At 42.8% G+C, this 115,343-nt stretch carries 112 protein-coding genes, 1 pseudogene and 1 riboswitch (2 of these 114 cut by a window edge); of the genes and pseudogenes, 42 read left to right on the top strand and 71 right to left on the bottom strand.

Annotated elements, in window-relative coordinates:
• Positions 1-506 carry the 3' portion of a porin Omp33-36 gene (gene omp33-36 / locus JO943_RS06935; RefSeq protein WP_265102658.1) on the top strand. 460 nt of this gene lie to the left of the window's left edge, so only the last 506 of its 966 coding nucleotides appear in the window; its start codon lies off the left edge, out of view; it ends in the stop codon at positions 504-506.
• A 121-nt stretch (positions 507-627) separates the two neighbouring features.
• On the opposite strand, the gene JO943_RS06930 is transcribed toward omp33-36, so the two are convergent.
• Positions 628-1,278, bottom strand: coding sequence for a response regulator (locus tag JO943_RS06930; protein ID WP_005227861.1), 651 nt, complete (start codon positions 1,276-1,278; stop codon positions 628-630).
• A 351-nt stretch (positions 1,279-1,629) separates the two neighbouring features.
• On the opposite strand from JO943_RS06930, the gene msuE reads away from it, so the two are divergent.
• Together msuE and sfnG are read left to right on the top strand one after the other, a co-directional pair.
• A complete protein-coding gene (gene msuE, locus JO943_RS06925; RefSeq protein WP_202740372.1) occupies positions 1,630-2,370 on the top strand; it encodes an FMN reductase in 741 nt (246 codons plus the stop codon).
• Between the two features lie 25 nt (positions 2,371-2,395).
• Complete coding sequence (gene sfnG / locus JO943_RS06920; RefSeq protein ID WP_202740371.1) at positions 2,396-3,502, top strand: dimethylsulfone monooxygenase SfnG; 1,107 nt, start codon at positions 2,396-2,398, stop codon at positions 3,500-3,502.
• Positions 3,503-3,580: 78 nt separating this feature from the next.
• Here the strand turns inward: sfnG and JO943_RS06915 are convergent, their stop codons facing one another.
• Positions 3,581-3,994, bottom strand: a complete 414-nt coding sequence (locus JO943_RS06915) for an Lrp/AsnC family transcriptional regulator (RefSeq protein WP_032883211.1) — start codon at positions 3,992-3,994, stop codon at positions 3,581-3,583.
• A 104-nt stretch (positions 3,995-4,098) separates the two neighbouring features.
• On the opposite strand from JO943_RS06915, the gene JO943_RS06910 reads away from it, so the two are divergent.
• Entirely contained in the window at positions 4,099-4,641 is a 543-nt protein-coding gene (locus JO943_RS06910) for a cysteine hydrolase family protein (RefSeq protein ID WP_202740370.1), read from the top strand.
• A 54-nt stretch (positions 4,642-4,695) separates the two neighbouring features.
• On the opposite strand, the gene acs is transcribed toward JO943_RS06910, so the two are convergent.
• Positions 4,696-6,639, bottom strand: a complete 1,944-nt coding sequence (acs, locus tag JO943_RS06905; RefSeq protein WP_202740369.1) for an acetate--CoA ligase — start codon at positions 6,637-6,639, stop codon at positions 4,696-4,698.
• A 352-nt stretch (positions 6,640-6,991) separates the two neighbouring features.
• Here acs and JO943_RS06900 point away from each other — a divergent pair, with 352 nt between their 5' ends.
• A complete protein-coding gene (locus JO943_RS06900) occupies positions 6,992-7,561 on the top strand; it encodes a DUF805 domain-containing protein (RefSeq protein WP_202740368.1) in 570 nt (189 codons plus the stop codon).
• A 126-nt stretch (positions 7,562-7,687) separates the two neighbouring features.
• Positions 7,688-8,668: a mechanosensitive ion channel family protein gene (locus JO943_RS06895; RefSeq protein ID WP_202740367.1), complete on the top strand. Its 981-nt coding sequence runs from the start codon at positions 7,688-7,690 to the stop codon at positions 8,666-8,668.
• Here the strand turns inward: JO943_RS06895 and JO943_RS06890 are convergent.
• From JO943_RS06890 to prfB, 5 genes are all read right to left on the bottom strand, one after another.
• Complete coding sequence (locus tag JO943_RS06890) at positions 8,648-9,358, bottom strand: 16S rRNA (uracil(1498)-N(3))-methyltransferase (RefSeq protein WP_202740366.1); 711 nt, start codon at positions 9,356-9,358, stop codon at positions 8,648-8,650. The genes JO943_RS06895 and JO943_RS06890 overlap by 21 nt on opposite strands.
• Positions 9,355-10,674, bottom strand: a complete 1,320-nt coding sequence (locus JO943_RS06885) for a 3-deoxy-D-manno-octulosonic acid transferase (protein ID WP_202740365.1) — start codon at positions 10,672-10,674, stop codon at positions 9,355-9,357. Before JO943_RS06885 ends, JO943_RS06890 begins: the two co-directional genes overlap by 4 nt.
• Positions 10,675-10,782: 108 nt before the next feature.
• The gene (locus JO943_RS06880) at positions 10,783-11,847 is read right to left on the bottom strand and encodes an alkene reductase (protein WP_202740364.1); all 1,065 of its coding nucleotides are present in this window, start codon (positions 11,845-11,847) and stop codon (positions 10,783-10,785) included.
• Positions 11,848-11,873: 26 nt separating this feature from the next.
• Positions 11,874-12,176 (bottom strand): ArsR/SmtB family transcription factor, encoded by a 303-nt coding sequence (locus tag JO943_RS06875; RefSeq protein ID WP_005403396.1) that lies wholly within the window; start codon positions 12,174-12,176, stop codon positions 11,874-11,876.
• 161 nt (positions 12,177-12,337) lie between these two features.
• Positions 12,338-13,433 (bottom strand): peptide chain release factor 2 gene (prfB, locus tag JO943_RS06870; protein WP_126687562.1). Its coding sequence is split into 2 segments (ribosomal slippage): positions 12,338-13,360 and positions 13,362-13,433, totalling 1,095 coding nucleotides; the frame shifts between segments, so codons are not numbered across the junction.
• 418 nt (positions 13,434-13,851) lie between these two features.
• Here prfB and JO943_RS06865 point away from each other — a divergent pair.
• On the top strand, positions 13,852-14,619 hold the full coding sequence (locus tag JO943_RS06865; RefSeq protein WP_005227880.1) for a putative porin: 768 nt from the start codon (positions 13,852-13,854) through the stop codon (positions 14,617-14,619).
• 43 nt (positions 14,620-14,662) lie between these two features.
• Here JO943_RS06865 and recJ read toward each other — a convergent pair whose 3' ends face one another.
• The 11 genes from recJ to JO943_RS06810 all read right to left on the bottom strand — a co-directional run bounded on the left by recJ (position 14,663) and on the right by JO943_RS06810 (position 28,413).
• The gene (gene recJ, locus JO943_RS06860) at positions 14,663-16,363 is read right to left on the bottom strand and encodes a single-stranded-DNA-specific exonuclease RecJ (RefSeq protein WP_202740363.1); all 1,701 of its coding nucleotides are present in this window, start codon (positions 16,361-16,363) and stop codon (positions 14,663-14,665) included.
• Positions 16,364-17,014, bottom strand: coding sequence for a pyridoxamine 5'-phosphate oxidase (gene pdxH, locus JO943_RS06855; RefSeq protein WP_202740362.1), 651 nt, complete (start codon positions 17,012-17,014; stop codon positions 16,364-16,366). It lies immediately after the preceding gene.
• Positions 17,015-17,026: 12 nt separating this feature from the next.
• The gene (glmM, locus tag JO943_RS06850) at positions 17,027-18,364 is read right to left on the bottom strand and encodes a phosphoglucosamine mutase (RefSeq protein WP_005282417.1); all 1,338 of its coding nucleotides are present in this window, start codon (positions 18,362-18,364) and stop codon (positions 17,027-17,029) included.
• 128 nt (positions 18,365-18,492) lie between these two features.
• Positions 18,493-19,959 carry an IMP dehydrogenase gene (gene guaB / locus JO943_RS06845; protein ID WP_005227887.1) on the bottom strand — a complete coding sequence of 489 codons (1,467 nt, stop codon included), beginning with the start codon at positions 19,957-19,959 and terminating at the stop codon, positions 18,493-18,495.
• A 141-nt stretch (positions 19,960-20,100) separates the two neighbouring features.
• Positions 20,101-20,466, bottom strand: coding sequence for a YkgJ family cysteine cluster protein (locus JO943_RS06840; RefSeq protein WP_202740361.1), 366 nt, complete (start codon positions 20,464-20,466; stop codon positions 20,101-20,103).
• A gap of 127 nt (positions 20,467-20,593) precedes the next feature.
• Positions 20,594-21,400 (bottom strand): MBL fold metallo-hydrolase, encoded by an 807-nt coding sequence (locus tag JO943_RS06835; protein ID WP_150954191.1) that lies wholly within the window; start codon positions 21,398-21,400, stop codon positions 20,594-20,596.
• Between the two features lie 156 nt (positions 21,401-21,556).
• Positions 21,557-22,132, bottom strand: a complete 576-nt coding sequence (locus JO943_RS06830) for a TMEM165/GDT1 family protein (protein WP_005227893.1) — start codon at positions 22,130-22,132, stop codon at positions 21,557-21,559.
• An 84-nt stretch (positions 22,133-22,216) separates the two neighbouring features.
• Positions 22,217-22,357, bottom strand: a riboswitch (yybP-ykoY riboswitch).
• Between the two features lie 34 nt (positions 22,358-22,391).
• Positions 22,392-22,679 (bottom strand): hypothetical protein, encoded by a 288-nt coding sequence (locus JO943_RS06825; RefSeq protein WP_202740360.1) that lies wholly within the window; start codon positions 22,677-22,679, stop codon positions 22,392-22,394.
• A 136-nt stretch (positions 22,680-22,815) separates the two neighbouring features.
• Positions 22,816-24,783, bottom strand: coding sequence for a 2-oxo acid dehydrogenase subunit E2 (locus tag JO943_RS06820; protein ID WP_202740359.1), 1,968 nt, complete (start codon positions 24,781-24,783; stop codon positions 22,816-22,818).
• A gap of 2 nt (positions 24,784-24,785) precedes the next feature.
• Complete coding sequence (aceE, locus tag JO943_RS06815; RefSeq protein WP_005227899.1) at positions 24,786-27,503, bottom strand: pyruvate dehydrogenase (acetyl-transferring), homodimeric type; 2,718 nt, start codon at positions 27,501-27,503, stop codon at positions 24,786-24,788.
• A 205-nt stretch (positions 27,504-27,708) separates the two neighbouring features.
• The gene (locus JO943_RS06810; RefSeq protein ID WP_005227901.1) at positions 27,709-28,413 is read right to left on the bottom strand and encodes a M23 family metallopeptidase; all 705 of its coding nucleotides are present in this window, start codon (positions 28,411-28,413) and stop codon (positions 27,709-27,711) included.
• 105 nt (positions 28,414-28,518) lie between these two features.
• On the opposite strand from JO943_RS06810, the gene JO943_RS06805 reads away from it, so the two are divergent.
• Positions 28,519-28,959: a DciA family protein gene (locus tag JO943_RS06805; RefSeq protein ID WP_005227903.1), complete on the top strand. Its 441-nt coding sequence runs from the start codon at positions 28,519-28,521 to the stop codon at positions 28,957-28,959.
• Between the two features lie 98 nt (positions 28,960-29,057).
• Here the strand turns inward: JO943_RS06805 and lpxC are convergent, their stop codons facing one another.
• The 9 genes from lpxC to JO943_RS06760 all read right to left on the bottom strand — a co-directional run bounded on the left by lpxC (position 29,058) and on the right by JO943_RS06760 (position 39,018).
• Positions 29,058-29,960 carry a UDP-3-O-acyl-N-acetylglucosamine deacetylase gene (gene lpxC, locus JO943_RS06800; RefSeq protein ID WP_005282399.1) on the bottom strand — a complete coding sequence of 301 codons (903 nt, stop codon included), beginning with the start codon at positions 29,958-29,960 and terminating at the stop codon, positions 29,058-29,060.
• Positions 29,961-30,071: 111 nt separating this feature from the next.
• Positions 30,072-31,253, bottom strand: coding sequence for a cell division protein FtsZ (gene ftsZ, locus JO943_RS06795; RefSeq protein ID WP_005227906.1), 1,182 nt, complete (start codon positions 31,251-31,253; stop codon positions 30,072-30,074).
• A gap of 164 nt (positions 31,254-31,417) precedes the next feature.
• On the bottom strand, positions 31,418-32,680 hold the full coding sequence (ftsA, locus tag JO943_RS06790) for a cell division protein FtsA (protein WP_005227908.1): 1,263 nt from the start codon (positions 32,678-32,680) through the stop codon (positions 31,418-31,420).
• 61 nt (positions 32,681-32,741) lie between these two features.
• A complete protein-coding gene (locus JO943_RS06785) occupies positions 32,742-33,599 on the bottom strand; it encodes a cell division protein FtsQ/DivIB (RefSeq protein WP_032868445.1) in 858 nt (285 codons plus the stop codon).
• Positions 33,600-33,605: 6 nt separating this feature from the next.
• Positions 33,606-34,532, bottom strand: coding sequence for a D-alanine--D-alanine ligase (locus tag JO943_RS06780; RefSeq protein WP_202740358.1), 927 nt, complete (start codon positions 34,530-34,532; stop codon positions 33,606-33,608).
• Between the two features lie 47 nt (positions 34,533-34,579).
• On the bottom strand, positions 34,580-36,025 hold the full coding sequence (murC, locus tag JO943_RS06775) for a UDP-N-acetylmuramate--L-alanine ligase (RefSeq protein WP_005227915.1): 1,446 nt from the start codon (positions 36,023-36,025) through the stop codon (positions 34,580-34,582).
• Positions 36,026-36,038: 13 nt separating this feature from the next.
• Positions 36,039-37,136, bottom strand: a complete 1,098-nt coding sequence (murG, locus tag JO943_RS06770; RefSeq protein ID WP_081401586.1) for an undecaprenyldiphospho-muramoylpentapeptide beta-N-acetylglucosaminyltransferase — start codon at positions 37,134-37,136, stop codon at positions 36,039-36,041.
• Positions 37,137-37,362: 226 nt separating this feature from the next.
• Positions 37,363-38,307, bottom strand: a complete 945-nt coding sequence (gene gshB / locus JO943_RS06765; RefSeq protein ID WP_032868442.1) for a glutathione synthase — start codon at positions 38,305-38,307, stop codon at positions 37,363-37,365.
• 228 nt (positions 38,308-38,535) lie between these two features.
• A complete protein-coding gene (locus JO943_RS06760) occupies positions 38,536-39,018 on the bottom strand; it encodes a glutathione peroxidase (protein ID WP_009510248.1) in 483 nt (160 codons plus the stop codon).
• Positions 39,019-39,195: 177 nt separating this feature from the next.
• Here JO943_RS06760 and JO943_RS06755 point away from each other — a divergent pair, with 177 nt between their 5' ends.
• Complete coding sequence (locus JO943_RS06755) at positions 39,196-39,648, top strand: MarR family winged helix-turn-helix transcriptional regulator (RefSeq protein WP_202740357.1); 453 nt, start codon at positions 39,196-39,198, stop codon at positions 39,646-39,648.
• A complete protein-coding gene (locus tag JO943_RS06750) occupies positions 39,649-39,855 on the top strand; it encodes a DUF3565 domain-containing protein (RefSeq protein WP_202740356.1) in 207 nt (68 codons plus the stop codon).
• Between the two features lie 59 nt (positions 39,856-39,914).
• Here JO943_RS06750 and JO943_RS06745 read toward each other — a convergent pair whose 3' ends face one another.
• From JO943_RS06745 to JO943_RS06735, 3 genes are read right to left on the bottom strand one after another with little or no spacing between them, the layout of a single operon-like run.
• Entirely contained in the window at positions 39,915-40,670 is a 756-nt protein-coding gene (locus JO943_RS06745; protein WP_005227934.1) for an SDR family NAD(P)-dependent oxidoreductase, read from the bottom strand.
• Positions 40,671-41,972, bottom strand: a complete 1,302-nt coding sequence (locus JO943_RS06740) for an FAD-binding oxidoreductase (protein WP_005227935.1) — start codon at positions 41,970-41,972, stop codon at positions 40,671-40,673.
• Positions 41,973-42,386, bottom strand: coding sequence for a GtrA family protein (locus JO943_RS06735; RefSeq protein ID WP_032873456.1), 414 nt, complete (start codon positions 42,384-42,386; stop codon positions 41,973-41,975). It lies immediately after the preceding gene.
• Between the two features lie 29 nt (positions 42,387-42,415).
• Here JO943_RS06735 and JO943_RS06730 point away from each other — a divergent pair, with 29 nt between their 5' ends.
• From JO943_RS06730 to JO943_RS06715, 4 genes and pseudogenes are all read left to right on the top strand, one after another.
• The gene (locus tag JO943_RS06730; RefSeq protein WP_005227937.1) at positions 42,416-43,294 is read left to right on the top strand and encodes a decaprenyl-phosphate phosphoribosyltransferase; all 879 of its coding nucleotides are present in this window, start codon (positions 42,416-42,418) and stop codon (positions 43,292-43,294) included.
• Positions 43,295-43,313: 19 nt separating this feature from the next.
• Entirely contained in the window at positions 43,314-43,730 is a 417-nt protein-coding gene (locus JO943_RS06725) for a divergent PAP2 family protein (RefSeq protein ID WP_005227938.1), read from the top strand.
• A gap of 20 nt (positions 43,731-43,750) precedes the next feature.
• On the top strand, positions 43,751-45,403 hold the full coding sequence (locus JO943_RS06720; RefSeq protein WP_227614428.1) for a tetratricopeptide repeat protein: 1,653 nt from the start codon (positions 43,751-43,753) through the stop codon (positions 45,401-45,403).
• A 169-nt stretch (positions 45,404-45,572) separates the two neighbouring features.
• Positions 45,573-45,779 (top strand): annotated as a pseudogene (locus JO943_RS06715) (short-chain dehydrogenase); the annotation flags it as partial.
• A gap of 52 nt (positions 45,780-45,831) precedes the next feature.
• On the opposite strand, the gene JO943_RS06710 reads toward JO943_RS06715, so the two are convergent.
• The 3 genes from JO943_RS06710 to JO943_RS06700 all read right to left on the bottom strand — a co-directional run bounded on the left by JO943_RS06710 (position 45,832) and on the right by JO943_RS06700 (position 49,071).
• Positions 45,832-47,139, bottom strand: coding sequence for a PQQ-dependent sugar dehydrogenase (locus tag JO943_RS06710; protein WP_202740355.1), 1,308 nt, complete (start codon positions 47,137-47,139; stop codon positions 45,832-45,834).
• A gap of 2 nt (positions 47,140-47,141) precedes the next feature.
• Positions 47,142-47,573 (bottom strand): hypothetical protein, encoded by a 432-nt coding sequence (locus JO943_RS06705; protein WP_202740354.1) that lies wholly within the window; start codon positions 47,571-47,573, stop codon positions 47,142-47,144.
• Positions 47,574-48,231: 658 nt separating this feature from the next.
• Complete coding sequence (locus JO943_RS06700) at positions 48,232-49,071, bottom strand: GNAT family N-acetyltransferase (protein ID WP_202740353.1); 840 nt, start codon at positions 49,069-49,071, stop codon at positions 48,232-48,234.
• A gap of 322 nt (positions 49,072-49,393) precedes the next feature.
• On the opposite strand from JO943_RS06700, the gene ddlA reads away from it, so the two are divergent.
• Complete coding sequence (gene ddlA, locus JO943_RS06695; RefSeq protein ID WP_202740352.1) at positions 49,394-50,503, top strand: D-alanine--D-alanine ligase; 1,110 nt, start codon at positions 49,394-49,396, stop codon at positions 50,501-50,503.
• Positions 50,504-50,575: 72 nt separating this feature from the next.
• Here ddlA and pyrE read toward each other — a convergent pair whose 3' ends face one another.
• Positions 50,576-51,226 carry an orotate phosphoribosyltransferase gene (gene pyrE / locus JO943_RS06690; RefSeq protein WP_005209496.1) on the bottom strand — a complete coding sequence of 217 codons (651 nt, stop codon included), beginning with the start codon at positions 51,224-51,226 and terminating at the stop codon, positions 50,576-50,578.
• Positions 51,227-51,267: 41 nt separating this feature from the next.
• Here pyrE and JO943_RS06685 point away from each other — a divergent pair, with 41 nt between their 5' ends.
• Positions 51,268-52,092, top strand: a complete 825-nt coding sequence (locus tag JO943_RS06685; RefSeq protein ID WP_202740351.1) for an exodeoxyribonuclease III — start codon at positions 51,268-51,270, stop codon at positions 52,090-52,092.
• Positions 52,093-52,529: 437 nt separating this feature from the next.
• Complete coding sequence (locus JO943_RS06680) at positions 52,530-52,880, top strand: arsenate reductase (RefSeq protein ID WP_005227950.1); 351 nt, start codon at positions 52,530-52,532, stop codon at positions 52,878-52,880.
• A 65-nt stretch (positions 52,881-52,945) separates the two neighbouring features.
• On the opposite strand, the gene JO943_RS06675 is transcribed toward JO943_RS06680, so the two are convergent.
• A complete protein-coding gene (locus JO943_RS06675) occupies positions 52,946-53,383 on the bottom strand; it encodes a DUF2147 domain-containing protein (RefSeq protein ID WP_005227959.1) in 438 nt (145 codons plus the stop codon).
• Between the two features lie 204 nt (positions 53,384-53,587).
• On the opposite strand from JO943_RS06675, the gene JO943_RS06670 reads away from it, so the two are divergent.
• Positions 53,588-54,499: an alpha/beta hydrolase gene (locus tag JO943_RS06670; RefSeq protein ID WP_005227960.1), complete on the top strand. Its 912-nt coding sequence runs from the start codon at positions 53,588-53,590 to the stop codon at positions 54,497-54,499.
• A 274-nt stretch (positions 54,500-54,773) separates the two neighbouring features.
• On the top strand, positions 54,774-55,961 hold the full coding sequence (locus JO943_RS06665) for a GGDEF domain-containing protein (protein ID WP_202740350.1): 1,188 nt from the start codon (positions 54,774-54,776) through the stop codon (positions 55,959-55,961).
• A gap of 29 nt (positions 55,962-55,990) precedes the next feature.
• On the opposite strand, the gene JO943_RS06660 is transcribed toward JO943_RS06665, so the two are convergent.
• The 4 genes from JO943_RS06660 to JO943_RS06645 form a co-directional block, all read right to left on the bottom strand.
• Entirely contained in the window at positions 55,991-56,686 is a 696-nt protein-coding gene (locus JO943_RS06660) for a glutathione S-transferase family protein (protein WP_202740349.1), read from the bottom strand.
• Between the two features lie 2 nt (positions 56,687-56,688).
• Positions 56,689-58,542, bottom strand: coding sequence for a protein-disulfide reductase DsbD (gene dsbD, locus JO943_RS06655; protein ID WP_202740348.1), 1,854 nt, complete (start codon positions 58,540-58,542; stop codon positions 56,689-56,691).
• Positions 58,543-58,621: 79 nt separating this feature from the next.
• Positions 58,622-59,389, bottom strand: a complete 768-nt coding sequence (locus JO943_RS06650) for a transporter (RefSeq protein WP_202740528.1) — start codon at positions 59,387-59,389, stop codon at positions 58,622-58,624.
• Between the two features lie 31 nt (positions 59,390-59,420).
• On the bottom strand, positions 59,421-59,966 hold the full coding sequence (locus tag JO943_RS06645; RefSeq protein ID WP_032868424.1) for an ankyrin repeat domain-containing protein: 546 nt from the start codon (positions 59,964-59,966) through the stop codon (positions 59,421-59,423).
• A gap of 166 nt (positions 59,967-60,132) precedes the next feature.
• Between JO943_RS06645 and JO943_RS06640 the strand changes: the two genes are divergently transcribed.
• Positions 60,133-60,396, top strand: coding sequence for a hypothetical protein (locus JO943_RS06640; protein WP_005227967.1), 264 nt, complete (start codon positions 60,133-60,135; stop codon positions 60,394-60,396).
• A gap of 182 nt (positions 60,397-60,578) precedes the next feature.
• On the opposite strand, the gene JO943_RS06635 is transcribed toward JO943_RS06640, so the two are convergent.
• Positions 60,579-60,953 (bottom strand): HPF/RaiA family ribosome-associated protein, encoded by a 375-nt coding sequence (locus tag JO943_RS06635; protein WP_005227968.1) that lies wholly within the window; start codon positions 60,951-60,953, stop codon positions 60,579-60,581.
• A gap of 369 nt (positions 60,954-61,322) precedes the next feature.
• Here JO943_RS06635 and JO943_RS06630 point away from each other — a divergent pair, with 369 nt between their 5' ends.
• The 3 genes from JO943_RS06630 to JO943_RS06620 all read left to right on the top strand — a co-directional run bounded on the left by JO943_RS06630 (position 61,323) and on the right by JO943_RS06620 (position 63,556).
• The gene (locus tag JO943_RS06630) at positions 61,323-62,048 is read left to right on the top strand and encodes an outer membrane protein OmpK (RefSeq protein WP_032868423.1); all 726 of its coding nucleotides are present in this window, start codon (positions 61,323-61,325) and stop codon (positions 62,046-62,048) included.
• Between the two features lie 135 nt (positions 62,049-62,183).
• Positions 62,184-62,732: a GNAT family N-acetyltransferase gene (locus JO943_RS06625; RefSeq protein WP_202740347.1), complete on the top strand. Its 549-nt coding sequence runs from the start codon at positions 62,184-62,186 to the stop codon at positions 62,730-62,732.
• An 83-nt stretch (positions 62,733-62,815) separates the two neighbouring features.
• The gene (locus JO943_RS06620) at positions 62,816-63,556 is read left to right on the top strand and encodes a hypothetical protein (protein ID WP_202740346.1); all 741 of its coding nucleotides are present in this window, start codon (positions 62,816-62,818) and stop codon (positions 63,554-63,556) included.
• A 245-nt stretch (positions 63,557-63,801) separates the two neighbouring features.
• Here the strand turns inward: JO943_RS06620 and urtE are convergent, their stop codons facing one another.
• The 7 genes from urtE to JO943_RS06585 form a co-directional block, all read right to left on the bottom strand.
• The gene (urtE, locus tag JO943_RS06615) at positions 63,802-64,500 is read right to left on the bottom strand and encodes an urea ABC transporter ATP-binding subunit UrtE (protein WP_202740345.1); all 699 of its coding nucleotides are present in this window, start codon (positions 64,498-64,500) and stop codon (positions 63,802-63,804) included.
• Positions 64,501-64,509: 9 nt separating this feature from the next.
• A complete protein-coding gene (gene urtD / locus JO943_RS06610; RefSeq protein ID WP_032868419.1) occupies positions 64,510-65,337 on the bottom strand; it encodes an urea ABC transporter ATP-binding protein UrtD in 828 nt (275 codons plus the stop codon).
• Entirely contained in the window at positions 65,338-66,408 is a 1,071-nt protein-coding gene (gene urtC / locus JO943_RS06605; RefSeq protein ID WP_202740344.1) for an urea ABC transporter permease subunit UrtC, read from the bottom strand.
• Between the two features lie 4 nt (positions 66,409-66,412).
• Positions 66,413-68,035 (bottom strand): urea ABC transporter permease subunit UrtB, encoded by a 1,623-nt coding sequence (urtB, locus tag JO943_RS06600; protein ID WP_202740343.1) that lies wholly within the window; start codon positions 68,033-68,035, stop codon positions 66,413-66,415.
• A gap of 80 nt (positions 68,036-68,115) precedes the next feature.
• The gene (gene urtA, locus JO943_RS06595) at positions 68,116-69,396 is read right to left on the bottom strand and encodes an urea ABC transporter substrate-binding protein (protein ID WP_202740526.1); all 1,281 of its coding nucleotides are present in this window, start codon (positions 69,394-69,396) and stop codon (positions 68,116-68,118) included.
• A gap of 256 nt (positions 69,397-69,652) precedes the next feature.
• The gene (gene parE / locus JO943_RS06590) at positions 69,653-71,536 is read right to left on the bottom strand and encodes a DNA topoisomerase IV subunit B (protein WP_009510201.1); all 1,884 of its coding nucleotides are present in this window, start codon (positions 71,534-71,536) and stop codon (positions 69,653-69,655) included.
• Entirely contained in the window at positions 71,533-72,141 is a 609-nt protein-coding gene (locus JO943_RS06585; protein WP_202740342.1) for a YqiA/YcfP family alpha/beta fold hydrolase, read from the bottom strand. Before JO943_RS06585 ends, parE begins: the two co-directional genes overlap by 4 nt.
• A gap of 261 nt (positions 72,142-72,402) precedes the next feature.
• On the opposite strand from JO943_RS06585, the gene JO943_RS06580 reads away from it, so the two are divergent.
• A complete protein-coding gene (locus JO943_RS06580; RefSeq protein ID WP_004776311.1) occupies positions 72,403-73,749 on the top strand; it encodes a hypothetical protein in 1,347 nt (448 codons plus the stop codon).
• A gap of 47 nt (positions 73,750-73,796) precedes the next feature.
• Here the strand turns inward: JO943_RS06580 and JO943_RS06575 are convergent, their stop codons facing one another.
• From JO943_RS06575 to gshA, 10 genes are all read right to left on the bottom strand, one after another.
• The gene (locus JO943_RS06575; RefSeq protein WP_202740341.1) at positions 73,797-74,486 is read right to left on the bottom strand and encodes a hypothetical protein; all 690 of its coding nucleotides are present in this window, start codon (positions 74,484-74,486) and stop codon (positions 73,797-73,799) included.
• Positions 74,487-74,562: 76 nt separating this feature from the next.
• Positions 74,563-74,871: a hypothetical protein gene (locus JO943_RS06570; protein WP_202740340.1), complete on the bottom strand. Its 309-nt coding sequence runs from the start codon at positions 74,869-74,871 to the stop codon at positions 74,563-74,565.
• Positions 74,872-74,930: 59 nt separating this feature from the next.
• Positions 74,931-75,491, bottom strand: a complete 561-nt coding sequence (locus JO943_RS06565; protein WP_202740339.1) for a hypothetical protein — start codon at positions 75,489-75,491, stop codon at positions 74,931-74,933.
• An 89-nt stretch (positions 75,492-75,580) separates the two neighbouring features.
• Positions 75,581-76,456: a hypothetical protein gene (locus JO943_RS06560; protein ID WP_202740338.1), complete on the bottom strand. Its 876-nt coding sequence runs from the start codon at positions 76,454-76,456 to the stop codon at positions 75,581-75,583.
• A gap of 90 nt (positions 76,457-76,546) precedes the next feature.
• Complete coding sequence (locus JO943_RS06555) at positions 76,547-77,041, bottom strand: hypothetical protein (protein WP_202740525.1); 495 nt, start codon at positions 77,039-77,041, stop codon at positions 76,547-76,549.
• A 108-nt stretch (positions 77,042-77,149) separates the two neighbouring features.
• A complete protein-coding gene (locus JO943_RS06550) occupies positions 77,150-77,503 on the bottom strand; it encodes a hypothetical protein (protein ID WP_199973420.1) in 354 nt (117 codons plus the stop codon).
• 20 nt (positions 77,504-77,523) lie between these two features.
• A complete protein-coding gene (locus JO943_RS06545; RefSeq protein ID WP_227614424.1) occupies positions 77,524-79,659 on the bottom strand; it encodes a LysM peptidoglycan-binding domain-containing protein in 2,136 nt (711 codons plus the stop codon).
• Positions 79,656-82,982, bottom strand: a complete 3,327-nt coding sequence (locus JO943_RS06540) for a type VI secretion system Vgr family protein (RefSeq protein WP_202740337.1) — start codon at positions 82,980-82,982, stop codon at positions 79,656-79,658. The genes JO943_RS06545 and JO943_RS06540 overlap by 4 nt, the downstream gene beginning before the upstream one ends.
• 177 nt (positions 82,983-83,159) lie before the next feature.
• Positions 83,160-83,666: a disulfide bond formation protein B gene (locus tag JO943_RS06535; RefSeq protein WP_005227992.1), complete on the bottom strand. Its 507-nt coding sequence runs from the start codon at positions 83,664-83,666 to the stop codon at positions 83,160-83,162.
• 53 nt (positions 83,667-83,719) lie between these two features.
• The gene (gene gshA / locus JO943_RS06530) at positions 83,720-85,297 is read right to left on the bottom strand and encodes a glutamate--cysteine ligase (RefSeq protein WP_202740336.1); all 1,578 of its coding nucleotides are present in this window, start codon (positions 85,295-85,297) and stop codon (positions 83,720-83,722) included.
• A gap of 269 nt (positions 85,298-85,566) precedes the next feature.
• On the opposite strand from gshA, the gene JO943_RS06525 reads away from it, so the two are divergent.
• From JO943_RS06525 to JO943_RS06505, 5 genes are all read left to right on the top strand, one after another.
• Positions 85,567-86,106: a DUF924 family protein gene (locus JO943_RS06525; protein ID WP_005227995.1), complete on the top strand. Its 540-nt coding sequence runs from the start codon at positions 85,567-85,569 to the stop codon at positions 86,104-86,106.
• Positions 86,107-86,143: 37 nt separating this feature from the next.
• A complete protein-coding gene (locus tag JO943_RS06520) occupies positions 86,144-86,701 on the top strand; it encodes a CC0125/CC1285 family lipoprotein (RefSeq protein ID WP_032868408.1) in 558 nt (185 codons plus the stop codon).
• 16 nt (positions 86,702-86,717) lie between these two features.
• Entirely contained in the window at positions 86,718-88,025 is a 1,308-nt protein-coding gene (locus tag JO943_RS06515) for a DUF445 domain-containing protein (RefSeq protein ID WP_202740335.1), read from the top strand.
• Positions 88,026-88,293: 268 nt separating this feature from the next.
• Positions 88,294-89,448 carry a pyridoxal phosphate-dependent aminotransferase gene (locus JO943_RS06510; RefSeq protein WP_202740334.1) on the top strand — a complete coding sequence of 385 codons (1,155 nt, stop codon included), beginning with the start codon at positions 88,294-88,296 and terminating at the stop codon, positions 89,446-89,448.
• 100 nt (positions 89,449-89,548) lie between these two features.
• Positions 89,549-90,916: an MATE family efflux transporter gene (locus JO943_RS06505; protein ID WP_202740333.1), complete on the top strand. Its 1,368-nt coding sequence runs from the start codon at positions 89,549-89,551 to the stop codon at positions 90,914-90,916.
• 50 nt (positions 90,917-90,966) lie between these two features.
• On the opposite strand, the gene JO943_RS06500 is transcribed toward JO943_RS06505, so the two are convergent.
• Positions 90,967-91,794 (bottom strand): SDR family NAD(P)-dependent oxidoreductase, encoded by an 828-nt coding sequence (locus JO943_RS06500; protein ID WP_032873383.1) that lies wholly within the window; start codon positions 91,792-91,794, stop codon positions 90,967-90,969.
• Between the two features lie 312 nt (positions 91,795-92,106).
• Between JO943_RS06500 and JO943_RS06495 the strand changes: the two genes are divergently transcribed.
• From JO943_RS06495 to phoR, 3 genes are all read left to right on the top strand, one after another.
• On the top strand, positions 92,107-92,784 hold the full coding sequence (locus tag JO943_RS06495; protein ID WP_009510135.1) for a TetR/AcrR family transcriptional regulator: 678 nt from the start codon (positions 92,107-92,109) through the stop codon (positions 92,782-92,784).
• Between the two features lie 251 nt (positions 92,785-93,035).
• Positions 93,036-93,746 (top strand): phosphate regulon transcriptional regulator PhoB, encoded by a 711-nt coding sequence (gene phoB, locus JO943_RS06490; protein ID WP_004776327.1) that lies wholly within the window; start codon positions 93,036-93,038, stop codon positions 93,744-93,746.
• A gap of 9 nt (positions 93,747-93,755) precedes the next feature.
• A complete protein-coding gene (gene phoR / locus JO943_RS06485) occupies positions 93,756-95,114 on the top strand; it encodes a phosphate regulon sensor histidine kinase PhoR (RefSeq protein ID WP_202740332.1) in 1,359 nt (452 codons plus the stop codon).
• Positions 95,115-95,179: 65 nt separating this feature from the next.
• Here phoR and JO943_RS06480 read toward each other — a convergent pair whose 3' ends face one another.
• The gene (locus JO943_RS06480) at positions 95,180-95,632 is read right to left on the bottom strand and encodes a PACE efflux transporter (RefSeq protein WP_202740331.1); all 453 of its coding nucleotides are present in this window, start codon (positions 95,630-95,632) and stop codon (positions 95,180-95,182) included.
• A 94-nt stretch (positions 95,633-95,726) separates the two neighbouring features.
• On the opposite strand from JO943_RS06480, the gene JO943_RS06475 reads away from it, so the two are divergent.
• Positions 95,727-96,620: a LysR family transcriptional regulator gene (locus JO943_RS06475; RefSeq protein WP_202740330.1), complete on the top strand. Its 894-nt coding sequence runs from the start codon at positions 95,727-95,729 to the stop codon at positions 96,618-96,620.
• Positions 96,621-97,023: 403 nt separating this feature from the next.
• Positions 97,024-97,875: an ADP-ribosylglycohydrolase family protein gene (locus tag JO943_RS06470; protein WP_199949162.1), complete on the top strand. Its 852-nt coding sequence runs from the start codon at positions 97,024-97,026 to the stop codon at positions 97,873-97,875.
• 263 nt (positions 97,876-98,138) lie between these two features.
• Here JO943_RS06470 and JO943_RS18615 read toward each other — a convergent pair whose 3' ends face one another.
• Positions 98,139-98,264 carry a hypothetical protein gene (locus tag JO943_RS18615; protein WP_005228023.1) on the bottom strand — a complete coding sequence of 42 codons (126 nt, stop codon included), beginning with the start codon at positions 98,262-98,264 and terminating at the stop codon, positions 98,139-98,141.
• Between the two features lie 96 nt (positions 98,265-98,360).
• On the opposite strand from JO943_RS18615, the gene JO943_RS06465 reads away from it, so the two are divergent.
• Positions 98,361-99,266, top strand: a complete 906-nt coding sequence (locus JO943_RS06465) for a LysR family transcriptional regulator (protein ID WP_202740329.1) — start codon at positions 98,361-98,363, stop codon at positions 99,264-99,266.
• 261 nt (positions 99,267-99,527) lie between these two features.
• On the opposite strand, the gene JO943_RS06460 is transcribed toward JO943_RS06465, so the two are convergent.
• Entirely contained in the window at positions 99,528-99,947 is a 420-nt protein-coding gene (locus tag JO943_RS06460; RefSeq protein WP_202740328.1) for a hypothetical protein, read from the bottom strand.
• A 434-nt stretch (positions 99,948-100,381) separates the two neighbouring features.
• Here JO943_RS06460 and JO943_RS06455 point away from each other — a divergent pair, with 434 nt between their 5' ends.
• A complete protein-coding gene (locus JO943_RS06455) occupies positions 100,382-100,987 on the top strand; it encodes a LysE family translocator (protein WP_199949165.1) in 606 nt (201 codons plus the stop codon).
• Here JO943_RS06455 and JO943_RS06450 read toward each other — a convergent pair.
• From JO943_RS06450 to JO943_RS06425, 6 genes are all read right to left on the bottom strand, one after another.
• Complete coding sequence (locus JO943_RS06450; protein ID WP_199949166.1) at positions 100,959-101,864, bottom strand: LysR family transcriptional regulator; 906 nt, start codon at positions 101,862-101,864, stop codon at positions 100,959-100,961. The two genes, JO943_RS06455 and JO943_RS06450, sit on opposite strands and share 29 nt — an antisense overlap.
• A gap of 355 nt (positions 101,865-102,219) precedes the next feature.
• Positions 102,220-103,071: an archaetidylserine decarboxylase gene (gene asd / locus JO943_RS06445; RefSeq protein ID WP_202740327.1), complete on the bottom strand. Its 852-nt coding sequence runs from the start codon at positions 103,069-103,071 to the stop codon at positions 102,220-102,222.
• Positions 103,068-103,916 (bottom strand): sulfurtransferase, encoded by an 849-nt coding sequence (locus JO943_RS06440; protein ID WP_032873364.1) that lies wholly within the window; start codon positions 103,914-103,916, stop codon positions 103,068-103,070. The genes asd and JO943_RS06440 overlap by 4 nt, the downstream gene beginning before the upstream one ends.
• 320 nt (positions 103,917-104,236) lie before the next feature.
• The gene (pncB, locus tag JO943_RS06435; protein ID WP_009508829.1) at positions 104,237-105,460 is read right to left on the bottom strand and encodes a nicotinate phosphoribosyltransferase; all 1,224 of its coding nucleotides are present in this window, start codon (positions 105,458-105,460) and stop codon (positions 104,237-104,239) included.
• 146 nt (positions 105,461-105,606) lie between these two features.
• Positions 105,607-106,086 carry an ankyrin repeat domain-containing protein gene (locus tag JO943_RS06430; protein ID WP_202740326.1) on the bottom strand — a complete coding sequence of 160 codons (480 nt, stop codon included), beginning with the start codon at positions 106,084-106,086 and terminating at the stop codon, positions 105,607-105,609.
• Positions 106,087-106,214: 128 nt separating this feature from the next.
• Positions 106,215-107,738, bottom strand: a complete 1,524-nt coding sequence (locus JO943_RS06425; protein WP_202740325.1) for a catalase — start codon at positions 107,736-107,738, stop codon at positions 106,215-106,217.
• Between the two features lie 196 nt (positions 107,739-107,934).
• Here JO943_RS06425 and dtd point away from each other — a divergent pair, with 196 nt between their 5' ends.
• Positions 107,935-108,375 carry a D-aminoacyl-tRNA deacylase gene (gene dtd, locus JO943_RS06420; RefSeq protein ID WP_202740324.1) on the top strand — a complete coding sequence of 147 codons (441 nt, stop codon included), beginning with the start codon at positions 107,935-107,937 and terminating at the stop codon, positions 108,373-108,375.
• Between the two features lie 49 nt (positions 108,376-108,424).
• Here dtd and JO943_RS06415 read toward each other — a convergent pair whose 3' ends face one another.
• From JO943_RS06415 to serB, 3 genes are all read right to left on the bottom strand, one after another.
• Positions 108,425-108,904, bottom strand: coding sequence for a hypothetical protein (locus tag JO943_RS06415; protein ID WP_005228046.1), 480 nt, complete (start codon positions 108,902-108,904; stop codon positions 108,425-108,427).
• A 148-nt stretch (positions 108,905-109,052) separates the two neighbouring features.
• Positions 109,053-109,388 carry a ciprofloxacin tolerance protein AciT gene (gene aciT, locus JO943_RS06410; protein ID WP_005228048.1) on the bottom strand — a complete coding sequence of 112 codons (336 nt, stop codon included), beginning with the start codon at positions 109,386-109,388 and terminating at the stop codon, positions 109,053-109,055.
• Between the two features lie 407 nt (positions 109,389-109,795).
• A complete protein-coding gene (gene serB, locus JO943_RS06405) occupies positions 109,796-111,016 on the bottom strand; it encodes a phosphoserine phosphatase SerB (protein ID WP_005228049.1) in 1,221 nt (406 codons plus the stop codon).
• A gap of 68 nt (positions 111,017-111,084) precedes the next feature.
• Here serB and JO943_RS06400 point away from each other — a divergent pair, with 68 nt between their 5' ends.
• From JO943_RS06400 to thiL, 5 genes are all read left to right on the top strand, one after another.
• Entirely contained in the window at positions 111,085-112,377 is a 1,293-nt protein-coding gene (locus JO943_RS06400) for a hypothetical protein (protein WP_199973434.1), read from the top strand.
• Between the two features lie 254 nt (positions 112,378-112,631).
• A complete protein-coding gene (gene ribBA, locus JO943_RS06395; protein WP_202740323.1) occupies positions 112,632-113,753 on the top strand; it encodes a bifunctional 3,4-dihydroxy-2-butanone-4-phosphate synthase/GTP cyclohydrolase II in 1,122 nt (373 codons plus the stop codon).
• Between the two features lie 11 nt (positions 113,754-113,764).
• Positions 113,765-114,235, top strand: a complete 471-nt coding sequence (gene ribE, locus JO943_RS06390; protein WP_004659764.1) for a 6,7-dimethyl-8-ribityllumazine synthase — start codon at positions 113,765-113,767, stop codon at positions 114,233-114,235.
• A 3-nt stretch (positions 114,236-114,238) separates the two neighbouring features.
• Positions 114,239-114,688 carry a transcription antitermination factor NusB gene (gene nusB, locus JO943_RS06385; protein WP_005060316.1) on the top strand — a complete coding sequence of 150 codons (450 nt, stop codon included), beginning with the start codon at positions 114,239-114,241 and terminating at the stop codon, positions 114,686-114,688.
• A 13-nt stretch (positions 114,689-114,701) separates the two neighbouring features.
• Positions 114,702-115,343: the 5' portion of a thiamine-phosphate kinase gene (gene thiL / locus JO943_RS06380; RefSeq protein ID WP_202740322.1), read on the top strand. The gene runs 276 nt beyond the window's last position; 642 of the gene's 918 nt are visible here — the first part of the coding sequence; its start codon is at positions 114,702-114,704; its stop codon lies beyond the right edge, outside the window.

The following is a 115,343-nucleotide window of genomic DNA, read 5'->3' as shown; positions in this document are numbered from 1 at the left end:
CTATGCTTACTCCTAACTTCTTGGTTGCTGTTGGTTATACAAACATCGCTGACCAGTTTGCTTTAGACGCGAATAGCGTACTTTCAAGCGGTATTGCTAAATCAGTAGCTCAACCGTTAGTTATTGGCGAAGACCAAGATGCGATCACTGCACGTACGAAATACGTTGGTAACATCGACAATACAAACATGGCTGTAGGTTTTGAAGCTGGTCTTGTTTATGGCGATACAACTGCCTATGAATTAAAAACTGACTTCTATGTAACACCTAAGCTAAGCGTTGGTGCTTCTTATGCAGAAGTAAGTGCTAGCTCAAACCAAGCAAATGATAAATTCTCTCCAATCAAATCTGCTTGGGGCGCGAACGTAAATTACTTCATCACTCCAGCGATTGCTGTTGGTGCTAGCTACGTTAATGCGAACGCGAAAAGCTTCCTAACTGAAGAAGCTGAAACTGTAAACTTAGATACGCAAACTATCGGCTTAAACGCGAAGTTCCGTTTCTAATATTGGATTGTGGTTCTAGCAATAGAACACTAAATTCAAAACAAAAAACCAGTTCTTATGAACTGGTTTTTTGCTTTTTGTTATTTAATAAAATGAGAATCTGGTTTCTCATTTCAACAGCTTACATTTTTTTATCTTCAATATTTAAAGCACTGATTGCCAACACTGCCTGGGTACGGTTCTGTACACCCAATTTACGGAAGATGGCCGTGACATGTGCTTTAATGGTTGCTTCAGAGACTTCCAGTTCATAAGCAATCTGCTTATTCAATAAACCTTCTGCCACCATCATCAACACACGGAACTGCTGTGGTGTCAGTGATTGCAGGCGTTCTGCCAAAGCGGTTTCATCCGCGGCTCTTGGGTCAAAACCGGCATGCGTCGGTAAATTCGGCGGTAGCCAGATTTCACCTTCCAGAACGTGTTTAATTGCCTCACCAATATGGCTTGGATGTGAAGATTTCGGAATATAGCCCATGGCGCCATGTGCAATGGCACGCTGGATGATTGACACTTCTTCATGGGCTGAAACGATGATAATCGGAATGGCAGGGTATTGTGCACGCACATATACCAAAGCAGAGAAACCGGAAGCACCCGGTAGATTTAAATCCAGTAACACCAGATCAGGTTCCGCACCATGTTCTAAGCGTGCATAGAATTCATCAACATCAGCCGTCTCCTGAATTTGTGCCTGAGGCAAACTATAACGAACCGCTTGAATCAAGGCATGTCTAAAGAGAGGATGGTCGTCTACAATTAAAATATTCATAAGCGCTTAAGCTGTCTGCAAGTACGTCACTGTACGATGTTTATTTAAATTCAATCCGTCTAAGCCTATTTTCAATTAGCGCTGAGGTCAAGCACAAGCATTGATTTATTTCTTTTTCCCGCAAAATAAATCAAATATTGATATAACCCGTTTAAATCATATTCAATTAAAAAAGCATATATAAAATTCTGAATATAAACAGTTGATTAAATCTGGATCATTTTAAATGAAGGCGATTACATCGATATATCTATAAAAAAGATAAGCTTGCAGCATTTCCTTATTTTACAGCCCCTATGCCGATATAGATAAATAAATAGCAATTCGAAATGATCTTTTTAGGCAGTTATTATGTCCAATCGCAATACCGTATCGACTCCCCTGAATATTGTTGCTGTTTCTGGTGGTTTAAATAGTCCATCAAAAACTGAAAGTCTGGTTCAGGCCATTTTAGATGAGCTTTCAGAAGCCATTGATATCAAGGTACATTTTGTCAAACTCAGTGAAATCGGACCATTATTGGGCGGCGCCATTTACCGTAATCAATTGCCGCAACGGGTTCAGGATGATCTGGCAGCTGTCGAAGCAGCAGATGCCCTGATTGTCGGTACCCCGGTTTATCGCGCTTCTTTTACGGGCCTGTTCAAGCACTTCTTTGACTTTGTCGAACAGACTGCACTGGTGGATGTCCCTGTCCTACTGGCTGCGTCAGGAGGCAGTGACCGTCATGCGTTGGTGCTCGAACATCAATTACGTCCCCTCTTTAGTTTCTTTCAGGCACAGACTTTACCGATTGGCGTCTACGCGACAGATCGGGACTTTACCCCTGAATATACGGTCAAAAGTGAGCAACTGACGGATCGCGTTACTCTGGCTGTTGCCCGTGCTTTACCGATTTTGGAATGGGCACCCGCCAAAGGCCAGCGTGCCGCAGCCATCAAAACCAAAACCGAGCAGGCCAATCAAAACCTGGGTATTAATAAACAGATTGAACAAGCAGAGGTCTTGCCTTCCGCTGCTGTACCGAATCTGGATGTGGCTGAATCACGCCTGCATCCCAAGTCTGCAAAGAATTTAACGCACGTCGCATAAGCCATAGTTTATGGAGGGTACAACGATGACAATAACAACATCTGCAATCAAATTTGCCTATTGGGTTCCCAATGTAAGTGGTGGTCTGGTTGTGAGTAATATCGAGCAACGTACCGACTGGAGTTATGATTATAATGTGCGTCTGGCACAGGCTGCAGAACGAAACGGTTTTGAATATGCGCTGACCCAGATCCGTTTTACCGCGGGATACGGCGCTGAATATCAACATGAATCAGTCAGTTTTAGTCATGCCTTGTTGGCAAAAACTGAAAAGCTCAAAGTCATCGCAGCCATCCTGCCTGGTCCCTGGAAGCCCGTACTTGCAGCCAAACAGCTGGCCACCATTGACTATCTGACCCAAGGGCGGATTGCCATTAATGTGGTGAGTGGCTGGTTCCGTGGGGAATTCGATGCCATTGGTGAACCGTGGCCAGAACATGATCAACGCTATGTACGCTCGGAAGAGTTTATCCGTACCCTGAAAGGCATCTGGACCACAGACAACTATAGTTTTGACGGCAAATATTACCAGTTCCAGAATTACACCCTTAAACCAAAACCACTGCAACAGCCTCATATCGAAGTATTTCAAGGCGGTAGCTCGCGTGCTGCGCGTGATATGGCTGCGCGTGTGTCCGACTGGTACTTTACCAATGGCAACAGCATTGCAGAAATCAAAAAACAGATTGAGGATGTCCGAACAAAAGCCAAGTTAGAAAATCGTCAGGTCAAAATTGGCGTCAATGCATTTATTATCGCCCGTGATACTGAAGAAGAAGCCAAAGCAGTGCTGAATGAGATTATTGCTCAGGCCAATGTTGAAGCTGTCAATGCCTTTGGAGATGCCACACGTGAAGCAGGTGCAGCAGCGCCTGAATGTGAGGGCAACTGGGCCAAATCGACCTTCGATGATCTGGTGCAATATAACGATGGCTTTAAAACCAATCTGATTGGTACACCACAACAGATTGCAGAACGGATTGTGGCTTTAAAACAGGTCGGCGTTGATCTGGTGCTTTCTGGCTTTCTGCATTTCATTGAGGAAGTCGAATATTTCGGCGAGAAAGTCTTACCACTGGTTCGTCAACTGGAGCAACAACAGGAGACGCTATTGATCGAAAAATCAGCTTAATCTTAAGTAGGAAACAAGAAGAAAAAGAAAAGATAGGGCAAATACTCTCCCCCAAGACTCGGCTTGGGGTCTTTTATTTTAAGTGGTTGCAATTTCCCGCATCACCGTTTCAACCGAATAACGGCACCATTTGGACAACTGCTCAATGAAATCATTCAGCTGCGCAGGATTAAAGTGACTGACAATCATGTAACAGGCATTACCAAGAATTTTAAAACACTCATCGACCTGCTCATATTGTTTGACCAAGTGCTCAACCTCAATAAAAGCCTGCTGATCATTCATAAACAGTTGAATAAACTGCTTGTGTTCATATTGAAGGGCAATGGTGTAATTTTTAATGATGCCAGCATCCATCAGTTGGGCAATACGTGCCCCCACAGCTTGCCCTGTACGATGCACCCGCTGGCCAATTTGTTTATGGCTTAACCGTGAATCCTGTTTCAGCAATTCAATAATTTTTAAGTCGATGGGATCAAGTTCAATATTCATTTTTTCATGACGAAAGAAAACCGGCAACAATGCTTTCACCTGAATATAGCCGATTTTTCACGCTTGCCCTACTCTTGTTTTAACTTAACACTGGAAGTAAAACCATGAAACAGGCCCTGCTGATTATTGATGTGCAAAATGATTATTTTAAACATGGCAAAATGGAACTGGTCAATCCAGACCACGCGCTCACCCAAACCAACATCTTAGAAGATTATTTTATCCAGCATAATTTACCGATTATTTATATCCAGCATATTAGCCCGGCCACTGCCAGCTTCTTTCAGGAAAATAGCATCGGCGCTGAACTACATCCACAGTTAAAAGTAAACAAGCACTCGATTATCGTGGAAAAGCATGTTCCAAATAGTTTTGTAGACACCAATCTACAGGCCATTCTTGAACAGCATCAGGTTGAGCAACTGGTGATTACTGGCATGATGACCCATGTATGTATTGACTCGGGCACACGTGCTGCCAAAGAGCTGGGCTATCAACCGATTGTGATTGCAGATGCCACTGCAACCCGTGATCTCGAATATAACGGTAAAACAGTAAAAGCGGCAGATGTCCAAACTGCATTTTTATCGGCACTGGGTTTTTTTGCCACGGTACAAAGCACGGCTGATTTTTTAGCACAGCATTAAATAATGCACATAAAAAAGAGCGTTCGATAACGCTCTTCTTCAATTCAAACATGGTTATCGGTTCGGGTACACCGTCGCAATCAAATGATCCACCACAGCTGGTTCTGCCAGTGTTGAGGTATCACCAAGCGTATCCAGTTCATTGGCCGCAATCTTTCTCAAGATACGGCGCATAATTTTACCTGAACGCGTTTTTGGCAAGGCAGGTGCCCAATGTAAGGCATCCGGCGTTGCCACTGGCCCAAGGACTTTACGCACCCAGTTCACCAACTCCTTACGCAGCTCTTCCGATTCTTCAACATCGGCCTGCAAGGTGACGAAGGTACATATGCCCTGTCCCTTGATCTCATGCGGCATGCCGACCACAGCCGCCTCAGCAACTGCTTCATGGGCAACCAACGCACTCTCGATTTCAGCCGTACCGAGGCGGTGCCCAGAGACGTTAAGCACGTCATCAACACGTCCGGTAATCCAGTAATAGCCATCTTCATCCCGACGCGCGCCATCACCGGTGAAATAATTGCCTTTAAAGGTCGAAAAATAGGCCTCAATAAAGCGTTCCGGATCTCCCCAAATGGTACGCATCTGGCCTGGCCAAGAATCCTTAATCACCAGATTGCCTTCAGTCGCACCTTCAAGTTCATTGCCTTCACCATCCACCAAGGCAGGTTGCACCCCAAAGAATGGACGTGTGGCCGAACCGGGTTTAAGTGCAGTTGCTCCAGGTAATGGCGAAATCAGAATGCCACCTGTTTCAGTTTGCCACCAGGTATCGACAATTGGACAACGTCCCTCACCGACGACTTCGTGGTACCAGTTCCATGCCTCTGGGTTGATCGGCTCCCCGACAGAACCAAGTAAGCGCAAGCTACTACGATCACTTTCACGCACATAAGCATCACCTTCACGCATCATGGCGCGAATTGCAGTGGGTGCAGTATACAGAATGGTGATGTTGTGCTTATCAATCACATGCCCGATACGCGCCCAGGTCGGATATTGCGGAATGCCTTCAAACATCACGGTTGTGGTGGCATTACTGAGCGGTCCATAAAGTAGGTAACTGTGTCCGGTGATCCAGCCCACATCGGCGGTACACCAATACACGTCATCTTCTTTTAAATCAAAGATTTCTCTAAAGGTACTGTTGACATAAACCAGATAACCGCCGGTGGTATGCAACACACCTTTAGGTTTGCCGGTTGAACCCGAGGTATACAGAATGAATAACGGATCTTCCGCTTTCATGGGCTCAGGCGGACAATGCTCATCCACTTCCATAATGGCAAGGTGATACCAGATATCACGTGCTGCATTAAACTGAATCGGATTACCGGTACGGTGCACCACAATCACATTCTGCACGCTTTCAGTTCCCGCAATCTCTAATGCGGCATCGACATTTTCTTTCAATGGCAGCAACTTGCCGCCACGCATGCCAGCATCCGCAGTAATCACCAGTTTGGCCTGACTGTCTTCAATCCGACTAGCCAGTGAATCTGGCGAGAAGCCACCGAATACTACACAATGCACGGCACCAATCCGTGCACAGGCCAACATCGCAATCGCAGCTTCTGGTACCATCGGCATATACAGCACCACACGATCGCCTTTGCTGATCCCGTGTTTTTTCAAGACATTGGCAAAGCGGCACACTTCATCATGCAATTCGACAAAAGAAATGATCTTGTGACGTGATGGGTGATCACCTTCCCAGATAATCGCCGGCTTTAATGGATTATCCTTAAGATGGCGGTCCAAACAGTTTGCAGAGACATTCAGTTCACCATCTGCAAACCATTCGATTTTAAAATTATCTTGCTGAAAACTGGTATTTTTTACCTGGGTAAACGGTTGGATCCAGTCAATATTTTTTGCTTCTTCTGCCCAAAATGCTTCGGGCTGCTCAATCGATTCCTGATAACGTTTGAAATAGTCTGCTTCCGAGATTCTTGCCGTTTCTTTGAATTTATCAGGCACTGGGTAGATTTCTTTCATAGCTTACTTCCTTGGTCTTTTATTTCATATCCTAGATGCTCTCATCTATTCTTCTGGATATGTTTTGTTCTCTTTAGCAGTATGTGCATCATTTACAAGTGCAAACAATGCGGCTTTGGTCGTAGGAATGTTATTCTGTTACGACTAGGGGCTGTTAACATTTCACCTTGCAAGCTAAAGCTCTCAATGCATGGCTGAAGTGTCAACAGTCCCTAATTTATTTTCAAAAATTTACTCAAAATAATTTAAATCTGAACTGCTTGTCTATGCTTTTTCTTTTTAAAATAAGTGATTATTTTGATCATTGCAGCAAGCTTAAAAGATTTAATAAACAAAAAAACAGGACCCACTTATGTTCAACCCCGAAACACCGACCTCATCCCCACCACTAAACGACCATCCGCTGTCGCCAAACGGCCGTTTTAATCGCCTGAGCTATATTGGCTGGTACGGATTACTCAGTCTGCTGTGCATGGCTGCTTTTCTTAGCCTGTTTGCATTTACCGGGCTTTTTAGCATGAATCAGGTCAATATTGATGCTGCGATAATGTCGGCCTTTTCAGGCTTTTCGGTCTTTGCCCTGATCGCACTGTGGTTGGTGGCAATGTATTTCCAAATTGTATTCTTGATCCGTCGTTTACATGACCTGAATAAAACAGGCTGGCTCAGCCTGCTGATGCTGGTACCTCTGCTGCAGTTCTTTTTTACCTTATATGTGTTACTGGCACCGGGCACGCCACATCGCAATGACTATGGCGAGGTACGTCCTTCACGTGGCTGGGAAAAACTGCTGGCCTGGCTCATGATTCTGGTCACAGTATTGATGATGTTTGGTCTGTTCACTTTTGCTTATTATTTTGCCAGCCCTGACCTGTGGGAAGCTCCAACACAAATGATTCAAAATACAACCGATTATTTCTAGAACATAACAGAAGGTCGGGGATAATCAGAGGGAACAGGTCTATGAATTATGCATGCGTATTCGCAATAAATTCATTATGATTGCTTCCCTCATTGACTCCATCCTTTGCGAAATAGAGATTTTCCTGTGGCGAATGAACAAACAACATTGACTGAAGTGGCAAGAGATACGGGTGAGCTGATTCATCAGGCAGGGACCAAAACCACCCAGACCGTACTCGCTCATACTGAAAAATATCACGATGCCTATACCACGATTGATAAAATCATGGATAGCTTTTGGGAGCGTTTGCCCTATATCGGGATCGCGATTACGGTTTTCGTCATTTTCTGGCTTCTGACCAAATTATTTAAACTGTTTATTCGCAAGACTTTAGAAAATCGCAGCTATACCCGTCAGAATCTGGTGCTGGTCCTGAATCGTGTCGGCAGCACCTTTATTATCTTCTTCGGTTTCCTGATTGCACTGGTCATCGCCATTCCAGGCTTCACCCCCAGCCAGCTGATTGGCGCCTTGGGGATTGGTTCGGTTGCGATTGGTTTTGCCTTTAAGGATATTTTCCAGAACTTGCTGTCAGGTATCCTGATTCTGATCAGTGAACCATTCCGTATTGGCGATGATATTGTGGTCAATGGTCTGGAAGGTAATGTCGAAGATATCCAGATTCGCGCGACTTTTTTACGTTCGCCTGATGGCCGCCGTATCGTGATTCCGAATGCAACCGTCTATACCAGCGCGGTCACAGTCAATAATGCCTACCAGCGCCGTCGTTGTGAATTTGTGGTCGGCATTGGCTATGAAGACGATATGCAAAAGGCCAAACACATCATTCTGGATATTCTGGACCGCAACCTGAATGTACTCAGCCAGCCCGGTTTCTCTGTCAATGTCACGGCGCTTGCAGATTTTTCGATTAACCTGACCGTACGCTGGTGGGTCAATACCACTGAAACCTCGACCTCCACCTCAATCAGTGAAATTCAGGAACAGGTAGTCACTGCATTTGACGAGAAAGGGATCTCTATTCCCTACCCGGTACAGGAAGTCAAAGTCTATCGTGGCGATCAATCTGAACAGGCTGATTCCTCAGACAAACAATCGACCTAAAATATTCGATACGGCTGTTTCAGTCCGCAAAATCCGGTTGCCGATGCTCATAGCCTGGCAGCCGTTTTTTTTGAGTAGATCAACCTCATAGGGAATAAATCCACCCTCTGGTCCCACAATCAAGCTACAGCCCTGCTGAATCGCATAAGGCATGTGCTGGTCTGCATAGGGATGCGCCACATAAGCAGGTCGCTCGGTATTGATCAAGGTCGGCAAGACATCCTCAACGAAGGGCTTAAAACGTTTATAAAGCTGGATCTCGGGTGCAATGGTATCGCCTGCCTGTTCCAGACCAAGCGTCACATAATCATCAAGTTGTTGTAAAAATGGCGTTTGCCAGTAACTTTTATCCACCCGATAACTATGAATCAGGCTGATTCGTTCAACGCCAATCGTCACTGCATCCATGATGATACGACGCAACACTTTGGGCCGTGGCAAGGCGAGAATCAAATGCACAGGCAGTTTTTCCGGAACGGTTTCTAGCCGAACAGGTTTCACCAGAATGCACTGCTCTGAAATTTCCAACACTTCGCTAAGATAACGTGTACCTTGGCGGATGCCCACTTTCAAGGTGTCGCCAATTTTTAAATCAAGATGCTGCCGTAAATGCTGTAATTGACGGGGGGACTCAATTTTCCATGCATCACTACCAGCAATCTGCTCAGGTTCAAGTAAAACGATATTCATGGCAAAGTGGCTTGTGCTAAATAATGATCAAGTAACTGAATGTGTTTTTGTAAGGAACCCTGATTGCGTTGCAACACCTGTTGTGCACGTTCAAGCCGTTGCGAGACTTGGGCAGAATTCTCCAGGCAACTCAATAACTGCTGTACCACCTGCGCTGCATCCTCACCGATCAGAATCGCTTGTTCAGCCACGAACTCATCCACAATCGTTTGAAAATTAAAGTATCGTGGTCCAATCACGGTCGGCACATCCAGCACCATTGGCTCTAAGATATTATGTCCGCCACCTGGCTCATTCAATGAACCACCAACAAAACAGGCTTGACTCAAGCCATACCACAGCCACATTTCGCCCATGCTGTCAGCAAGAAAGACTTGGGTATCCGCCTGAACCGGCTGTTGCAGACTACGGCGTTGCGTTTTCAAATTTAGACGCTGGCAAACTTGAAATACCTCATCAAAACGTTCCGGATGTCGTGGCACCACGATACAGAGTAAATCCGGATTTGAATTTAAATGCGGTTGCAACTGTTGCAACAGGCTTTGTTCTTCAGGCGCATGAGTACTGGCCAGCGTGATGATCTGACGTCCCGACAATGGCCAATCCTGTTTCAGTTGCCGTGCTTGCGCCACAAAATGTTCCGGCGCAGTAATGTCAAATTTAATATTGCCGACTACCTGACTGTCAGCTTGATCAAATCCCAAGCTGACATAACGTTGTTGCGTAGCCTCATCTTGTGCCAGCATCCAGGTCAACTGTTGCAACATGGGCCGGGTTAAACGGCGAACTTTAGCGTAACCTTGGGCTGATTTTTCAGAAAGGCGGGCATTTAATAGAATACAGGGAATCTGCTGTCGTTTGGCTTCGGCAATCAGGTTCGGCCAGATTTCGGTTTCAACCAAAGCCAGTATTTTCGGTTGATAACGCTGAAAAAACTGTTTGAGTAAGGGCTTCTGATCCACAGGCAGATACACTGCCTGAAATAAATCTAGATAGGGTGCTTTTTGAAACAGTGATTTTGCCCGTGCCTGCCCGGTCTTGGTGGTATTGGTGACCAAAACGGGGTGGCCTAATTTTAAGTAATGCTCAATTAAAGGCTGGGCGGCATTGGTTTCCCCAACGGATACCGCATGAAACCAGATTGCATCCGTATTTTTGACGGACTGGAATGGACCAAAACGTTCAAGACACTCCTGCTGAAACAGTGCATCACTTTCCGCCCGCTGTTTGATTTTCCAACGATATAACGGTTTGAGACAGGTCAGTAGAAAGTTATACCAGAACGGGGTTTGCTGTACTGCGTTTTGCTGCGCCATCCGAGACCATCATTGACAATTTGATTCCCGCTCATTATGCGGAATTTAAATAAAAAACTCATGCAATTTTGGTAAATTACATGAGTCATTTGTAGCATTTAATACGGCTTAAGCTTCTAACTTTTCAAATACCGGATAATCGGTATAGCCTTCCGCACCGGCACCATACAGGGTTTGGGGCTGAAGTGGATTTAAAGGCAAATCATGTTGCAAACGATCTAGCAAATCTGGATTGGCAATATACTGTTTACCAAATGAAACCGCATCCGCCTGACCAGTTGCCAGAATACGTTTCGCAGATTCAGCAGTTAGGCCTTCATTGGCAATCCATACACCTTTAAATTTAGGACGTAATTTTGGCATTAGGCTATCTTCTGCTTCATATTCACGCGTGAAAATAAATCCAATGTTACGCTGATCCAGTTGCTCCACCACATAACCAAAGGTTGCCAACGGATTTTCATCCCCCATGTCATGCGAATCACCGCGTGGTGCCAAATGGACACCGACACGACCAGCGCCCCATACCTCAATAAAGGCATCGACCACTTGCAATAATAAACGCGCACGATTTTCAATTGGACCGCCGTATTCATCATCACGTTGGTTGGTGGTGCTTTGCAGAAACTGATCGATCAGATAACCATTGGCGGCATGCAATTCAACCCCATCAAAACCAGCGGCTTTTGCCAGTTCAGCCGCATGTTTATATTGCGCGACAATTTCCTGAATTTCTTCATGCGATAAAGCACGTGGAGTTACAAAAGGACGTTTTGGTCGAAGCAGGCTCACTTCACCTGCAGGCTGAATCGCACTCGGTGCGACAGGCGTATCGCCATCCAATAAGTCCGGATGTGAAATACGTCCAACATGCCAGAGCTGAACCACAATTTTTGAACCCTGTGCGTGCACAGCATCAACAATCTTATGCCATGCCTGAGCCTGTTCTTGTGACCACAGACCAGGCGTATTGGCATAACCCGCTGCTTTCGGACTGATGACGGTCGCTTCAGTAAGAATTAGGCCCGCATTGGCACGTTGTTGATAATATTCCACCATTAAATCATTCGGAATACGGTGTTCACCACTACGTGCTCTGGTCAGAGGTGCTAAAACCAGACGATTTTTAATGGTAAAATCACCTACTTGTAACGCAGAATTTAGTTCAGCCATGATCGCCTCAACTTACACTTGTTGATTTAAAGTGTTTGTTTTAAATGTTCGATATATTGCTGAATCAAAGCTTCATTACGGGTGAAATATGACCATTGCCCATATTTTTCGACCTTAATCAGACCTGCCTGTTGCAATACAGACAAATGATTCGACATGGTCGACTGTGCAACTTTTCCTAAACGTTCGATGTGCCCTGCACATACGCCCCGTTCGAAACTGCCACCACATTCCTGTACCGGTAAAAATTGCTCAGGCTCTTTCAACCATTGCAAAATCTGTCGACGTAATGGATTGGCTAAGGCCTTGCTTATTACATCAATATCCATAGACTCACCACGCTTCTCAACAGGCAAAGCTTTGTTCAGCATCTAAATCCAGTATATCGAAATTTTCAAATATTAATATCCATTTTTTTCGATATTAATATCATGTTTTTTCGATTGACCAGCCGATGCTGAACGAGATTGCCGTTTTAATTGATAAAAACTTATAGACCTTGCTTCAAACTTGCTTCGATAAATTTATCTAGGTCACCATCTAAAACTGCTTTGGTATTAGAGGTTTCCACACTGGTACGCAAGTCTTTAATACGTGAATCATCCAGGACATAAGAACGAATCTGGCTGCCCCAGCCAATATCAGATTTCGAATCTTCCAGCGCCTGTGCCGCTTCATTACGTTTGCTCATCTCTAATTCATAGAGTTTGGCACGTAACTGTTTCCAAGCATGGTCACGGTTGGCGTGTTGTGAACGCTGGTTCTGACATGCCACCACAATACCGGTTGGTGCGTGAGTTAAACGGACCGCAGAGTCAGTTTTGTTAATGTGCTGACCACCTGCACCCGATGCACGGTAAGTATCAGTACGGACATCAGAAGGATTAATATCGATTTCGATATTGTCATCAATCTCAGGTGAAATGAACACCGCCGAGAATGAAGTATGACGGTTATTGTTACTATCAAATGGTGATTTACGCACTAAACGGTGAACACCGCTTTCAGTTCGTAACCAGCCATAAGCGAACTCGCCATCGACACGAATGGTCGCAGATTTAATCCCTGCCACATCACCATCCGACACTTCCATCAATTCCGCTTTAAAACCGTGACGCTCGATCCAGCGCAAGTACATACGCAATAACATCGATGCCCAGTCTTGTGCCTCTGTCCCGCCAGAACCTGACTGGATTTCAAGGAAGCAAGGATTTGGATCCATCGGATTGCTAAACATACGGCGGAATTCAAGATTACCTAAAGCCTGTTCAGCACTGTCTAATTCAGTCTGTACATCGACCAGCAGGCTTTCATCATCTGCTTCAACAGCAAGATCCAGCATGGCTTTGGCATCATCGAGCTGTTCTGCAAGACGATCAAATACACCAATAGTATTTTCTAGGCTGCCCTTTTCTTTCGCGATCGCCTGAGCACGACTTTGATCATTCCAGATCGCAGGGTCTTCTAATTCTCTTAAAACTTCTTCTAAACGCTCAACCTTTAGATCGTAGTCAAAGATACCCCCGTAGTGTTTGGCTACGATCAGATAAATCTTTCAATTGGACTAAATACGGATTAATTTCCACGCGTGTTTTCTCACAATTTTCTCACTTAATCCGCTATTTTAACATAACTGTTTTGGTCGACACAGCACCCTTATTCTGGCTCAATATGTTGAAGAAAATAATCTCTCAAGTAAGCTGGACTGCTAAATCAACTATATTTTAGGCCTTAATTTTGATTAAAATTTCTTAACAATTCACTTAAATTAGTCTTTAAAATAGCCAAAAACACAATCTCTACTAAGTTTTAATAATTCAAAACAATTGAAATTTATTTTTAAATATCAAAATCTTGTCGTGTCAATTTTACAAGTCCATTACATTTGTACACTCTGCTTACGTTCCTGCGATTGACGCTCCTGTTATTTCAATTAGACTGGTAGTTGTAACAAAACATGTAATTAACATTCATCTGGTTCATTATCTCAAAAGGGGCATAACCATGAAAAAATTAGCAATTGCATCAGCACTATTATCTGCTTTGGCAGTAACAGGCACTGCTCATGCTTATCAAGCTGAAGTTGGTGGTTCTTATAATTATCTTGATCCGGATCACGGCAACAGCGTAAGCAAATTTGGTGTCGATGGAACTTATTATTTCAATCCAGTTCAGACCCGTAATGCACCGCTTGCAGAAGCAGCTTTCTTAAATCGTGCCAGTAATGTTGACGCCCATGTGAATTATGGCGATAACAGTGGGACTAAAGATACACAATATGGTGTAGGTATTGAATACTACGTTCCAAATTCTGATTTCTACCTCAGTGGTGATGTAGGAAGACAGGAACGTGAAATTGACAAAATCAATTACGACCAAAAATTAACGACCTATGCTGCTGAAGTAGGTTATTTACCAGCGCCTGGTTTATTACTTGCTTTAGGTGTGAAAGGTTACGATGAGAAGAATGGTAAAGACGGCGCAGATCCTACCGTTCGTGCGAAATACGTAACACAGGTCGGCGGCAACGATATCAACCTTGAAGCTTATGGCGCTTTTGGTGATCTTGACGAATACCGCGTTAAAGGCGACTATTACCTTGATAAAACTTTAAGCGTAGGTGCTGATTACTATAACAATGACCTAACTGATAAGGATGAATGGGGTATTAATGCCAAGAAATTCTTAAATCAGCAAGTGAGTGTTGAAGGCCGTATTGGTTTCGGCGATAACGATAAAAACTACGGTGTTCGTGCCGCTTATCGTTTCTAATCTCCGCCAGGAACAAAAAATCCGCTCAAATGAGCGGATTTTTTTATTGTTTTAAATAGGCAATTTGCAGCTGCAGACTGGTATTGCCATTAAAGACATTACGTTCCAGTGTATAGACCAGATCGACATGGCCCAGCATGGGATCAAATTCAAAACGATCTTTGGCATTAAAGGCAATGGCATCGACCGAATGTGGCCCGACCGCCAGTTTCAATTTCAGATGCTGTTCTTTCAACCAGCGATAATCAATGACTTTGAAGCGTCCCTCGAATTGAGGTAATGGAAACTTTTGTCCCCACGGGCCCAGTTGTTCGATCCAGTCCAGGGTTCCCAAATGCAGATCGGCATCGGTCAATTCACCATCCGTCCACAAAGTCGCTTGAAATAGATCCTCATCCATCTCGGCAATCGACTGGGTAAATACACTTTTAAATGCCTCAAAATGTTCTTTTTTCAGGGTTAAGCCGGCTGCCGCAGCATGACCACCAAAATGGCTGACCAGATGCGGATACTGCTCAGCCACCTGCTCAATGGTATCGCGAATATGAATACCTTCGATCGAACGTGCTGACCCCTTGATATGTACACCATCCTCATCAGGTGCAAACACCAGACTGGGGCGATGGAACTGTTCCTTTAAGCGCCCTGCCACAATGCCAATCACCCCTTGATGCCATTGTTCATCAAACATCACCAGTGCAGCCGGTAGATGGGTCGTTTCCAGTTGAATATGTTGCAGCGCTTGCATTGCCTGCTGCTTCATTTCATTTTCCACCTGACGGCGTTCGATATTCAATTGGTTCAACTGTTGCGCCAGCGGATAAGCCGTTGACATATCGGCGGCCAGCAGGCATTCAATACCGATCCGCATGCTTTCCATCCGTCCCGCTGCGTTAATGCGGGGACCAATAACAAAACCTAAATCTTGTGCGCGCAAGCTGGCAGGATCACGCCCGGCAATATCCAGTAAGGCCAAAATGCCAGCACGACACTGCTGTTGCTGAATCCGCTTTAATCCCGCATCAATCAGGATCCGGTTGTTATAATCCAGTGTCGCCACATCGGCATAGGTGCCCAAAGCCACCAGATCCAGATATTGCGTCACTTTAGCGCTACTTTTCCCTTGCTGAGTCCGTGAACTTGCCAATCTTGCCAGCACATAGAAAGCAACCCCGACACCAGCCAGAGCCTTACTGGGAAAGTCACAGCCCAGTTGGTTCGGGTTGACCACCGCTTCGGCAGTTGGGGTCGGTTTAGTGGTGAGGTGATGGTCGGTGATGATCACCTGCATGCCTAGCGCTTGGGCGGTTTCCACCCCTGCATGACTGGAAATACCATTATCCACGGTAATCAGAAGCTCGGGCTGATAACTGTGCTGGGCCAATTCGGCAATTGCCGGGGTCAGACCGTAGCCGTACTTAAACCGGTCAGGCACCAGATACTCGACCTTGGCGCCCATTTCTTGCAAGACCAGCACCATCAAAGCAGTGCTGGTTGCACCATCCGCATCATAATCCCCAACAATCACGATCTGTTTTTGTTGATCAATGGCTTGGTCCATCAACTCAACTGCCGTCTCCAGGCCTTTTAATGCTGGGGGCAGTAAATGTTTCAGTTTCAGTTCAAGCTCTTGTTCTGACTGCACACCCCGTCTGGCCAGAATTTCAGCAATAAAAGCAGGCACGCCCTGAAACTGTTCAGGGCGTGTAATTAAAGGTCTTTTTTGAATTTGCATCTGTGTCATTTATGGCATCAAACGTTGTAGGGCCCAGCGGTCGTCTTGTTTTTCATAACTTAAACGATCATGTAAGCGATTTGGTCGCCCCTGCCAGAACTCATAATAATCCGCTTCTAAGCGGTAACCGCCCCAGAACTCAGGTTTGTCCAGCTCAGCCTGAGCTTGGTCCTGTAATGCTTGAAAGCGTTGTTGCAGTACTTCACGACTCTCAATCACGCCACTCTGTGGTGTACTGATATGCGCTGCAATCTGACTATCACGTGGACGTTTATGGTAATAGTCGGTCGATTCCTGTTCAGAAATCTTGGCCACCTTGCCACCAATACGGACTTGACGCTCCAGACTCGGCCAATAGAATAACAATTCAGCATAAGGGTTTTCCGCAAGGTCCAATCCTTTCTGACTGTCATAATTGGTATAGAAGTCATAACCCGCTTCTGTGGCACCACGTAACAAAACCGTACGTACATGTGGACGGCCTTGTGCATTTGCGGTGGCTAAAGACATGGCATAAGGTTCATGCAAATTCGCGGCAAGGGCATGATTAAACCAGTTTAAAAACTGCAAGTGAGGCTGATCGCTCACTTGGGTTTCATGTAATTCACCTTGTTCATAGCTTAAACGCAATTCACTCAGGTCTTTAATCACATCATTCATGCGGGAACTCTCTTAAGCTGCCTGGGCGTGAGCACGGACCGCATCAGCCAAATGGTTCGCCAATGCTTCAACTTCTTGCTGTTGATCGCCTTCCACCATGACACGAATAACAGGTTCAGTACCTGACTTACGAATCAAGAGTCGACCACGGCCTTTGAGTTGCTGCTCTGCTTTTTCAAACTCTGCAACCAGTGCAGGAATCGAATAAGGGTCAATCATGTCCTGTAGACGCACATTGACCAAGACTTGCGGGAACAGTTCAAAGCCTGCAACCAGTTCATGTAAAGCCTTACCCTGCTCCACCATCACGGTTAACACCTGAAGTGCTGCAATGATCGCATCACCAGTGGTACTCTTATCCAGCGTCAGGATATGCCCTGAAGGTTCACCACCTGTGACCCAGTTATTTTCTTCCAAGGCCTGTAATACATAGCGGTCACCCACTTTGGCACGGACAAAGCCAACCTCGGCCTGTTGTAAGGCCAGTTCCAGTGCCATATTGCTCATCACAGTACCCACTACGCCTGCTGGCTTATGGTTTGCCTGTGTCGCAAGGATATACAGGATGTGGTCACCATCAACCAGTTGACCATTTTTATCCACCATGACCACACGGTCTGCATCACCATCAAACGCAATCCCCAGATCCGCCTGATGCGCTACTACTGCTTTTTGCAATTGCTCAGGATGAGTTGAACCGCAGTTTTCATTGATGTTTAAACCATCTGGCTCATTAAACAGTGGAATAACTTTCGCGCCTAATTCACGGAATACCGATGGCCCAACGCTATAAGCAGCGCCATTGGCACAATCCACCACGATTTTCAAATTACGCAGGTCGAAATGGTAGGGGAAGGTCGATTTACAAAATTCGATATAGCGACCATTGGCATCTTTGACACGTACGCTTTTACCGAGATTTGCCGTGTCCTCGATGACCAGCTCTTTTTCTAATTCCTGGTTAATCTGATCCTGAATGGCATCAGGTAATTTCTTGCCTTCACTGGAGAAAAATTTAATCCCGTTATCGAAATATGGATTATGCGATGCTGAAATGACGATACCCGCATGCGCATGTAGTGCACGGGTTAAATGCGCAATCGCTGGTGTTGGCAAAGGACCTAACAGATGCACATAAACACCTGCGGCATTCAAGCCAGCTTGTAGAGCCGCTTCCAGAATATAGCCAGATAAACGGGTATCTTTTCCTAATACCACAATCGGCTTACTTTTAGGATTATTTCTTTTTAATACTGTTCCTGCGGCAAAACCTAGTTTTAATGCGAACTCTGGGGTAATTGGCATTTGTCCAAACTTGCCTCGAATTCCATCAGTACCAAAATAGCTCATGTTTTACTCACTTTCTTATCTTTTATATGGCCTGTAACCATATCCTTCTTCATCCTGTTCACTTTACACCAAAACAAAAAAAACCGTCAGTACACTGACGGTTTTTCGATCGGCAAAATTACCAAAAATCAACCAACTCGGTAGTTTGGTGCTTCCTTGGTAATGGTTACATCATGCACATGTGATTCAGACATACCTGCTGAAGTAATTTTCACAAATTTCGCATTTTGACGAAGATCTTCAATCACAGATGAACCGGTATAGCCCATAGATGAACGTAAGCCACCCATCATTTGATGAACGATGTTGCCCATTGGGCCTTTATATGGCACGCGGCCTTCAATGCCTTCTGGCACTAACTTCTCAGCACCTGCTTTAGCGTCCTGGAAGTAACGGTCCGCAGAACCGGATACACCTGCCATCGCGCCTAATGAACCCATACCACGGTAAGCTTTGTAGTAACGACCCTGGAAGAACTCAACCTCACCAGGTGCTTCTTCAGTACCAGCAAGGAGTGAACCGACCATAATCGTACTTGCACCTGCGCCGATTGCTTTCGCCATATCGCCAGAGAAACGGATACCGCCATCTGCAATCAAAGGAATCTGATCTTTCAGTGCATTGGCAACGCTGTCAATCGCCGAAATCTGTGGCATACCAATACCAGCAACGATACGTGTAGTACAGATTGAACCTGGACCAATACCGACTTTGACCGCATCTGCACCAGCATCAAGCAAGGCCAACGCTGCATCACCCGTTGCAATGTTGCCACCAATCACTTGAACTTGTGGGTAGTTGGCTTTTACCCAACGTACGCGTTCAATCACACCAGCAGAATGACCATGCGCCGTATCAACCACAATTGCATCGACACCCGCCTCAACTAAAGCCTCTACACGGCTTGGAGTTTCAGCACCGGTACCGACTGCAGCGCCGACACGTAAACGGCCTAAATCATCTTTACAGCTGTTTGGATAGCTTTCGGCTTTACGGAAATCGGTCACCGTAATTAGACCTTTCAGCTCATGGTTCTCACCAATCACCAACACTTTTTCAATACGATGCTTTTGAAGCAAAGCTTGGATATTTTCTTTTGATTCACCTTCACGAACAGTCACCAAACGGTCTTGACCGGTCATGATGTTGCTTACAGGCTGTTCAAGATTGGTTTCAAAACGTGTATCACGTCCGGTGACAATACCCACCACTTTGCCGTCTTTCACAACAGGCACGCCGCTAATATTATTGGCCTGGGTAATCGCAATCAGTTCACGCACTGTTGTCTCAGGTGATACAGTGATTGGATCTTTCACCATACCTGCTTCAAATTTTTTCACACGACGGACTTCAGCAGCTTGTGCTGCGATATCCATGTTTTTGTGCAAAATACCTATACCACCGTTTTGCGCCATTGCAATCGCCATACGTGATTCAGTCACGGTATCCATTGCAGCAGAAACGAGAGGGATATTAAGTTGAATTCCGCGAGTTAAACGTGTCTTTAAGGAGACATCTTTTGGGAGAACAGTTGAGTAGGCAGGAAGTAATAAGACATCATCGAAGGTTAACGCTTCTTGAACGATGGTCAGCATAACAATCTCACTGGTAATTTCCGTGAGCTATTATAAACAAATTTCGATGTGATTTTCATTTTCTATGATGAAAATAATTTCAATCGTTGTTTAAAAAGCTTTCAGCTAGAGAGTTTTACCCTTCGAATCAAATACATTCCGTTAGCAAACCTGATCATAATTGTCATTATTTTCAGAGGGCTGCTGGTCAATCGCAACCAGCGGGATCAGGTTATGCGCCAGCCGTGCCTTGTTACAATGCGAATCGCTAATCTGTACTTCCTTGCAACTTGAGCTCCGAACTGGATAGATGGAACAGCTAACTTGCTGCCCCACTTCACCTTGCAAGGCCACACATTTGACTTGTGCCTGATTGGTCCCTTTCATGCATGAGTAGACCGCAGTCAACGGCTCAACCATGTGTTCAGGGATCAGTTCTGCCTCAGCCCAATAGAAAGAAACACGGTAATTTGCACAGCAGGCACCACAACTGACACAGGCATCGGGAGTCGCAATTTGAGACAACATTTTGTTAAAATTCTCGTTATCAGATTCAATCCTTGATCCGATAAATCCTAAGAAAATTTATGCCTGCCGACAAGAGTGTCTGATCAATGATTGATGTATTTTCCAGTCATTTTGCAACCTCGGACATTTAGCTCATTTCAGCCGGCAAACTGAACACATATTCATTCATCAGATCTACACCACATTCCAGCGTTTCGATCCAGTCCAGGAACTGATTGATCATCGCTTTACCAACAAAAGCGGTCCCATGCTGAGGCACAATCATTTCAAGATCCATCTGCCGAACCATATTGACCCAGAGACGGATGACTTTATTGGAACACATATAACGCTGGTGAAAACCTTTCATTTTTTTGATGTGGGCATCAAAGTCAGTAATCGGCAGACTGGCATCTTCGACAATGGAAGCCCCCATATCGCCTGAAAATAAAATTTTTGCAGTCGGATCATAGAACTGGAAATTTCCAACCGAGTGCAGGAAATGCGCAGGCACAGCCACAATCGAAGCTTCACCGAGAGGAATGACTTGCCCTGTATCTGATAGCTCGATCAGGCGCTCCTCCCAATTGCCTTTCATACGGTCACTCATAAAGGCCGAATTCAGATGCGGTAAAAAGCGTGCCCATAACTTGGAAGCCACTACTTTGGCATCGGTATACACCAGCCAGCGCGGCATCGAGGTAATAATGTCAGGATCTTGATGGGAGGCCATCACATAGTCCAGATTTTTTAGTTTGGTATAACGGTTCAGTTCCATGGTTAAAGGAACATAGGTCAGGTCACCACCCGGATCTAAAACCGCGGCCCGATCATGATCAATAATTAAAAACTGATTGGCCTGAATACCTTCCCCTTTGACCAGACTGGTAAAACTGATGCATTTATGTGTGCCATTATCAAATAATATTTGTGACGTTGTGCGCTCGAAACTCATAACTACCCCGGAAAAATTCTTTAAATATTAAATATTTTTTAATTCCATAATAAAATAATGGGATTTAATGCATGTTTCAATCAGAGTTTAGATTTTTATCATTATTTATAAAAAAACCCGTCACGACTAGACGGGTTTTTTCAGGTTCTAGCTCAATTAGAAGAAATAATGCTGCACTAAGGTTGAGACACCCACCACTAGGAAAATTGCAGCACCAATTTTATGGATCAAGGAAATCGGTAATTTATCTGCCAGCTTATCGCCAATAAACACGGCGGGTGCATTGGCAAGCATCATGCCGAATGTGGTTCCACACATAACCCAGAACACACTGTCAAAACGTGCCGCCAAAGCCACGGTTGCAATCTGGGTTTTATCGCCAATTTCAGCCAAGAAGAATAAGATGAAGGTGGCACCAAAAACCCCAAATTTCTGCCATTTATTGATACTTTCGCTTTCATCACCCAATTCATCCGGAATCAGCATCCAGATCGCCATGCCTATAAAGCCTAGGGCGAGAATCCACAACAGGATTTCAGGACTGAGTACGGTGGTAATCCATTGCCCTAAGACAGCAGAAATACCATGATTAATAGTGGTCGCAAGCAGGATGGCAATCAAGATCGGAACAGGTTTACGGAAACGGGCTGCCAGTAATAATGCCAGCAATTGGGTTTTATCGCCCATTTCAGCAAGGGCAACAATTGATGTGGAGATGAGGAATTCATACATGGTTGAATGCTCTGGCTAGCAAAATATACCGATGACCTACCCCTCCTGCTAGCCAAAATCAAATAGATTGATGCAGAGTGGTAAATCAAAGGTCTTGCCAACAAAAGCACAGCTGAAAAGCTGTTCTTGGTTCTTTGCTATGATGACCATGTTCGGTTGAACAATTATGTTGATCATCACCTCTTTACTTTGCGTAAAGAGCGGCTACTCCCCAATGAAGTAAGGCCATTCTAGCAAACAATAAAATGCTTTTGAATGCTTAAGCCCAAAATTTTTGGTAACTCCAGACCAAGAGACGGATCAACCCCAGCATAAACGCCAGATAGGCACTGAGACCGAGAAAACCAAAACTGCCCCCAGCACTTACCCCACCGACATGCTGCGCCTGATATTCCATGGCCATCACTACAGTCCCGACCAGTACCTCCAGCCCCATAACGGCGTACATGACCCAATCCCAAGGGAAATGCAAGAAACTTACCCATAAGCCCATTAATACAAAAACGATGAGTAATAAGGGTAGCATCACCCGATAAATCACTAACATCCTTGCTCCCTGATCCAAAAAATCGTTATCAATACGGATTTATTTTAGGCAAAAGTATTCTCAAATAAAGCCATATTTTTGTCACCCTAAAAATAGAAAACCCCGCTGATGCGAGGTCTTCTAGATTCAAAAACGATTACAGCAATAAGCTACGAATGTCTTTGAGTAACTTGGTCAGCTTATTGGTAAAGCGTGCTGCATCCGCACCGTTAATGACACGATGGTCATAAGACAATGACAATGGCAACATCAAACGCGGATCAAAGTCTTTGCCATTCCATACCGGTTGCATGGTTGCAGGTGAAATACCTAAAATCGCAACTTGTGGCCAGTTCACCAACGGCGTAAATGCGGTTCCACCAATACTGCCTAAGCTGGTAATGGTAAAGTTGGCACCTTGTAAATCTTTCGGCGACAATTTGCGGTCACGTGCTTTCTGGCTCAGTTCAGCCAGTTCAGTCGCGATTTGCTTAATTGATTTCTGGTCAGGATTACGCAGTACTGGAACAGTCAAGCCATCTGGGGTCGCAACCGCAATACCCATATGGATTTCGTTACGTAACAATACCGACTTCTGGTCATCCGCCAGATGGCCTGCGAAATAAGGTTCTTCTTTCAGCAAGTGTGCGACTGCTTTGGCAATAAAGGCCAAAATGGTTAAGCTCAGACCCTGCTTTTTAAAGCCGTCCTTCAGTTCGCCACGCCACGCTTCAAGCTCGGTGATATCGGCCAAATCAAACTGTGTGACTTGCGGGATAAAGTTATTCAATGACAATTGCGGTACAGACACTTGCTGTAAACGCGTCATGGCTTTCACTTCACCGCCACCAAAGGCACTAAAGTCTGGCAACTTCGGCAAGCCCGACGCTACTGGCGCTGCTTGCGCAGCAGGCGCTGCCTGAGCTGTAGTGAGACGCGCTTTTACATAAGCAAAAACATCGTCCTTCATCACACGGCCATGTTCACCTGAAGCCTTCACCTGACCCAGAATCACGCCTAATTCACGTGCCAGTTTACGCACCGCAGGACCTGCATAAACCTTCGCATTTTCAGCTTCTTGTTCTTTGGTCAGCTTTTCTGCTTGCGCTGGCGCACTCGGTGCTGCGGTCGCTGCTGCCTGTGGTTTTGCTGGTGCTGCTGGAGTCGCAGGTGCTGCGGCAGGTTGAGCTTTCGCTTCTGCTGGAGCAGCAGCCTGACCGCTCACCTCAATTGTTGCCAAAGCCACGCCTTGACGCACTTCTTGATTGGCAGAGACATGAATTGCTTTCACAATCCCTGCAACCGAGCTTGGCACTTCAACCGATGCCTTATCCGATTCAACCACACATAGGCTTTGTTGAGCTTCAACGCGATCGCCAACATTGACCAGAATTTCTGAAACCAGTGCTTTTTCTACACCCAGATCAGGCACTTCAATTTCAATATTACCTGTTGAGGTATTGCTTGCAGCGGGTGCTTCAGTCGTTGTGACTGGCGCTTCTGCTTGAGCTGGGGCAGCTTGCGGTTCCGGTTCCGATGCTGCATGAGCAGCTGTCTTCACCTGAATTAAGACTACACCTTCTTTGATGCTGTCGCCTTCTTTGATCTGGATCGCTTCTACAATCCCCGCAACCGAGCTTGGTACTTCTACCGTCGCCTTGTCCGATTCAACTACAACAATACTTTGTTCTGGTTCAATCTGGTCACCGACCTTGACCAGCACTTCTGCTACCAAGGCTTTTTCTACACCAATATCTGGAACTTTGACATCCACAACCTGGCTTGCTGTCGCTGTTGGAGCAGCGGCGGGTTGTGCTTTTGTTTCAGCTTCGACAGGTTTTGCTTCTGCTTTTGGCGCTTCCGCTTTCGGTGCTTCGTTCGCAGGTGCTTCCGCAGCAGACTCCGACTCTAGTTCGATCAATGCAACGCCTTCAGTGACTTCATCACCCTGTTGAACCAGAATACTTTTCACGATTCCTGCCGCAGTGCTTGGTACTTCTACCGTTGCCTTATCTGACTCTAACACCAGCAGGCTATCGTCAACTGCAACATGGTCGCCTACTTTGACCAAGATTTCTGCAACGAGCGCTTTATCTACGCCAATATCAGGTGCTTGGATTTGCATGATTATTTCCCCTCACCTGTTTGTGTTTCATTGTATTCAGCCACAGCCTGAACTTCCGGATGCGCTTGTGGCGCCCATGCAACTGGGCGGTCGGTATCTAACTCAAAGTTAGAAATGGCATCTTTCACCAAACGCGCATCAACTTCGCCTTCGTCAGCAAGTTTTTTCAATGTCGCAACAACGATATGCGCAGCGTCAACACCAAAGAAACTACGTAAGTTTGCACGTGTATCTGAACGACCGTAACCATCTGTACCTAATGCAACAAATGGGCGACCATCTGGAAGATAGGCACGGATTTGTTCGCTATACGCACGCATATGATCTGTTGCAGACACAACGATACCTTCGGTACCACGTAACTGTTTAGATACCCAAGACTCTTTCACTTCTTCAGTCAATGGGTGTAAACGGTTGTATTCTTCACATGCCATACCGTCACGTGACAACTCATTGAAGCTGGTGACACTCCAAACGTTTGAATGAATCTGGTATTCATCACGTAAGATTTTCGCAGCTTTAATCACTTCACGTAGAATGACACCTGAGCCCATTAATTGAACCGTAGCTTTGTCATCTTTTTCGAACAGGTACATACCACGTTTAATGCCTTCCTCAGCGCCTTCTGGCATTGCAGGATGCTCGTAGTTTTCATTCATTACGGTTAAGTAATAGAACACACGCTCTTGGTTGACATACATACGTTGTAAACCGTCATGTACGATCACAGCCAGTTCATAACCAAAACATGGATCATAAGATACGCAGTTTGGAATCGTGTTTGCCAAGATATGTGAATGACCATCTTGGTGCTGTAAACCTTCACCGTTTAATGTGGTACGACCAGCAGTCGCGCCCAACAAGAAACCTTGTGCCTGTGCATCGCCCGCAGCCCATGCAATGTCGCCAATACGCTGGAAACCAAACATTGAGTAGTACATGTACATTGGAATCATTGGCAAGTTATTGGTTGAATAACTGGTTGCCAACGCAGCCCAAGCGCTCATCGCACCCGCTTCGTTAATCCCTTCTTGCAGCATGTGACCGTCACTTGCTTCACGGTAATGCATTAACTGTTCTTGGTCTTCTGGGGTATATTTTTGACCGTGAGCGGCATAAATACCGAGCTGACGGAACATCCCTTCTAAACCAAATGTACGTGCTTCGTCTGGAACGATTGGCACGACGCGGTCTTTAATCGCTTTTTCTTTCAGTAAAGCGGCAATTAAACGTACCATCAGCATCGTGGTCGATTGCTCTTTACCACCAGAACCATTTAATACCGCATCAAATACTGATAATTCAGGAATCGCTAAAGTTTCACTCTCTTTACGACGTGCAGGTAGGTAACCGCCTAATGCCTCACGACGCGCCTTCATGTACTTCATTTCTGGAGAGTTTTCACTTGGGCGATAGAATGGCAGCTCTTCTAACTTATCATCTGTAAATGGCAGGTTGAAACGGTCACGTACATATTTCAAAGAGTCGATCTGCATTTTCTTGATTTGGTGAGTTTTGTTCACCGCTTCAATTTCTTCAGACAAACCATAGCCTTTAACCGTTTTCGCAAGAATAACGGTTGGTTGACCTTTGGCTTTCATTGCTTCGGCATAGGCAGCAAAAACTTTGTACGGGTCATGACCACCACGGTTAAGATTGTCGATGTCTTCATCGCTTAAATCTTTGACCAGTTCCGCAGCTTCTGGGTACTTGCCAAAGAATTTCTCACGTGTATATGCACCGCCTTTGACTTGATAGCGTTGGTATTCGCCATCAACGGTTTCATCCATCACTGCTTTTAAAGCACCAGACTTGTCTTTGGCAAGGAGCGGATCCCAATGACGGCCCCAAACCACTTTAATCACACGCCAGCCCGCACCACGGAATAACGATTCTAATTCTTGAATGATTTTACCGTTACCACGTACCGGACCATCCAGACGCTGTAAATTACAGTTCACCACCCAAATCAGGTTATCAAGCTTTTCACGACCTGCCAGTGAAATTGCACCCGTACTCTCTGGCTCATCCATCTCACCATCGCCCAGATAAGCCCAGACTTTACGGTCTTCTTCTTTGATCAGGCCACGATTCATCAGATATTTCTGAATATGTGCCTGATAGATCGACATGATCGGACCAAGACCCATTGATACGGTCGGGAACTGCCAGTAGTCCGGCATTAAATAGGGATGTGGATAACTAGGTAAACCGTTACCGCCCACTTCACGGCGGAAATTACTGAGCTGCTCTTCATTTAAACGCCCTTCAAGGAAAGAACGCGCATAGATACCCGGGGCACAGTGACCTTGGTAATAAATCATGTCGCCGCCAAAGTTGTTCGAGGCAGCACGGAAGAAATGGTTGAAACCAACATCATACAAGGTTGCAGACGATGCGAAACTGGCAAGGTGACCACCCAGATCATCCCCAGTCTTGTTCGCACGTAATACCATTGCCAAAGCATTCCAGCGGATCAAAGCGCGGATACGGCGTTCCATATCCTGATCACCTGGCATTGCAGGTTGTTCATCAACTGAAATGGTGTTGAGGTAAGGTGTATTTAAGCGCTGGATTGGCACATGTTTCGCAATTGCCCGTTGATAGAGTTTTTCTAGTAAGAAAGCAGCTCGTTCCGTGCCCATGTGTTGTAATACAGAATCAAATGCTTCTTGCCATTCTTGGGTTTCTTGCGCGTCAGAGTCGCCATAAAACGCCATACAATTCACCTTTTCCCTTAAGTTATTTGTCGACCCTATTTTTATCATGTTTTGCTTTATAAGGGGTATGGCCCTAGCTGAATGGGAAACGCTATATTATTTTCTGGCAAAATAGTCATTGACCGAACTGAAACAAAACACATAAAAAATCGCCAATAAAGGCGATTTTTTCTTAACATTTATATACAACTGTTAACAAATTACATTAAGGCAACATTGCGAGGTAAGTTGAAGGATTTTTACGCTGTCCATCTTTCACCACTTCAAAATGTAAATGCGGGCCAGTACAACGACCAGTACAGCCAACATTGGCAATATGCTCACCTGCGCTAACACGATCGCCTGCGTTTACGATTAAACGTGATGCATGGGCATAGCGAGTGATATAACCATTGCCATGATCAATTTCAACATATTGTCCATAACCCGTGCCCCAGCCTGATTTGGTCACAACACCAGGGCCTGTTGAATAAATCGGTGTGCCTGAAGGTGCAGCCAGATCAACCCCTGAATGATGGCGGGTTGAACCGAGTAAAGTACGTGTTCCCCAAGAAGAACTCACGCGACCTTCCTGTAATGGATGGCTGACCAACCAAGAATAACCGGTATTTGCAGAGAACGAAGAAGACGCATTGTCTTGAGATGAAACTGCGGAACGACCGTATTTCTTTTCGATCGTTGCATTGTTCAATTCAATGGTTTTTTCACGTAATTTAACTGACACATTCGAAATAGCAGGCAGATCCATATCTGCAGAATGAGTATAAGAACCTTGAGCGAGAGTCTTTGATAATTGCTCTAGACGGTCATCACCTGTTGACTGACCAATATTCTGGTAGTCTGCAAAAGCAACCGAAGCAGCTGAAGCAGCCAATGAAAATGCGAGTAAAATACGACGCGTATGATGCATAAAAAACCTCTTGAAACCGTCCTTCAAACGTTCCTTTATCATCTCTTCCTTGATAACAGCTGAACCAAACGCTTAAGATGGACACATTACCTCCGAGGAAGTTCTATGTCTGAGCCTAACAACGTTTTCCAACAGAAAGGACAACACATAAAAACTGGAAACTTAACGTTTCTGACAACGCAAGTTACGCAATGGAAACAACTTACGAAAATTATTCAACCGTTATTGCCCCAACCAGAGCAATGGCAAGTTGTTTGTTATCAACATGGTGTTTTGATCATTACTGGTGAAAATCAGGCCATGATTAGTCAACTCAGCTATTTACAAAGCAACTATGTTGCGCAGTTAGCTCAGCTCGAAGGACTCAAGGAATTACGAAAAATCCAAGTTCGTTTAAGAAACAAAACAGTTGTCTCTCGTGAACCCTCTCCCCCAACAAAAGCACTTACATCAGAGACCCAAGAGCAATTGCGTAGCGCCGCTGAATATGTGAGCGACCCTAAGCTTAGCCAAGCTCTACTACGTTTGGCAAGCAATAAAAAGTAAACTTCATACATTCAGTATCGAAATACGTCATTATATTTTGTGACAAAATCCTCAGATTCATTTGTTATAATATAACATAGCCAATAAAAGACAATGACTTATGTCACACTCACATAAGGAATTGGACAATCATTCTCGTTATTAAATGTTACAATTTCATAGCTGCTTGGATCATTTTGAACATTGCGTAATAACTGATTGTTCAGCGCATGACCCGACTTATAACCATCAAACTTGGCAATAATCTGGTGACCAAGCAAATATAAGTCACCGACTGCATCTAAAATCTTGTGTCGCACAAACTCATCGGCGAAACGCAAGCCTTCCTCATTGACCACACCAGTATCATCAACACCAATGGCATTTTCCAGGCTTGCACCCAAGGCCAGATTATTGGCTTTGAGATAATCCAGATCCTTCATAAAACCAAAAGTTCGGGCTTCACTCACTTCATAAACAAAGGTTTCTGTTGAAAAATCAATGGTCGCTGACTGGTATTCTTTGGCAAAGGCGGGATGATCAAAATCAATGGTAAAGTTAAGCTGAAAGCCCGAATGAGGCGTAAAAATCGCTTTTTTGTCATCAATTAAAGCTTCGACGGGCTTTAAAATGCGGATAAACTTCTTTGGTGCATCTTGCTCTGCCAGCTCACCTTGCATGAGCAGATAGATAAAAGGTCCTGCACTGCCATCCATGATCGGCACTTCAGAAGCAGACACTTCAACAATCAGGTTATCGATTCCCAATCCGGCAATCGCACTCATGACATGCTCAATGGTGCCCACTTTGATGTCCTCACGCACCAGATTCGAACACATAAATGCTTCTTGAATCAGCAAGGCATTGGCCGGAATATCCACAGGGGGATTTAAGTCGATACGGCGAAAGACAATACCTCCGTCAATATGGTGTGGAACAAAATTGATCAGCACCTTTTGACCACTGTGCAAACCAATCCCGCTCGCTTTCACCACACGCTTGAGAGTACGTTGTTTCAACATGCCATACCAACTTCATTTGCAAAAACCGATATAACTTAGCATATTTTGCCATTTTAAAAAAATAAAAAAGGAGGCAATTGATTGCCTCCTTTCTCTAAATAACTGATTTTATTATTTACGTTGCTGATTTTTCAGATAGTCTTGAATGCTCATTGGCGATGAACGTGGCGTAGAACTTGCGGTAGCACTTGCTGGAGCATCTACATTTGCTCGTTTACTAATCGCCGGAACGTCATCTTCATCAACCGGTTGTTGTGCCACTTGAGCAGAACTTACATGCGAAGCAGCAGTCCGTCGTTTCTGGTCCACTTCACTGGCATTACGCGTTAAACCAGTCGCGATAACGGTAACGCGAAGTTCATCACGCGCATCGGGATCGAATACTGTACCGTAGAAGATTTCACCTTCATCCAGGTCAACAATCTGGTTCACCACATCGGTAATGATCTCGGTTTCACGTAAGGTAATATCATCACCACCGGTGATGTTGATCAACACGCCTTTCGCATTAATAATATTCACATTATCAAGCAACGGGCTACGGATCGCCTGTTCAGCGGCTTGGCGGGCACGATCTTCACCACGACCTAAACCAGCACCCATCATGGCATAACCACGTGTACTCATCGCTGTTTTCAAGTCGGCGAAGTCGAGGTTAATATGACCACGATTGACCACAAGGTCAAAAATACTGCGAACTGCGTTCAACAATACATCATCTGCCTTTTTATAGGCATCTTTCATTGAGATATCGCCATAGACGCTGAGTAAGCGCTGGTTCGGAATGATAATCAGTGAATCAACATGTGCTTCTAAAGCATCAATGCCTTTTTCAGCAGACTTTTGACGGCGACGGCCTTCAAAGTTAAATGGGGTTGTCACTACACCAACGGTCAGGATACCCATTTCTTTGGCAACTTCAGCAACAACCGGTGCAGCACCTGTACCAGTACCACCACCCATACCGGCAGTAACGAAGACCATATCAGTCCCTTCAAGGTGCTGACGGATCACATCACGGCTTTCTTCAGCGGCGATTTGACCCACTTCCGGATTTGCACCCGCGCCTAAACCACGCGTACTTTGTTCACCCAATTGAATTTTGAATGGCGCGTTCATGCTGTCCAGTGCTTGTTTATCTGTATTGGCACAAACAAACTTGACACCTTGAATATCCGACTGGGCCATGTGTTGCACGGCATTACCGCCACCACCACCCACACCAAATACTGTGAAACGGGCTTGACCGTTGCCATTGTCTAGTTCATCTTCTATAAATTCAAATGAGGCCATGACCTTTAGATTTCCTAATATTAATGGCAGTTACTTCAGCCCGTTACTGCCCTGATTTTTAAACAACTGATGTTTAGGATGCTGTTCAATAATCACCAGATTGTCAAGTACAGTGGCAGATTTAGAACAACTTCCTAACAAATTTTCCCAAAAATAACTACAACTTAAAAAATGGCCTTTAATTTGCTATTTAATGCATTCCAACCATTGGCAACCCGATCAACAAAACTACGATCGCTGGCCTCTTCTGGTTCTTCGACCGTATCCTGCAAATCACTCTGGCTAAACATCAACAAACCTGCTGCAGTAGCATACATTGAACGACGCAATGCTGGTAAGTGCTGATCCTCCGCATATACTTGCAGTGGCGGATTGCCCAGATGCGCAGATACACCGAGCGTACGACGCGCCAGATTCACCATGCCTTCAATTTGGCAGGCATCTCCGGTCAGCACCACACCATGATATAAACCATGAATCGCCCCGCTATGCTCCAGTTCTTCACGAATTGAAGCAAAAATTTCTTCATAACGCGCAATAATGATTTCTGCAAGCTCAATACGACTGATGGTTTGTGTGCCATCAATGCCTTGCACCTGAATCATGTGGTCCGGTTTCACCACACTCAGATCAACGCAACCATGTAAAATCTTGATGCGTTCCGCTTCTTCTGTGGTGGTTTGTAAAACCGCTGCAATATCACGGGTGACATTCTCACCACCACGTGGCAAGGTCCGTGCGAGTGCCAAACGACCATCCAGATACACTGCAATATTGGTAATGCCTGCGCCAATATCGACCAGACAAACCCCATATTCTTTTTCATCTTTGAGCAGACTTGCCTCAGCCGTTGCCAGACAAGACACCACCATTTTCTCTACCCCGATATTGGCCCCTTTCATGGCACGATCCAGGTTTTGCATGGTGCTGATCGGCATCATCATCAACTGATAATGGCCTGTCATGCTATGTGCAGACATATTGACCGGATTCTGCACCCATTCAGCCGAATCACCGAGCTCAAAGCCCAATGGCACAGCGCTGGCCAGATAATAATCCGGTGAGACATGACTGGCTTTGGCCAACTCCAGCGCACGCACCACTTCATTTGTCGTAATAATATGATCGTGGTTGGCGACAGGGGTACGACCTGATGCATAAAAACTTTGTAATTCAGTACTCGGAATAGACACCCATGCGCTATGAATACGGCACTCTGCCATATCCTCTGCTTCGGATACTGCATTTTTAATCGCAGCAATGACCTTGTCCAAGCTGACAATCTTGCCTTTAACCATGCCTCGGTTGCGAGCAGTTGCCATGCCAATGACCTGGATCTTATCCGGTGCATGGACCTTACCAATCAAGACTGAGACTTTATGGGTCCCAATATCAATCGCAACAACTGAGGGAACAGCTTCACTCATTACTTCAATACCATATCTTTAGTGTTGTTTAGGACCACTGCCCTTTATTTTAAGCCACGTATTATGGCTTTGCCTGAATTGCCCCTGCAAGGCTTGTGTCATCAATCGTTACAACTAACTGACCATTCACAATCTTCGGCGGAGCTGCGTTTTTCCATTGAATGGCCAGGCCATTGCGGTAACGCAGATCAATTGCCGTGATTTTAGACCATGCAGGTTTTAGATCTGTCTGTGCCAAATGGCTTAAGCGCTGCAGCTTGTTCATGGTTTGATCCTGATCCACGATAATCCGTAAACCCGAATCAAACTGCATAAACCAGGTCATGCGCTCAGTTAAATACAGTTCTTTTAATCTTAAATTCGCTGGATGAAATAACTGGTTAATTTCATTATAGCGACGCATCATCATTTTGGATTGGCTGGCTGGCCCATGTAACAGTGGCAAATTTGGATGTGCTTGCGGAACCGCTTCACTAAACACCTCACCATTATCACTCAGCAAACGCCCTGTTCCCCAACGTGCAATCGCATGACGCGGCATCACCCGCACCCGAATTGCATTTGGCCAAGCTCGTGATACCACCACACGGTCCACCCAAGAAACCTTTAATGCCTGATCCCGAATCTGTTCTAAATCCGACGTAAAGTAATTATCTTTGATAATCGGGTTCAGGTATTTAACCAATTGCTGATTTTCGACCTCAGAATTGGTGCCCACCACCTGCAACTCTGCCACTTTGGCATCGGTCATGACTTTATATAAGCCAAACAGACCCAATGCCAGTACAGCGAATGCAATAACAAGTAATGCCCAGCCGCCCGCATTCACCATCTTTTGTTTAGGCGAAGGCGGTTTCTCGTGAATCGAGCTAATGGCGGGTCGCGTTTTGCGACGCATAGATGCAGGAAGTTGAGCCATAAATAATTAAGCCGACTTTGCTAAAGTTTGCTCTAAAATCGCAACACAGAGCTGATCAAAATTATAACCAACGGCTTGCGCTGCTTTTGGTACCAGAGAATGACTGGTCATGCCTGGAACAGTATTAACTTCCAATAACCAGAAATTCCCCTGTTCATCCTGCATCGCATCAATACGGCCCCAGCCTTCTGCACCCACGGCCTGGAAAGCACGTAAACACAATGCCTGTAGACTTTTCTCTTCTGACTCGCTGAGACCGCAAGGAATACCATATTCCACATCATTACGCTGATATTTTGCTTCATAGTCATAAAAAGCAACATCTGCGGGTGGCTGTAAACGAATCACCGGTAAAGGCTGACCGTTCAGGAATGAAATCGTGAATTCACGACCTGTAATCCATTTTTCAGCCATCACCACTGCATCATGCTGGGTCGCTTTTTCAATGGCTGCTGCAAAGTCTTCTGCTTTCTCAACCTTACTCATGCCGACACTTGAGCCTTCATGTACCGGCTTGATAATCACAGGCAAGCCCAATTCAGCAATTACAGGTTCAAGATCGGTATCTTTGGTAATAATGCGGTAAGGCGCAGTCGGTAAATCGCTACCTTGCCAGATCTGCTTGGTTTTGACTTTGTCCATGCCAATAGCAGAACCTTGCACGCCGGTCCCGGTATACGGAATATTCAACCATTCCAATACGCCTTGAATCTGGCCATCTTCACCGCCACGACCATGCAATACGATAAAAGCACGATCGTAACCGACCAGTTCAGTCACACTACGATCTTGCGGATCAAATGCTTCTGCCTGCACACCCGAACGCAACAATGCGTCTAAAACGGCCTGACCGCTGTCTAATGACACCGCACGCTCAGCCGATTTCCCACCAAATAACACAGCAACTTTGCCGAATTTCGCAGCATTTGACACGTTTATATCCTTAAAACTGTAAAACTTTTAATATTCAAAACACAAAATTATTGGGCATACAAACGATGCTGGGCCAATTCTACCGAAATTGCTCCTACGTTACCCGCGCCTTGTGTTAATAACAGGTCATTAGCTTGTAACACTTTTTGTAAAACGCCTGGTAAATTGCCTTCCACTGGATCAACCAGAATCGGTTCCACTTCGCCACGCAGACGAATACTACGTGCCAAGGCACGGCTATCCGCACCCACAATCGGTTTTTCGCCAGCCGGGTAAACTTCTAACAATAATAACTGGTCGACTTGTGATAACACATCTACGAAGTCATCAAAACAGTCACGGGTACGGCTAAAACGGTGCGGCTGGAACAACATCACCAAACGGCGGTCCGGATGGCTGGCACGTGCCGCCTTAATGGTTGCCTCAACTTCTTTTGGATGATGACCATAGTCATCTACCAATTTCACCATGCCCTCGCCAACTTCATATTCACCTTGCACCTGGAAGCGACGACCCACACCACTAAAGCCTTCCAAGGCACGGCAAATCGCACCATCAGAAACGCCTTCATCAGTTGCTACTCCAATCGCAGCAAGCGCATTTAGGACATTATGCAAGCCAGGCTGATTAATGGTGACACGTAAAGGCTCACGATCTTTACGCAATACGGTAAAGTGCGAACGCATGCCTTCCTGCGCCACATCAATAGCACGAATATCGTTACCTTCGTCAAAACCGTAAGTTAAGACCGGACGACCAACACGCGGTAAAATCTCACGAATATTGGCATCATCGCCACAGACAACTGCCAAACCGTAGAATGGCAGGTTATGCAGGAACTGGATAAAGGTATCTTTTAATTTATCGAAGCTGCCTTCATAAGTATCCATGTGATCTGCATCGATATTGGTCACAATCGCAGCCATCGGCTGTAAATACAGGAATGAAGCATCCGACTCATCTGCTTCCGCCACGATAAAGCGGCTTTCGCCCAAGGCTGCATTGACCCCGGTACTATTCAGCAAACCACCGATCACATAGGTTGGATCGAGATTTTCTTCCGCCAGCATGGTGGTCAATAAACTGGTGGTGGTGGTTTTACCATGTGTTCCCGCAACCGCAATGCCATGACGGTAACGCATTAACTCACCCAACATTTCTGCACGGCGCACAATCGGGGTACGTTGTTCAATTGCAGCTTTAATCTCTGGATTTTCAGGATCAATTGCTGTCGACACCACCAGTACATTGGCGTTTTTAATATTGTCTGCCGAGTGGCCGATAAACACCTTGATGCCGTTGGCTTCGAGTTGAGCCGTGGTTTTTGAGGCTTTAATATCCGAGCCCGAAATTTTATAACCCTGATTACTCAATACCTCGGCGATACCACACATCCCCGCACCCCCAATACCAACAAAGTGGATATTTTTAATACGGCGCATTTCTGGCACTTTAATCAGCTTTTTGGCTTGGTTTGGATTTGTAGGAGACATAGATAAACTCGAATTACAATTTTTTAATCAGATCAACCACATGCTGCGTCGCATCCGGTTGTGCTTGTTGACGTGCTTTAACCGCCATTTCAGAGAGGAGCTGGCGATTGAGCAAGCTGGCAAATAACTCATCTAAAACAGCAGGGGTCATTTCTGTTTGCTGGCAAATCTTTGCAGCGCCTGCATTTGCCAAAAATTTGGCATTTGCAGTCTGGTGATCATCCACCGCAATCGGTAAAGGAACAAAAACCGCTGCCAGACCTGCGGTTGCGACTTCAGTTACCGTTAAAGCACCGGCACGACAAATAATTAAATCAGCCTCGCTATAGGCTTTGGCCATATCATGAATAAACGGCTCAACCTGAACCGTTAAATGCTCAGCTGCACCTTGATAGAGGGCACGCGTCGCATCCTGCTTATTTTGACCACATTGATGAAATACATTCAGCGGTACACTAACTTTCTTCAATGCCTCTGGTAAACGTTCATTTAACGCCTGCGCCCCCAATGAACCACCCACAATTAAAATATTCAGTGGCAATTGTTGCTGTTCACGGGTTTGGTAACGCCATGACGGATTCAGAATCGCAGTGATTTCGGCACGCACAGGATTGCCTGTGGTCACCACTTTATCACTACTTGGGAATGTCTCTGGAAAAGCCTGACATACGGTTGTGGCGATACGTGCCAGTTGGGTATTGGTAAAGCCTGCAATCGCATTCTGTTCATGGATCAACACAGGAATACCCAGTAACCGTGCAGCCAAGCCACCTGGCCCGGCGACATAACCGCCAAAACCCGCGACAGCATCAATTTTCAGCTGCTTCATGTAGCGCATGGCGCTTAAGGTTGCTTTTAAAATTTTAAATGGTGCACTGAGTTTACGGATCAGGCCATTACCACGCACACCTTGAATATCGATCTGATAAATCGGAATATTTTGATCTTTGAGTAACCGGTTTTCCATTCCTGTCGGGGTCGCCAGCCAAGAGACCTGACAGCCCTCTTGTTGCAGTTGTTTGGCAACAGCAAGCGCAGGAAAAACATGTCCACCTGTACCAGCGGCCATCATCATGACATGTTTGGGTTTGTTCTGGGGTGAATTGGTCACGGTTTAATTCTTCAACTCAAAAAAAGGTTATCGTCTATTGTTTTCGAGCGTTATTTTAATCCTAAAGCTTCATTCACGAAAAGCGAATTTCACTTGTTTACAACAGAAAGCTGAGCTTTTTTCGATTGTTTGTTAAAAACTAGAGACTGCCGATATCTAAAAGCCCATTTGCATCCAAAATTCGAAGCAATACAAACGGGCAGTTTGGTCAAAAAATAAAAATTATTTAGTTTTTAGATCCTGCTTCCAGCACGGCAAATAGATCATCCGCAATCGATGTCCCAAATTGTGCATCAATCTCACGGATACAGGTTGGACTGGTCACATTAATTTCAGTCACATAATTACCAATCACATCCAGACCAACGAAAACCAAACCTTTTTCACGCAGGAACGGACCAACTTTTGCCGCAATCAATTTATCATTTTCAGTCAGCGGACGTGCCTGACCTAAACCACCTGCCGCCAGATTACCGCGCACTTCGCCATTTTGCGGAATACGAGCCAGACAATAGGGAACCGGTTCGCCATTGACCATCAAGATACGCTTATCCCCTTCTACAATCTCAGGAATATAACGCTGTGCCATGATCGGACGTGTCCCCATTTCCGTGAGCATTTCCAGCGTTGAACCGATATTCACCCCGTCTTGATACAGACGGAAAATCCCCATGCCGCCCATACCATCCAGCGGTTTCACAATCACATCACCATGTTCTTTGATAAATTCACGAATCAGGCTTTGTTGAGACGTCACTAAGGTCGGGACTTGCAGTTCTGGGAATTGGGTGGCAAATAGCTTTTCATTACAGTCACGTAGTGATTGCGGTTTATTGATAATCCACGCACCTTCACGTTCTGCCTGTTCCAGAATATAGGTGGTATAGACAAAGTTCATGTCAAAAGGCGGATCTTTACGCATCAATACTACATCGTAATCGGCCAATGACTCTTTGCGTTGCTCACCTAACTCGTAATAATGATTGTAATCTTCAAATACTTTTAAAGGAGAGATCAGACCAAACGCTTTACCCTGATCGATATATAAATCGTGCTGCAATGCATAACCCAGTTCATGACCACGACGGCTGGCCGCCCATAACATCGCCATGGTGGAATCTTTTTTGAGATTCACGGTTTCAATCGGGTCCATCACTACCAGTACACGCATAATCTGACGCTCGTATTTTTTAATCTTGGCAAAAAGTATAACCAAGTTTGCAGGCAATCGTGAAACAAGTTGTATAAATCTTAAAGATTAAAAAATCTATTTTGTTCAATTAATTACAACATATTAAAAATATTCAGCTTTATCATTTAATTTATTGAGGAGAAGAAAACCACCAGTTGACTCAACTTATAAACCAGTCATTTCCACTCTCCTTATTTTAAAATTGCTTTAGCCAAGAAGGCGTTGAATATCTTTGGCAATTTTTTCAGGTTTGGTAATCGGCGAATAACGTTTGACCACCTCACCATTTTGATTAATCAGGAATTTGGTGAAATTCCATTTAATACTTTCACTGCCCAAAATTCCCTTGGCTTCAGAAGTTAAATATTGATACAGAGGATGTGCGGTTGGGCCATTCACATCAATCTTGGCAAACATTGGAAATGACACGCCATAATTACGCTGACAGAAGCTGCCGATTTCTTCATTGCTGGATGGATCTTGATTGGCAAACTGGTTACACGGGAAACCGAGAATCACCAACCCTTGTTGTTGATAGTCCTGATATAACTTTTCCAGACCTTCAAATTGTGGCGTAAGGCCACATTGGCTGGCCGTATTCACCACCAATAACACTTTGCCTTGGTAATCCGCGAGGTTCTTTTGTTCGCCTTCTAACAGTTCTGCCTGAAAATCATAAATCTTGCTCATAGATGTTCTCTCTTCTATCCAATCGTGGTTGTACTCAAAATAGTTTGCTTAATCATTCAGCTTGTTTATTTAATATTGCACACAATTATATTGTGCACAAGTTAATTATACGCAATGTACTTTTTAAACGATCCAATTTATACTGAATGTTCAACAACCAAGTCGAGGAAAAACATCATGACTGAAGTTTCATTTTTGGATAATCAGGTATGTTTTGCCATGTATTCCGCGACCAATGCCATGATTCGCCAGTATCGGCCTTTGCTGCAGGAATATAACCTGACCTATCCGCAATTTATTGTGTTACTGGCCCTGTACGAACAAGACAATGTGATGTTGTCAGAGATTGGACAAAAAACTTTTTTTGATTCAGGCACCCTAACGCCAATTATTAAAAAACTTGAAGAAAAGCAGTTTTTAAAACGTGTGGCAGTTAAAGAAGATGAGCGGATGAAAAAAGTGATCTTGCTAGAAAAAGCACTGGTTTCAAAAGATGAGATTATCGCAATTCCGTTTAAACTCGCCTGCGCTTTAGGCATGCAGCAGAATGATCTGCTGGCGATTCATAACTTATGCCATCGTTTTTTAAAGGGTTTGGAACAATCGAAACTCGAGTCTATGGAAAGTTAAATGCAGCAAGCGATTGTGGGTTTTCATCTCGATGAAGAAGGACATTGGGTTGCAGACCTTGCCTGTGGGCATGGGCAACATGTCCGTCATGATCCACCGTGGCAAAATCGTCCTTGGGTGTTAACCGAGCAAGGACGCAAAGAGAAATTAGGGGTGATGTTGGAATGTAAGAAGTGTGAGGAGAAAAATTGCAGTGCACTTTTTTAAGACAATGTCGTTAAAAAAAAGCCCAATACAGGATTGAGCTTTTTAATTATCTTTCTAGTTTAGATATCCATTTTTCTAAACAAGAAGAAAGGTAAATTACGGATAATCATCATAATAATTACCCATTTACCTGGCGTATAGACAGTTAATTTACCCTGATCAATGCCTTGCACAATATCAGCAGCGACTTGCTCAGGTGAGGCAAGCTTGCCTTTACCCGACATTCCAGCCGTCATCGGTGTCGCTGTTGGACCCGGCTTAATTAAAGTTGCTGTAACAGAAGAACCGATTAAAGCGAGGCGGTGTTGTAATCCTTGCAGATATTTATCAATCAATGCTTTCGATGCACCATAGACATAATTTGATTTACGCCCTCGGTCCCCTGCTACCGAACCAATCACAGCCAATTTACCGTGATTCTGTTCGATCATATGTTTGGCAATGATTTCAGTAAACAGGACTGGAGAAAGTGCATTGACCTCAATCGCCTGCTGACATTGCAACAGATCATTCTGACATTGCTCTTGATCAGGTAAATTGCCATGCGCAATCAGGGCAATATCAATTTTACCCTGTTGATTAATGGCATCAATGCAGTCCTGAATCGCTGTCGCATTTAAAAAATCGACGGTCTGAAATTGGATATTGGCCTGTGGGGTACGGACTTTCAGGTCACTTACCACACGCTGTAATTTATCATGATCCCGACCTAATAAAATTACTTCACACGGCTGCTGTTTAAGCCAGAGTCTGGCACAATGTTCAGCAATAGCGGACGTCCCGCCTACAATTAAGATTTTGGGTTGATTTGACATTTAAGCCCCTAATAGACGACGAGACATTTCCGAACTGATGCCGGGATCCCGATATTTTAAAAATTCATTCAACTGCGGATAACCCGCTTCAAAAAGTGATCGAGGCATACGCGCATCTTTGGCTAAATAAAGGCGTCCTTGCGCTTGCGCTACAATATGATCCAGCTCATTTAACAGTTTTAAGGTTTTTTCCCCACGATTCGGAAAATCCAGCGCCAAAGTCACCCCAGGTTTTGGGAAGCTCAGCAAGCCTCCTGACTCACGGTCACCAAATGTTTTTAATACGGCCAGAAATGAACCTTCACCTGATTTCTTAATGGCATTTAACATCTCTTGAGTGACTTCTTTACCAATCTCTTTCGGCACTACACTTTGATATTGATAAAAGCCTTTCGGTCCATACATTTTATTCCATTCATGCATGGCATCTAATGGATAAAAGAAGGGCTCGTAATGGACCTTTTGCGGCTGGCTTTTGAGTGAGTTACCGTGAAAATAGGCAAAATTAAACACTGGTAAACTGAGTTTATTGACCAAGGAGACCGGAGGCGTTATTGGAAAGGTTTTATCGTTAATTGCAGGTTCGACTTGCGTAGAAGCACCCGCCAGATTGCCCCGTGAAAAAAGTCCTTTGGCATTGGCACCATTCATGCAATCAATCCAGGAAACGGTGTATTCCCAGTCGGGTTCAGATGAGTCAGAAAGTGCGAAAAACTCATCCAGATTATGATAGGGAATGGTTTCTGCATCTATCCACGAACTTTGGACCGGACGCAACTGTATTTTCGCTTCCAGTATGATGCCTGTTAGACCAATCCCAGCTACTGTTGCATAGAACCACTCTGCTCTTTCCGTCTTTGAACACTCAATAATTTCACCATCCGTACGCAGCAACTTGATGTACAGGACATGATCGCCAAAAGAGCCAAAAGCATGATGATTCTTGCCATGCACATCATTGGCAATCGCCCCGCCGACAGTAATCATCTGTGTACCGGGTGTTACAGGTAACATCCAGCCCTGCGGAATCAGGGTACGGTGAATATCCTGTAAGGTTGCACCTGCTTCGCAGTGTAGAATTCCAGTCTGCAAGTCAAAAGAAATCAGATGATTCATGGCGGTCGTCAGCCATAAAACGCCGTTGCCATTTAATGCAACATCACCATAACTTCGCCCCATACCATGTGCAATACCGGGAAAAGTTTCTTGTCGTATTTGTTTGAGTGCATGTGCAGGTGTTATTAACGGAATAACCTGATGTTCAGTATTAGAAAGCCTACCCCAGGCCTGTATGGTTTTCATTTATGCCTCAACTTTACGAAACACAAAATGTTTATCGAGGTAATATTTACATATATAGCCAATCATTAGACCGATTATTCCACCCAGATAGCGCATCTCTTTGGTTCCAAAAACGGCATGAAAGCCAAACTCAAAACCCCAGAAAATAATGGTGGTAAACAGACCCATGACGGCATATAGCATAAAAAGCTTTCCATCATGTTTGGTATTCTGAGTTTTATATTTAAAAATATATTTTTTATCCAATATATATTTAACCACCAGGCCGACCCCTGTACCCACAACTATTGAAATAAAAATATAAAAATTTCCAACATAAATATAACTAGAAATATCTTGTGCTATAATATTGCAAAACGTAGCAACTATAGCAAACGCTGTATAAAGCAGCGCGAGCTTAATCGAGTCCATCATTTATATTTAATTAATAGCGCTGAAAAAAAATGTATGATATAGCAGAAAATCGGTCTTTTCTAGCAGAAATCCCAGGACTGATAAAACTAATAAGACCAAAACAATGGCTCAAAAACACCTTTGTTTTTGCACCTTTAATCTTCGCAGGCGAATTCGTAAATTTAGAATCAATTTATTCCGTACTTTTTGCGGCATTTCTATTTTGTTTAGCTGCCTCCGCCGTCTATATCGTCAATGATTTGAAGGATATAGAAAAAGATAGGGCCCATCCTGAAAAATCCAAAAAACGGCCTTTAGCATCAGGTCAGGTCAGCCCTCAAAGTGCCATCATTTTATTAACCTTGATTTATATTGCTTTGGGGTTTTCCTGGTTAATTGCACCCAAAGTTATTTACGTGATCGTAGTTTATTTACTACTGAATTGGGCCTATACCTTTAAGCTGAAACATGAGCCTGTCATTGAAATCTTTATTGTGGCCTTCGGTTTTGTATTACGTGTATATGCAGGCGCTGTGGCGTTGGCAGTACCCGTCTCTCACTGGATGTTTATTACTACATTAAGTATTTCACTTTATCTTGCCTCGATTAAACGTCGTCAGGAACTGCTACAAAGTGGTTCACAAGGACGTGGTGTACTTGAACACTATTCAGTGAGCTTGATTGATCGCTTTGCTGGCATGTCTGCTGTTACCGCGATCATTTTTTATAGTCTGTATACGATGCAAGTACAGCCACAACTCATTATCACCATTCCATTTGTCATGTTCGGTTTATTCCGTTACTGGTTTATTGTTGAAACCTTGAAAGGCGGAGAATCCCCGACTGACGTGATTGTTCAGGACTGGCAAATTATGATTACAGTTGTTTCGTGGGTCGCGTGTTGTATCTGGACACTATTGCCAGCTTAGTTTTATTTTGGATGATTTTGTGACGTATTATATTTATTTGATTACCCCGTTTTTAGCCTGGCTTGTTGCAGGCTGTCTAAAGTTTCTTATTAATTCAATTAAGGCCAGAAAACTGGCCTTTGGATTAATTGGTTATGGGGGATTGCCGAGTAATCACAGTGCGATTGTCAGCAGTATGACTGCACTTATTGCTTTTAAAGAAGGTATTGATACACCCGCTTTTGGTGTCGCGCTTACCCTTTCATTTATTGTGTTATTAGATGCAAATAGTTTAAGACAGGCTGTTGGTAAACATGCAGTGGTGATTAATCATTTGGCTAAGGATACACCTGAGTACACACAATTAAGAGAACGCATGGGCCACACCAAGATTGAGATCTTGGCGGGTGTGTTAGTCGGTTGTCTGGTTGCATATGTAATTGCTAGTACGTTATAGGATTGTTAATGTTTACATTTATGAGCAGATTAAAAATCAGCCTATACTTGCTTGTTTTATTAGCTTTAATACTATTTTTTAGAGCTGCAGAATTTAGCTTTAAATTAAAAATTGATGATTATCTCTACACCTCATGGTTATTTAATTATGATTATGGCTTTATGAGAAGGGCTCTTCCTGGAGAAATCATCTCTTTTTTCAATCTTGACTATAGCTATAGGTCAATAAGAGCAATAGCAGCCATTATCTTACTTATTTTATTTTATCTATTCTCATATTTAGCAATTAAATCATTAAATCATTTACACATACATAAAAATAAAGCTCTATACATCTCTTCTTTCATGTTTTTACCTTTTTTGACTACACAATGGATACTTGAGCTAGGACGTTTTGATCAAATAATACAAATTATGCAGTTGGTATGCATTATTTGCATTATAAAGACAAAAAGATATTACGCTTCTTTTTTCCTTGCCAGCATTACAATAGCATTGTCTGCGCTCATCCACGAAGCCTCATTAATTATTTTCATTCCAACCATAATATTAATTTTTCACCTAAAATTTAAAAACAAAATAGCAACCACATTATTAACCTCCTTTTTATTTCTAGCCTTATTTAATATGATGTTTTTTGGTAAAATTGATTTACATCATGCAAATTTAATTATCGAAAAATACAAAGATTTAGAAAAATTTAATTATTATGCCGTTAGAACCACTCGACTAAGCAACCTTGATAATATTATTGTTAGCTATTATTCAATGGTAAATAATAAAACATATATTCACATTATTCTTTCAATTTTATACCTTTACCCTGTCATTTGCTTTTTCAATAAAATATTTGGTAGTACAAAATATTTCTATATTTTTATTTTCTGCTTAACACCTCTTGGTTTATCTATAATTGCATTTGATTACTTTAGATGGATAGCATTAGCTTTCTTCAACTTAAGTATTCTAAGTTTTTATTTAATTATTTCTGAAAAAACAAAGAATATTGAAATTGGTAATTATCTTATTGAGAGGAAGAATAAAGTACTGGGCTATGGTCTATTATCCTTAATGATTGGTGCTTTGGGTGTAGTTAATTTATTTCCTGCAATAGGTAATATAGGTGGATTCTCAACAAAGAATGTACCAACAGCAATTTTGTCTAAGGTTAACTTTCCATCAGACACAAATAATCAATTATTTGCAACAAATAGAAGTATTAAGGGTTGGGAGATAGAGACCGATCCTAGTCAATATAGAAATATTGATTTAGCTTTAAATTGGTACGAACAGGAGATCCAAAAAGGTAATGCGTTGGCTAAAAATAATTTAGCGATAATATATACCCGAGGAGGCGAAAATGAAATTAATTATAATAAAGCTTTAGCTTTATTAAATGAAGCCAGCGAATCTAATCCTGAAGCATTAAACAATTTAGGTGTATTTTACGCAAATGGTTTTGGTGTAGATCAAAATTCTAAAAAAGCTTTGGAATTGTATAATAAAGCTGCAAACAGAGGTTCAGCAACAGCTATGTACAATATAGGAATTAGCTATTTTAATGGTATAAATGGATTGGAAAAGGATAAAGTAAAAGCTAGATATTGGTTTGAAAAAGCTAAAGTCTATAACTTTTCACCAGCCTTACATCAATTAAAATATGGAAAATGGTAATTAGAAACATTTTATAATATATTGTTATTTACTAAAAAACTAGAAAACGTGACTAAAGTCAATGATTCAAAAATTTGGATCATTGGCTTAATTATATAACAAAGCTAAAAATATCCTGATCGTCTCAGTATAGGATATTGAAAATAAATATAAAATTGTATATAAAAACTTAATTAGTGTGAGCGTAATGAACTTAGGTTACCTTGCCAATGATTATAAAATAGATAAATCTATTCAAGATGTTTTAGAACAAACCGAATATTCTCTCATCCCTTTAGCCGACGTGATTCAAGCAATTCATTTTATTATTTCAACCAGTAAAGCAACTTGTGTTAAAGAAATCTTGATGCCAGCAATGCTAGATATAAATGTCTAAAGACTTAGGCCAATCCAAATTGACCTAAGTCTTAAAACAGACAGCAAACCTATCAAGGTGAATAAACACGCCATACCGTATTGCCAACATCATCCGCAATCAACAAAGCACCGCTTTTATCCTCAGTAAGACCCACAGGCGCACCATATAAGGTTTTTTCGTCTTTTGAATAGAAACCCTGAACCACATTAACAGGCTTGCCATTCGGTTTACCATTTTTAAATGGAATAAAGATCACGTTATAACCATTGAGCGGATCTCTGTTCCAGCTACCATGATTACTTACAAATGCGCCATTTTTAAACTGATCAGACAGCTGGGTTGTATTTGAAGCAAACCATAAACCTAAGGGTGCAACATGAGAACTCAAGGCATAATCAGGTTTAATCGCTTTAGCAACCAGATTTGGACGTTGTGGTCTAACCCGCTCATCCACATGCTGACCATAATAACTATACGGCCAGCCATAAAATCCTTTTTCCTGGACCGATGTTAAATAATCAGGCACTAGACTGGCACCAATTTCATCCCGTTCATTCACAATCGTCCATAATTTTCCAGTTTCAGGTTCCCATTGCAGTCCGGTTGGATTGCGAATGCCACTGGCAAAAATACGGCTTGCCCCTGTGGCGACATCAACTTCTAAAACAGTTGCACGGCGATATTCAATCGCCAATCCATTTTCGGTGATGTTACTGTTTGAGCCCACACCGACATATAGCTTCTGTCCATCTTTACTGGCTAATAATGCTTTGGTCCAGTGATGATTAACTGTATCCGGCAAATCAGATAGTTCCTCGCCCTGATCAGTAATTTGGGTTGCATTCTCGTCATAGTGATATTTCATAATATTATTGGTATTTGCCACATACAGATGATTACCAATCAATTGCACCCCAAATGGAGAATGCAGATGTTCCAGAAATTTATATTTCTTCCACTGACCATCGGCTACCAGTCGAAGTAAGGTAATTCGATTTCCCCCTTTACCACCTTTGCCTGAAGATTTTTTAACAAAATTAGCAATCACCTGTTTTGGTGCAGTCAGTGGTGCCTCTCCAGGATTGTTCGATTCAACCACCAGAATATCGCCATTCGGCAGGGTATATAACTGACGTGGATGCTCAAGCTGATCTGCAATCTTTTCAATCTTTAAACCCTCAGCAACCACAGGCGTCTGATTGGCTTTCCAGCCCACCCCATTTGGTACTTTCATTGGAGGAACCAGAAAGTTCTTTGCTTCAGGTAATTCCGGATCGGGGCCATATTGTGTTTGCGGGTCAAGCGGCTTTCCACCAGAACAGCCGAATAATCCCATACCCAGCAAAGCTGAAAAGAATAATGTATTTGATCGTTTCACGTTTATTCTCCAATCAGTCTATTGTGGATATGGGTGGATTGATATAAATAATGCAGTGCAATCAGGACAATGGTCAGGGTCGACAAGATAAGATTTGTTGGCGCGATGGCAAAGGCGTCACGACTATGCACAAAGGCATTAAAGGTCGCTGCAATAATGGCAAAACCATAGAGCCAGAAGCCGACAATATCAGCTTTTCTTTGCTCAACAACGGGACGAAACCAGACATAAAACAAGTTGATAAAACGTGGAATAATACAGATCAGCAGACCGAACGTAATACACCAGGCGGCTGCCTTCGCCCATAACATTTCAGCACTCTGATTATAGAAAATATCAAAAATCCAGCCAGCGACAAAAAAACCAAAGGGAAGCGGGTTCAACAGCATATAGATGGCATACAAAATGCCTGATCTTGGAGTGTTTTTTTTCATTCAAACCTCTTACTTTTAGATTATTTATGGATGTTCAATAGCGAGTTAAAAATCTCATTATTTATTAAAAACTCAGATCGTATAATTTTCACCCACTATAAAGGGCCTATTTAGTGGCTGTCAAAAATGGTTCCAAGCCTGAATATTTTATTTTTTGATTGAAATAATAAAGTGGTGGTACTTTCACAGCGAGAATATACATTTTTTATGTTTTTATTTAACAATTTAGGTCGGGGTAAAATAAAAACATTTCATTTTTTTATATTTCCGTAGTTTTATTTTTATTTAAAGTTACAATTCAGGGCATTTTACGGGTATAAAATTACCGAGTAATAAATTGTAAAAACATCTCATAATGTTAAATAAAAAGGATAATTCTGTAATGTTACCGCTCTTTTTCTCATTAGCCTTTTAAAGGTATTTCTGCTGCTGACATCAACCAAATAATTCATGTTAAAACCATTCTGATCCGTTCAAAGGCTTGAGCCATGGAAAAAAATAGTGGCAAAGAAATGCTTGTCTCTGCCATTAAGCGTGGCTCATCATAGATTGCAGTCACTGTAAAAATCCCGGGAGTACTTGATTGCCCTCAGTGTATTAAATCAAGGTTTTCTTATATTACAGCTATTTAGGTACGGTTAGACCAGATATTTAGTTTTTATGAATATGCTAAATAACCGACATAAGATGAGCCAATTTTTTCAAAATCCATGTGTTCATAAAGCCGTATCGCAGGGTGATTATCTTTATCGACAATCAGGTATGCGATACGCCCACTTTTAATAATTTGATTAACTGCGAACTCGAGTACGCGGGTGGCATAGCCTTGTCGACGATATGCAAGAAAAGTATAGGTTCCGCCTATACTGACTAAACGGCTACTTTCAATCCCAAATCGGACAATAGCGACAATTTGACTATCGACTTCATGAACAGCAAGCTTAGCTTGCTGAACCAGTGTCTCCCAATCCGATGTTTCATCCACCAAGCGTTCTTGATTGTATAGATGCTGATATTCCATAAGGCGTGGAATGTCTGCTGCAATTGCTAGACGCCCATTTGCCTGTGGGAAACGGCGTGTACAAACCATAATCCACTGATCATACTCTCGTAATATACTCGCTTGATGCCCTAATCTAGAATGTAATAGATCTCGTCCAAACAACGTGGTAACAATACGGCGGGGTTGAAGTTTAAGAATCTCTGAACAAAGTAATGCAGCGGAGGAGCTCTGCTCCTGAGGCAACCAAAAACAAGTGCCGCCTGGCAAAACCACGGCGACACCCAAAAGGGCATCTATCTCACTTAAATCATATAATCGTAACAGTTGCCACGGTGCATCAATTGTTTGTGTCTGATCCAAAAAAGCAGTAATCCCCAAAGAATCACAAAAATGCGAATCAAGCCACTCAGAAATGAGCTGGGATTCATTTGGAGAGGTGAAATATCCTTTTATAATTTTCATATCAGGATTTATCTGCTCACTCTTGTTTTTCACAGATCTTTTCTCTCACTGTGGTTAGGATTAATGAGCAACAGGACAAAATATCTTTGAATTCAGGCCAGGCTGTTTCTTTAGAATAAACTATATATTTCTAATTCTTTATCAAAATATTATTGAACTTTAACGGCTATAGAAATAAAGAAAAACAGAGTCATAGCGAACAGTAACCCATTTATTCTACAACCGCCCTCCCTTTTATCTTCAAATAAATTTCGCTACATGTCACAAATATTCATCAGAATGTTACATCGTTAAGCGGTAAATTAAACTCTAGTTTCAAGTCAAAAACTGTACAAATACTCAAGGAAATATTGATATGCAGAAAAAGAATATTGGAATTATATTTGGAGGAAAATCAACCGAACATGAAGTATCTCTACAATCTGCAAGAAATATCGTGGATGCGATAGATAAAGAAAAATTTAATGTGACCTTGATCGGTATCGATAAAAATGGAATATGGCATCTCAATGAAAGTACTCATTTTCTATTAAACTCAGATAATCCCTCCCTGATTTCACTTCATCAATCAGGACGAAATATCGCATTTATTCCAGGAAAAAATGAGCAGCAGATTATAGAGTTTCAAAACAAGACCCTATCTCAACTGGATGTCATTTTTCCTATCGTTCATGGAACACTGGGAGAAGATGGTTCTTTGCAAGGCTTACTAAGAATGGTGAATTTACCATTCGTTGGCTCTCAAGTACTCAGTTCCGCGATATGTATGGATAAAGATATAACAAAAAGATTATTAAGAGATGCAGGTTTAAATATCGCACCATTTATCAAATTAACGAAAAAAGAGAGAAATACAATTAATTTTGACATGGCAAGCGCTCAGCTTGGCTGTCCATTATTTGTAAAACCGGCCAATCAGGGATCTTCTGTGGGTGTCAGTAAAGTCACTTCCCGAGATGAATTTGAGGCGGCCTTAGATACAGCATTCAATTACGACAATAAAATATTGATTGAACAAGGGATTGATGGCAGGGAAATAGAATGTGCCGTTATCGGTAATGACGAGCCTTTAGCAAGCATTTGTGGAGAAATTGAGTTGGAAGATAGCTTCTATTCTTACGACACAAAATATATTAATGACAAAGGGGCAACAGTAACCATCCCCGCAAACATAGCAGATGCAATTAGCGAAAAAATTAGAGAGATATCAATTAAAGCTTATGAAGTTTTAGAGTGTACAGGACTGGCAAGGGTTGATGTTTTTTTAACAAAAAATGGAGAGATATTTATCAATGAAATAAATACCTTACCTGGCTTTACCAATATCAGTATGTTTCCAAAACTATGGGAAGCGAGTGGACTAAATTATTCTGACCTCATTACCCGTTTAATAGAATTAGCGATTGAACATCATGAAAATAACGCTCAGCTACAAAACACAGTTTCTTTAACCCAAATAGATTAATTGTATTTTACCACTTCACACCCAGTCATAAAAAAAGGAAGCCTTCGCTTCCTTTTCTCTTACAGCTAAAACTTAGATGCCATATTTTTCACGATAAGCCTGCATATTCGCCAAAGCGTCTTTTTCACCTTTGGCATCCAGATAATCCATCAAGTCCTTCATGGTAATTAAGGCATGCACCGGGATTTCGAGTTCTTTTTGTACTTCCTGAATCGCAGAAAGCTCACCTTGACCACGTTCCTGACGATCGAGCGCAACCAATACACCCGCAATTTCAGCACCGGCATTTTTCAAAATGGTCACGACTTCACGAATCGCAGTACCAGCCGTAATCACATCATCAATGATCCAGACTTTTTGACCGGCAACTGAGGCACCGACCAACACGCCACCTTCACCATGATCTTTGGCTTCTTTACGGTTAAAGCCCCATGGCACGCTTTTGCCATGAACCTGTGATAAAGCCACAGCAGTAGCTGCCACAAAAGGAATTCCCTTATAGGCTGGACCAAAAATCACACCGACATTGTCACACTGTACCAGTTTGTCGGCATAGCCTTGCGCTAATAAAGACAGTGCTTCACCATCATTGAGTAAACCTGCATTAAAGAAATAAGGGCTGACACGGCCTGATTTTAAGGTAAACTCACCAAATTTAAGCACTCCACGTGATAATGCGAGTTCGATAAAAGCTTGCGGATGAAATGACACAGGCGTTGTCATATAAGGTGCTCCAAATTCTTCAATTGAGGTTAAACAGACGTATGATACCAAAGGATAGCTATCCAAGTGATGTAAAAATTCTTCGAGTCGTTTCAATTAACGTAAATGGCTTGCGTGCTTCTGTCACCAAAGGCCTGCTCGAATGGTTGGAACAGTCTGGTGCAGATGTGGTGTGTATGCAGGAAAGTCGCATTACCCATGAACAATGGACCGATAAATTTAAACCTGAAGGATGGTACACCCACTTATTCCCTGCTGAACGCGCGGGTTATGCAGGCACAGCCATTTATAGTCGCCTGCCTTTCGTCTCGGTAACCAACGGCCTGGGGTTTGAACTGGCCGATACCCAAGGCCGTTTTATTTCGGCTGAATTTGATTTAGGACTGTCACAAACCGTTCATATTGCCTCGTTATACTTGCCATCAGGATCAAGCGGTGATGAAGCACAGGCACGCAAAGACGTGTTCTTAAAAGAATACGCGCAAGTACTCAAACAATGGCGCGACGAAAATAAATCCATCATCGTGTGTGGGGACTACAATATCGTGCATAAACGCATCGATATTAAAAACTGGTCAGGGAACCAGAAGTCATCTGGCGTATTGCCGCATGAACGTGCCTGGCTCGATCATATCTATGACGAGCTGGGTTATGTGGACACCTTCCGTCAGGTACGACCTGAAGCAGAGTTGTACTCATGGTGGTCAAATCGCGGTCAGGCGCGTGCGAAAAATGTCGGGTGGCGGATTGACTATCATGCCTGCTCTCCAGACTGGAAAGCACGTACTGCGAATGCATGGGTCTATAAAGAACAATGGTTTAGCGATCATGCACCGGTGATTATCGACTATAAAATACACGAATAAGTGAACACATGTTCACTTAAACCGCTTCTTTAGCTTACAGAACTTGTCGCTTTTGTGTATTTTTATTTACCAGCTAGAACGGCATTATAGCTTCACGGCACAGGGAAGCGGTCAGGATGACCAGAAAGGGATAGGACGCCGTAGGAAGATAAAATAAACTTGATTCAAGTTTATTTGCATGGATGAGACATTGGACGTTGAAATGAGACCCGCATAATCAGGAAGATTAAATGCGGGTTTTCTCTTTTTTGATATTAGATATTTTCTGTCTATTGTGTCATTCGCCATTTTGCTCAAAAAACATGCGCATTTTGATCATTGCATCACGATTGAACCGCTCTGCCGATAAAGTTAATAAAAAATTTCAACTGGCGCATCAGCTACTTTTTACGTTAGGCTTTCATCCATATTTTTCACTCTTTCTAGGGTTTTTTCTCATGTTTAAAATTTATGGCATTAAAAATTGTAATTCGATGAAAAAAGCCTTTGATGCGTTACAGGCAAAAGGTATCAATTACGAGTTCCATGATTACAAGAAACAAGGCATTGATGCCGATACTTTAGCAATCTGGCTAAAAGAAATTGGCGCTGATAAAGTCTTGAATAAAAAAGGCACGACCTGGCGCAAATTAACTGCTGACGAGCAAACACACGCAACCAGCAATGAACATAACCTGATTGAAACACTGATGGCCCAGCCTAGCCTGATTAAGCGTCCTGTCCTACAAACCCCTAACGGCTTTGTGATTGGTTTCGATGAAACAACCTATCAGGATTTATCCGCTTAACCAATAAATCGCAACAATAAAAAAACCGAGTCATTAGACTCGGTTTTCTGTGATTTAAATCTGGTTTAGTTGGTACGAATCCAGGTCTGGTTACGACCTAAAGCTGCAACGCCAATATAGCCACGTAATTTCAGCTTTTTACCGCCATCGAGAATTTCAGCTTTTAACTTATAGGTTTTGCCATTTTTAGGATCGATGATCGAACCTTCATCATAGCTGGTACCGCCTACATTTTTCAGGCCATGGACGATGGTCACGCCTTTCAGCGGTTTGTTGTGATAAGGTCCTTCACACTTAGAGCATGCATTTTCCTGACCTGCCACTAAATATTTTTGAATAGATGCAGTGAGGGTTCCATCCTTTTGCTCAGTAAACTTCACAATCGCCTTTGGCTGTTTCGTTTCATCATCAATGGTTTGCCAAACACTGCCATTCAGCGCATCCGCTGCATTGGCAAAAGTTGTTAAACCGAGCAATCCAAATGCTAGAGCAATTTTCTTCATTTTTGTAATATCCTTAAGGGGTCTTTCAAACTGAAAGTATTGAGAAGTTCAATCAATATTGCAATTCTTGATTATGACTATTTGGTATAACCTGCGTAAGAGTGACATAGCGCACAATTTTTCAGTTTTTATCATGAGGTCTAGGCGCTACTTATATTCAAGAACTTTCTTATTGGTATACCCAACTAACAATATGGAAAAATTATGAAATTTGCTACTGTTTGGAAATATTATTTTACTGAATCTTTACTTAAAGCCACGATTCGGACACCGAGCCAATTTAATCTGGCACCCAATGCTTTACGACCATTACTGGATCAACTCTGTCGCCTATTTCCACACAATCCAACAGTACAAATTCGACCGTTACGTTTAGCGGGTGTTCGTGGTGAGGAAATTAAAGCGCAAGCTGCGGCAACACAACTGATTTTACATATTCATGGCGGTGCTTTCTTCTTAGGTAGCCTGAATACTCATCGTGCGTTGATGACCGATATTGCGGCACGTACGCAAATGCAGGTGATTCATGTTGATTACCCGCTAGCACCGGAACATCCTTTTCCTGAAGCGATTGATGCGATTTTTGATGTCTATCAAGCGTTGCTGGTACAAGGGATCAAACCTAAAGATATTATTATCTCGGGGGATTCTTGTGGTGCCAACCTCGCCTTGGCCTTGTGCTTGCGCCTGAAACAGCAACCTGAACTGATGCCAAGCGGTCTGATCCTGATGTCGCCTTATCTGGATTTAACCTTGACCAGTGAATCACTGCGCTTCAACCAGAAACATGATGCCTTGCTCTCGATTGAAGCGTTACAGGCAGGTATCAACCATTATCTGAAAGAGGGTATTCAGGCAGATGATCCACGCGTTTCACCATTGTTTGATGATCTGACCGGCTTACCACCAACACTCGTTCAAGTCGGTTCAAAAGAAATTCTGCTGGATGATTCAAAACGCTTTAGAGAAAAAGCTGAAAAAGCCGATGTCGAAGTGAACTTTAAACTGTATACCGGCATGTGGCATAACTTCCAGATGTTTAATGCCTGGTTCCCTGAGGCTAAACAAGCCTTGGCCGATCTTGCTGAATTTGCACATGCCTTAGATCGCGACTAAGCACCCTCAAAATCTGTGTAAAAAATGGTCAGCTTGGGCTGACCCTTGTCACTCTTGATTCAGTTTGGTCATCAACAAATAAAAATCATTGAATATTCTGATAACAGCTTATTTTTCAAAATATTTTTCCCGTCCTGATTTGCACTAAATCCGCCAGATGCAGACTTTTTTCTCATTCTAAAGATGCTATTGTTATTTGAATAAGCGTTCCTCCGTATTTTGATGACGGATATACAGTTCCTAGGAATCTCATTGCATAAAAGGATGCATGCCAATGGTGAAGATTCATTTTAATAGGTCAACTGACGCAAAACGATGGGGCTTTCGGCTTTCTTGGGAACATCATATTGTCGTCAATTGGACCATGCTTAAAAAAAGCATTTTATTACTTATACTTGCTGCATTAATGAACCTGTTCTGGATCAGCTGGGACATTTTTGTACTCATGAATCCGGTTTATTCAGAATGGGTCCATCTCAAGCTGGTCCGTTCACAATTATGGACCAGCCTGATTATGCTGGTGGTTTTGATCCTGTTGATTATTCCCTGCCATGTATTCAGGGAACAACACTGGGCACAGGAAGTCCTCCCGATCCTCAGTGTGCAGGTCTTTACTGCCATGCTGTGCCATAACAGCTATCTGGTCGGCAGCTTTAGTCCCGCCACCATGGTGGGCTATGTCAGTGTCGTGGGTGTCGGTCTGGTGCTGTTTGATCGCCGTATGGTGTATTGCGCCCTGATTCCAGCCACACTGGCCCTGTTCTTTTGTAATTACCTGAGTATGGTCGGGGTCCTGACCTACGCGCCATTATTTAACATGCAACATCTGAATCAGGTGGCCATGCATCCCTTCTGGGTCGGTAGTATGCTGTTTTTTCTGGTTCCGATCTTGCTGGCCTGTTTATTTCTATTTGAAATTTTACTGACCCAATGGCGGACTCGAGAAATGACCATCCAGATGTTGAGCCGCCTCGACCCTCTCACCAATGTCCTGAACCGGCGCAGTATTGGCAGTTATCTGGACAGATTACACCAGCAACCGGAGCGGCAATATTCGATCGTGCTGCTCGATTTAGATCATTTTAAAAATATTAATGATCATTTTGGACATAGCATGGGAGATCAGGTGCTGATTCAGGTGGCACAGTGTCTGACCACCCATCTTAGAGAACAGGATATGATTGGCCGTTTTGGCGGGGAGGAGTTTATTTTATTGCTGCCCGATACTCATACAGCCCAAGCACAAAAGGTTGCAGAGCGCTGTCGGCAGGCAATATCTCAATTACGTTTTATTACCGAACATAAGCAAGAGTTCAGTATTAGTGCCAGCTTCGGTATTAGCAGTTCGTTTAGTGCCGATGAGCCACACCTGATTATCAGTCAGGCAGATCAGGCCCTGTATGCGGTGAAAGCGGCGGGACGTAATCAGGTCAGAATCTTTACTGACCTGATCACCCGTTAGCAAAGTGAAGGCCTTGACTTGAGTCCCAATCAGACTTTTAAAAATTCATCACGCTGTTGACGATAAGGCTCATCAAAAGGCACAAACTGCTGTTCTTGCTTGGCTTCAGCAATCCATTGTTGTACTGAAGGTAAAGCTAATATTTTCTGCATATAGCTTTGGCTAGAAGCCGAGATGGGGAGTTGATAACAGTCAAAACGCATCACCACCGGCGCGTAAAATGCATCTGCAATACTGAATTCGCCACATAAAAAGCTGTCGTCATCTGGACGTTGTGACCATATCTGTTCAATACGGGCCACATCAGCACGCAACTGCGCATGCTCAGACCAGAGCTGCTGACCAATATGTGTCAGGTCTGCTTCGACATTCATGGGACAAAGATTGCGTAATCCCTGAAAGCTACTATGCATCTCGGCACTGATACATCGCGCTCTGGCACGTAAGCTTTTATCTTGTGGCCATAAGGTATGTTCAGGATGTTGTTCTGCCAGATATTCACAAATAGCCAGTGTATCCCAAACTACCAATTCTCCATCCACAAGTGCAGGCACTTTCCCGGTTGGATTCAGTTTAAGAATTTCTGTTTTAAACTGGCTATCTGCTTCAAAGCTATCAAACCGGATCAGCTGCTCCTGAAATGGTATGCCCGCCTGTTTCAATAAGATCCACGGACGCATGGACCAGGTTGAATAGTTTTTATTGCCAATAAAGAGTTGGTACATTGTTATTCTTTTCCTTTAAATAAGGCCAGTTGTTGTAATAGCTCGGCTTTCTGGAATGCACCCGTTAAACGTAGCGAGCGAATTTCTTGTTGTTGCTGATTCAGGAATAAATAGGTTGGTGGACCTAAAATATCCCACTGTGCTAAAAGTGCCTGATGCGATGCATCATAGTGGCTTAAATCCAGTTTAATTAAATAATAACCCGCTAACGCCTGCTGCACCTCGGCATCTTTTAAAATACGATGCTCAATTGGCTGACAAGCCACACACCAGTCTGCATAGACATCAATCACAATGCCGCGATCTTTCGGTGCATCGGCGAGAATCTGCTGAAACTCATCCGCAGTGTGTGCCACATGCCATTCAGCCAGCTTGTCTGCCTGAACTGAACTCAGGCTTTGAATGTGCTGGTATTGGTTAAAAGCCAAGGCCGGAATCACGACAATCAGCAAAATCGCATACAGCCATTGCAGCTTGGATTTCTGCCCAAACAGGCGATAAACCGCATAAATAATAAATGCCAGACCCAGAATTAAACTCAGGATTTGAATGACGAGTTCTGGCAATAAAGGACGAATGAAATAAAGACTCAGGGCCAGCATCAAGAAGGCAAAGATCACTTTGATCTGGTTCATCCAGTCACCGGCTTTTGGTAAGGCTTTGGCCCCCAAAACACTGGCAAGTAACAATGGAATGCCCATACCAAAGCCTAGGGTAAACAGTAATAATGCACCCTGCCATTGGCTCTGCGTTTGCGAGATAAACAGTAATACCCCAGCCAGCGGTGCCGTCATGCATGGCCCAACCAGCAAGGCTGAAATCATGCCCATGACACTGGCACCCACCAAGGTACCGCCTTTTTGATTGGATTGCATCTGATCAAGTCGATTGACCCAACGCTGGGGCAATTTCAACTCGAACAGGCCAAACAGATTCAGGGCAAACACCACAAACAGCAAACTAAATGCAATCAGGGTCGCAGGTTGCTGTAACCAGCGCTGAAAATTCAAACCTGCTGCGGAAGCAATTAAACCGAGGACTGCATAGACCAGCGCCATACTGACCACAAAGGTCAGCGCAATTGACCATGCTTTCACACCTTTGTTGTCACGTACGATCAACGAGGTCAGAATCGGTAACATCGGTAGAGAGCACGGCGTAAAAGCCAACAGAATGCCTAAGCCCAAGAACAATAAGATGCTATACGCCAGGGAATGCTGTTCCAGTGCACTGGACCATTTCTGGTCTTGGGCCATCACACCCGAGTTGCCTTGTGAGGCTGATTCTGCAGCTGTTTCAGCCTGTACTTCATCATCGCTGGCTGACTGTTGTGCATTCAATACACTGGATGAACGGGCCACGTCCAGAAAGCTTTTTTGCGTATTGGAGCTGACATTCTGGGCACTGACCAAACCATCCGCATCGGTTTGAAACTCAATATTTTGTGGTGGATAGCAAATACGGTCTTTGGCACAACCCTGCCAGGTCACGCGGTAGTGTTGTGATGCCTGAGTCGGGATACTGAATTCAGCTTGTTGATAATAAACTTGGCTATGACCATAGTTTTCATCATATTGCTCAACCGCTTTGGGCAAATTCAAGGCAACCGGTTGATTGCCCTGCTTTACCTCAAATTTATGCTGATATAAATAGTAGTTGGGCTGAATCGACCAGTGTAACCGTGCCTGATTCGCTTGCGTCGACTCAACCGTAAATGCAAACGCCTGTTCAGGGCTAAGTAAGGGTGCCGATGTATTCTCTTGGGCATAGGTCAGTGACCCACATAACAACAATAACATCCCAAGAAAATAATGCATCAGTGAAAAACCGTCTCCACCTTGAACAGAGCTTTTCATTCTCATCTCGCTATTTTTCTCCCGAATCTGCTGGGCACTTCTATAAAAGTAAGTTTAAGCGTATTCAGGAGCATGATTATTAGAATAAGACCGATACGCCGAGGCCACCGTTATAGCTTTTCTGATCGCCATTGAGATCAACCCCAATGCTAGCGTCCAGCTGGGTGCGATTATTCAAGGCATAGACCAGACCGGTACCTAGACCATATTCATAGTCTTGACTCTCGGCTTTACGGTAAACAAATTCTGAATAACCTGATAATTTTCCTGCAATTTTATAGTCAATGGTTGGAATCGCAGTTACCGCCCAATCACTGTTTTGCGCTTCATAACGCATGGTAATCGAGGTGCCGATCAGGTCGCTAAATTCATAAGCAACCGCTGAGGTAAGGCTATAAATATCATCATGGTTGGTAAATTCATCATTACCTGTTGCAATGATGGCTTCTGCCAACAAAGCCATAGATAAACGGTCATCTTTGAGATCAATGGCTTTTTTCAAACCAATGCTGACATCACCTAAACCATTGGTTTCCTTTTTCATGCCGGCACGCTTGTATTGCTGCCAGACCGGACCTTGCCAACCCAATTGCAATTCCAGGCCATCTGCCAGACCGGTACGCAACAACATATCGCCATTTAAGGTCAGGGTTTTATCTTTTACCCCATCGACATTACCTTCCTGATAACTGACGCTTGGCAAGCTTTGTTCCCATGCCAGTTTACCAACCGGGGTAATGCCTGTGCCCATACCGGCACCAGGTCGGTCAAAAGAAAAATCAGCCGCAAAAGCGCTACTTGCCAGCATCGATACGGCAACTACGCTTAAAGTTTGAAATATTTTCATCATGTTCCTCTTTCTGTTATATCGGCTGGGCTTAAGCGCCTAGCTCTTTTGACATTTTTGCGCCATGCTGACGTAACAATTCAAGTGTTGCACGTTCTTCTGGCAATGATTCTGACCAGTCAATTTCATCAAATTCACAATCAAAGAATAATTGGCTAATTGAAGATAGAACAGTTAAACCCTCTTCATCACGGGTATTTGGATCTACTTTTTCTTCGAGTAAACGTTGTACCACCGGCACACAAGCCGAACTTGCTGCATCCCAAAGCGGGCCATAAAATTCTTCAGCATCCCATAAATGCAAATTGGCTTTGGCCTGAATCAGCGCATCCAAAATGTCCAGATAGACTTGAAGCGATTTTTGCTTTTCTTCTTCGCTTAATGGCTGGCCTGCCTCATATGCTTCACAAATTGCTTCCCACCAGGTGAATAAACCATCACAAATCACGGATACAGGCGGCCCCTGTTCAGGATCAATAAAATTCGGGTCGAGTCCTTCAGCAAGTAAAGATTGCACTTGGTCTAAATCGAGTTGTTGTATGGCTTGCACCAAGGCCTGCTGTTGCTTATTTAACATGACCAGTTCTCACAATATTTTTTAATGAATGTATTATGCCGAATATCCTGACAGGATTTTATAAAACCATCTAAAAAATCATGTAGAAATTTGATACAGGCATAAAAAAAGCCTTAAATTAGTCTAATAACACATTATTTATTTAATGAGAATGGACAGTGTCGGAATGAAAATAACTTTATTAGATGTACAAAAAGTATTCACCGATGTGCTAAATCATAGAATTAGTCGAGAGCAAGCTGAAGCGTGGGCAGCAACAAGGATGAATGCCTTGGACAACAACGAATTGTTCTTTGATCCTGCTACAACAGAGGATCTTCTATGGGAGGCTGTACTCTATTTAAGTGGTATTGGGTTAAAAATAGCCCCTGATAAGTATTTGGAGAATGAAGATGGCATTAAAGAAATGTTTGATACTTATTGGAATTAATAAGTAAAGATCTAAAGCTAACCATAAGAAATATATTCACGATTAGAGTCACAATAAATTCAAGCTTAAATTAAAAGGACCGAGTCCTACCTATATACAGAACTCGGTCCTTAAAAGCTGCTTAATCAAACTGCTCAAATTATTGAGATCAGCTCAGATTAAGGCCTTTTTTGCGTTTATTTTTACGCTTCGTCGTCTACTTTGACACCTTCATCTGCATCGACATATTCTGGTAAACCGCCACGGTGATGATCTTTCTTCTCATAAAGATGCTCCAGACTGCGTTTTAATTTATCAATCGCACCATGAATCGAGTGATCAATATTTGGCGCTTTATGTGTCACTGCAACAGGTTTCATGCCTGCTGGACGGGCTTCAATCATACAACGTTTGTCATGATCGCCCGATTTGTCCCCGTTTTCATCACTAATATGAACCGAAAAGTGCGTAATACGCTCGCTATAACGTTGGAATTCCTGTGTAAGTTCTGCACGAACATAACTAATTAAACGTTCACTACCTTGAATGTTTTTATCTGTACGGATTTCAATATTCATAAATATCTTCCTCTCTTTTCTGTGAGACGGTGCTACAAAACTTTGTTATTCAGCACACTTTGAGCATGCGGTCATTCAGTGCAGTTGTATATTTTGATTATGTAAATGCTTGTGGTCTCCTCGCTTAGCATCTGTTGATTTTCAGTATGTAAGAAGATCTTCTATAGTTCCAATATCTGTCTTTCCTCAGAAATATGCAAGCTGATTTTTGACATTTTTATTAAAACTTAAACAAAAACAGCTTTAACTTTACACGACTTTATTTTTGGCCCGAGCTCTACAATTATTTTGTACCTTTGGTCAAATTTGGCTTTATTTTTGCTTAATACCTTGTATGCTTTACACGCCTTTTTGGGGGGAGATTTTTAAATGCAATTGAAGCAAGTTACAGCAGCATGTTTATTGGTATCTACAGCAGCTTTCGCACAGGCAAAGCCAATCTGGCAGGACTTTAGCCTGACCGGTTTGTATGGGGAAAACTACGAAGTTGTTGATGAAAAACAAACAACCTTAACGGTTGAATATGCGGCAAAAGTGAAGTATGCCGATGTGTTTTTCTTTATGGACCGTATGCGTGGTAATGAAGACCATAAAGTGACTTATTTCGAACTCTCTCCGCGTTTTAGCTTAGGCGAGATTTCAGGTCACAAACTTGCTTTTGGTCCAATTAAAGATGTATTGATTTCAACCACTTGGGAAAGCAACAATGATGACTTTTCCAGTTTTGACAACTTCTTGTATGGCGTAGGTTTTGACCTTGCAGTTCCATATTTCCAATATGCAAATGTGAACTTCTACCGTGCCAACAATGAAAATACATCTGATGACTATCAAATGACCATTGCCTATGCATTGCCATTTAAAGTATCAAATGAAGATTTCCTCGTCGATGGTTTCCTTGACTGGTCGACAGGTGAAAAAGATCACGCCAGTGAACTGAACTGGACCACACAATATAAATGGAATGTGGGTAAACACATTTCACCAGATACTCGCCTCTATTTAGGTGTTGAGCATTCGGTCTGGAATAACAAGTTCGGTATGAAAAACCGTGACGAAAACAATGTCAGCGCTTTGATCAAATACCACTTCTAATCAGATTAGAATGTTAAAAAACAGCAAGGATTTCCTTGCTGTTTTTGTTTGCATCCCCGAATATAAATGTCAGTTGATCTTTTTTCCTGTCAGCATCCCATCTGTTTATTCTGTCTAATTTGATGACCTTTGCTTATGTCTGAAAATATCGTACTTGCCACTTCTATCTTAGCCGCACATTTCCGCATGCGCTTTGCCACAACAGATGACCTCGAACACATCCTCACGATTTATAATCACGAAATTTTAAATGGCACAGCCAACTGGAATGATCAGGCTGTCTCACTCGGGGATTATCAGCAACGTTTTTACGGCATGCAGCAACAGCAGTTCCCCATGATTGTGGTCGAAGACCTGAATAGCCATCAAGTAGCTGGTTATGCCTATTACGCAGCGTTTCGTGCGATCAGCGGTTATCGCCAAAGCATTGAGCATTCTGTTTTTGTTGACCCAAGTTATGCTCGCCAAGGTCTGGGCAAAGCGCTGATGCAACAACTGATTCATCTGGCCAAACAGCAAAATATGCATATCATGGTGGCCGCCATTGACAGTGAAAATAAGGGTTCGATTGTGCTGCATGAACAATTGGGCTTTGTGCAAACAGGCTATATGCCACAAGTGGGACAAAAGTTTGGACAATGGCGGGATTTGGTCTGGATGCAACTGCAACTCACAGAAGCCTAATAAAATATCACTTTTGTAATACGATCCTAACAGCAATTTTTGACTTAAAATGAAAGACATACTTTATTTTAAAAATAGCCACAATGATTAAAACACCCCAACTCGGCCTAGGCCTCACAATCGTCCTTGCTTCAAGTGCCAGCTTTGCCGAACGTTCCTTCGAGCAAGAATTGCAACAGGGCTGCGCCAAAGTGAAACAATATGCCCAAGCAGGTAAAAAGTTTTACGATCAAAAGCAATATCTCAAAGCAGCCAAGCAATTCGAAGACCAAGCCGCATGGGCACATTTCTGTCAGGCCAATGCAGATGAAAGCGGGATTCAAGTCAGTGACCGGGACATTGAAATCGCCAATAATAATGTGGGGTTAAGTTATGCCAAACTCGGTCAGCCGCAATGGGCCAGAGTCTGGTTTTTACGTGATAAAGACTCAAAAACTAGCCAATACAATTTAAAACAGCTCCCAAAACCAAAGCTATCTTCTGATTTACAAGGAACTTATGTTCGCGCTAATGGCTTTGGGCAATGGGACTATATCAAGGTCAGCAAAAAACAGAATCAATATCAGATTGCCTTCGATGGCTACTATTTTGGTCCACGCGGCCTGATCTATGGTCCTAATATGGGACAGTTTGAAACCAGCCTGCCAATCAAGTCAAAACAAGCCAGCTACCGCTATGAAGATTGCCAAATCAAACTTCAATTCGCCAATGACGCAAAGCTTGGACAAAAAATTGAGGTTGAACAGCACAACGGCGAATCTTCATGTGGCTTTGGACATAATGTCTATGCAGACGGAACGTTTTATAAGGTTGAAGACAAATAAACCTTGTGCCAACCCTTTAATATTCTAAATTGCATTTTCCCAACATTCACTAACGTGATAGGCGACATGGATGTCGCCATGTTCGACTGCCTTGCGCTGCTTCCAAAGCCATGCTTTGGAATTGCTCAGGATGTACCGTCAGTCGAACAAAAGATTTTTGCTTACTTTTGATCTCTCAAAAGTAAGGTCCATCATAAAGATACATTCCTTAGAACAAGGAAAAAGTAACTGTTAGCCAAGAAATACTAAATCGCCACCAACTCCCGAATCCCCTTCTCTGGCATATCCTCACCCCGCCCTTGTGCGATCACCTGCCCACGTGCCATCACCGTATACGCATCGGCCAACTCTTCGGCAAAATCATAAAACTGCTCCACCAAAATAATCGCCATCTCGCCTTGATCTGCTAACTTGCGAATCACCCGACCAATATCCTTAATAATTGAAGGCTGAATCCCTTCCGTCGGCTCATCCAGAATCAATACGCGTGGTTCTGACGCCAACGCTCGGGCAATCGCCAGCTGCTGTTGCTGACCACCGGATAAATCTCCTCCACGGCGGTGTTTCATTTCATCAAGTACAGGGAAAATTTCATATAAATGCGTCGGCACCTTACGCGTCTTGGCACCCGAAAATTTTGCCATGCCAATTAAAATATTTTCTTCAACCGTTAAAGTCGAAAAGATATCGCGACCTTGCGGCACATAGGCCAAACCGGCACGTACCCGTTGCTCAGGAGACATCTTGGCAATGTCTTTTCCATCCAGAAGAATTTGTCCTGACTTGATCGGCAGAATCCCCATCAGGCATTTCAACAAGGTGGTTTTGCCCACACCATTACGCCCCAGCACCACACTGCATTCACCCACAGGCGCATTAAAAGACGCATCACGCAGGATATGACTGCCACCATAGAACTGATTAATTTGTTTCACTTCTAGCATGTGTCTCTCCTAACGCCCTAAATACTTTTCAATCACATCTTCATTGGCCTGAACCTCTGCCAATGTGCCCTCAGCCAGAATCGCCCCTTGCGCCAAGACCGTGACTTTTTCACTGATGGTATCAATGAAACTCATGTCATGCTCCACCACCACAAGGGTGTGATTTTTTTTCAGTTCTAGACACAGTTCAGCCGTGCGCTCGGTTTCAGCATCGGTCATGCCTGCAACAGGCTCATCCAGTAAAATCAACTTCGGTCGTTGCATCAATAACATGCCGATTTCCAGCCACTGTTTTTGTCCATGTGAGAGCAGACCTGCAGGCTTTTGCACAAATTCCTTTAAACGGATCTGCTCCAGACTTTCATCCAGAGCCAGCTGCGCTTCTGGGTCTAAACGGGAAAAAAAGCTTTTTTTCACCCGTTTATCGCGTGGCGCTGCCAGCAGTAGATTTTCCATCACGCTAAAATTTTCAAATACCGTGGGTTTCTGGAATTTACGTCCAATCCCCGCTTCCGCAATTTGCTCGGTACTCATTTTGGCAAGATCGTAATTTTGCCCAAAAAATGCGGTGCCTGTGGTCGGACGGGTTTTGCCGGTAATCACATCCATCAGGGTAGTTTTTCCTGCGCCATTCGGTCCAATAATGCAGCGTAATTCACCCTCGGCAATGTACAGTGACAAATCATTCAGGGCCCGAAATGAATCGAACCAGACACTGACTTTTTCCAGATATAAGGCAATGCCGTGACTAAAATCCGCACCTTGCGGCTTGGCGCGTCCATAGCCCTCACCCAGTTGACCGCCATGTTGAGCAGCGTCTATTAATACATCACTCATTTAATCACGCTCCTTTTTAAAACGGTCGAATACACCAATCACACCCTTAGGCAAGAACAAGGTCACCACGATGAACAGCGTACCCAAGATCAATAACCATGCTTCTGGTGCAGCCACAGTGAAATAGGTTTTCACGGCATTGATTAAACCTGCCCCCAGAATCGGACCAATCAAAGTGCCACGTCCACCCGCAGCCACCCATACCGCCATTTCAATCGAATTGACGGGATTCATTTCACTTGGATTAATAATGCCGGCCTGAGGCACATACAACGCCCCTGCAATACCGGCAATCACCGCGGACAATACCCATGCCGACAGCTTGTACCACAGCGTGCGATAACCGAGATATTGCAAGCGATTTTCACTGTCACGAATGGCGCCGAGCACGCGACCATAAGGACGATTCATCAACTGGCGTAGACCGAGGAAACACAACATCAACATCAACGCTGTGACAAAGCATAAGGTTGCACGCATTGGTGCCGAGGTAATATCAAAACCGAGAATGGTCTTAAAACCCGTAAAGCCATTATTGCCACCAAAGCCTGTTTCATTACGGAAGAACAGTAAGGCTGCGGCAAAGGTCATGGCTTGAGTAATGATCGAGAAATACACCCCTTTGATTTTGGAGCGAAAGGCAAAAAAACCAAAAATAAATGCAATCAATCCAGGGACAAGCACGACCAGTGCCAAGGCCCAGGCAATATGCTCAGTCCCGACCCAATACCAAGGCAATTCGGTCCAACTGAGGAAGCGCATAAAATCAGGTAACCCATCACCTGCAGATTGACGCATGAGATACATACCGAAGGCATAACCGCCCAAGGCAAAATACAAACCATGTCCCAAGCTTAGAATCCCGGCATAGCCCCAGACCAGATCCAGTGCAAGAGCCACCAAAGCCAAACACATAATCTTGCCAATCAGGGTGATCCAATAAGCGGACAAGTAAAATGCAGAGTCAGGAGACAACAGGTGTAGCCATGGCAACAGCAATAACACGCCAAAACAGATCGCAATTGCCACGGCGCTATAGGGTTTGTCAGCAAATAAAGCAGTGATTTTCATTGGCTTACTCCACAAAACGGCCTTTGATGGCAAACAAACCTTGTGGACGCTTTTGGATAAACAAAATCACAAGAACCAAGAGAATAATTTTTGCCAGAACTGCACCTAAACCAATTTCCAGCACTGTTCCACTGATGCCCAATCCGAGTGCTGCCAGTACCGCACCCCAGACTTGGCCCACGCCACCGACCACAACCACAAGGAAAGCGTCAATAATGTAGTTTTGACCGAGATCAGGCCCCACATTACCGACCTGTGCCAAGGCACAGCCTGCCAAACCAGCCAGACCTGAGCCCAGACCAAAAGCCAGCATGTCAATCCGGGCAGAACGAATCCCAACCGCACGTGCCATTTGACGGTTTTGCGTGACCGCACGAACGAATAAGCCGAAACGGGTTTTATTGAGTAAAAACAGCAACAGCAATAATACGGCGACGGTAAAACCAATAATCGCCATACGGTTATATGGCAGCATCAGGCTCGGTGTCATCGCGATCCCACCACTCAACCAGCTGACATTGGAGACTTCAACATTCTGTGCACCAAAGACCATACGCACCAGTTGCATCAGAATCAAACTCACCCCAAAAGTAGCAAGCAAGGTTTCCAGTTGACGACCGTATAACGGGCGAATCACGGTGCGTTCAATCAACATACCGATCAAGGCACTCACCAGAAATGCGGCAGGAATGGCTGCTACCAGATACCAATCCACCCACCCTGCAAAATGGCTTTTAAAAAAGCTTTGAATCACGTAAGTGGTATAGGCACCGATCATGATGAGCTCACCATGTGCCATGTTAATCACCCCAAGCAGACCATAAGTAATGGCTAAACCAAGCGCAGCAAGCAGTAAAATGCTGGCCGTACTCATACCTGAAAAGACATGGCCTGACCACTCACTGATTTGTAGTCGGGTTTTAATTTGATTTTGCGCATCCAGCAAGGCAGCCTTCAATGCAGGATTGTTTTGTGGTTGTTCTAGAGTTTGGTTAATTAAGGCGAACACATCAGGGCGATTGGAATCTGCCAAAACTTTCACGGCTTCAAGCTTGGTAAATTCATCAGCACTGTTAAAATCCAGACGGGCTTTAAGCTGTGCTAAACGCGTTTTGACCTGATCATTTTTTTCATTCAGATAAAGCTGCTTCACCATCGCCACATCAAGTTCAGCCAGATTATTTTCTAAAATATCGACCGCGGCCAATCGTTGTGATGCATCATTGGAGTTGAGTTTGGCTTTGGCTTGACCAAAATTCAGGGCCTTGCGTAAGGTATTGACCAAAGTCACTTGGGATAAATCGGCAGGCCATTGTTGTAGCGCCTGCTGCTCAGGATAGCTAAACAGTTTGTCATCATTTTTTAACAGATAGGTATTGCCAGCACTATCGCTATACAACTCATTTTGATCAATATAGGCCACCAGTTGATCCAGTTGTTCAATACTGGCAGGCCACTGATTGAGCATGGCACGACGCGTGGCAAAGTCAGCCTTTACAAAGGTCTGAATGGCATCTGGAGAAGCTGTAGACGTCACAGGTGCTGTGGATGTGGCCTCTGCCCATGCTGGACTCAACATCAGCTGTGCCATGATGCAGAGCAGTGCCAAAACAAAATGTTTCGCCATAGAACTCCCCTTATGGTTACGGTTTAAATGGATCAGAAAAATAGAAATGCCTGCTGCCAACACAACAGACATGAAGCGAATTATTTAGGGATATACGGACTCCAAGGCTCCGCCTTGATGGTTTGCGGGGTTTTGTAGACCACATCGAACTGGCCATCGCCACGGATCTGTCCAATCATCACAGGCTTATGCAAGTGGTGATTGCTTTCATCCATTTTGAGGGTATAGCCTGATGGTGCCGCAAAGGTCTGACCAGCCATCGCATCACGAACTTTATCCACCTCAGTGGTGCCCGCTTTCTCAACCGCCTGCTTCCACATATTGATCCCGACATAGGTCGCTTCCATCGGATCGTTGGTCACCACTTTGTCGGCATTTGGCAGTTTGTATTGCACTGCATATTGTTTGAATTTATTTACAAACTCGGTATTTTTAGGATTCTTGACCGACATGAAATAGTTCCATGCCGCTAAATGACCGACCAAGGGTTTGGTATCAATACCACGTAATTCTTCCTCCCCGACCGAGAAAGCCATGACCGGGATATCGGATGCCTTAATGCCTTGGTTGCCCAATTCACGATAGAACGGCACATTGGAGTCACCATTGATGGTCGAGATCACTGCCGTCTTTTTACCCGCAGAGAACTTCTTAATATTGGACACAATGGTTTGATAATTGCTGTGACCAAACGGGGTGTATTCTTCCATGATGTCGGCATCAGCGACGCCTTTAGATTTCAAGAAGGCCCGAAGAATTTTATTGGTGGTCCGTGGATAGACATAATCTGTGCCAAGCAATACGAAGCGCTCAGCTTTACCGCCTTCATCTCCCATCAAATACTCAACTGCAGGAATTGCTTGCTGGTTCGGAGCCGCCCCGGTATAGAAGATGTTTTTCGATTGTTCCTGACCTTCATACTGCACCGGATAGAACAATAAGCCATTCAGCTCTTCCACCACAGGCAACACGGATTTACGAGAAACCGAGGTCCAGCATCCAAAAATAACCGCAACTTTATCTTGGGTAATCAGCTGACGCGCTTTTTCTGCAAACAGTGGCCAGTCAGAAGCTGGATCGACAATCACAGGTTCCAGTTTTTTGCCCAGTACCCCACCATTGGCATTGATTTCATTGATGGTCATCAAGGCAGTGTCTTTCAGTGAGGTTTCAGAAATCGCCATGGTGCCTGAAAGCGAGTGCAGAATCCCAACCTTGATGGTGTCACCGCTGGCTGCAGGCGCAGTTTTGGCTTGCGTTTTTGCTTGTTCTGTTTTTTCGGCCGGTTTTGAACAGCCTACCAGACCAATCCCCATCATGGCTGCCATGAGCACTGACATCGACATCAATTTGTTTTGCATCATTCTCTCCACCCATCAATATTGTGATTTTTACTGGATGGTGTTATTCAATTTTTATGCCAAAACAACAAACTATTGTTTTTATTTAATTTTAATAAATTTTACTGATGCTTTTTTTGATCTTGTATACAACATTGCATACAAAAAATACGCAGCGACCTAAAATGATGCAGATTTGTTCCGCTCAAATCTAAAGACTTTACACAAAGAAAAAGCCAGACATTTGTCTGGCTGATCTCGATCTTCTAAGGGTAATTTAGACACTGATATCTGCTAAATTACCTTTTTGCTCTAACCAGTGTTTACGGTCGGCAGAACGCTTCTTCGCCAGCAATTTATCCAGTAATCCAGCCGTTAAATGGGCATCGTCCAGATCCAGTTGCACCAGACGACGCGTATTCGGGTCCATGGTGGTTTCACGCAACTGACTGGCATTCATCTCTCCCAAACCTTTGAATCGGGTGATTTGCGGATTTTTATTGCCTTTGACTTTTTTCAAGATCGTCTCTAGCTCATCATCATCCAAGGCGTAATACACATCCTTCCCAATATCAATACGATACAGTGGTGGCATTGCCACAAACAGATGACCTTCTTCAACTAAGGTTGGGAAATGTTTTACAAACAATGCGCATAATAAGGTTGCGATATGCAGACCATCCGAGTCCGCATCGGCCAGAATACAGATTTTGCCATAACGTAATTCAGACAAATCGTCACTGCCCGGATCGACCCCGATCGCGATGGCAATATCATGCACTTCTTGCGAAGCCAAGACCTCATCGGAAGACACTTCCCAGGTATTCAGGATTTTTCCGCGAATCGGCATAATCGCCTGAAAATTCTTGTCGCGTGCCTGTTTAGCACTGCCACCTGCAGAGTCCCCTTCCACAATAAACAGTTCACTGTCTTCACGGGTTAAACCAACACAATCGGCTAATTTCCCGGGTAAGGCTGGACCTGCGACAATCTTTTTACGCTCGACTTTTTTTGCTGCTTTGAGACGACGTCCCGCTTTGGCAATCGCCATTTCAGCCAGTTGGGTCGCAATCTCGGCATGCTGGTTCAGCCATAAGGCAAATGCATCTTTGGCAATATTCAATACAATATTAGAGGCTTCACGGCTGGATAAACGTTCTTTGGTTTGCCCTGAAAACTGCGGTTCCTGAAATTTCAGCGATAGAATAAAATTTACCCCATCCCAGACATCTTCCGCAGACAACTTCATATTACGCGGCAATAAATTGCGTAATTCACAGAACTCACGCAGTGCTTCGGTTACACCTGAACGTAAACCATTAACATGGGTACCGCCTTGCGCAGTGGGAATCAGGTTGACATAACTTTCCTGAATCTGTTCGCCACCTTCCACGTTCCAGCAAATCGCAAACTCACAGGCTGCACGATCCGCTTGCCCATGACTGACAAAGGCCGGATCAGGCAGAATTTCACGATCTTGCAGTTCGTCCATTAAATAGTCGACCAGACCATTTTCAAACTGCCATTCAATTTTTTCTTTATTGATTTTATCGTCATAAATAATTTTTAAGCCTGCAGCTAATACCGCTTTAGCTTTTAAATTATGTTTGAGGGCTTTTAGCGCAAATTTAGGGCTGTCAAAATACTTGGCTTCCGGCCAGAAGCGAACGGTTGTTCCTGTGGCACGCTTTGCCACCTTGCCTTCCAAAACCGATAAGGGGGCAACCGGTTCACCCTGTTCAAAGGCCATTTGATACAGGTTACCCTGACGCTGTACCGCCACTTCAACACGGGTCGACAAGGCATTGACCACGGAAATCCCGACACCATGCAAACCACCAGAGAACTGATAGTTATCGGTACTGAATTTGCCGCCGGCATGTAACTTGGTCAGAATAATTTCGATACCGCTTTGCCCATATTCCGGATGGATATCGACTGGCATGCCGCGTCCATTATCTTCAACTGACAATGAACCATCTTCATAGACCGTGACACAAATCTGGTTGGCATGACCGGCAAGTGCTTCATCGACTGCATTATCAATCACCTCTTGCGCCAAATGGTTTGGACGTGAGGTATCGGTATACATGCCTGGTCGACGACGAACAGGATCTAAACCAGAAAGAACTTCAAGGGATTGGGCCGTGTATTGTGTCACTGGGTTGGACTTCCTTTTTGGAGGGCTGCCGATAAAAATTCGAGTACTAAAGGTAATTTTTCTTCAAAATCATCCATTGCATGATTACCACCAGCGTCAGTTAAAATCAATGAGGATGGATGAACTGCACTATAATAGCGTTGAGCCTGATGATAATCCAAGACTTCATCGCCTTGTTGCAACAGCACCAGAATTTTATCAGCATGCTTTAACTTCGTGTCAGCAATCGATTGTAATTGCTGCAATTGATCTGTATCAAGTGTCCATGATTCAGTGACTTTGAGCGGGATTTGTTCAATACCGAATAAATCTTGAAAGAGTTGCCATGGTTGCATAGCAGGATTAATCAGTACAGCAGGACAAGCATACTTTGCGACAAGGTATGTCGTATAGAACCCTCCCAGACTACTTCCCACCAAAACCACTTTATCATGCGGTAAATTTTCGATAAGCTGGGAAAGCTGTGCAAGTACCTGATCAGGTGCACAATTTAAGTCAGGTAAATGCACCTGAACATCATCTCGTCCTGCACAATATTGTTGCAGCTGTTGCCCTTTGATCGACATCGGGCTACTTCGAAAACCATGTAAATAAATAATTTGCATATGCACCAAAAAAGACAGCGGCTTGACTTAAAGTGAAATAAATCACATTATTTTGCTTAATTGTTATACAAATAACAATATAACATGCAGATAAGCTCAACATTGTCAGACATAAAAAACCATACTGGACTCCGTTCATCAGTATTCTAAAAAAATTAGTTATGAAAGACATAAGATGTAAACGTTTGTTGTAGTTTACCTAAACAGTATCAAGTGAATCACTTCAAATCTTCGGTATATATCAAGGATGGGGAAAACAATATGCCAAGTTTAACACCGCTGCATGAAACCTACTGCAAGTGGGACCGTACGCCCCCGAGTCAGGCCGATGTTCTGGAGGGTTTGGCCCAGTTGGTCAGTACCAGCCTCAGCGGGGTACACGAATTGGTGCAACTGGTACAAACTGAAGTATTAAGGACAACGCTCGGTTTAAGTGCACAAAAAGCCAAGAATTTACAAAAGCACCCGCAACTGCAAAAGTTCTACCAGTTTTCTTATGTGGCCCTGCAAAAATACGGCAGTCATTTTCTTGCCCCTAATTTACGCCGCATTATCGCCAAATTTCCAATCCTGCATGATAAACCGCTGACACCGACCTTACATTTTGCAGTCGGCGCACTGAATGGCATCTTCGGCGATTTCTTTTTAAAGCAACATAATCCAATGGCCTTGCCCATGGTGCTTTATGATCATTATGGTTCTTTACAGCAGGGGGAACTAACCGGCCGTGTGGTGATCCTGACGCATGGTCTATGCATGAACCATCTGACCTGGTCCAATCATCGTTATGGCGGGATTGGCGAGCGCCTACTGGCCCAACGTGATAACAACACCATGTTGTATCTGAACTACAATACAGGTCGCCGGATTTCAGCCAATGGCCGTAGTTTTGCCAATACGCTGGAAGATCTGGTCCAGCGTAATCCGCGTATTACCAGTATTGACCTGATTGGGCATAGTATGGGCGGTCTGGTTTCCCGCAGTGCCCTGTTTTATGGCAAACAGAATCTGTATCAATGGGTACATATGGTCGAGAACCTGGTCTGTATCGGTTCACCACATCATGGTGCAGTACTGGAGCGTTTTGGCTTTGTCTTACAGGATAAACTTGGTGCATTTCCATTTATCAGCCTGATTGGTCAATTGGTTAATGTGCGCAGTAACGGTATTCTGGATCTGCGTCACGGTAGCGTTCGTGATGATGACTGGGAACATAATGATGCACGTATCGGTTTTGCAGATGACAATCGTAAGCCTGCGCCACTCCCATCACATATCAATACGTTCCTGATTGCAGGAACTTTAGAATTTGAGAAGCTGCGTAATAAAGCTCTCTCTGTGATTGGTGATTATCTGGTCAGTGTCAAAAGTGCTTTAGGCGAACATCCAAATCCACGTTTTCAACTCAAGCTACCCGATACGCATAAAGCTGTTTTCTACGGGCTGAACCATTTTGAAATCCAGTATCACTCGAGCGTAGCCGAGCAGATTACGCGCTGGCTGTATCCTGATGCGAGAGAAAAAGTGGAAGCTGGGGTACAGACCCATATGATCAATGTACCGAATAACTACACTTTTGATGACTTAGAAGGGATTGTTGAGACCTAAATACAAAAGCCCAGCTTTATCGCTGGGCTTTTGTAACTTTGAATTCGTTATTTAGTTTCTTTTTCAGCTGCCAAAACACCTGTAGTTTCGCATCCTAAGGTTGATGAAATACATTTTAGATTAACGTTCACAGTAATCTTAAATGGTGAAATTTTTCCATCTTTATAAGTTTTAACATTTGCAAGATACGTATACTGTCCTTTCTTAGCATCATATGTTACCTGATCACCCATGAGTAGATCTGTTTTCTCATTACCCTCATCACTATTAGAGAGTATTACTGGTATTTCAGTAAAATTATTATTTTTTATATTATATAAATAAGTTGTGACCTGAAATTTTTTAAAAGGAACTCTAACATAATCAATAGTACTAATTTCTTTTATTCTAAAAGCAACAATATCTTTATCATGGTACAATAAAGCTAAGTCAACATTAGACTGCAAAGGTACTGCCGTCCTTAGAACATTATATACATCCTTTCCATTTAAGACTTGGATACCATATTTTTTTAACGTATATTTAATATCTTTCTTTGTTTTATTAATATCACCAAAATCTCTTAATATAATTTTCAAATCAGGCCTAATGGCAGAATATTTATTATATGTACTTATATACGCTACAGGTGATTTCACTTGGGCAGAATCTTGCAAATAATCATTCCATGAAGAACTTTCTTCTGCATAACAAATACTACTAGCAATCACCATACTTAAAAAACACAATTTATACATTGTTATAAAAACCTCAATTTACCAATAATAAAGCAGTGAAAATAATAAAAAAAGCACCACTGCTTTATTAAAAAAATTAATTTAAGATAACTTTATTACCATTGAAATATACATTCTGACTACTATCAATTTTAAATGATTTAACTTCACCTAACTCCTTGGTTTTAAATAACCCATCTAAAAAATAGGATAAATATATATTTTCTTGTTCACTATCACCCTCACTATATTTCAAAACATACAAAATATTACTACCGGCAGAAGCATTTATATAAGTTGTATCAAACCCTCTTTCATTTACAAGAAATCGAAGTTCACTATTTTTATCATTATTTGATATTTCTTTTAAACTATCATTTGTAAGTTTATTTTCTTTACACTTCACTCCATTACACATAAATTTTTTCTTTTCAAATATAACTGGAAGATTAAAATTTTCATATTTTATATTTTTTGCTTCTGTACTTTTTTAAAAAAGTCTTTATCATGTAAATTAAATGTATAACATTCATTCTCAACATTTATATTATTATCTTGAAGCGAAAATGTTGTACCTGATAAACAAACTTGATTATTATTTTGACTAAATTTAATACTAGAAGGCTCATTTGCGATCTCTTCTAACCTATCATTAACAAAATAACCAACAGATTGTTCTAATGGATATACTCTTTTCGTTGTCGGATCTAATACAACAAAGTATTTAACCTTTCTAGGTATACCTTTCCCAGTATCTCTTACCTTATCAATTACTAAAGCGACTTTATTTTGAGCAAAGTTTGCTTTTTGGTTCAGTGAATTATTATAAAGCTTTAGATATTTATCTGAACAAAAATCAATATAACCTTGCTCAAAGTAACAATTTGAAATTTTTTCTTTTATAACAAGTTCAGTAGAGGTGCTTCTCTTTTCACTATCAAATTTTTGATTATTTTCTTTAGAAAATCCACAATTTGATACTACTAAACCAATAGAAAATATCATTACTGTTTTCAAAAATTTCATTTCAAAATCTCTATTATTTCAAACCAATTACTATCATTTTTTATTTTAAAAGATATACCCCAACTCGAATGGGGTATATCACACTATTCTTATTTTAAATTTTTCTTTAATAGCTTTCCATTCTCATTTTTATAACTAATCACTCCAGAGTTATCAATTGAGTAATAATCACCTATTTTCTCTACCACTAGCTCAGGTTTTATTTTTATCAAATAAAATTCAAAACTAGTTCCTTCATCTGTTTCTATATACTTTTCAGCAATAGAATAAAAGCTATCTTTCATTTTAGGAAGAAATCTAAAAGTATTTGCATTCAATGAATCTATTTTCGAATTATCAAATATATTCACAAAATCAGGAGATATTTTCTTTAACTCAGATAAAGAATATGCCCGATTATTAGACCTTTCAAGCTGCTCACATTTTTTCACTGGATTTTTCTCAGTACAGTTAGAGAAAAAATCAGACGATATTGGTGTTTTTATAAAAACCAAGTTATTATCATTATTTTTTTGACTCATATTTTCTATAACACTTACCTTTACAAAAGCATTATCAATAATTTTAAAGCATGCTTTTGAGTTTAAATAGGTATCTCTATAAGAATATAAATCCCCAGATATACACAACTCATCTTTTTCAGCAGAGTAATTAAAATCAGCTTTCGCCTTATTTACTTGATAATTCAAAGGGTAAACTTTATATTTTTTTTGATTTAAAACTGCCAACCTAAAATATTTACCATCATCAATTTTTATTACAGAATAATCTTTATTAAAATCTGGTTTCATTCCAATATTTTTTTCAAAAATTTTAATTTTATCCGTTTTACAGTAATAATTATCTACATCATTGTCAAAACCACAAGGCTCAACTTTAATACTTTGATTGTTTTCTTTAGAGAATCCGCAACTTGATACTACTAAACCAATAGAAAACATCATTACTGTTTTTAAAAATTTCATTTCAAATTTCCTATTAGTTTAAACCAATTACTATCATTTTTTATTTCAAAAAGATATACCCCAACTCGAATGGGGTATATCACACCATTCTTATTTTAAATTTTTCTTTAATAGCTTTCCATTCTCATTTTTATAGCTAATCACTCCAGAGCTATCAATTGAGTAATAATTACCTATTTTATCCACCACCAGCGCAGGTTTTATTTTTATTAGATAAAATTCAGAACTAGATTCTTCATCTGTATCTACATATTTTTCAGCTATAGAGTAAACTATATCATTACCTTTAGATATAAATCTAAAATTGTCTACATTGAGATCTTTTATCCTACTATCTGATAAAATTTTTCCTTCCAATGGAAGTTCATCTAAAATTTTCGTTGACTGATAAGAATAATCTTTTATGTTACTTATTTTTCTACATTCTTTTTCAGATTTATTTTCTCTACATTCTGAATAAAAATTTGATGATATAGGATATTTAATTACTTTAACATTCTCCTCTATTTTATTAAATTCTTTGGCAACTGACGAACTACTTGAGCAACCAATAACAGGAGTTAGCATTAATATAGCTAAATACATTTTTACAGGATTAAAAACTTTCATAAAATTACCTATTTATATTTGCACAACACAAATTATCAACAAAATAAAAACACTTATTTAAGATTTCGATTATCTTTATAAAAACTAAAGACATCTATCAATATAATCTTTTTTATCTAAAACATTCATTGGAATTTGATTTTCATCATCATAAGTAACATTATATAATTTATTATTTTTTTTATCAATTTTAATCCATCCAAATGTCGCCCCATTATTTACCCCATTTTTACTTTTCACAAATATTTGTATGTAATCCTTTTCTGAAAAATCAAAAGTAACATCTTTCTTATTAATTTTTTTCATATCAAAATTTTTATAAATGATAGCCTTAAGATCATTATCACATTGAGAGTATTGATCTGAACTATTAATATTTATTTTTGCACTGCATCCGCTAGTTAATAAAATAGCAAATAAAAAACATATAAATTTCATCAGCAAACTATCCTTATCTATTAAAATGTTGATACAATCCTAACTTTAATTTTACTTAATTCATTTCTATAAACCTCTTGTTTGTCCTTTTCTTTTGAAAACCATCTAGCATAATTCCCATTGTATTTTTTAATGTACTCAGAAACATATGTCATACCAACCAAAACAGATGAGACACAAACAAATACTTTTTTCTTATTTTTTTCTTGAGCATTCCCTCCAGATCCACTCAAACCTTTATTTTCATATGCTGACCATGTTCCTGTAGGTGGCTCAATAAATAATGATGAATCCCAACCATAATAAGGCGCAGAACCATGTACTTCCATACCGGGGGTTCCGCCATATTTATATTGCTCTGAAGAAAAATGTCTAGTCTCTGCTCTATACATTCTTTCTACTATTTCTGCTATTTCTTTACCATATTTATCGTAAATAATTTTTAAAGCTTTTCTTGCATCATCTTCATCAAATAGTTTATTTTTCTTTTGTTCTAATTCGGCCAATTTATTTGAAACAGGAATAATACCACTGCATGATAATAAATTCTGCAAATTGCTTTCCTTAATAATTTGAGAAAAATAACGACCATTTAAACCATCTTTAGTTTCAGAAAATAGATTATCAACTTTATAAATATCTATAAATTCTCGTACATCTAAATGCACCCATGTAGTTGCCCCATCAGATAATCGCTCTAAACCAAATTTATTTGTAGACCAGCCTAAACTAGTATTTAAATATTTACAAAACCATTCTGTTCTTACTTTATTCTCAAGTTCATTCATACTAACTACTTGATTATTTTTATTTTGAACTACGATATCTAAAGCACACCCCATATGATTAGTTGTTGCACGTCTTTTTTTCCAGTTATTATCAATACAACGATAACCTGATGATATTCCTGTAATTTTATAACCATTAGGATTAGCTATTTTTTTAAAATAAAATAGCATTGCTTTTAACCCCCATATGAGACTCTTATGCATACCTTTATATTCATGTGCAGGTCTTGTAACCTTTATATATCGCCCTGAACTTTTTTGATAACTCTCAAATTCAAAATTATCATTTCGCCCTTTTCCAAAACCCGAGCAAACCCCACAAGGACATTTCATTGAATCAAAGAAGGGAGCTATTCCATATTCATCTCTAAACTTATCTAAAGCAGCTAAAACAGAACCACAAATTTTTCCCGTCTCTGGTACCCCCATATAATCCCTTTGGAATTGTTTAATACATTTTGCAGTTAGTTCGGTAAACTCATCCGTAGGTAAAGCTCCACCAAAGCCAGCCAAACGAATATTTACTTCCCGAATAAGCTCACTCTTACCACTTGAAATACATTGTGGGTTAGTTTTACATAAATTTGGTGCATCTACTTTAGGTGTCCCACCATCCTGACTGCGATCGTCAACTGTCAATATCTTGGAAGCAGCGTTTGTAGCTTCATTCAGCGTTTTTTTACCTTCTTCATAAAGCTCATTTACTTGATCTAGAATTTTACTGCCAAAATTTGCTCCAAAAATTCCTTCTTCCTGCTTTTTCTGAGGTGTTGTACTAGAAGGCTTTACAGGTGGAGTCTGTGATGGTTTTTGTTTAGTAGTAGCCGAAGGTTGTGTTCTCTGCTGAGTAGCTGGTTTAGACTTTTCTTGATGTGAATTATTTCCAGTAGCAGGAATATTTACTGGTAACTTAATAACTTGGCCAATATTAATCTTATTTGGATCATCTATTTTATTTAAACGTTCTAATGCGCGAACTGTCGTATGATTTTTTTGAGCTATTTCAAATAAAGTTTCACCCTTTTTTACAACATGGGTTTTTCTTTTATATTGTCCACTATTACCTTGATTTGTTAATGTTTTTAAATCCAACATTACCTTTGGGCTTGTAATTTTTACAAGCATGCGATCTCTAGACATTACAAAGCTTTGTACCTTGACCATCAAGCCATTGAACATACTTTTAATATAAACATCTAAAGCCGTGCCTTTATCTCGGCTAATTTCGACAATACAACCTGAAGAATTTGTCGCTCCAGCAGCAATAACTTGCCCAGTTCTCTGATTTTTTACTTCATATTGTGCTTTTGAGATTGGACTACCAAATAAGTCTAAGATTTGTATGGTAACTAATGATTTTTTATTCATTTCCAATCCCCACCTTGTACATTATTATCCGTTTCTGAATCATTCACATTTTGCTCGATCAAGAAATCATCCTCATCAAAACTGTCAATGACTAATCCCCATTCATCATTAGAGCCAACCAGAACTTGAACCTTTGTTGGATCTGGGGTACTAATTTTTCCTGTCCGTCCATGTTCATCTATTGATCCCGAAGTAAATGAGCCTGTTCCAGGAACAAAAGCTTTATAACTAAGCTGGCTAAAATCACTCTCCCAAAATAAATCGTAAATATCTAAACGATTACTAAAAGTTGGTGTGTTAGGTAATTCAGGAACTTCATATGAAACTTTAGCGCCGCTCTCAAACACATTTTGGCCACTTTTAACCTTAAAATAGCCTCCTGTACTAATGAATACACCATCGTTATTTATTTTGAGTTGTGAACCACCCGCTGTCAGGACAATCTCTTTCGGACTGGTGATTTCAATCTTTTCCTCAGTAGAAATCAGTTTAATCACCTTCCTCGCAATCGCCTCTATTGCATCATCCTGCGCCTGCAACTCCAGCTTGCCTTTTGCTGCATAAGCTCTAAAGCCTTTCTGTGCGGCAAACAGACTTATCTTGTCCTGTGCATGTCCGATAATATTCTTTTGTGCACTCAGGTTAATTGAACCACTGGCACTCTCGGCAATATCCTGAGAAGCCTGCAAAATAATATTTTCAGGTGTCGTTAATGCAATCCCATTCGGGGATGCCAACAACATCAGCGCCTGTCTGAAAATCTTGCCTTGTTCTTGCTGCTTGGCATCGGAACTGCTTTCCAGACCTTGGGTATAGCCCTCCATAAAACCCTGTAATGAACTCAATGCCTTAGAAGGTGTAATATCTAACTTGCTCCCTTTACTAAAAGTCCCACAGGTACTCATCAGCTCAAAATCTTTAATATCGACATTGGCCAGGACTTTACCAACTTCTTTAATACTCTCGAACGGATTCTGCTCTATCCGGTCTTTAATACTGGCAAGCTTGCCTTTCACAAGATCAGCGCCATGCTCTTCGACGTTTTCGATAAACTGTTTTAGATTTTCAACCGCATCTTTGGCATCACTAAAGAAGCTATTAAACTCTTCCACTGCGCCTTTGGCATCGCCCCCGAGTGCACCAATATCTTCAATAAAACCACCGCAATCCTTTAAGGCATGAATCGGGTCTTGACTCATTCCTTGTTTAAATAGATTTAAGGTGCTATCCAGTGCTTGTCCCGTGGTTTTAAGCTCCAATGACTGAATAAACTTCGGTAAACGGTTAATCACATTCAGCGCATCAGTCTGCTGCTTTGCAGCCACTTCGCTGAGCATTTTCATGCTGTCATAGCCCTGCGACAGCAAGGATTGTGCTTGAGCAGCCTCCAGATGATCGGCGACCGCCTGTTCTTGGGCATAGGTACTAATCAGCATGCCTTTACCGGCCCTCACGGCGCCCCAGGCATCCGTTCTGAGCTCAAAACCTTCCCCACGACCATCACTGGTTTCTTGTGTTTTGGGATGACTTAAATTACCCAGATTCAGCTGGGATGCTGCATGGCTACTTTGTAGCTGGGTGCTGATCTGCCCGGTAGTATCATCAAAGCGCAACTGGTTAAAGCCACTGCCATTGACTTCCTGACTGCGGATCCCACTGAGTTTTTTGGTGTCAGGCAGTTGTCCCTTAACGTCAAACTTGGTCGGGGAGCGTTGTGCTTCATGGATACGTCCAGTCACAAAAGGACGATCGATGTTGCCATCAAAAAAGTCGATGACCACCACCTCACCAATACGCGGCAAGAAACGTGCTCCATAGCCTTCCCCCGCCCAAGGTGTGAGCACATCTACCCATGCGGAGTCGGTGTCATTGTCATTACTGCCTGCTCCACCATCATGGCCATGATCCTCACTGCGGGTAAACAGAAAACGAACCTTGATCCGTCCCCACTCATCCACATAAATGGTTTCTCCTTCAGGCCCGACCACTTTGGCACGTTGCGGATAGGCAACCGGACGATGTAACTCTGGATCATATTCAGGAATGATTTTGATCTGACGGCGAATCAAGGTCAGTTCATTGCCCTGACGCTCTGCCTCATCATAGCCATGTTGATCCCAACGACTCTGGCTAAGTAGTTGACTGACCTGTTGCTGCAGATCTTTGGGTAAATTATTTTGATTATAAAAATGCTTGGCAATAATCAGGAACTCCTGATCAGCCCCTTCGTGTTGATCAATTTCAGGATGTTCCCTGAGATTAAACCAATAACCGACTTGGCTATCGCGCACACTACTATACGCCTTAAAATATTTGGCCTGACTGGCATACATATCATTGAGTTGCTGATTCAGTTTTTCTAACTGACTACCACCTGAAGCCGTGGCTTGGTCTTCACCCTTTAAGTCCTGCATCCAGGCCGGGCTGATATGCCACGCCTGCTCCAGACTCAAACTGGCGGAATCAAAGCTTTCAGAATGGTTATGAGTAGTGACCACTGAACCTGCGCCTTCTTCTTGAGCCAAGGCATCAGGTTGCCAGCGTTGCAGGTGCACCGCAGTCGGTTGCAAGCTTCGAACCGCTACAAAGCCGGTAATGCTGTCCTGAAATTCTGTGGCACTGCTACGGTGATAACGAATACTTCGTCGAGGCAAAGCCTGATACTCGCTATTGTCATCCATTAATCTGAGCTTTTGCGCTTTGAACGGCGTACTTGAATGCGGGACAAACAGCTCGGCTTCATCGATTAGCCAGCTAATGCCTTCACTGCGCCACAAGCGTGTGAGAAAGGCATAATCAGATTCATTGTGCCCCATCACAAATGGCCGAATATCATAATTCTGACTTAAACCATTCAGGTCAAGGCTCAGACTTGCCGCAAAAAGTGCGCTTCTTTGCTGCCATTCCTTGAATAAAACTTCAGTAATCTCGACAACAGTTTTATTCATAAAAACACGGCTGTTACGGCGTTTATGCCATAAACTGGTCGCATCTTTCAGTGTCAGCTTATACAGGGTTAATGCGCCATCACTTTGCCCGTAACTGGCTTCCGTTACGATTCCTGTGGTTCGGAACAGCTGTCCTGAATCGGTGACCTGATCCACGGCGACCTGAACCCCTATAAATTGTTTTAAAGGAATCTGGGCATTGGTCGACAGACAAATCAATTCGGCTTCCAGCCCGACATTAAGTTGATGCTGGCCTTGTATGCGTTGTAAAAAAACTTGATTATTCAGTAGATTATTAGAAAATTGTACGTGAATGGCACGTTTCTGTGCATTTAGCCCTATTTTTTCTAATACATTAAATATATTAAAAAGCATTTTTTATAATCAGATCGGAGGGGGAATCGGCTGAACTTTACAAAAAACAGACCTATCTGTCCACAAAAAAATCTTTTGGCCAACAAAATGGCACAAACTGTTGAGAAATGCAGAAAACAAAACCCGAAATATGTTGCCATATTTCAGGTTTTAGCAAATAAACAAACAAGGATGTTATTATTTTGCTGTGCCGTTGTAGTTTCTAAATAGCTGCCATAGGCAGATCAATAAAATCAAACTGAAGTAAAGCAAAGACCACACCGGTAACGATTGACCGAGGAAGGTCCAGTCCACCACCGCACATTCACCCGAACCGGACAATACTTCCTGCAACACGGTTTTCATCGGTAATGCATCCACCAGATAATCCAGACCTGGGCCACAGCTTGGCACTTGATCCGGTGGCAAGCTTTGCAGCCACACATGACGTGCCGCCACACCTACCGACCAGCCAATCGATAAGGTCGCCAGAAAAGCATAAAAACGTTTGAATCCGCTTGAAACAGGATTATGGATAAAGGCCACCAGCGCAACTAGCCCCATACCGATCAAACCAAGGCGCTGGAAAATGCAAAGCGGACAAGGGTCCAGACCCTGCACATGTTCTAAATACAACGCAAATGAGATACCAATAATGCTCGTCAGTACCAACAACGCACTCACTAAGCGGTAATTCCAACGCATGGGAAATCCTCTAAAAATATTAGGGTCTGTTGACCTGCTGATCAATCAACAGGCTAGCGGTATTGTGCAAGATATTGTTCAAAACTCATGTCGTTATCTTGTTCAAGTTGCGCCTGTTTTTGCAATGACGTTTCTGCCAGCTGCGCAAAGTACTGTTTGGTTTCCTCGCTGAGCGGGTGCTGGTCATAATGATCGACATGGTGCTGTGCCATCACACTGCCAAAGTTCCAGGTACCGCCATGTTGCAAGGTATCTGCAATCACATGCGCAGAAAGGGTCTCTTCAACATCATCTAAACGTTGCTGCATGATCTGGATCGCATCCTGATACAGCCGTTTACCATCCATTTGATCTAATAAGGCTGCGCAGCCTTGAATCGCATTTAAATGGCGTTGTGCCCAGTCCTTTAATGCAACCGAGCTGGAACCGTCCTCAATTTGTGCATCTGCTGCACGGCCACGGTTCACGACTTCAATTTGATTCCGGTCAATCTGTTCCTGCTCTTCCGCAAACAAATCTGGACTTTCATTTAATAAGCAATAAAGTGCCAAACTCTCCAGAAAACCGGCCGAAACTTCATCAATACCAATCGGGCTATACGGATTCACATCCACTGCACGCAATTCAACATAACCGACACCACGGTTTTTCAATGCCTGCGAAGGAGTTTCACCGGCTTGAGGCACCTGTTTTGGGCGAACCAGACTATAATATTCGTTTTCGATCTGAAGCACATGATCATTGATCTGAATTGGCTCACCCTGTTCATCATTCAGGCCTAACTTGGTAAATGCTGGATAAGGGGTATGCACCGCTTTCTGCAAGCCATCCAGATAATCGTGCAGGTCATTGTAGTGAATACCCAGTTCTTTCTGTGCCGAGTTTTGATACCCCAGACGTCCCATCCGCAAAGCGGTCGCTTCGGGTAAATACAAAGTCCCTTTCACCAAAGGCTGTAAATGATGCTGACGTCCTGTCAGGAAACAGCGGCATACGGAGGGACTTGCACCTAACATATACATGACCAGAGGAATTAAACGGATGAAATTCCGGATCAGGCCAAAATAGCGATGGCTACGATAATCTTGCAGGCTAAGCTGTTTTAATTGTGGATTTTGCTCATGCTGCTGTAAGGCAATAAATAACGAGTCAGGGAAAGATAAATTATAATGCACGCCGGAAATGGTCTGCATACGGCGACCATAACGGACTCCCAGTCCACGGCGGTAAAGTGTTTTAAAACGGCCAATATTGGAAGAGCCATATTGCGCCAGTTTAATATTTTCTTCGTTATCATCCAGCATACACGGCATGGATAACGGCCACAGTCGTTCACCGGCTTCCAGTTGCTGGTGCACCACACTATGGATATCGCTTAATTCGTTTAAAGCCGCTGCAATACTGCTTTGAGGCGTAGTGATAAACTCCATTAAGGCTTCTGAATAATCGGTGGTGATATGTGGATGTGTCAGTGCTGAACCCAAAGCTTGTGGATGATTTTTTTGTGATAAAAATCCATTACTTTGCATCCTTAAACTTTCACGCTCAATCCCGCGTAACATCCCTTTTAGTAGCGATGCATCTACCCAAGTAGGTATCACAGAGGAAGTAAGTGTGCTGGGTTGATTCATATTATAGGCTCGCTTATTCAAGATCAGCCGACCACATCAAAGGTAGCGACTTCGTCGACCATACAGGCATCATGACAATACCAATCCCTTCGACTCAGCCAATTATAACGACAATTGTGATCTAGTCATCTAGGCTCTGTGAACATTTGAAAAATGCTTGCGACAGAAATCCCTGTTTAGTCTGGCAATTTTTATCACAATCTTGTTACATAAGACACGCTCAAATTGTGATTTTATTGAAAAATAAATCTTCTAGAGGAGACTCGCCCATGCAAGCGCAAGACATTCTGAATTTTTGGTTTGACCCGGAACACCGCTCCCTCTGGTTTGCCAAAAGCGATGATTTTGATGCAAAAATTCGCGAGTCATTTCAAGAGATTCATCAACAGGCCGCACAGGCGGAACTGTGGTCATGGCGGCAAACGCCCGAAGGCCGTCTGGCCGAAATTATCGTGCTTGACCAGTTCTCCCGTAACTTATACCGCGATCAGGCACAGGCCTTTGCTTACGACAGTCTGGCCTTGGCTTTGGCACAAGAAGCGATTAGTTTACAACTCGATGCGCAACTCAGTCCTGATCAGCGCTCATTCTTATATATGCCCTTTATGCATAGCGAATCCAGACGCATCCATGAATTTGCCCTCAAATTATTCCAGCGCCTCGGCAATGAAATTAATTTAAACTTTGAGAAAAAGCATAAAGTGATTATTGATCGTTTTGGTCGTTATCCCCATCGCAATAAAATTTTAGGGCGAGACTCTACCCCAGAGGAAACAGAGTTTTTAACCCAGCCCAATAGTAGCTTCTAGGTCGATCTCCCTCGACCACTGATATTAGGAATTGCATATGAAATCGTTATTAATGTGCACACCGCTTCTGCTCGCATTGACATTTGCAGGCTGTGCAACCGTCCCTGCCAAGCCCCGAACCTTTGACCAGTTGGGCCAATTCACCGCTTATCCGTTAAATAACAAAACTTACCGTGTCGGTTTTCAGGCGGATAACAATTTGAGTTATGGCACAGCAGAGGAAATTACCCTGCTTAAGGCAGCGCAAACCACAGTTAAAAATGGTTTCCGTTATTTTAGTGTAGTGGATGACCCGAGTAATGCCCGGCATAAAGCGCCACGTCAGGCCGTGATTTATCCGACACCGTCTTATTATCCTTATGGCTATTACCGTCGTCATCCAGCCTTTTGGCCGGATCCCTTCTACGATACCCCACAAGTGGTCAATATTGATCCAATCCAAGTGTCGTATACTATCGAGTGTTTCAAGACTCAGCAGCAAGCACCAGATGCCTTTGATGCACAACTGATTTTGCAATCTTTGGGGCCAAAATACGGTTTGAGTCCAACAGGAGATGTGTTGCAGCCGCCTGCACCACCTCAAAATAAAAAGTAATTAAAAGGATGGCTCAATGAGTTCAGTCGAAGAAATCCACGTACCTAGCCTGCAAAGAAGTAAATACTTTGCCACCATGGCCCTGATAATTGCCGTGGTGTCATGGATTGCTTTAATGGTCGCGGCGCATTTTCTCCCTGAATATAAATGGCTCATCCATATTTTCATGCTTGGTGCAGAAGCAGGCGTGGTGGGTGGCTTAGCCGACTGGTATGCGGTCACGGTACTGTTCCGCAATCCCTTTGGCAGAATGCCTCTACCCAAATTATTGCGTGATCACACTGAAATTATTCCGCGGAATAAGGCACGTATCGCCGAGTCGATGGGACGTTTTGTGCAGGAAAACTTCCTGTCACCACAGATTGTCGAACGCAGTTTACAAAATGCCGATATCAGTCTGGCGGTAGGACAATGGTTGGCCAGTCCAAAGAATAACCAGCAGGTGGTGCAGATGATTCAGCACACCGTGCCAAGAATCTTTGAATTTGTCAGTCAGGATCAAATTGCGCATTTTGTCCAGAATAACAGTGTGCAATGGGTCAGAAGCACCAAGGTCAATAAGCTGGCCAGTGAAATGCTACGGGCAGTACTGGAAAATGATTTCCATCAGGATGTATTACAACGCGGACTGGATCTGGCGCATGAATGGATGGTCTCGCATCCGGAGGAAGCACGCGATTTATCACGTAAACTGTTTCAGGAACTCGGGGTCTGGAAACTGGCCAAAGGCGCCAGCTGGATCGGGATTGACGTCCAGCAACGTACCATTGACTCGCTAATAGAAAAAGTTGAGTCGATGCTGGCCAATCCTGATCATCCGTGGCGTCAGGATATTGAAACCACCACACACAATCTGATGCTGCAACTGGCAGACCCCGACAGTGAAGCCAGCCAGCGTTTAAATCATGGCAAAGATGCCTTACTGGATAGTCCACAGGTATTGAACTTTATCAGTGGTGCAGTTGCGATTCTATGTGATGCGATCAAGACCGATTTAATGCAGCCAGATTCAGGCATTGCCACCAACTTACAGGCGGCGATCCAACAACTGGGTGAAAGCCTGATCCAGAATGAAAAAGTACGTCAGGTATTGAATGAAAAAATGGTCGGCTTGGCGATCAATTTCAGTGAGCAATATAGCGACAAGATCATTCGTTATATCAGTGAACGTATCCATGAATGGGATTCACGGGAAATGATTGCCAAAATCGAAAGTGAGGTGGGCGGTGACCTGCATATGATCCGTGTTAACGGCGTAATTGTCGGTGCCTTTATTGGTTTAGCGCTTGGTGTAATTCGTGCTATTGTGGAAAATGTTTTGTGATATCGAATAAAAAACCTGTTCCCTATTCTAAATAAGATACGCGGGATAAGTCATTCGCAACCTGCGTGGTTTCAATTCAATGTTGTTTCTGCGAGGTAATCGAAACAATGCAAGAAGTGAACAGGTTTTGCGAATGACAATGCTTTTGGTTACTTTGGGCAAAACCAAAGTAACTCCAGCTGAAGGCTTATCCTGAAATTAGGTGAGTACTCGGCAAGACACCGCCACAATAAATAATTCATTAAAATTTAATTAGGTAATTTCAATCATGTTGCAACTTCAGTCAAAACTCCCAAGCCAAGGCGTGACCATTTTTAGCATCATGACTGAACTCGCACACCGGCTCAATGCCCTGAATCTGTCCCAAGGCTTCCCCGATTTCCCGGCCCCAGCTGCCTTGCTGGATGCGCTGAACCAAGCCATACTCTCAGGCTATAACCAGTACCCCGCGGGTGATGGGGTATTGGCCCTGCGCGAACAGCTCGCCACACAGTTTTTACAACGCGATCAATTGCAACTTGATCCTGCCACTGAAATCACCATTACTTCAGGCGCAACCATTGCCATCTTTTGTGCCATTCAAGCCTGCATCCATGCAGAAGATGAAGTGATTATTTTTGATCCAAGCTATGACAGCTACGCCCCCGCGGTTCAACTGGCTGGTGGAAAATCCATTCATATCAATCTGGAAGCGCCATCTTTTCAGGTGGACTGGCAAAAAGTCAAAGACAGTATCAATGCCAGAACCCGCATGATTATTGTCAATACACCGCATAACCCCACTGGTGCAATCTGGTCAGAACAAGACTGGCGACAACTGATTGAACTGATTCAAGATAAAAATATTGTGGTGCTTTCAGACGAAGTCTATGAACATCTGGTCTTTGATGGACAAAAACACTTTAGCGCACTGCAATTTCCAGAATTACGCGAACGTAGTTTTGTGATTGGTTCTTTTGGTAAAACCTACCATGTCACTGGCTGGAAAACCGGTTATTGCGTGGCTTCGCCGCAGCTGATGCGACTGTTCCGCCAGATTTATCAGTTTGCCAATTTCTGTGGGAATATGCCGTGTCAATTGGCGCTGGCCAATTACATGCAACAGCACCCTGAGCATATTCAAGAGCTCCCTCATTTTTATCAGGCAAAACGCGATCTGTTTAATACCCAGCTTCAACACTCACGTTTTCAATTTACCCCGTCTCAAGGTACCTATTTCCAGAATCTGGATTACAGCAATATTCGTCCAGACTTAAATGATGTCGAGATGTGCCAGTTCCTTGCCGAGCAACATAAAATTGTCGCAATTCCCATTTCAGTATTTTACCGACAAGCGCCAGAATCACTGCGCCTGATCCGCTTCTGCTTTGCCAAGACCGATCAAACCCTACAACGTGCCGGTGAAATCCTCCTGCAGTGTTGATCAACAAAAAATAAACCGAACGATAAAGTTCCCAGCATCACTTATGATGCTATGTTGGAAAAAATAGATACGCTTCAGACTAAAGGGTGAAGGAAACTGAATGACTCCACGTCAACCACTGGTGATGCAACCCAATCTCTGGAAAACATTTTTTCTGTTTCTGGTGCCTTTGATTGCCACCAATATTTTACAAAACCTGTCGGGTACGATTAATACCATCTTTGTCGGTCAAATGATGGGTGTAGATGCCATTGCCGCTGTTTCCGTGTTCTTCCCAATCCTGTTTTTTCTGCTGGCTTTCGTGATCGGTATTTCAGCGGGAACCACCGTACTGGTGGGACAGGCCTGGGGGGCGCAAAATCTTGAAAAAGTCCGCTGTGTGATTGGTTCGACCCTGTTTATGACCTTGATCGGCGGGAGCATTATTGCCGTACTCGGTCTGGTATTTGCCCAGCACATTCTGGAATTATTGGGCACCGATCCCAAGGTGATGCATCTGTCCTTGCCTTATGTGCAATGGATGCTGGTCGGTAGTCCTTTATTGTTCGTTTATATTATTTATACCTCGATTCTGCGTGGTGTCGGGGATAGCGTCACCCCCCTGATTGCCTTAAGCCTGACCAGTCTGATCGGTCTGGCAGTCACTCCCGTTTTACTGAAAGGTTATTTTGGTTTCCCGGCATTGGGAATTGTCGCACCCGCAATTGCCACCATTCTGGGCTATGCCTTGGTATTGATTTTTTTAACGGTTTATCTGAACCATAAAAATCATCCCTTAAAGATTGATCGCCAATTACTGCAACATATTCGCCATGATGCCGAGCTGAGTAAATTAATTCTAAAACTCGGGATTCCAACCGGCATCCAGATGGTGACGACCTCTTTAGCTGGTCTAGTGATTATCGGCCTGATTAATCATTATGGCGCGCATGCCACCGCAGCCTATGGTGCCGTGAATCAGGTACTGAACTATATCCAGTTTCCAGCCTTGTCGATTTCGATTGCCGCTTCGATTTTTGCGGCTCAAGCGATTGGTGCAGGTCAACCTGATTTATTGGCCAAAGTGACCCGAACGGCTTTGGGCATGAATTTCCTGTTTACGGGGACCTTGATTATTCTGGGCTACTTATTCTCTAAATATTTAATGGCTTTATTTATTACCGATCACAGCGTAATTGTACTGGGACAGCAACTGCTGTTTATTGTACTGTGGTCAATTTTATTCTTTGGTGCCAGTGCGATTTTTGCCTCGATCATGCGTGCCAGTGGTACGGTCAATGTCCCCATGCTGATCAATATTTTTACCATCCTCCTGATCGAAGTACCGTGTGCCTACTGGTTTAGCTCATTGTGGGGCTTAACTGGGATCTGGATTGCCTATGCGCTGTCTTTCGTCAGCCTATGTATTTTCCAAGGCTTTTATTATCAATTCTTCTGGAAGAAAACAAAAATCAAAGTCCTGATTTAACCCAAAGAAAAAAGCCATTCACAGAGAATGGCTTTTTTTATGCTGACGACTTACATCATCTTGGTTGCAAGGGCTGCAATACGTTGATATCCCGTCGGGAATAAGCGCTGGAATGAATCCACAATACGCGCATCAGTACCAATTAACAGACGGCGTTTGTCCTTCTGTACGGCATTCAGAATTTGACGTGCTGCTTCTTCTGGTGGGGTACGCAGGAATTTGTCAAATTGCTTGATCGATTTGCTCGGGTCCATACCCAGACTCTTCAAGCTGTCATTCATTTTTGCTGCTTTGGCAATATTGGTGCGGATACCGCCCGGATGCACGCAGAGTGAGCTGACACCGCTCTTCTCAATATCCAGCTCCTGACGTAACGATTCAGTAAAACCACGCACTGCAAATTTGGTGGCGTTATAGGCAGACTGAGTTGGCTGCGAGGTTAGGCCAAAGATACTTGAAATATTGATGATATGACCATCTTTGGTTTGTTTGATAAACGGCAGGAATTCTTTGGTGCCGTACACCACGCCCCAGAAGTTGATGCCAACGATCCACTCCAAATCTTCATAGCTTGCGCCTTCGACCGTTGAGCCAAGTGCAACACCTGCGTTATTGAAGATCATATTAACCGAACCATGATCCTGTACCGTCTCTTGCGCCCATTGTTTCACCGCATCACGGTTTGAGACATCAAGTACTTTTGTGGTGACTGTTACAGGATATTGCTTCACCAATTCAACGGTTTGAGCCAAACCTTTTTCATTGATATCACTTAACGATAAATGACAGCCCTGTTTCGCTAACAAGATCGCCAGCTGTTGTCCAATCCCAGAACCAGCACCGGTGATCGCTGCGACTTTATTTTTAAAATTTTTCATTGCCTATCCTTTGTGTTGCGAATGATATGCACAATATTCGCCCCAATCATGCGTTGTCATGTGCTGTTTAACCTGTAACCAATATAATTTTGACAATACAGGTTGTCAATATAGTACAGTCAAGCTTTATGACAAATGGCAATAATAGACATCCAGCATGTCATAATAGGCCTATTTACATTCCTGAGCGAAGCGGGTTAAAACAGACAAGGCATATTTTCAAAATTGCGATATGCTAGTCCAATAGTGCATGGCAACCCGGTAAAAAAGCACCAGTGACACGATTTAGAGAATTTTAGGGAACGGTTTTCAATGGCAACTCCAGAGCAAGCGACAGACAAGAAAAAAAAGGCAGCAACCAAAGAGCGTCAATTCAAAGGTCTCTCGTTAACTGAGCGCAAGCAGGCACGTCGTGACAAACTGATTGAAGCGGGTATTGCGACTTACGGTACCCATGGCTTCTTTTCGGTCACGGTCAAGGATGTCTGTAATGAGGCCAAGCTGACTGAACGCTACTTTTATGAATCCTTTAAGAAAAGTGAAGATCTGTTCCAGACCGTGTTCCTGAAAATGATCGAAAAAATGCAGACCTGCCTGACTCAGGCGGTGCTGATGGCAGCCCCTGAACCTAAAAATATGGTCAATGCCGGTTTATCTGCCTTATTAAATGCGATTAAGGATGATCCGCGTATGGCACGGATTATTTATATCGATGCCATGCTGGTGCAGGACCTGCACAATCAGGCCACCATTCAGGAAACCCTGACCCAGTTCGACCGTATTATTCAGGGCTTTGTGATGATTACCATGCCCAATGCCCCGCAAAGTACCGAAGAAGTGTCGTTAATGGCAACCGGCCTGAATGGTTATGTGACCCACATTATTATTCGCTGGGTTTCCGAGGGCTTTAAACAGCCGCTGCAGGATGTGCTTTCTGCCTGTTGTGCTGTGTTCTTGTCCTTTATCGAAACAACCTCACAAAAAAATTAAAATCGTTTTACAGTTTTGTGACAGCCATAGCCATCGCATGACAGATTGATTAACTCAATGAATTCATTTGCTTTATGATCAGGCAAGTTGTCATCATATGGTCATGACTCTGCCCCACAATTGTCACAATTTATTGCTAAATTCGACTTTATTCCCTCTTTTGCAATGATATTGTCATAATTAATCTTTGTAATAAGCCTGTCATAACAACAAAACGGTTAAACCGTTACAGATTTTAAGGGTATTGCGCTGTGAAAGATGACTATATTTTAATTGTCGATGATGAGTTACCGATCCGCGAAATGATCCATACCTCTTTGGATATGGCAGGCTTCCAATGTTTACAAGCCGAGGATGCCAAACAGGCGCATCAGATTATCGTTGATCAGCGTCCTGCACTTATCTTGCTGGACTGGATGTTACCAGGGGGTGTGAGTGGTGTAGACTTATGCCGTCGCCTGAAACGCGATGAGAACCTGTCTGAAATTCCTGTGATCATGCTCACTGCACGTGGTGAAGAAGACCATAAAGTTCAAGGTCTGGATGCCGGTGCAGATGATTACATGACCAAACCCTTCTCGACACGTGAACTGGTTTCCCGTATCAAGGCGGTATTACGTCGTGCCAATGCACTAAGCGGAGAAAAAGTGATTGATGCCAATGGCTTGTTACTCGATCCGGTCAGTCAGCGTGTCAGCTTTGGCAACAGCATTTTAGACATGGGTCCAACCGAATATCGTTTACTGGCCTTCTTTATGACCCATCCGGAACGTGCTTATACACGTGCGCAGCTGCTTGATCAGGTGTGGGGTGGCAATGTCTATATCGAAGACCGTACCATTGACGTGCATATCCGTCGTTTACGCAAAGTGCTAGAGCCTTTTGGTGTTGACCGCTTTGTGCAAACGGTTCGTGGCACAGGTTACCGTTTTTCGACACGAGCCGATTTAGCAGTAGGTTAAAAATCTTTTATGTACGAACCTTATCCGGTCCCTGAACTGGCACGTGAACACCAGCGTTTTCGCTACAGCAGTTTATGGACGTTTGCAAAACAAGATTTAAGGCTGTTACTTTTTTTCTTATTGATTGCAAGCTTAATTGGATTTGGGGTTGGCTACTTTTGGAGCTGTATTTTTATTGCTTTTGTGGTGTTTTTTGCTCTACAGCTCCGCTCGCTTTATCTGGTCAATGAATGGATTTCAAACCGTCCCTATGAAGTTCCCCCCAATTTAAACGGAATCTGGGGCGCTTTGCTGTTCAATGTTTATCGCGCACAACGTCAGGAACGTATCGTTCAGGCAGAAATGGTCGGTCTCATTGACCGCGCCCAGTCTTCTCTGGTCGCTCTGGCGGAAGCCGTGGTGCTGATTGATGACCAACATCAAATTGAATGGTGGAATCCCGCAGCCGAAAAGCTGTTAGGGATTAGTCCTTTGGACCGCGGACGTAACCTATTGTCGATTTTACGCCAGCCCAGTTTTATTGAATATTTTAACAATCCGGATCAATCTCCTGATGGCATTCGTCTGCAAGCGCAGATGGAAGAAGAGCGTTATGTACACGTCAAACTCACCCGTTTTGGGGGTGAAAGTCGTTTGCTGGTCGCACATGACACCACACGGGTCCATAATCTGGAACAAATGCGTAAAGACTTTGTCGATAATATTTCACATGAATTACGTACGCCGCTGACCGTACTCAGTGGGTATATCGAAACCTTTACCGATCAAGATGATATTACCCCGCGCTGGAAACGTGCTTTCACGCAAATGCAATCCCAGACCAAACGGATGAATGCCTTGGTCAATGACTTGTTACTGTTATCCAATCTGGAAAATAATAAGAAAGTCGCGAAAAATCAGATTATTGATATGGCCAATCTGATGAACCAGATCTTTGATGATGCACGTGCCTACAATCTGGATTATGGTCATACTTTAAATCTGGATATTGATAGCCATTGTGACCTGATTGGCTCGGACATTGAAATTGCCAGTGCCTTCAGCAACTTAATTACCAATGCAATTAAATATACACCGCCTGGTGGCATCATCACCATTGGCTGGCATGAAGCGGGTGACCATGCTTCCTTTACCGTACAGGACAATGGCATCGGCATTGATCCAAAACATTTACCACGCCTGACTGAACGCTTCTATCGCGTCGATAGCGCGCGTAGCCGTCAAACCGGCGGTACAGGTTTAGGACTTGCCATTGTCAAACACGTTCTGATGCAGCATGGCGCACACCTAGAAATCACCTCTAAAGAAAATGAAGGCTCAACCTTTACCGCGATCTTCCCGAAAGAACGTCTGTATCGCATGCTATAAATTTTAGCTTCAATAAAAAAAGCCGACCCTTCTGGATCGGCTTTTTCAATTCTGGATCATAGCAATCAGTGACTGGCGTTTACATTAAGCTCTGCCGACTCGAGCAAATGACTGGGTAAGCCAAAGATATGATCAAAAAAGTAATTATAAACAAAGGTATAACATGGGATCAGTACCATCAGACTGAAGTCCAGCAAGAATGCCTTGACTAAACTGATTTGCATCCACCATGCAATCAAGGGAATCAAAATCATCACCAGCACAATCTGGAATCCAATCGCATGTGCAACACGTCTTAACACGGTACGCTTTTTAGAGGTTTGGGTTTTTTCCCACATCTCGAACACATAGTTATAAAAAAAGTTCACGGTTACGGCGATGACTGCAATCAAGATCGACAAAGGCCCGGTATGACTAATGGTGGTACCTGACAGCACTGCCAGCACCATTGCACAGATAAAAAAGCTAAAAACTTCATAGAAAAACACATAAGTGACTCTTCTCTTGGTTCCTTGCATGACCACACCTTAAAATCAATAATGAGTGGATTTTACGCTTTAATTTTGATAAAAAAAGTCAATCGTTATCAGTACAGCTGACAAGAGAATTAAAATGAAATTGACCAGTGAACAGCTTGAGCTGATCCTTGAAATTATTGATCGAGGAAATTTTTCAGCGGCCGCCCGGGCACTGAATCGGGTACCTTCTGCCGTCAGTATGGCGATTGCCAATTTAGAAGCGGAATTGAATTTAAAATTATTTGAACGCAGTAAAAATCATCTTGCACCCACTGACATTGCCTTATCCATCGAGCCTCATGCCCGATTGATTGTGACTAAACTGCGCCAGCTAGAAATGCATTTAACTGAACTTTCAACAGGACTGGAAACCCGTATTGCAATTGGTGTGGCTGCAGACGTCAACCAGAAACTTTTGTTGCCTGCTATTGCCCATCTGCTGCAACGCTATCCGCTACTGGACATTGAAATGGTCAGTGCGCCACAACAAGAATTAAAAGCACGCTTACATCACAATGAAATTGATCTGTATATCGCCTATAGCTCATCCGAGCTCGACCGGAATGAGCGCTTTCGACTTTTAGGAACTGAAAAATTTGTTGCAGCAATTTCTCCTCAAGGTGCACAACAGCTCAAGGACAATCATAAAAATGAATTGACCATGCTCTCTGAACTCAGACAGATTATTATCGCCAGCAAACACTACCCTCTCCCGGATAGTCGGGTCCTGGTCTCTGATTCTTACTGGTATAGCGATAGTTTATTGATGGCAATTAATATGGTGGAACAGGGCTTTGGCTGGGGAAACTTTCCACTTTCGACCGTGCAAGAACATTTTACTCAAGGCACTCTGGTTCGACTGGAATTTCATGACACCACCAATCGACTGGATATGCCGATTCATGCCATCTGGCCGAGCCACAAACCTCTAAGCCAGACCATCCAGATGCTGATTGAACTTTGGACCAAACAAATCAATATGGAATAAAAAAAGCCCGACATCCTGTCGGGCTTTTTTCGTATTTCGTTACTAGGTGCAACTCCTGTCATACCTCACGTCCTGATGCCTGAACTTATCATTTTTTGTTTTATGTTCTGGAACTTCCTGTTCCTGATGAGTTCATATTAGGCAATTCAGCTTGGGTTGAAAATGGGACATTTCCTCTAATCAGTGTAAGCAAAAACGTACACAATTTTTATATTATTCATTAAATGAAATCTGCTTGAATAAAATAGTAATACTTCAAAATACGCAGTTCCATTAGTTTATTTAATGATAAAGTAACTAAACGTAGAGAGATTTTCTTATCTCATTTTATTCAAGATATGAAATAGATTATTTTTCTGCTGAGGTTTTATTAAAAATATAGTGGCAAAGAGGGCTAATTTGCGTGTTAACTGAAATAGCTATTGCAGATGCATATGGTGCAGGATTTGAGTTTTGCGCCACAGAAAAAATTAATGCTCATAATAACTTAGTATCATATTGCCAACATGAGTTATACGATATTTCAGGTCAATATACAGATGATACTCAAATGTCGATTGCTATAGCTGAATTTATCTTGTCTGGAGCAGAATGGACTAAAGAAAATATAGCCACAAAATTTATAGAATGTTTTCAAAGAGATATAAGGGTTGGATATTCTGAAGGTTTCTACAATTTGTTAACTCAAGTTAAATCTGGAAAAGAGCTACTTAATATGCTGATCTCAACCAGTGAAAGAAATGGTGCAGCTATGCGTTCAGTACCTATCGGGTTTTTAAAGAATAGGAGTGATGTTATTACGTTTGCTACATTACAAGCACAAATAACCCATAATACTAAACTGGGGATATCATCTAGTTGTGCAGTAGGTTTAGCAGCATATTTTGGCTTGCAAGAGAACGGTAGATTAGCAGAGTTAAAAAAATTCTTAGAATGTGAAGGCTTGAATGAATGGAATTTTAATTGGCAAGAAAGAGTTTCTTTAAATGCATATGACACCGTTAGTGCAGCTTTTACCTGCTTATTAAAACATGACTCAATGAGTTCACTATTGAAAGCATGCATTCAATTAGGTGGAGATACTGATAGTGTTGCTTCTATAGCTATAGGTCTAGCCACATGCTTTACAGAATATAAAAATGATTTACCAAATCATCTTTTTGAAATGCTAAAAGAAAATAACTATGGAATCCCTTTTCTAAAGAGCTTGGATAGAGATTTAATTAATTTACTAAATCCTATTGATGATCATTAAAAAAGCCCGACATCCTGTCGGGCTTTTTTCGTATTTCGTTACTAGGTGCAACTCCTGTCGTACCTCACGTCCTGATGCCTGAACTTATCATTTTTGTTTTATGTTCTGGAACTTCCTGTTCCTGATGAGTTCATATTAGGCAATTCAGCTTGGGTTGAAAATGGGACATTTCCTCTAATCAGTGTAAGCAAAAACGTACATCGCCATGCGCTCATCTCATTTATAAAATTGGTCATGACATCAAACATGATGCGAAGATTTACCTAGTCTCCTGATAAATCAGTCTGCTGTGAGATCGGCTGTATGCCCATATAATGGTCATAGCTCTGCACCAGTACACAAATCAGTACTGCAGCAATCAAGGTCACAATCTTGTTTTTCATCGTCATTTTCAGCCACCTGAATCAAGAACCTATAAAAAAGATATAAGATTTCTTTCATCTCATCTAATATAGAAAAAGCAGGCACTGATCTAATTTTGAGATATGTGGACATTAAAACAATTCAATTATCTAATCACGATTGTCGAAACCGGTGGCTTTATTGCTGCTTCGGAGAAGCTGTTTATCGCCCAATCAGCACTGAGCAGGCAAATTAAAAATTTAGAAGAAGAATTAGGCTTTGAGGTTTTCGACCGCTCTGAAAAGAAGATAAAACTTACGGTTGCAGGTGAAGCACTATATAAAAGTTTAAAAACCAATCTTGATCATTTAAAAAGTTCCATTGTCAGTGCCCAAAGTATCAGTCGGGGTGAAGGCCGAATTATTAAAATTGCCCATTCCAGCAGTATCGTACTGGATCAGAACAAACTGGAAGTCTTTGAGCAGCTGTGTGACACCCATAATATTGATATTGAAATGAATACTTTATCCTCTGAATTACAGCTCGAATATTTATTAGATGGCAGTATTGATCTGGGTTTTATCCGGCCACCGATTTATCACAATTTAGATGAGGTCAATTCGATTAGCTTATACACTGCCCCATTATATGTGGCCGCCCATATTGCCGATCCGATTTTAAGTGAAAAAGAAAATATTTCGATACGTGAATTAGCAGCATTGAATTTTGTTTCTGTACCGCATAAAGCGCGTGGTGGCCTAAGCTATCTAGCTGCCAACTTATGTCTGGTCAATGGTTTTTCTCCGAAAAGAACCCGAATTTATTCAAGGAAAAGGTCTCAACTGGAACTGGTCGCCAATGGCTTTGGCATTTGTATTGTGCCTGAAGAATTTAAAGTGATTCTGCCGAGTAATGTCAGGCTTATTCCAATTCAGGACGAGAATACACTCAGTGAAGTGAAACTGATCTGGAAAAAGGATGAAGACCTGCTGATTGACCGCTGTGCCGCCTCAATTCATGCGTATTACAATGCCAAGCCAATCAATTAAACAGCACTCTAAAAAAATAAAATGAAAAAAGCCCGACATCCTGTCGGGCTTTTTCGTATTCCTTTCACTAGATACAACTCCTGTCATATCTCACATCCTGATGCCTGAACTTATCATTTTTGTTTTATGTTCTGGAACTTCCTGTTCCTGATGAGTTCATATTAGGCAATTTAGGTTGGGTTGAACATGGGACATTGACCTTGATTGATGTAAGTAAAAGCGTACAGGTTTGGGTTAAAGTCCATCAAAGTTAAATAAACTTTATTTCCTTTTAAAAAGATAAAAACAACTGGATATTAAGAATGCAGCCTGAAAAGTAATGCATATCAGCACTGAATAATTAGCACACTGCGTAATTGAGTCATAAATAATTTCTTTATAAGATACGGTTTCGATCATATTTAATAGAATCAATTCTAAAACAAGTAGTAGAAATGTCATAGCTACATAAAAGCATTTGTTTTTTATGAAGATTAAAATTATTGAAAAAATAATAGATACTACACCGCACGCCGCTAACATTGATGGATCATTAGCGGAAACCCCATTTAATTCTTTAAAATAGGTAATAGTTCCTATAGCGATATATTCATTGATACATAAATCTTGACCAAATTTATCAATCGTATACCCACCTATACCTGACAGGAATAAAAACACTATAGCTACATATCTCATCATAAGTTATGGACTCAATTTTAATGATAGATCAAATTTCCAAGTTTCAACTTGTCTTTCAGAATCTGCACGACATGTCCCTTCACATCCATCAGGTATTGTAATAACACACCATACAGAGCTAATTTTACGGCGTCATGCTCTTTCCATGAGCGGGCAAAGACGATCTTTTCTAACTATGCTTAGGAATTCTTCTCCTTTATCCCACTGTCTCAGGCCTTTTCACCGCGAATAATAAAAAAACTCGCCCAAGTTCACCATATGAAAGACTCACGATTCAGTTTCAGGTTAATTTTTTAGAATAATCAAATTGATTGTTAGAGTGCTGTAATCACAAAACTGTACATCAAAAAATCAAAATCAGTTTTTGATAAAACCCGTCTAATCTTATTTGAATTACGCTATATCATTGGATTTTAATAATTGATTTCAAAATAATGTCACTCTCTGTTCTTATAAGCATGTTTATTTTTTCACTTACAATGTCCATTTCACCAGGACCAATCAATATTACAATTCTTTCAACCAGCTTAATGCATGGATTTCGAAAAACACTACCCTTTATTTCAGGAGCAACGCTTGGCTTTACCTTGTTATTAATATTTTTAGGCTTTGGATTTAGCCAAATTCTTAGCCATTATCCTATTTTTTTCAAAATACTAGAATGTGCAGGTGCATTATTTATTTTTTATATGGGGCAAAAAATTATACTTTCTAAACCAGAGATTGAGCTTGTAAATAATATATCTGTTGCCAGTTTTACAGAGGGATTCCTCTTACAATGGCTCAATCCTAAAGCATGGATTGCATGTCTCTCGGGCATCTCCTTATTCACCTCACCCATCAGTTATTTTCCTCTTGTTCTGTTTATTCTTATTTATTTCGTTACTTGCTATCTCTGTTTCATTATTTGGGGTGTATCAGGGCATAAACTCGCAAAAATATTAACCAACTCATATCAGCTCAGGCTCCTGAATATGTTGATGGGCGGATCTTTAATCATACTATCCATCTTTATGCTGATCCAACTATTGGGGAATTAAATGATTGATAAATTCGCTCAATTAAAGCATGGGCAATACCATTAATTGGTATATTCGCAGGCCAAACTGCATACACACTCAAGGGTTCAAGTATCCAATCCGGTAGCACTCTTACAATATTTTGCTGATCAAGATCAGCTTGAATTAATTCATCAGGAGGTGCTGCCAGTCCTGCATTTAATTTTGCCAGCCGATAAGCAGCATCAACATTATTCACATAAATATGAGGCTGGTATGAGATTACGACCTCTTCTCCTGTATGTCGATGCCGTAATATTCGTTTATTTTTTCTCATACTCAAACCCAGCCATTTCATATTGATCAGCTGTTTTGGATGAGTAATGGGCGGATACTGACGTAAAAAATCCGGGGTCGCAACAATACTTCGGGCTAAGGGAAACAGATAACGAGCTTTAAATGAACTATCTGCAAGCTCACCAATTCGAAAAGCAATATCCACATTTTCAGCAATCAAATCTGTTCTGCTATCATCACAAGTAATGTGTACAGTTAAGTCCTTATATGCCTCAAAAAATGTGGTAATACATTGCATAAACTCGCTATGGATAAAAACTGCTGGGATGGAGATATGCAATTGTGTCTTTCTAAGAATAGAACGTTGTTTAAAGTCTGAAATACCTGTCTCATAGGTTTCCAGCATACCTTTGGCCGTTTCTAAAAGTTTTTGTCCATCATGTGTTAAGGTCATTTTTCGTGTATTACGATAAAATAAGGCACACTCCAAATTTTTCTCTAACTTGGCGAGATGCATACTCACCGTTGCCGTCGACAGGCCTAGTGCTTTGGCTCCTTTGGAAATTGAACCAAATTCAGCAATTTTTGCGAAAATAATTAAATATCTTATATCTTCAATCATATTATTTAATCTAGAGCACATAAAACATAATAAAAATCAAAACTCATTCTTAATCTTGGAATTGCTTTTATAACTTAAGTAAAAATTTAAGCTGGCTAGCCCTGCTGCAAAAAACAATACAGTATGAAAACCGTAATATTGATTAAGGGCTGGTCTAGTAAGTAATTACCTAATATTGTTGCCGAAGTTAAAATCCCTAAAAATTCAAAAAAAGAAAATTGAGGTATTAAGTCTTTCATCATTATTCACCCTTTATTTTAAATTATCTAAGCTTATTTCTAGTGGTACAAAATATATAAGATATTGCATATAAATAAAAAGCCCCAGTTTTGGGGCTTTTTTACAATTTTATCAATTAAACCGAATGACCTAAACGCTCACCCATCACCACTGTCGAGTTGGCTTTAAACTGCTCTTCCCAAATCATTTTATCTTTCTCAAATAAAATCACAGCAGTTGAGCCAAGATAGAAACGACCTAATTCCGCGCCTTTATCCAATGGCATTTGATGATGCTGTAACTCGACACGGCCTGTCGGTTTGACCTTACCTGTCGCAACGGTTTCAATTCCAGCAACAATCATTGCACCCACTAGAACCACTGCCATACGACCAAGTTCGGTATCGAATAAGCAGACCATACGCTCATTACGTGCAAACAAGCCCGGTACATTTTCAGCCGTGGTTTGGTTAACCGAGAATAATTCACCTGGAATATATAAAGTTTCGGTCAATGTGCCTGCCAAAGGCATATGCACACGGTGATAATCTTTAGGTGACAAATAGACGGTCGCAAACTGCCCTTCATGAAAAGGTTTGGCTAACTGCGGATCACCAATCAACTTTTCCACTGAAAAGCTTTGACCTTTGGCCTGAAAAATATCACCCGCTTCAATTTTACCAAGCTGTGAAATCGCACCATCTGCAGGACAAACAATACTATCTGCCTGTTCATCAATGCCACGAATACCCTCTTTTAACGCACGGGTAAAAAATTCATTGAATGATTTATAGTGTTGCGCATTGCTTTGTTCAGCAATGCTCATATCAATTCCGTATTTGGCTTTAAATGCCTGAATAACAGCAGTTTTTACCAAAAGATTTTCACTTGCGGCAACCTTGCCAATCACACGGCTGAGTTGATGTTGCGGCACAAGATTTTGTGCTTTGATAAATAATTGTTTTTTTAAATCTGCTGCAAAACTCACAACGGCGACTCTCCTGAAATAATAGGACTATCGAGGCGATTGCCCCACTCACTCCACGCACCATCATAGGCTTTGACTGGCCAGTTAAGCAACCTTGCCAGAATATACGCCAAGCCAGAACGATGGTGAGACTGACAGTACACCACCACAGGTTGTTGTAAATTAAAGCCTAATTGTTCTAAACGTTGTTGTGTGCGTTCAAGCGGGTGTAATTTTAGATGATTTTCACGGTTTAGGGCAGTACTCCATTCAAAATGCAGTGCATTTGGGATGTGACCGCCGCGTCGCGCAGCCAGACGCAAGCCTGTATATTCATCATTACTACGGCAATCCCACAGCTGAATATTCTGTTCTTCAACTTGATTGAGTAATTCCTGATATTCGACCCGATATTGCTGGACGGTGGCTAAATCAATCGGTAACAGATCCGCAACGGGTTTCACTGGATCAACTTCAGCCGTCGTCGGTAATCCAGCACCCAGCCAACCATGAATGCCACCATTAATTAGACTGGTATGTTGAAAACCCAGACAATGTAAATTCCAGATTAATCGCCCAGCCCAAGCACCGCCTTCATCGTCATATACCACCACGTGATGTTGCGGTGAAATATTCAATTTCTCGATGAGCGCCTGTAGCCCTTCTAAGTCCGGCAATATCCCATTGGCTTGTTCTTGTTGTGCGACCAGATATTTAGGCTGCAAATGGATCGCATGAGGAATATGCAGTTGTTCATACACCGATGCCCGGCTTAAATCGACAATACGAATTCGCTCATGTCCTAAATAGGGCACGAGTTGTTCAGGTTCAATCAGTAAACCCAGTTTAAAATCTACGTCAGTCATTGTTATGCTGTTTTGTCATCCGCCTTATACGTAATTTTAGCATAGACGACTTTTTATCTTTGTCTGATTTTTTGCATTCATTTAGCAGAAAAGAAGATATAGAGAAGTTAAATAATTGAATTTTCACTACAGAGTCTTACTGTGTTCTCATCCTATTTCGGGATAAGCCTTCGGCTCGACCTACTTTTGTTTCGACAAAAGTAGGCAAAACCATTGTCATCCACAAAACCTGTTCACTTCTTTCATCTATTTAACTGTATCGCAAAAAAGGCGTCTTGCTTATATCACGCAGGTTGTGGATGACGTTTACGCGTATCGAATTAAAGTTTTAAAGTCTTACTTGTTTCTTCAATATCAAACACCTGACGCAAATACGCCAAGAAGGTATCATTATCGGTCATGGTCTTACCCGGGCTATCTGAAATTTTCGCCACGGATTGACGATTACACTCCACCAATTTCAACACAATATTTAAAGGCTTCTGCCCCATATCATTGGTTAAATTGGTGCCAATCCCAAAACTCACCTGAAAACGGTCTTTAAAATATTGATGCAATAACCAGGCTTTTTCCAAATTCAGACCATCACTAAAGGTCAGCATCTTGGTCTTGGTATCAATCTTGAGTTTACGATAATGCTCAGCCGCCTTATCTCCCCACTCATACGGGTCACCACTGTCATGACGTAAACCATCAAACAGCTTGGCAAAATACAAATCAAAATCGCGTAAGAATGCATCCATGCCGACTACATCGGTCAGGGCAATCCCGAGATCACCCCGATATTCTTGTACCCAAGCTTCTAAAGCAGCCTTCTGGAAATTACGCAAACGTACATCAAGCGCCTGAAAAGCCTGCAGGAATTCATGTGCCATGGTTCCAATCGGGCTAATTCCTAACTGTTTCGCTAACAGCACATTACTGGTACCACGAAACACCTTGGGTGCGGCAGCATGAAACGCTTGCACCACATGCTTTTGCCATTCAAAGCTATAGCGACGACGTGTCCCGAAATCAGACACTAAAAAGGGAGGATCATTCTGTTGTTGTTCTTGGGCATAGTGTTGCAGTTGTACCAGTTTTTGCTGTAAACGACGTTCGCCTTCTGCCAAAACCTCATCACTGCGGATACGGCGGAAATACAGTTCATTGACAATCGCTAGCACAAAGATCTCAAACATCATCGCCTGAACCATAGGCCCTTCAATCCGAATATCCAGTCGACCCGCCTCGTCAATACTGGCCTGAATAAAGCGACGTTTAAGCTGGAACAGTTCCAGATAGTCAACAAAATCACTTTTAATAAAACGTAATGAGCGCAGATATTGCAGCTCGTCTTCGGCAAAACGCAATTCACATAACCAGTCTAACTGCTGATTCAGCTCATCCAGAATCTCAACCAGTGGATAAACCGTATCTTCCAGATTTCGACAACGGAATAAATACACACTGTGCGTTTGTGGGAACTGATGTAACACCACCTGCAACATGGTGAATTTATATAAGTCGGTATCAAGTAAAGATTGAATAATGGGTGTAGACATGACTGACTAGGATCTATTCTCGTTCAAGCATTAAAGCATACTTTTGCACAGAAATGAGTCTGTCGATTGCAATGCATGATTTTTCACGAGAATAAAAGTTTAGTAATTATTTGAATTCAAAGTGTTGGCTTAATGAAGTATTCGTTTTATTTCGATGGCTGGATATCTTTTAAACGCTGCTGCTGTCCAAACTGTAGCGCAAACTGTTCTGCAGTAAGTTGACCCGTTGTGGCGGCATTGATATCACAGTCGACCTGACGCAACTGCTTGGCGATACTCCACTCTGCTTTCACGATTGCAGCCATCAGTGCGGTATGTCCGCGCTTGTCCCGGAGACACCGGTTGGCCCCTTGTTGCAGCAACAGTTTGACGGCATCTTTCTGACCATAGTAACTCGCCATCATTAAAGCGCTATATCCAGATTGATCCTGTACATCAATCGGAAAGCCGTGCTTTAAAAATTCGTGTAGCACTTCGGTATTTCCTACTTTGGCCGCAGAAAAGAACAGCTCGATCACTTCATCTGATCCGTTGACTGTGGCAGATGGCGTACCCGCATAGGCTGAGACCGATATAGCGCTACCGAGTATGCTGATCGCAAATAATGCAGCTCGTACATGAATCATCACAACATCCTGAAAATCTAAATAAGGAGTGCCTGTAACACTCGCCCTAGGTGCAGGAAAGGCTATTGAGGTTACAGGACTTTCTGGGGGTAACATTCAGGCACCTGTTACCACATCAACAAAAGCGTTTACTGGTCTTTCAACTGCGCTGCTTTGGCTTGCGCATTTTTAAGGTTTACACCCACCGCTTTGGCCAGACGCGTCCCATAATCGGCATCGGCCTTATAGAAGTAAGACACCATAATGGTTTTGGTTTCTACATCTTTGACTTGACCCAGATCCGCTGCCAGATTACGAATCAGGTCATTCTTTTCAACCGCCGAATAACTGCGGTAAAGCTCACCCGCCTGTTTAAATGGCTGCTGTTTCTGAATCGCCTGTTGCATAACCGTGCCTTCGAGTGGGGTAGCAACTGCACGCGCAATCTCGGTTGATGGCTTCGGTTCAATCGTACTTGGCTCATAATTGACATGAGACTCGGTTTGTCCCATGTTCATTGCCCCTTCCTGATTGTTGTTGTTTACCGCAACACGAGGACGGTTCACTGGAATTTGCTGATGGTTGGCCCCTAAACGGTACATCTGGGTATCTGAATACGAGAAGATACGGCCTTGCAGTAAACGGTCTTCCGATGGCTCGATGCCCGGAATCAGGTTACCGGGTGCAAAAGCAGACTGTTCGGTTTCCTGGAAGAAGTTCTTCGGCATCCGGTTTAGGGTCAAGGTCCCGACTTTCATTTCAGGTACTAAAGACTCAGGCCAGATTTTGGTCGCATCTAATGGATTGAAATCAAATTTATCCAGATCTTTTGGATCAAGTACCTGAATGTACAAGTCCCATTTCGGGTAGTTTCCGGCATAGACATTTTTATACAGATCATTGGTTAGATGATTCCAGTCGCGGCCTTGTACCTCTTTCACCTGATCCAGATTCAGACCTTTTAGGCCCTGTTTCGAACGCCAGTTAAATTTGACGTATTTATACTCGCCTTTGGCGTTATAAAGTTTAAAGGCATGCACACCAAAACCATCCAGCGTACGGTAACTTTCCGGTGTCCCGAGGTTGGAATAGACATAGGTCAACATATTGATTGACCACGGCTGGCTTTTTAAGAAATCAAAAATTCGGTTCGGGTCCTGCACATTGGTCACCGGATCGGGCTTCATCGCATGGACAAAATCAGGAAACTTGATCGCATCACGGATAAAGAATACCGGCAAGTTATTGCCCACCAGATCCCAGTTGCCTTGCTGGGTATAAAACTTGACGGCAAAGCCATGTGGATCACGTGCCGTTTCTGGTGAACCTTTCGGATGAATCACGGTAGAAAAACGAACAAAAACAGGTGTGGTGGTACCCGCTTTAAACATAGACGCGACGGTTAAATCCGACAAATCTTTTGTTGCAACGAAATCACCGTATACGCCTGTACCACGTGCATGAACCACACGCTCAGGAATACGTTCACGGCCAAAACGCTGTAATTTTTGAATCAGCTGCACATCTTGCAACAAAGTTGCACCATTCGCGCCAGCTGTGGTTGAGTTCTGGTTATCACCGACAGGCGCACCATTGTCTTTTGTTAAAGGAGCAGCATACGCGGTGCCTAACATTGCTGCCATTATTGTGAATAAAAACGTTCGCTTAAACATACTGTTAAATCCAAAATCAAATACCTTTCCTGCACGGGGACTATACAAACAATTTAACAATAGATAAAAAAGATAATTTTAATAAAACAAATCGAAAAATAAGATCAAGCATTGCGGAGCCTTTTCTTGGGTCACGCTGTAACCGTATTAAATCTGCTAGACTGCGCAACTGACTGAATATTTAATCTTTAATTTTATGCGCGCATTAATTCAACGCGTCCTCGAAGCCAAAGTGGTCGTTGAGGGCGAAACGACAGGTGAGATTCAACAGGGCTTACTGGTGTTCTTGGGACTGGGCAAGGAAGATACCTTAGAAAAAGGCCAGAAGCTGATTGACAAGATTCTGAAATACCGGATTTTTGATGATGAGCAAGGCAGGATGGGCTGGAATGTCGGTCAGGCCAATGGCGGGATTTTATTGGTCTCTCAATTTACCTTGATGGCTCAAACCCAGAAAGGCTTACGTCCAGACTTTGGCCCAGCCATGCCGCCAGCCCAAGCCAAGGCATTGTATGAGCAGTTGGTGGAATATACCCGTCAACAATTCAGTCATGTGCAAACCGGAATTTTTGCAGCAGATATGAAAGTTCATTTAATCAATGACGGACCAGTGACCTTTAATCTGGAAGTTGAATAATTTAAAGATATAAAAAAACTCCCGAAATGGGAGTTTTTTTTAGGGCATTTTATTTGCCTGTTTTTTCTTTAATAAATGCCCTTGCTTGACGGATTTTTTCTTTTACCGGTTTTGGCACTTTAGGTGGAATCAGTTTTGCGGCCTGGTTAAACCATACCAATAAGCTGAAGTCCCCTTCCATTTTAATGCTGCCATCCTGCATACCAGTCATAAATGCAGTCGGGTCGCCTTTCAACAAGGTTTTTACACCTTGCTCACTTGAAGCAAACTGCAAAATAAAATCGGCCTGTTCCGGTTGACCAGCGACCGTATCAATTTTGCCACGATTCACAATAATCTGGCGGGCAAAGCCGGCATCTGTACCGATCTGGATACGGAACTCACGGTCATGAACCAATTCAATAAACTTTGGGCTAGTGCGTGCCAATTGCTTCATACGTAACGCTAAACCTGCCACCAACAAATCCAATGGATCCGTGCTGACATCAACGATCGGTAACTTAACCACAGGTAAAGAAGAAAGCTTCATGACAATTATGCCTACAGTATTATGATGAAATTTAAGACAACAGTATCCTAGCATAATTGTCCAGTTGTCTGTAAAAGCTTTGTTGCAGAAAATTAATACAAAAAAGGCATGCTGAGCATGCCTTTGATGTTGTTCATATTATTATAATTTATCTGCTAGAACATTGTTGCTGGTCATCCTTATAAACCGGGGTATGTTCAATATACTGACGATTCGCCAGTTGTTTTTGTGCCTGTTTATCTTCACGTAACAGAATAAATGTAACCATAATCATCGCAAGGCTCAAGGCGGTGAGATAGCTATAGGCGACGGACATCTCGAATATGGTTTGCGCACCAAAGCGTACCACTTCTAACAGTCCCCAGCACAGCATACCTGCCAACATAAAACCTAACCAACGACGATAAGGAGAAAAGAAAACAGCAATAATTGCGACAGCGATTAAGCCAAATCCAACCAACATGGTGAAATTCGCTGCTTCCATAGAAACCTCCGTCTTAAAAAGGATGGTCTGTCATTGTGTCCAGACCTCTATATTGTTCTGTAATCTCAAACAGTACTTGGTGTTGCATTAACGTCTGTATGCATTATGGAGGGTTTTTTTTAGAAAAAAAGAGCCTGAAATTAACCTTACGACATAAGCTGTCGCAATATGCTTTTGTCATTACATTTTTTAAAATTACAAAAGTCCCAAATCTCCATATAGCATCAATTGCGGCGTGTCATTACAAAAAACTATCGATGTTTTAAGGCTTAAAAAAACTTTTTTCAGAAATTTTTTATCGTTGTTTTTCTATACATTTAGACATAAATATGACGGAATCATGACGTGTTAAAAATGAATAAGGCCGCTTAAAAAGCGGCCCTATTTTCACACCCCAAATTGCTGTTTTAAGCGCGATTCAGGTCTTTATCATGCATACCCAACAAGTACAAAACACCATCTAAACCCACACTGGAAATGGCTTGATTGGCATTTTGACGAACTAAAGGTTTGGCACGGAAGGCCACCCCGAGACCGGCAATCGAGAGCATTGGTAAATCATTGGCACCATCGCCCACCGCCATGGCCTGTTCCAAAGAAATCCCCATTTTCTCTGCCAGCTGGCGAAGCAGTTCAGCCTTGCGCGCACCATCGACAATGGCACCTTTGACCTCACCTGTCACCACGCCATTTTCAACATCGAGAATATTGGCATGCACTTCATCAATTCCTAATTTTGCTTGCAGGTATTCAGCAAAATACTGGAACCCACCCGATAAAATCGCAGTCTTGTATCCTAAGGCTTTCAGGGTTGAAATCAGGCGCTCCGCCCCTTCAGTCACGGTTAGACGTTCTGCAATTTTAGGTAAAACTGAAGCATCCAGACCTTTGAGTAGAGCAACACGGGCACGGAAACTTTGCTGGAAATCCAGCTCACCCAGCATGGCACGCTCGGTAATTTCCGCCACCTTGGCACCTACACCCGCCTCAAGTGCCAGTTCATCAATCACTTCTTGCTCAATCAGGGTAGAGTCCATATCGAAGCAGACCAGACGGCGATTACGGCGATAGGCATTATCTTCCTGTACCGCCACGTCAATATTCAACTCACCTGACAAGCTCAGGCAGGCTGCACGCATGGCTTGTGCATCGAGCATCTGCCCACTCAGTCCAAACTGAACACAGGCCCGACGTGGGAAAGGACTCTCGGTATCCAGTTCCAGACGTCCAGACAAGCGCGTGACCGTTTCAATATTAAAACCCTGACTGGACACGATTTTTGTCACCGCCTGCAAATGCGCAGCGGTAAGTTCCGGAGCCAGTGCGGTCACGATATAACGGGTTCGTCCGCCTTCACTCACCCATTGATCATATTCTGCGTTGGAGATTGGTTTAAATCGCACTGTTAGGCCAATATCATGTGCTAAAATCAGGATCTCTTTCATTGCCAATGCAGTAGCAGTCTCATTATCCGATGCAACAACGATCCCGAGGGTCAGTTGATTGTGGATAACGGCCTGACCTACATCAAGTATTTGCAAAGAATGTACGGATAGTACCTGCATTAATCGAGTAAACTGATTCGGTTGATCGGGTCCTAGAAAGGATATAAGAATGATTTCTCGCATGAATTGACTCGTGGTTGAGCGACAACTATTGTATGTAAGAATCATAACATAACCGAACCTAAATCTATTTGCCTTGGAAGTTTAACTTGAATGCGCCTCGCCAAGGGCTATTTGCTAGCCTACTGATCGTAAGTTTTGCATTGCATACCTTTTTATTGGTGATTGCAACGACACATCAACTCAATGAAAACCGCGCCAGCCAAGGGCAACTGATGACCAGTCAGTTAGTGGCAGATACGCTTTCGGAACTGGAACCCGCCAATACCGTTTCTTTGGCACTGGTCGCGAATCGTTATGCCACCAATCCAAGTGTTGCTTCGATTCGTATTCTGGATGCCAATAAGCAAGTGCTTGCCACCAGTGGTATGTCAAAAACCCGCCAAGGCGAAGTATTTGTTCGTGATGCATTGCAAAACGAGAAAAAGGTTGGCACGGTTGAAATTACCCTGATCCAGCCTAGTATCGGTGAAATCTTACGTACCCAGTGGTTAGCGATTTTAGTGTCGTTATTTATTCATGGCTTGATCTGGCTGGCTTATCGTGCCATTGCCCGTCCAACCCGTAGTGAATATCTGGCCCGTATTAATCAGGAAAATCATCTTAAGCATGAAATTCAACGTTTAACTCAGGCATTGGCGCTGGAAAAACAAAATACCGTCACGTTGGTCGCTCAGGCGCAACAGCAGGCCAAAACACAAAGCAAGGCGCGCGTCGAGAAGCGTCCGGCAGAAGCGGTTCAACTGGATGATCAGGCCCTGGCTTTGAACATTCAGTTCTATGATCCAAAACAACTGCTGAACAGTGTCAACCAGTCTGTATCGGTGCCGTATTTTAAACTGTGCCAGTTGTTTCTGGATAAGAGTATCGATTTATGTGCCAAGCATTATCAAATCGATGCCGCTAAAATTCAGGTGACGCAAGAGTTTGATAGCGAAGGTGCTACCCTCACCACCAACACAGAACACGCTCAAGCACTCGAGTGCCTGATGATGGTCGGTGCCGTGTTCCAGCTGTTATCGGATGTCCTGTATAAACGTTACCGCGAAGATAAACGTTTTGCCTTGCAGACTCGTGGTGCGGTTGCTGGCGCGGTGGATGCCATGCAGCTGGATGCGGTTGAAGCAGCGAAACGCTTAACTCAACACCTACATGCCAAAGAAGCGGCTTTACACCTGAATCATGATCAGCTGAAAACCATTCAGAATAATTATGAACTGGTGGCGATGCCAAACCCAAGCAACATCATGACCCGCCATGCATTCATGATTAACGGTATGAATGAAGCCTGTGCAACCGTGGCACAGACGTTACGTACTGAAATCTTGATGGGCAAAAAAGCCAAAGCAGCGACTGAATCCTGATTCAAGCATCGCAGCTTAAATTTAAATAAGGCTTTGTGAAATGACAAAGCCTTATTTTTTTCCACTCTACATTTATCTTAAAATCAGCTGAAAAAGTACAAGGCCACCACTTCAGATCAAGCCAATATCTGCTTTTGCACATGGCATATTTGAATTGATCAAGAAGCACAGGCGAAATTTTTTAAAATGCGGTAAACTATGCCAGATTTATCGAATACTAGAGCCTTAAAAGGCAACATCAAAGGTGAAAGCGAATGCCGCTGAGTCGTGTTGAAGAGCTTGTCGCAGATATTCGTGCAGGCAAAATGGTCATCCTGATGGATGATGAAGATCGTGAGAATGAAGGTGACCTGGTCATCGCCGCAACGCATGTTCGCCCTGAAGATATTAACTTCATGATTACCCATGCACGTGGTCTGGTCTGCCTGACCTTAAGCCGCGAGCGTTGTAAGCAACTCAATCTGCCATTAATGGTAGATCAGAACGGCGCACAGCATGCGACCAACTTCACGCTTTCCATTGAAGCAGCAGAAGGCATTAGCACCGGTATTTCAGCAGCTGAACGTGCGCATACCATTCGTACCGCGGTAGCTGCCCATGCCAAGCCAAGTGATATCGTACAGCCAGGACATATTTTCCCATTGATGGCCCAACCGGGTGGTGTGTTACACCGTGCAGGTCATACCGAAGCAGGTTGTGATTTAACCCGTTTGGCGGGTCTTGAACCAGCATCCGTGATCTGTGAAATTATCAATGATGACGGGACCATGGCACGTCGCCCTGATCTGGAAGTGTTTGCAGAAAAACATGGTTTAAAAATTGGGACCATTGCAGACCTGATTCATTACCGTATGACCAATGAGCAAACCGTTGAACGTTTGTCTCAAGAAAGCATCGAAACTGAATACGGCGCATTTGAATTGTACAAATACCGTGAAATCGGTAATCCGGACATTCATGTTGCCTTGGTCAAAGGTGAACCGAAACAGGGTGTCACTACTGTGCGTGTGCATGGTTTCAGCCCGATTCGTGACTTGTTAAAGCTGGATAAAGCAGACGGTTCACCGGCATGGAATCTTGATCTAGCCATGAAAACCATTGCTGCAAGTGATCGTGGCGTGCTGGTCTGGATCGGTCAGGATCATTTAGAAGATTTAGGTCCGGCATTAAATAGTTTGAATCAGCCAAAACCGCTGAAATCAAATGCCGCACTGTCTCATCAATACCAGACCATTGGTGTCGGTGCACAGATTTTACGTGACTTGGGTGTTGAGAAAATGAAGTTGTTGAGTTCTCCACTTCGTTTCAATGCCCTGTCAGGATTTAATTTAGAGGTAGTGGAATACATCACTGCCGATCAAATCACAGCAAAATAATCGAGGTTGCTATGGCAATTCGCCGTATTGAAGGTTTATTACATCTCGCAAGCGAAGGTCGTTATGCGATCTTAGTCGGTCGTTTCAACAGCTTCGTGGTTGAACATTTACTTGAAGGCGCAATCGACACGTTAAAACGTCATGGCGTTTCAGAAGATGCGATTACAGTCATTCATGCGCCAGGTGCATGGGAACTGCCGATCGTTGCGAAAAAATTAGCGGCTTCAAATAAATTTGATGCCATCATTGCCTTAGGTGCAGTGATTCGTGGTAGCACACCACATTTTGATTTTGTTGCAGGCGAATGTGCGAAAGGTTTAGGTGTGGTTGCACTTGAAAGCACAATGCCAGTGATCAATGGTGTCTTGACGACAGACAGCATTGAACAAGCAATTGAACGTTCTGGTACGAAAGCAGGTAACAAAGGTAGCGAAGCTGCATTGACTGCAATCGAAATGGTTAACTTATTAAAGGCAATTTAAAGCATGTCGCAAACACTTCAGGCCGCTTATGCAGCGAAACGCAAAGCACGTCGTTTTGCTGTACAAGGGATTTATGAATGGCAAATGAGTCATAACCCTGTACACGAAATTGAAGCACGCACGCGTGTTGAAAATGCGATGCACAAAGTTGACCTCAACTATTATCATGAATTGCTCACTCAAGTGGTTGCTCAACATGAAGCTTTAGATGAGCTCCTCATCCCGGTACTTGACCGTGAGTTATCTGCCCTCGATGGTGTAGAGCTTGCAACTTTGCGTTTAGGCGCTTATGAACTCCGTGATCATCTCGAAGTGCCGTATCGTGTTGTACTTGATGAAGCAATTGAATTAGCGAAACACTTTGGTGGTGCAGACAGCCATAAATACATCAATGGTGTATTAGACCGTCTTTCATCAAAACTTCGTGAAGCTGAAAAACAGCAAGCAAAATAACAGGCTTGTTTACATGGCTGAGTTCTCTATTATCGAGCGTTACTTTAAGCGCACATCTACTCAAGATGTAAGTTTAGGCATCGGTGATGACTCAGCCATCGTCACTCCCCCTCCCGCACAACAACTGGTAATCTGTGCAGATACACTGGTTGCTGGCCGACATTTCCCCCTAGATACTGCCGCGCATGCCATTGGCTGGAAAAGTGTCGCCGTCAATTTATCGGATCTGGCGGCCATGGGCGCAAAACCCCACAGTATTTTACTGGCACTCAGCTTACCGACCGTAGATCATGACTGGCTGGCCGGATTTAGCCAGGGGCTTTTCGATTGCTGCGATCAATTTGGGGTCAGCCTGATCGGGGGCGATACCACCCAAAGTACCCAACTCACCATCAGTGTGACCGCCCTAGGCTGGATTGAGCATGGTCAGGCCGTGACGCGTGCAGGTGCTCAGGTTGGCGACTATATTTGTGTCAGTGGACAGGTCGGAGACGCAGCCTTTGGCTTGCAACATCTTGGACATACCCTGCAACAACGTCTGGATTATCCAACACCACGCTGTCAACTCGGCCAGCAGTTGAAAGGCCTGGCCTCCAGCATGATTGATGTGTCCGATGGATTGGCTCAAGACCTAGGTCATATTCTCAAGGCATCC

Source organism: Acinetobacter sp. 'aerobic (ED)' (assembly GCF_904886855.1).
Classification (GTDB): Bacteria; Pseudomonadota; Gammaproteobacteria; order Pseudomonadales; family Moraxellaceae; genus Acinetobacter; species Acinetobacter courvalinii.
This window is presented reverse-complemented; position numbering and strand designations above follow the sequence as displayed.

Bases quoted from the DNA above. Each gene is read 5' to 3' on its own strand.
- JO943_RS06560 (WP_202740338.1), bottom strand. From the start codon at position 76,456: ATGAAATTTTTAAAAACAGTAATGATGTTTTCTATTGGTTTAGTAGTA.
- JO943_RS06915 (WP_032883211.1), bottom strand. From the start codon at position 3,994: ATGAATATTGAACTTGATCCCATCGACTTAAAAATTATTGAATTGCTG.
- JO943_RS06820 (WP_202740359.1), bottom strand. From the start codon at position 24,783: ATGCAAATCCAAGCACCTGATATTGGCGTAGATAAAGCGCTCGTTGCA.
- JO943_RS06455 (WP_199949165.1), top strand. From the start codon at position 100,382: ATGTCACTCTCTGTTCTTATAAGCATGTTTATTTTTTCACTTACAATG.
- JO943_RS06930 (WP_005227861.1), bottom strand. From the start codon at position 1,278: ATGAATATTTTAATTGTAGACGACCATCCTCTCTTTAGACATGCCTTG.
- JO943_RS06840 (WP_202740361.1), bottom strand. From the start codon at position 20,466: ATGTTGTCTCAAATTGCGACTCCCGATGCCTGTGTCAGTTGTGGTGCC.
- JO943_RS06535 (WP_005227992.1), bottom strand. From the start codon at position 83,666: ATGCGTTGGAATTACCGCTTAGTGAGTGCGTTGTTGGTACTGACGAGC.
- JO943_RS06865 (WP_005227880.1), top strand. From the start codon at position 13,852: ATGAAAAAATTAGCAATTGCATCAGCACTATTATCTGCTTTGGCAGTA.
- JO943_RS06620 (WP_202740346.1), top strand. From the start codon at position 62,816: ATGATTAAAACACCCCAACTCGGCCTAGGCCTCACAATCGTCCTTGCT.
- JO943_RS06730 (WP_005227937.1), top strand. From the start codon at position 42,416: ATGTATGATATAGCAGAAAATCGGTCTTTTCTAGCAGAAATCCCAGGA.
- JO943_RS06450 (WP_199949166.1), bottom strand. From the start codon at position 101,864: ATGATTGAAGATATAAGATATTTAATTATTTTCGCAAAAATTGCTGAA.
- ftsA (WP_005227908.1), bottom strand. From the start codon at position 32,680: ATGAGTGAAGCTGTTCCCTCAGTTGTTGCGATTGATATTGGGACCCAT.
- JO943_RS06705 (WP_202740354.1), bottom strand. From the start codon at position 47,573: ATGAAAAAAAACACTCCAAGATCAGGCATTTTGTATGCCATCTATATG.
- JO943_RS06835 (WP_150954191.1), bottom strand. From the start codon at position 21,400: ATGAGTTTCGAGCGCACAACGTCACAAATATTATTTGATAATGGCACA.
- guaB (WP_005227887.1), bottom strand. From the start codon at position 19,959: ATGCTGACCATCGTTCAAGAAGCGTTAACCTTCGATGATGTCTTATTA.
- dsbD (WP_202740348.1), bottom strand. From the start codon at position 58,542: ATGAAAAGCTCTGTTCAAGGTGGAGACGGTTTTTCACTGATGCATTAT.
- aceE (WP_005227899.1), bottom strand. From the start codon at position 27,503: ATGGCGTTTTATGGCGACTCTGACGCGCAAGAAACCCAAGAATGGCAA.
- JO943_RS06660 (WP_202740349.1), bottom strand. From the start codon at position 56,686: ATGTACCAACTCTTTATTGGCAATAAAAACTATTCAACCTGGTCCATG.
- JO943_RS06460 (WP_202740328.1), bottom strand. From the start codon at position 99,947: ATGATGAGATATGTAGCTATAGTGTTTTTATTCCTGTCAGGTATAGGT.
- JO943_RS06415 (WP_005228046.1), bottom strand. From the start codon at position 108,904: ATGAAGCTTTCTTCTTTACCTGTGGTTAAGTTACCGATCGTTGATGTC.
- phoR (WP_202740332.1), top strand. From the start codon at position 93,756: ATGTACGAACCTTATCCGGTCCCTGAACTGGCACGTGAACACCAGCGT.
- JO943_RS06735 (WP_032873456.1), bottom strand. From the start codon at position 42,386: ATGATGGACTCGATTAAGCTCGCGCTGCTTTATACAGCGTTTGCTATA.
- JO943_RS06640 (WP_005227967.1), top strand. From the start codon at position 60,133: ATGAAAATAACTTTATTAGATGTACAAAAAGTATTCACCGATGTGCTA.
- JO943_RS06810 (WP_005227901.1), bottom strand. From the start codon at position 28,413: ATGCATCATACGCGTCGTATTTTACTCGCATTTTCATTGGCTGCTTCA.
- JO943_RS06755 (WP_202740357.1), top strand. From the start codon at position 39,196: ATGACTGAAGTTTCATTTTTGGATAATCAGGTATGTTTTGCCATGTAT.
- pncB (WP_009508829.1), bottom strand. From the start codon at position 105,460: ATGTCTACACCCATTATTCAATCTTTACTTGATACCGACTTATATAAA.
- JO943_RS06670 (WP_005227960.1), top strand. From the start codon at position 53,588: ATGAAATTTGCTACTGTTTGGAAATATTATTTTACTGAATCTTTACTT.
- pyrE (WP_005209496.1), bottom strand. From the start codon at position 51,226: ATGACAACGCCTGTGTCATTTCATCCGCAAGCTTTTATCGAACTCGCA.
- JO943_RS06635 (WP_005227968.1), bottom strand. From the start codon at position 60,953: ATGAATATTGAAATCCGTACAGATAAAAACATTCAAGGTAGTGAACGT.
- dtd (WP_202740324.1), top strand. From the start codon at position 107,935: ATGCGCGCATTAATTCAACGCGTCCTCGAAGCCAAAGTGGTCGTTGAG.
- JO943_RS06875 (WP_005403396.1), bottom strand. From the start codon at position 12,176: ATGGATATTGATGTAATAAGCAAGGCCTTAGCCAATCCATTACGTCGA.
- acs (WP_202740369.1), bottom strand. From the start codon at position 6,639: ATGAAAGAAATCTACCCAGTGCCTGATAAATTCAAAGAAACGGCAAGA.
- JO943_RS06500 (WP_032873383.1), bottom strand. From the start codon at position 91,794: ATGAAAAATTTTAAAAATAAAGTCGCAGCGATCACCGGTGCTGGTTCT.
- gshB (WP_032868442.1), bottom strand. From the start codon at position 38,307: ATGCGTGTACTGGTAGTGATGGACCCGATTGAAACCGTGAATCTCAAA.
- recJ (WP_202740363.1), bottom strand. From the start codon at position 16,363: ATGACACAGATGCAAATTCAAAAAAGACCTTTAATTACACGCCCTGAA.
- murC (WP_005227915.1), bottom strand. From the start codon at position 36,025: ATGTCTCCTACAAATCCAAACCAAGCCAAAAAGCTGATTAAAGTGCCA.
- JO943_RS06890 (WP_202740366.1), bottom strand. From the start codon at position 9,358: ATGAATATCGTTTTACTTGAACCTGAGCAGATTGCTGGTAGTGATGCA.
- msuE (WP_202740372.1), top strand. From the start codon at position 1,630: ATGTCCAATCGCAATACCGTATCGACTCCCCTGAATATTGTTGCTGTT.
- JO943_RS06580 (WP_004776311.1), top strand. From the start codon at position 72,403: ATGCCAAGTTTAACACCGCTGCATGAAACCTACTGCAAGTGGGACCGT.
- JO943_RS06495 (WP_009510135.1), top strand. From the start codon at position 92,107: ATGGCAACTCCAGAGCAAGCGACAGACAAGAAAAAAAAGGCAGCAACC.
- JO943_RS06675 (WP_005227959.1), bottom strand. From the start codon at position 53,383: ATGAAGAAAATTGCTCTAGCATTTGGATTGCTCGGTTTAACAACTTTT.
- JO943_RS06550 (WP_199973420.1), bottom strand. From the start codon at position 77,503: ATGAAATTTATATGTTTTTTATTTGCTATTTTATTAACTAGCGGATGC.
- JO943_RS06555 (WP_202740525.1), bottom strand. From the start codon at position 77,041: ATGTATTTAGCTATATTAATGCTAACTCCTGTTATTGGTTGCTCAAGT.
- JO943_RS06515 (WP_202740335.1), top strand. From the start codon at position 86,718: ATGAGTTCAGTCGAAGAAATCCACGTACCTAGCCTGCAAAGAAGTAAA.
- JO943_RS06825 (WP_202740360.1), bottom strand. From the start codon at position 22,679: ATGTTAGTGATTTATCGGGTGATGCTACCCTTATTACTCATCGTTTTT.
- JO943_RS06680 (WP_005227950.1), top strand. From the start codon at position 52,530: ATGTTTAAAATTTATGGCATTAAAAATTGTAATTCGATGAAAAAAGCC.
- ribBA (WP_202740323.1), top strand. From the start codon at position 112,632: ATGCCGCTGAGTCGTGTTGAAGAGCTTGTCGCAGATATTCGTGCAGGC.
- JO943_RS06650 (WP_202740528.1), bottom strand. From the start codon at position 59,389: ATGAAAATATTTCAAACTTTAAGCGTAGTTGCCGTATCGATGCTGGCA.
- JO943_RS06510 (WP_202740334.1), top strand. From the start codon at position 88,294: ATGTTGCAACTTCAGTCAAAACTCCCAAGCCAAGGCGTGACCATTTTT.
- sfnG (WP_202740371.1), top strand. From the start codon at position 2,396: ATGACAATAACAACATCTGCAATCAAATTTGCCTATTGGGTTCCCAAT.
- JO943_RS06720 (WP_227614428.1), top strand. From the start codon at position 43,751: ATGAGCAGATTAAAAATCAGCCTATACTTGCTTGTTTTATTAGCTTTA.
- JO943_RS06785 (WP_032868445.1), bottom strand. From the start codon at position 33,599: ATGGCTCAACTTCCTGCATCTATGCGTCGCAAAACGCGACCCGCCATT.
- JO943_RS06520 (WP_032868408.1), top strand. From the start codon at position 86,144: ATGAAATCGTTATTAATGTGCACACCGCTTCTGCTCGCATTGACATTT.
- JO943_RS06525 (WP_005227995.1), top strand. From the start codon at position 85,567: ATGCAAGCGCAAGACATTCTGAATTTTTGGTTTGACCCGGAACACCGC.
- ftsZ (WP_005227906.1), bottom strand. From the start codon at position 31,253: ATGGCCTCATTTGAATTTATAGAAGATGAACTAGACAATGGCAACGGT.
- JO943_RS06565 (WP_202740339.1), bottom strand. From the start codon at position 75,491: ATGAAATTTTTGAAAACAGTAATGATATTTTCTATTGGTTTAGTAGTA.
- JO943_RS06630 (WP_032868423.1), top strand. From the start codon at position 61,323: ATGCAATTGAAGCAAGTTACAGCAGCATGTTTATTGGTATCTACAGCA.
- JO943_RS06465 (WP_202740329.1), top strand. From the start codon at position 98,361: ATGTGGACATTAAAACAATTCAATTATCTAATCACGATTGTCGAAACC.
- JO943_RS06475 (WP_202740330.1), top strand. From the start codon at position 95,727: ATGAAATTGACCAGTGAACAGCTTGAGCTGATCCTTGAAATTATTGAT.
- JO943_RS06745 (WP_005227934.1), bottom strand. From the start codon at position 40,670: ATGTCAAATCAACCCAAAATCTTAATTGTAGGCGGGACGTCCGCTATT.
- JO943_RS18615 (WP_005228023.1), bottom strand. From the start codon at position 98,264: ATGACGATGAAAAACAAGATTGTGACCTTGATTGCTGCAGTACTGATT.
- urtA (WP_202740526.1), bottom strand. From the start codon at position 69,396: ATGCAAAACAAATTGATGTCGATGTCAGTGCTCATGGCAGCCATGATG.
- JO943_RS06545 (WP_227614424.1), bottom strand. From the start codon at position 79,659: ATGAATAAAAAATCATTAGTTACCATACAAATCTTAGACTTATTTGGT.
- lpxC (WP_005282399.1), bottom strand. From the start codon at position 29,960: ATGTTGAAACAACGTACTCTCAAGCGTGTGGTGAAAGCGAGCGGGATT.
- JO943_RS06425 (WP_202740325.1), bottom strand. From the start codon at position 107,738: ATGTTTAAGCGAACGTTTTTATTCACAATAATGGCAGCAATGTTAGGC.
- JO943_RS06900 (WP_202740368.1), top strand. From the start codon at position 6,992: ATGTTCAACCCCGAAACACCGACCTCATCCCCACCACTAAACGACCAT.
- ribE (WP_004659764.1), top strand. From the start codon at position 113,765: ATGGCAATTCGCCGTATTGAAGGTTTATTACATCTCGCAAGCGAAGGT.
- nusB (WP_005060316.1), top strand. From the start codon at position 114,239: ATGTCGCAAACACTTCAGGCCGCTTATGCAGCGAAACGCAAAGCACGT.
- JO943_RS06685 (WP_202740351.1), top strand. From the start codon at position 51,268: ATGATACCAAAGGATAGCTATCCAAGTGATGTAAAAATTCTTCGAGTC.
- JO943_RS06575 (WP_202740341.1), bottom strand. From the start codon at position 74,486: ATGTATAAATTGTGTTTTTTAAGTATGGTGATTGCTAGTAGTATTTGT.
- JO943_RS06805 (WP_005227903.1), top strand. From the start codon at position 28,519: ATGTCTGAGCCTAACAACGTTTTCCAACAGAAAGGACAACACATAAAA.
- JO943_RS06440 (WP_032873364.1), bottom strand. From the start codon at position 103,916: ATGACTGACGTAGATTTTAAACTGGGTTTACTGATTGAACCTGAACAA.
- JO943_RS06665 (WP_202740350.1), top strand. From the start codon at position 54,774: ATGGTGAAGATTCATTTTAATAGGTCAACTGACGCAAAACGATGGGGC.
- urtD (WP_032868419.1), bottom strand. From the start codon at position 65,337: ATGAGTGATGTATTAATAGACGCTGCTCAACATGGCGGTCAACTGGGT.
- glmM (WP_005282417.1), bottom strand. From the start codon at position 18,364: ATGAGCTATTTTGGTACTGATGGAATTCGAGGCAAGTTTGGACAAATG.
- JO943_RS06880 (WP_202740364.1), bottom strand. From the start codon at position 11,847: ATGGCTGAACTAAATTCTGCGTTACAAGTAGGTGATTTTACCATTAAA.
- pdxH (WP_202740362.1), bottom strand. From the start codon at position 17,014: ATGAATGATGTGATTAAAGACCTGAGTGAATTGCGTTTAAGCTATGAA.
- JO943_RS06910 (WP_202740370.1), top strand. From the start codon at position 4,099: ATGAAACAGGCCCTGCTGATTATTGATGTGCAAAATGATTATTTTAAA.
- gshA (WP_202740336.1), bottom strand. From the start codon at position 85,297: ATGAATCAACCCAGCACACTTACTTCCTCTGTGATACCTACTTGGGTA.
- JO943_RS06645 (WP_032868424.1), bottom strand. From the start codon at position 59,966: ATGTTAAATAAGCAACAGCAGGCCTTGGTGCAAGCCATACAACAACTC.
- JO943_RS06830 (WP_005227893.1), bottom strand. From the start codon at position 22,132: ATGTATGAATTCCTCATCTCCACATCAATTGTTGCCCTTGCTGAAATG.
- urtE (WP_202740345.1), bottom strand. From the start codon at position 64,500: ATGCTAGAAGTGAAACAAATTAATCAGTTCTATGGTGGCAGTCATATC.
- JO943_RS06750 (WP_202740356.1), top strand. From the start codon at position 39,649: ATGCAGCAAGCGATTGTGGGTTTTCATCTCGATGAAGAAGGACATTGG.
- JO943_RS06740 (WP_005227935.1), bottom strand. From the start codon at position 41,972: ATGAAAACCATACAGGCCTGGGGTAGGCTTTCTAATACTGAACATCAG.
- JO943_RS06505 (WP_202740333.1), top strand. From the start codon at position 89,549: ATGACTCCACGTCAACCACTGGTGATGCAACCCAATCTCTGGAAAACA.
- JO943_RS06885 (WP_202740365.1), bottom strand. From the start codon at position 10,674: ATGGCGCAGCAAAACGCAGTACAGCAAACCCCGTTCTGGTATAACTTT.
- JO943_RS06540 (WP_202740337.1), bottom strand. From the start codon at position 82,982: ATGCTTTTTAATATATTTAATGTATTAGAAAAAATAGGGCTAAATGCA.
- urtB (WP_202740343.1), bottom strand. From the start codon at position 68,035: ATGGCGAAACATTTTGTTTTGGCACTGCTCTGCATCATGGCACAGCTG.
- aciT (WP_005228048.1), bottom strand. From the start codon at position 109,388: ATGGAAGCAGCGAATTTCACCATGTTGGTTGGATTTGGCTTAATCGCT.
- JO943_RS06585 (WP_202740342.1), bottom strand. From the start codon at position 72,141: ATGCAAATTATTTATTTACATGGTTTTCGAAGTAGCCCGATGTCGATC.
- JO943_RS06480 (WP_202740331.1), bottom strand. From the start codon at position 95,632: ATGCAAGGAACCAAGAGAAGAGTCACTTATGTGTTTTTCTATGAAGTT.
- urtC (WP_202740344.1), bottom strand. From the start codon at position 66,408: ATGAAAATCACTGCTTTATTTGCTGACAAACCCTATAGCGCCGTGGCA.
- ddlA (WP_202740352.1), top strand. From the start codon at position 49,394: ATGCAGAAAAAGAATATTGGAATTATATTTGGAGGAAAATCAACCGAA.
- serB (WP_005228049.1), bottom strand. From the start codon at position 111,016: ATGCGAGAAATCATTCTTATATCCTTTCTAGGACCCGATCAACCGAAT.
- JO943_RS06430 (WP_202740326.1), bottom strand. From the start codon at position 106,086: ATGATTCATGTACGAGCTGCATTATTTGCGATCAGCATACTCGGTAGC.
- JO943_RS06760 (WP_009510248.1), bottom strand. From the start codon at position 39,018: ATGAGCAAGATTTATGATTTTCAGGCAGAACTGTTAGAAGGCGAACAA.
- JO943_RS06625 (WP_202740347.1), top strand. From the start codon at position 62,184: ATGTCTGAAAATATCGTACTTGCCACTTCTATCTTAGCCGCACATTTC.